The sequence below is a fragment of the Marinobacter goseongensis genome (assembly GCF_023156235.1).
In the GTDB taxonomy this organism is placed as follows: Bacteria; Pseudomonadota; Gammaproteobacteria; order Pseudomonadales; family Oleiphilaceae; genus Marinobacter; species Marinobacter goseongensis.
Genome location: NZ_JAKZAI010000003.1, coordinates 1 through 115,343 on the forward strand (window position 1 = coordinate 1; position 115,343 = coordinate 115,343).

Genomic DNA, 115,343 nt, shown 5'->3' on the forward strand with positions numbered 1-115,343 from the left:
GTGCTATTATATCGCCCAAGGCTTTGTTATTGCAGGCTTTGGATACAGTTTCAGCCGGTTGAACTCACGGATTCAGGATATCGATAGCGATCAGGCTCTGAGTACCCGTTCGGGCTCGTTTGAAGGCCTCGCGGGCAATGACGATGCTCCAGATGGTCATTTCGGTGCGGATGCCTTTCAGAGCCGGATCGGCCTCACGACGATGACGCCACAGGGTGTCAAGATCAACGTGGAAGGGGATTTCCGAGGTAGCGGCGGCGGCTCACTGCGTCTCCGCCACGCTTACGGTGAATACAAAGGCGTTCTGATGGGCCAGACCTGGTCCAACTTCAACAGCTTTGTTGGCAACACGTCCGTGCTGGACTTCGATGCCTTGCCAGGCCTCGCTGGTCTCCAGGGGAGAGTCGCTCAAGGGCGTTACACCACAGGCCCTATCTCGGTTTCACTAGAAGAAAATGTCGCAACAATTTTTGGGGCTACCACTGTAGACGCGCCTGGCACGCAGTTCGTTGATCCTGCCACAGGCGTTGGAGCAGTTAATGACGATGGTGATCCGCTTTTCGTGGGCAGAACGACAACCAGCACACAGAAGGAGCCGCTACCGACATTGACCGTGAGGCTTGAAGACTCGCAGGGAGGCCTTTCCTACTCTGCGGGCGCGCTGGCCCATCAATTGGAAGTGGATGACGGCACCCAAGACGACACTGCGGTCGGTTTTGCGACTTTCGTTGCAGCCAAAATGGCGATTACCGACATGATTACCATCCAAGGGACGCTGTCATATACAGACGGCGCTAACAGCTACCTCTATCGCTCCGGTGAAAACTTCGGAGCTGACAGCGCCTACGTCGTCAATGGGGAACTCGAGACGATCTCAGGCTATGGTGGGTCCGTCGGCGCAGGATTCAACTTGGGCGGCGGTCGCAGCGTCAACATCGGCTACGGTCTGGTCGAAGTAGACTGGGACGACGCGGAAAGCGATCTGGGCGCGGCTGAAGTTGCCGACGAAAGCGAAACCAACTCCGCTGTTATGGCCAACTACCAGTGGACGCCGGCTCAGAACGTGATGATGGGCGTTGAATACCAGTTCCTGGATCGCGAAAACGTTGACGGCACCGATGGCGATGCAAGCCGCATCCTGTTCGCCGCTCAATACAACTTCTAAGCAACGTTAGAAGTCAGCTCAAAAGAAACCCCGGCCCCGGCCGGGGTTTCTTTTTTGGTGCCCGTACCACAAAGCTGCACCAAACCAACGCGCCCGCCCGATATGTTCTAAAACCCGCAAACGCATTTTGATCGGAAATTCAACCACCTGCTTAAATTTCGATCACTTGGCACAGCTGATGCAGATACAGAGATGAAGCCGAGTGACGGACTCCACTCCGCCACTGTTTGCAACCAACAGAGGTGACACCATGAAAAAATCAACCGACCACAGCCTGCTCTTCGAACTGACCCACCCCTTCGAAGCCGCCGTGATGCAAGACCTCCACGACTACTTCGACTGGATGTACTTCGCAAACTGAAAAAATCACTCAAGGCCGAAAGGCGTGGGCTGAGGGTATCTGGTAAAAAACGCCGCCTGTCTGAGCGCAGCGAGTTTAAGCGGAGTTTTTTACCAGATACCCCCAGCCCGCGCCCCACTCCCGACTTTGAGCGTTACTCGCCAGCCCGAAGCCGAGTCCGCACCCCCCGCGTCGCCATCACCCCGATCACCTCCAGTAACGACAACATCCCGCGATCATGCGTACGCGGTGCCTTGCCTTTGCCGATACGACCCAACTGCCGGGTGTACCAGCTCACTTCCATGAGTGCCATATCGTCAATCAACCGGATGCCGGTCTTGATAGGCCGCACCGCGCTGGTGAAAGACTCACCGGCCATAATGCGTTTCGGGCAATCCGGCTCCACAGCCAGCGGACGGGCAATGCCCACAAGATCCGTCGCTCCGGAAGTCACCGCATCAGCCATCCCGGTCTCGGTACGGAAGCCACCGGTCACCATCAACGGCACCTCCACCCGCTCCCGAACCTTCTCCGCAAACTCCAGGAAATACGCCTCGCGGGCCAGCGTACTCTGTTTCACCTCTCCCCCCTCGGCTCCCTTCGCCATGGCAGGATTCTCGTAATTGCCACCGGAAATCTCCACCAGATCAATGCCCTCTTTCGCAAGCGCATCAATCACCCCCAGGGACTCCTCCTCGGTAAAGCCACCTCTCTGGAAATCCGCCGAATTCAGCTTGATCCCCACATTGAAACCATCACCGGTGACCGCACGGATCGCCCGGTACACCTCAAGCACAAACCGCATACGGTTCTCGGCCGAACCACCCCATTCATCCGTACGCTGATTGTGGTGCGGCGACAAAAACTGACTCACCAGATACCCGTGGGCACCATGAATCTGCACACCGTCAAAACCCGCCTTCTCTGCAATCGCGGCGCTGCGGGCAAAGCGCAGAACAATTTCCTCGATCTCCGTGCCCGTTAACGCCCGCGGCGTCGCAAACATACCGCGCAATTCCTTCTTGAACGGAATCGCACTGGGCGCCACCGTGTCACTGTTGAGCATTTTCGGGCTCTGCTTGCCGGGATGATTCAGCTGCATCCAGATCTGGTTGCCGCCCGTCTTGCCGGCATCCGCCCACGCCCGCAACAGCACCAGATCCCGCTCATCCTCCAGCACCACGTTCTGGGGTTCGCCGATGTGCCGACGGTCCACCATCACGTTACCGGTAATCGACAACCCCGTGCCGCCCTCTGCCCAGGTGCGATACAGCGTGACCAACTCCTTGGTGACCCGGTTATCAATGGTCCCGAGGGTTTCACTCATAGCGGACTTGGCGAAGCGATTGGGGATCACGGAACCGGTCTTCAGGGTAAGCGGTTGCGACAGGATTTCGGCGGGTTTCATGGCGGGCCTCTTTTATCGGTATCGGGATAACTCCTGAGGTGATGTTGGATAGGAAGCTGACCAAAGGCATTGGCCGATATGACACAACGGGAAGGCGATGAAAAGCACGGGAGCCAGCCCGGTGAGGCAGTTCAGGACCGTCTCATCGGGCTGGCTCCCGTACAACGCAATCACAACAAGAGCGTACGAATGTCCCCAAGGAGCTGGCTCAGCAGCGACGTGAAGCGCGCCGCATCGGCCCCGTTCACCGCGCGGTGATCGTAGGACAGCGACAACGGCAGCATCAGCCGTGGCTGGAAATCCTGGCCATCCCAGACCGGCTTCATCGCCGCTTTGGACACACCAAGAATCGCCACCTCCGGCGTATTCACAATCGGCGTGAACGCCGTGCCGCCGATACCACCCAGACTGGTGATGGTAAAACAGGCACCCTGCATTTCCGCTGGCTTCAGCTGCTTGTCCCGGGCCTTCCGGGCGAGCTCGGCGCTCTCCGCGGCCAACTCCCACAGGCCCTTCTGATCCACATCCCGGATCACCGGCACCATCAAGCCATTGTGCGTATCCACCGCAATGCCGATGTGAATGTAGTGTTTGCGGACCACTTCCTTGCGATCCATATCCAGCGCCACATTGAACTGTGGCAGTTCTGCCAGCGCCGTGGCACAGGCCTTCAACAGGAACGGAAGCGGTGTCATCTTCACACCTTTCTTCTCGCCAGCCGCTTTCTGCGACTTGCGGAAGTCTTCCATATCGGTGATGTCGGCATCCTCGAACTGGGTCACGTGGGGCACGTTCAGCCAACTGCGCTGCATGTTGTTGGCCGTGGCAAACATCATGCGCGACATGGATTCACGCTCAATCTCACCAAACTGGCTGAAGTCCGGTAGCTTCACGCCGGGAATACCGGCACCACCGCCACCCGCTACGGTGCTGCCCTGCTGCGTCTGCTGCAGCTGGCTCTTCACGTAGGCCTGCACGTCATCCTTGAGGATGCGGTTTTTCGGACCGGAACCTTTGATACGGGCAAGGTCCGCACCGAACTCGCGGGCCAGCTTGCGCACCGCTGGGCCAGCGTGGACTTTGGCGCCGGGGGTAGGCGGCTCATAGGTTGCCGATGAGGGTTCAGGCTTTTGCTCTTCACTCTTGGCTTCAGACTCGGCTTTATGTTCGGGTTTGTCGTCGCCCGAGGATTTTGCTGATTCAGAAGACGCGTCTTCCCCGCCACTCGCTTCTGCGCCTTCACCAGCGCCTTCAACAACAGTCATCTCGACCAGATCGTGGCCTTCCGAGATCTTGTCGCCCTCGGACACCAGGATCTTGCCGATCTTGCCGGCATAGGGAGAAGGAATCTCCATGGTGGCCTTGTCGGACTCGACGGTGACCAGCGGGTCGTCCGCTCTGATCTCATCGCCTTCACTGACGTTGATCTCGATTACCGGTACATTGTCGAAACCGTCCAGTGCTGGCACCTTCACGGTTTCGTTGCGGGAACCGCCGGATTTTTTCGGCGCCGGTTTTTTCTCTTCTGGCTTGCCTTCCGATTTGTCGTCAGCCTTTTCGTCCTTGCCTGAGCCGGCTTCCTCACCAGCGCCCTTGTCGTCATCCGAACCACCGGCATCGCCGCTGGCTTCCATCATGCCAACCACGTCGCCTTCTTTGACCTTGTCACCGACCTTGACGGTGATCCGGGTGATTTTGCCGGCGCCCGGCGATGGCAGCTCAACCGATGCCTTGTCGGACTCTACCGTCAGTATCGGATCCTCTTCTTCGACCGAGTCCCCCTGGCTGACGAGTATTTCAATGACCTCGACCTCGTCTGCACCGCCAAGATCCGGAACCTTGATTTCCTGTTCACTCATGGCGGTCTCCTTAGCTCAGCACCGGGTTCGTTTTGTTGCGATCGATTCCGTACTTCCGCATGGCTTCGAGAACCACGTCCTTCTTGACCTCACCGTCTCTCGACAGCGCCACCAGAGCGGTCACCGCGACGTAGTAGCGATCGACCTCGAAGTGGCTCCGCAGTTTCTCGCGGGTGTCACTGCGGCCGAAGCCGTCTGTGCCCAGGGTCAGGTAGGTTTTGGGGATATAGGCACGAATCTGCTCAGACCACAGCTTGATATAGTCAGTCGAAGACACCACCGGACCCTGTTGCTTCTCCAAGCACTGGGTGACGTACGCCTTCTTCGCAGTGTCATCCGGGTGCAAGCGATTCCAGCGCTCGATGTGCAGACCGTCGCGGGCCAGCTCATTGAAGCTGGTCACACTCCAGACATCACTGGCCACGCCAAAGTCGTCCTTCAGCAGCTGGGCCGCTGCACGCACTTCGTTGAGGATGGCACCGGCACCCAGCAACTGAACCCGTGGGGACTTCTTCTTGCCATCGGTTTCAACGGATTCAATCTGGTACATGCCCTTGATGATGCCCTCTTCCACCTTCTTGCTGTCTTTCGGCATGGCGGGCTGTTCGTAGTTTTCGTTCTCCATGGTCAGGTAGTAGAAGACATTCTGGTTGTCTTCAAACATTTCCTTGATGCCATGCTGAACCACCACGGCCATCTCGTAGCCGTAGGCCGGATCATAGGCCTTACAGCTGGGAATGGTCTGAGCGAGGATGTGGCTGTGGCCGTCCTGGTGCTGCAGGCCTTCACCGTTGAGCGTAGTGCGCCCGGCGGTACCACCAATCAGGAAACCCCGTGCCTGGATGTCACCGGCCGCCCAGGCCAGGTCACCCACGCGCTGAAAACCGAACATGGAATAGAAGATGTAGAAGGGGATCAGCGGGAAGTTGTTGGTGCTGTAGGAGGTCGCTGCGGCCATCCAGGCTGCCATGGAGCCATCCTCGTTGATGCCTTCCTCAAGGACCTGACCCTTCTTGTCTTCCTTGTAGTACATGATCTGTTCACGATCTTCGGGCACATACTTCTGGCCTTCCGAGGTGTAGATACCCAGCTGGCGGAACATGCCTTCCATTCCGAAAGTACGGGCCTCATCCGGCACGATGGGAACGATACGCTTACCGATACGCTTGTCTTTGGTCAGAGCCGTCAACAGGCGCACAAACGCCATGGTGGTGGAGATCTCACGGCCGTTGGAGCCTTCCAGCAGAGCCTTGAAAGTGTCCAGCGACGGCGCCTGCAGTGGCTGGCAGTCTTTGCGGCGCTTGGGGTAGAAACCGCCCAGTTCCTGCCGGCGCTTGTTCATGTAGACGATTTCCGGGCTGTCCGGCGCCGGACGGTAGTAAGGCACGTCTTTGAGCTCTTCATCCTTTAGCGGTACTGCAAAGCGGTCCCGGAATGCCTTGAGCTGTTCGATATCAAGCTTTTTCAGGGAATGCGCCGTGTTCTGGGCTTCGCCGGCGCTGCCAAAGCCATAGCCCTTGATGGTATGGGCCAGGATAACCGTCGGTCGTCCGCCGTTGTTGTGGATGGCGCGATGGTAGGCTGCGTAGACCTTGTACGGGTCGTGGCCACCGCGGTTGAGCTTGTTGATGTCCTCGTCGGTGAGGTTTTCCACCATCTTGGACAGCTCCGGGTATTTTCCGAAAAAGTGCTTACGGGTGTAGGCGGGGCCATTGCTCTTGAAATTCTGCAGGTCGCCGTCCACCGCTTCGTCCATGACGCGCTGCATGAGGCCGTCCCGGTCCTGCTCAAACAACGGATCCCACATGCGACCCCAGACCACTTTAAGCACATTCCAGCCGGCACCGCGGAACACGCCTTCCAGCTCTTGAATAATCTTGCCATTACCCCGTACCGGGCCGTCCAGACGCTGCAGGTTGCAGTTAACGACAAAGATGAGGTTGCTGAGATTCTCGCGGCCGGCCACAGAGATGGAACCCAGGGTTTCCGGCTCGTCGCACTCGCCGTCTCCGACAAAGCACCAAACCTTGCGATCGCCCATGTCGATCAGTTCGCGGCTGTGCAGATATTTCATCACGTGGGCCTGATAAATGGCCTGGATCGGGCCCAGGCCCATGGACACCGTGGGGAACTGCCAGTAGTCCGGCATTAGCCAGGGATGGGGGTAGGACGAAAGGCCGTCGCCACCCACTTCTTCCCGGTACTTGTCCAGCTGAGCTTCGTCAAAACGCCCTTCCAGATAGGAGCGGGCGTATATACCCGGTGAGGAGTGGCCCTGGAAGTACACCAGATCCGACTCCCGCTTTTCATCGCCGCCATGGAAGAAGTAGTTGAAGCCGACATCGTACAAGGTGGCCGCCGAAGAGAAGGAAGACACGTGCCCGCCCAGTTCACCCGGACGCTGGTTGGCCCGCAGTACCATGGCCATGGCGTTCCATCGGATCAGCGAGCGAATGCGGCGCTCCATGAACAGATCACCCGGCATGCGGGCTTCCTGGGTCACGGGGATAGAGTTGCGGAACGGAGTAGTAATCGAATATGGCAGCTCGGTGCCGTCACGGCTGGCACGTTCGGAGAGCCTTTCCAGAATGTATTTGGCGCGGTCCACGCCTTCCTGCTCGATCAGAGATTCCAGTGCATCAAGCCATTCACTGGTCTCGACGGGATCATCGTCCTGGTACATCAAACCCTCCCCTTGGCATCAAAAGGCAGCTCCGGCCACGATCAGCAGCCCGGTGCCTGCGGTGTCGATTCGCTGCGGTGAATTGCAGAACCTGTTGTTTTTCGGTGTTCCTGCTGATGACAACCTCCATCAAGCATAGAACAGCTCTGCCGAATTTCCTGTCAGGACGCCTTTGTTCTCGGGCTTTTGGCCAAAAACATCCGGCCTTGCCAGGAGTGTTGCCCTGGCCACCTGTAAACGTAGTTTTATTACTACATTAGACGCAGAGAAAACGCGCATTCCTGCAACAAAATCAAAATTCGCGCTTTTCTTTCGGTTAGTTACGCAATAATGGCGCGTTTTACCGCCACAAACAACCGCATTCAGACCAAGGTCGTAGTAATCCTATCTTTCACTTTATTCATTGCCACGCTAAATGATTTTCTAACCAGAGAAGACGAAACATCGCTGCTTTTAACGGCTTTTTGATGCTTTTAGTAGCATTTATCAGGATCGATACAACCCGTGGCTTACGTCTATTGATTAGACCTGAAAATAAAAGACGATTTATGTATACTGCCTGCCCGTTTTTTAACCAGCGGAGCGGTAGCCCACCAGCCCTACCCTCCGGACATTGGCATTCAACCCAAAGGGCGATCTATGAACTCCATCGTCACGTTTCCGAACCGCATCCCCACGGCCGAGTTCGAAGAGAGACGCTTCAAGGTCTACACAGACCGCCAGCTCGACAAGATTGAGGTGATCCAGAGCCTCCCGGAAGACACCCTGTTTGAAATGAAGGTGGTGGCCAGCGTGCTGCCGTTCCGGGTCAACGAGTATGTGATCAACGAACTGATCAACTGGGACAAGGTTCCAAATGACCCCATCTACCAGCTGGTGTTCCCGCAAAAGGGCATGCTGAAGGATGAACATTTCGAGCGTATGGCAGCCATGCACCGGGACGGTGCCGACAAGAAAGACATCCAGGCCGTGGCCAAGGAAATCCGTGACGAACTGAACCCCCACCCGGCCGGGCAGATGGAAATGAACATGCCGGAACTGGACGGCGAGGTGCTGGACGGCGTTCAGCACAAGTACAGGGAAACCGTGCTGTTTTTCCCGGCTCAGGGTCAGACCTGCCACTCCTACTGCACCTTCTGTTTCCGTTGGGCGCAGTTTGTCGGTGACAAGGACCTGAAAATGGCCAGCACCGAAGCGGAGAAACTCCACGGCTACCTGCAGGAGCACACTGAGGTCACGGATCTGCTGGTCACCGGCGGCGATCCCATGGTGATGAAAACCAAAAGTCTGGTGCAGTACCTGGAACCGCTGCTACAGCCGGAGTTCGATCACATCCAGACCATCCGCATCGGCACCAAGGCGCTGACCTTCTGGCCCTACCGTTTTGTGACTGACAAGGATGCCGACGAACTGATCGACCTGTTCGCCCGCCTGGTGGATGCCGGCAAACACGTGGCGATCATGGCCCACTACAATCACTGGCAGGAAATCACCACCGACATCGCGGAGGAGGCGATCCGTCGCATCCGCGCCACCGGGGCCGAGATTCGGGCGCAGGGACCACTGATCAAGCACGTGAACGACAATGCCGAGGACTGGGCGCGGTTGTGGAAGAAAGAAGTGCAGTTGGGCATCATCCCCTACTACATGTTCGTGGAGCGGGACACCGGCGCCAAGAACTACTTTGAAGTGCCGCTGGCCGAGGCGTTCCAGATCTACCGCGAAGCCATGAAGAAGGTGTCTGGCCTTGCGCGCACCGCCCGCGGTCCCAGCATGAGCGCCGGCCCCGGCAAGGTCGAGGTTCAGGGCATCACCGAAATCCATGGCGAAAAGGTGTTCGTGCTGCGCTTCCTGCAAGGCCGCAACCCGGACTGGGTGCAGCGCCCGTTCTTTGCCAAATACAGCGACACCGCCACCTGGCTTCACGAACTGGAGCCGGCGTTCGGGGAGGAAAAGTTCTTCTTCGAGGACGAATTCGAGCAGATGAAAAAAGGCAACGCCTGACCTGCAGGACGATTGCCCGGGCAGGCTTGAGCACCGGAACGATACGGCGCCCGTCAGGCCTGCCCGCCAGCCTCCCGGCTTTTGAGGTAATCCCGCGGTGAACACCCGGACCACCGGCGAAAGGCGCGGCTGAAATTGGTGACGTCCGAGTACCCCAGCAGATCCGATACTTCTCCGATACTCCTCTGATTGAGCAGTAACAACCGCTCGGCGTGGTGTCGGCGGATGGTTTCAACCAGCTCGCGAAAGACCACCCCTTCGGCCTGAAGCCGACGCTGCAATGTCCGCGGCGTGACGTTCAACTTCTCCGCCACCGCATCCATCGAGGCAAAGCCCAGCTCTTCATCGAAGACCAGGTCGCGCACCTGTCGGGCCAGCGATCGACCACCACCCAGCCGCCCCAACTCTTCCTTGCATTGCTCCCGGGCAATCCGCGCCGCCACCGGGTCTGACATGACCAGCGGATAGTCCAGAATGGCGGCATCAAAAACGAACCCATTAAACTCACCGTCAAACTGCAGGGCACCGGCCATCAGGTGCTCGAAGCGTTCCATGTAGGGTGGGCGCGGAAGTTTCACCACACCCTTGCCCTTCAGCTTACGCCCGGTCAATGCTTCGGCCATGGCGGCAAATCCGGTCAACAGGAACTGCGCGCCTACCTCACCCAGCTGGAAGCGCTCGTCACGCTCGTCGAGACTCAGCCTGACGGTGTCGCCGGCGCGCTCGATGCGCAGCTGAAGATCAGATGATGGCATGCTGAAGTAGGCGCGGGCGATATCCAGAGCCTCGCCGAGAGTGCGCGCCACCATCGCCGCCTGGCCAATCACCCCGTGACAGGACACCTTCATCTGCAGGCCCAGCAGAAAACCGATGCCTGGCTCGCCAGTCAGCGTCACCGCGCGCTGGATCAGGTTGGCGAAGCGGTCCCGGGGCAGGCGGTAACCGCTGCGCAGCAGGTCTTCCAGCGTCAGCTGTTCATCCGCCAGCAGCCGATCCGTCGATACGTTCCAGCGCTCAACCACGTCGAGCAGCAGCAGAACGTAGGTGCCGGGAACCGTCGGCTGACTGGAAACGATAGGAACGGTTGTCATTGTCGTTGTCGCCTAATGATCGTTTTTTGTCGTCTGGACATATCCGGTTTCAGACTCATCCCCGGCACAATATCAGCAGAAGATACCAGGATCAGGTACCTGGATGCCGATACCACCCGTTAGAAGGGCCAAGACCATGTCTGTAGATCCAAGCACCATGACCGATGCCGAGAAGACCGACCATATCCGCAAAACCATCCTTGAGGAAGGCCGGGCGCTGCGTCGCCGTCATCCCTGGCTTGAGGCCCATCAGAATCTGATTGGTGCCAGCATCATGGTGGTGTCGCTGCTGGGCATGATTGCCAGCGGTACGCTCTACGTGATGGACGTTATCCCCTGGTGGCTGTGCATCCCGGTTACGGCGATCTTTGCCTCGTTGATCCATGAGCTGGAACACGATCTGATTCATCTGATGTACTTCAAGAACCGTCCCTGGGCCAATAACCTGATGCTGGCCGTGGGCTGGCTCGCCCGCGCCAGCACCGTCAGCCCCTTTGTTCGCCGCAAGCTGCACCTGCATCACCACAAGTTCAGCGGCACCGAGAGCGACCTGGAAGAGCGCGGCATCACCAACGGTGAGCGCTGGGGCCTGCGCCGGCTGATGATGACCGGCGACAACATGCTGGCCGTGTTCCTGCGCCCGCTGACCATGCAGCGCGCCGTGCGGGACTACATTCGCTCCCAGAAGCCGGCCTCCCGGGGCGAGGTGCACAAGATGCGCATCCAGCAGTTGCTGGCCTATGCGCCGCTGGGCAACCTCTACTACGCGCTGTTCCACGGCTGGGTTGCTGCCCATGTGGTGCTGTTTTCGGCGCAGGCCATCGGCAGTCCGATCGCCCTGTCCGGGGAGCTGTCCTCCGCCCTGTCGATCCTGAATACCTTTGCCGTGGTGTACATGCTGCCCTCGTTTCTGCGCACCTTCTGCCTGCACTTCATCAGTTCCAACATGCACTATTACGGCGACGTGGAAGCCCGTAACGTCATGCAGCAGTGCCAGGTGCTCAACCCCTGGTGGCTGCTGCCGATGCAGGTGTTCTGCTTCAACTTCGGCAGTACTCACGCCATACACCACTTCGCCGTGCGGGAGCCGTTCTACATCCGCCAGTGGACCGCCCCGAAAGCCCACGCGGTGATGCGTGATATGGGCGTGCGATTCAACGACTACGGAACGTTTCTGAGGAGCAACCGTTTTCATCGCCACGCCAATGCCGGCCAGCAGCGTACGGCCTGAGCGATGCCGGCTAGCGACGGTGCTTGGGGACAAAATCGTCGGGTTTGTCCCTGAGCCACGCCACAAACACCTGCACTTCCTCCAGCTCCAACAGCTTTTCCCGGGTGTTGTAGTACAGCCCCAGCTCGTATTCCGGACAGGCCTTGTGAATGGTGTTGTGGCAGGGCCGGCATACCCAGAGCGTTCGGGTGACCAGCTCTTCCTTCGGGAACAGCTTCTGAAACCGTTTCTTACGGTGTAGATGCCTGGGAATCAGATGATGGCGGGTCAGCTTCGATACCGCTCGCTGGCAGAGTTCGCAATGTTCGGGCTTTGGGGGGAGATGTACCATGATTGCACAGGAGTAACGAGCCTCTGTCACTCCTGTGTACGGCGGAGGGCCAGTGCCCGGATCAGTGCATCAGGGTGTAGAGCTTGCGCCGATACGTCCGCACGTCCGGGTTGTTGTTACCCAGCTTGTCGAACAACTCGATCAGTGTGGTCTTGGCCACCTCATCCTTGTACTTGCTGTCCACCCGCATCAGACGGATCAATAGCTCCATGGCTTCGGCATTGTTTTCACCCAACACGTGGTGCAGTGCCAGTTGATGCAGGGCGTTGGGATCTTTCGGATCCTGTTCCAGCGCCATTTCCAGATCCTTGATGGGCGGCAGCTCCGCCGACTGCTTGAGGAACTTCACTCGCGCCGCCAGCTGCTTGGCCTGATGCTGCATTTTCTCTTCCGGCGGCAGGCTGGCAAGCACCTGTTCCGCGGTTTCAAGGTCGCCCTGCTCGGCCTTTAGCTGAGCCAGGTCGATCAGTACCTTGAGGTTCTCCGGATCTTTCTGGTTCATTTCGGTCAGAATCGTCAGCGCAGCCTCCGCATCGCCGGCTTCCCACAACCGATGGGCCTTGTCGTAAGGATCTTCTTCCGGCGCCTCGACATGCTTGTCGAGCACCTTGCGGATCTCGCTTTCCGGCAGCGCACCGTTGAATCCGTCCACGGCCTGGCCGTCTTTCACCAGAATGATGGTTGGCAGGCTACGCACCCCCAGCGATGTCGTCAGCTGTTCCTGCTCGTCCGCGTTGACCTTGGCCAGCAGAAAACCGCCCTCGTATTCGTTCGCCAGTTTCTCCAGCAGCGGCATCAACTGCTTGCAGGGCGCGCACCATTCAGCCCAGACATCCACGAGAACAGGCGTGGTGGCGGAGGCCTCCATAACCTTTTGCTGGAAGTTCTCCATCGTGGCTTCGAAGATATAAGGGGACTGGTTCATCAGTAGCACCTGAACAGAAGGTAAATTTTCATCGGATTTGCTGTGGTATTGGGGGCAAACCGTCACATTTCAAGGTACGTACACATCTTCGCCTGCGCTCCTTGAAAATCGGGCAGCCGGCGTTACATAAGGTACTAATGAAACGTCGGGGCCAGCGCCCCTGTTCCCACACTTCGCGGATGGAAGCTTGCACGGCATGAACGACGACAACCGTAATGACGCGTTTGAAGAATTCGAGGAAGACGTCACCGAGTACATTGGCAAGGACGAGAACAGCAAGAGCCTGGCGCTGCCCCAGCAGACCATGCCGCGGCGCATGTACGTGCTGCCGGTATCCAACCGGCCGTTCTTCCCGGCCCAGGTACAGCCGGTGGTGGTCAATCAGGACCCCTGGCATGAAACCCTCAAACGTGTGGCGGAGACCGACCACAAGGTCCTTGGCATCTGCTTTGTCGACAGCGTAGCGGCGGACGGCGGCATCCCACCCAGTGACGAGCTGGAAACCACGGGATGCGCGGTGCGGGTGCATCAGGCCCAACAGGAAGGTGGCAAGGTACAGTTCATCGCTCAGGGTCTGCAGCGGTTTCGTATCGTTCAGTGGCTGCGTCGCAAACCACCCTATCTGGTGGAAGTGGACTACCCGAATGAGCCCGAGGAAGCGGCAGACGAACTCAAGGCATACACCCTTGCCATCATCAGTGCCATCAAAGATCTGCTGCGTACCAACCCCCTGTATGGCGAGGAAGTGAAGCAGTACCTGTCCCGCTTCGGCCCCGATGACAGTTCCCCCCTGGCGGATTTTGGCGCGTCCATGACCAGCGCCCCCGGCCGCGAGCTGCAAGACGTGCTGGACACCGTGCCCTTGTTGCGCCGCATGGAGAAAGTGCTGTTATTGATGCGCAAAGAGCAGGAAGTGGCGCGGCTGCAGAGCGAGATCAGCGAGGAAGTGAACGAAAAGGTGCAGAAGCACCAGCGGGAGTTTTTCCTCAAGGAGCAACTGAAGGTCATCCAGCGCGAGCTGGGTATGGCCAAGGACGACAAGACCGCCGACGTCGAGCGCTTCGAGGAGCGCATGGCGAAACTGAACCCGCCGGACCAGGTACGTGAGCGCTTTGAGGACGAGCTGCAGAAACTGCAGATCCTGGAACAGGGCTCGCCGGAATACGGGGTAACCCGCAACTACCTGGACTGGCTCACCCAGGCGCCCTGGGGCGTAACCTCCGACGATCACTTTGATCTGGCCGAGGCCCGCCGCATTCTCGACCGCGATCACGACGGCCTTGAGGATGTTAAAGACCGAATTGTCGAGTTCCTCGCCGAAGGCACCTTCAAGAACGAGGTCAGCGGCTCCATTCTGCTATTGGTCGGTCCGCCCGGCGTCGGCAAAACCTCCATCGGCCACTCTGTGGCAGACGCGCTGGGCCGCAAGTTCTTCCGCTTCAGCGTCGGCGGAATGCGCGACGAGGCCGAGATCAAGGGCCACCGTCGCACCTACATCGGCGCCATGCCCGGCAAGTTCGTTCAGGCCCTGAAAGACTCCAAAGTGTCGAACCCGGTGATCATGCTGGACGAGATCGACAAGATCGGGGCCTCCTACCAGGGCGATCCGGCCTCGGCCCTGCTCGAAACCCTCGATCCGGAACAGAACCGGGAGTTTCTCGATCACTACCTGGACGTGCGCATGGACCTCTCAAAGGTACTGTTCATCTGCACCGCCAACCAGCTGGACACCATCCCACGGCCCCTGCTCGACCGCATGGACGTGATCCGGCTGTCCGGCTACATCGCCGAGGAAAAACTGGCCATTGCCAAGCATTACCTGATGCCGCGCCTGCTGAAACGCACCGGATTGCTGAAAAAGCAGCTCAACATCACCGACGCCGCCATCAAGCAGGTCATCGAAGGCTACGCCCGGGAAGCCGGAGTACGGAATCTGGAAAAGATGCTGCACAAGATCATCCGCAAAGGCATCGTACGGCTGCTCGAGACCCCGGACACGCCGGTGAAAGTGGGTGTGGCTGACCTGCCCCAGTACCTTGGCCAACCGGCCTTCCGCAAGGAAAAATCCCTCAAGGGCACCGGCGTGGTCACGGGCCTGGCCTGGACCGCCATGGGCGGCGCCACCCTGAGTATTGAGGCCTCGCGCATCCACAGCTCGCAACGGGGCTTCAAGCTGACCGGCCAGCTCGGAGACGTGATGAAAGAGTCCGCGGAAATCGCCTACAGCTACGTGTCGTCAAACCTCAAACGCTTCAAGGGCGACCCGACGTTCTTCGACAAATCCTTCGTGCACCTGCACGTACCGGAAGGCGCCACCCCCAAGGACGGACCCAGTGCCGGCGTCACCATGGCCACCGCTCTGCTCTCCATCGCACGGCGGGAAGCGCCTCAGCAGAACATCGCCATGACCGGCGAGCTGACGTTGACTGGGCAGGTATTGCCGGTTGGCGGCATTCGCGAAAAAGTCATCGCCGCCCGCCGGCAGAAAATCAGCAACCTGATCCTGCCGGATGCGAACCGGGGCGATTACGAGGAGTTACCGGACTATCTGAAGGAGGGCCTGACGGTGAATTTCGCCAGGCATTACAGCGATGTGTTTCAAGTGTGTTTCGGCAATAAGCCGAAGCGGGGCTCGTCGGTGCATTAATGGTTCATGTGTCGGATTACGCGTTGCTAACCCGACCTACGAGGCCAGGAAAACCCAGGTGAGGACAACTGAGAGTCGATCGGTGTCAGGGCACATAAACGTCAGGCCTTCTCCTTCCAGCCATCGTCCTTCAACACCGGCCCCACATCCAGCACCGGCGAAGCATCGATATCATCCGCATCCATCATGTTGGCCACCCGCTGCAGTGACGCGATGATCATAGTCTGCTCCCACTCGTGCAGGCTCTGAAACTTCTTGATGAAATCCTCCTGCAACGGCTGCGGCGCGCGGGCCAGGATATCCGCGCCATCCTCGGTGAGGTGGGCGTGCACCTTGCGCTTGTCCTGAGTGCTGCGCACCCGGTAAACCAGTTTGCGGTGCTCCAGCCGATCCAGAATCGTGGTCACCGTCGCCTGGCTCAGGCTCACCTTCTCAGCAATGGTGCCGATGGTCACCTCACCCAGATCACGGATGCTGCGCATGATCAGCAACTGGGGCCCGGTTAGGCCTGCATGCTTGCTCAACCGCTTGGAATGCAGATCCGTGGCACGGATAACCCGCCGCAGAGCCACCAACACCTGTTCATAATTGTTCACGATTCCACTCCGACCCGGGCCACCGGCCACATTCTGATTCACATCGGAGGCATTGAGCTGTTTTGAGTACAGCACTTTGCTACTCGCCATCGGCTTAAGCCTCACTTGCCTTTTGCAACTTGTTTATACCTCTAACTATTAGAGGTCGTTGTTCCTGCAAATGCAAGTCGACACTTTTACCCATGTGATGCAATCGCCTGTCGGTGATCCTGCATTTTTTTGACCCGCCACTATGCTAAGGTCACCCCTTTTGATCCACCGCTCACGGACAAGGCTCAATGACCACGCACGATACACGATACCCATTCCTGACGAATTTCCGCTTCCTGCCGCCTCTGGCTGGCGTCCTTCTCGCCCTGCTCCTGAGCACCGGAGTGCAGGCCCAGCAGCCCGGCGCGTCAGCGGATGAACCGACGGCTGAAGATGTCGAGCAGCGCATCAAAACCCTGGAAAAGCCTATGTACACGCCCTTTGTGGAGCTCTATCTGCTGGAGGAAAGCAAAGCCCTGCGCAAGGAAATGCAGAACACCCGCGCCGAGCTCATCGAGAAGGTTGTCGACAAGGAGCTGTCGGTGGCCGACAAGACCATGTCCTACGCCACCGATACCGTGACCTACTTCTTTTACCTGATTGCCGGTGCCACCTCGATTCTGGTGGTGATTGGTTGGAACTCCATCCGTGACATGCGTAACCAGCTCACCAGTCTGGCCGAGAAGCGGGTGAACGAGCTGGTCGTCGAATACGAGAAACGCCTCAAGTCCATTGAGGAGCAGCTGCAGCAGAAGTCCGACATCATCCATCAGAACCAGGCGGAAATCGAGCGCACCAACGAAGTGCATTCCCTGTGGCTGAAAGCCAGTCAGGAAACCTCGCAGCAGAACAAGATTAGCGCTTACGACCAGATTCTCGATCTGCGCCCTGACGACGTCGAGGCGCTCAGCTACAAAGCCGACGCCGTGCTGGAAATGCAGGAGCCGCTGTGGGCCATCAGTCTCTGCCAGCGCGCCCTCAAACTGGCGCCTGAGAATGGCCACGCGCACTACCAGCTGGCCTGCGCTTATGCGGAAATTGGGCGCTGGGACGATGCCGTTGCCACCCTGCAGAAGGCCATCGACATTTCCGAGGCCTACCGCGATGATGCCTCGGTGGACCCGAGCTTCGAGCAACTGCGGGACCACGACCGGTTCAGAGCCATGGTTTTCCCCGACACTGACGATCAAAGCCCTAACAATTGACCAGAGACCGGCATGGTCTTTGCTGCCGATCTCTGCCGAGGACAGTCCAGACAGAGATCCTTTATGTTCCAGAATACAGACTGGCCCGATATGCTTGACAAGCTGCGGAGTGTGGTGTTTTTTTAACTCTCTGAGAACATAAGAATAACCCTGAACAAAACAGGACAGACCCAATGGAAACGACAGTTAAGAAACTCGTAACCGCAGTTAGCGCTTCTGTAGCCCTGATGGGTGCCGGTCATGCCGCCGCCGAAATCAAGATTGGCGTTGCCGGCCCCATTACCGGCCAGGTCGCCCAATACGGTGACATGCAGTTTTCCGGCGCCCGCATGGCCATTGAGCAGATTAACGCTGCAGGCGGCGTCAACGGCGAGATGCTCGAAGCCGTCGAGGTTGATGATGCGTGTGATCCCAAGCAAGCGGTCACGGTTGCCAACCGTCTGGTGAATGAGGGCGTGCGGTTCGTGGTAGGCCATCTCTGTTCAAGCTCCACCCAGCCGGCGTCGGACATCTACGAGGACGAGGGCATCCTGATGGTGACGCCTGCGTCCACCAGCCCGGATATCACCGAGCGCGGCTATGAGCTGGTATTCCGCACCATCGGTCTCGACAGCGTACAGGGCCCGGTTGCCGGTAACTACATTGCCAGCCTGAACCCGGAGCGCGTGGCCATCGTTCACGACAAGCAACAGTACGGGGAAGGCATTGCCACCGCGGTGCGCGACACCCTGAAAGATGCCGGTGTGGAAGTGGCCCTGTTCGAGGGTATTACCGCCGGTGACATGGACTTCTCCTCCCTGGTCACCAAGCTCAAGCAGGCGGATGTGGATTACGTCTACTACGGCGGCTACGACCCGGAGCTGGGCCTGATCCTGCGCCAGTCGCGCCAGGCCGAACTTGATGCCGTCTTCATGGGTCCGGAAGGGGTCGGCAACAAGAATATCAACACCATTGCCGGCGATGCCGCCGAAGGCTTGCTGGTGACTCTGCCACCAGCCTTTGACAAGAAAGCGGAGAACCAGGAATTGGTGAAGGCCTTCCAGGACAAGGGCGAAGACCCCTCCGGTCCGTTCGTGCTGACCTCCTACACCGCCGTGCAGCTGATTGCCGAAGGTATCGAACAGGCCGAATCTACTGACCCCTTCGACGTTGCCGCTTCGCTGCGCAGCAACTCCTTCAACACCCCGATCGGCACCGTTGAGTACGATGAGAAGGGTGACATGAAGTCATTCGAGTTCGTTGTCTACGAATGGCATTCAGATGGCAGCAAAACTCCGGTAAACTGAGCCGAAATCGTTAAAAAACGGTAATACTGAGAGCACCTTCTCACCGCGATCCGGGAGAAGGTGTTTTTCTAGGCTCCTGTTGATCCTTCCCATACCCGCGCCGTTACCCCGGTGCGTCTGTGTGGCCAGTGGAGGGGGCAGGCTTTCGGAGTCCCAAAACCATGCAAGACCTCCTGTATTTTTTTCAGCAGCTCATTAACGGGCTGACGATCGGGAGCACCTACGCCCTGATCGCCATCGGTTACACGATGGTTTACGGCATCATCGGCATGATCAACTTTGCCCATGGTGAGATCTACATGATCGGCGCCTACACCGCACTGATTGCCATCACCGGCCTTGCCGCCCTTGGCATCGCCTGGTTACCGGTTATTCTGATTGTCGCGCTGGTCTGCGCCATGATTGTCTCCAGCTCCATGGGCTGGGCCGTGGAGCGGGTGGCCTACCGACCGGTTCGCGGCCGGCACCGGCTGATCCCGCTGATCTCGGCGATCGGCATGTCCATCTTCCTGCAAAACTATGTGCACCTCGCCCAGGGTTCCCGAAACATCGGTTTTCCTGCCCTGATTGAAGGCGGCTTCCGTTTCGGCAGTGCGGATTCGTTCCAGACCTCCATCTCCTACATGCAGATCACCATCTTCATCACCACACTGGTCTGTATGACGCTGCTGTCCCTTTTCATTTCACGATCCCGCATCGGCCGCGCCTGCCGCGCCGTGTCTCAGGATCTGGGCATGGCGAATCTGCTGGGCATTGACACCAACCGGATCATTTCCGCCACCTTTATTATTGGCGCCGCCCTGGCCGCAGTGGCGGGTCTGCTGCTGGGCATGTATTACGGTTCCATTGACCCCCTGTTCGGCTTTATTGCAGGCCTCAAAGCCTTTACCGCCGCCGTGCTTGGCGGCATTGGCAGCATACCGGGCGCCATGCTCGGCGGCCTGATTCTTGGCGTTGCCGAGAGTATGACCTCGGGCTACCTCAGCGGCGAATACAAGGACGTGGTGTCCTTTGGCCTGCTGATTCTGATTCTTCTCTTCAAGCCCACGGGCTTGCTCGGCAAACCGGAGGTCGAGAAGATCTGATGGCTGCTCATAATCTGAAACATGCACTGTTCTGCGCAATCGTCACCCTCGTCATTGCCTATCCGATTCTTGGGTTCAACCTGACTTCCTCGGGGACGAACATCGTTCTGGAGGGCGCCAAAACCCACACAATCGGTCTGGTTCTGCTGGCGGCCGTTGCGGTCTTCCTGTTCCAGCTGTTCCGAGACAACATCACGGGCCTACTGGGTAAAGCGCCAGCGCTCAATCCATTGGCAAACCGTCAGCCCATGGAGCAAAGCAAACGACTGAAGCTCGAGTCCACCCTGCTGACCCTGATCATCGTTGGCGCACTGTTCTGGCCGTTCTTCGTGTCCCGGGGCTCGGTCGACCTGGCAACGCTAGTACTGATCTACGTCATGCTGGCCCTGGGCCTGAACGTGGTGGTCGGACTCGCCGGCCTGCTGGACCTTGGCTATGTGGCGTTTTACGCTGTGGGGGCTTACACCTTTGCCTTACTGTCCCAGTACTACGGCGTCTCCTTCTGGTTCGCCCTGCCCCTGGGCGCCTTGCTGGCGGCCCTGTTCGGCCTGGTGCTGGGCTTCCCGGTACTGCGGCTAAGGGGCGACTATCTGGCGATCGTCACCCTCGGCTTCGGCGAGATAATCCGCATCCTGCTGAATAACATGACCAACCTGACCGGCGGCCCGAACGGCATCGGCGGGATTCCCGACCCTACCCTGTTTGGTATGGAATTCGGGCGCCGTGTGAAAGAAGAAGGCAATACCTCGTTCCACGAAACCTTCGGCATCGCCTACAGCAGCGAGCATAAAATCATCTTTCTGTACCTGATTGCGCTGGTGCTTGCGGTGATTACCGCACTGGTGATTCGCCGCCTGATGCGCATGCCCGTTGGCCGTGCCTGGGAAGCGTTGAGGGAAGACGAAATCGCCGCGCGCTCTCTGGGGTTGAGCCGAACCGCCGTAAAACTGTCCGCGTTCACCATCGGAGCGTTCTTCGCCGGCTTTGCCGGTACGGTGTTTGCGTCCAAGCAGGGCTTCATCAGCCCCGAGTCGTTCGTTTTCCTGGAATCCGCCATCATCCTGGCCATTGTGGTCCTGGGTGGCATGGGCTCGCAGATGGGCGTCATTCTGGCCGCCATCGCGGTGACCATCCTGCCGGAGCTGGCGCGGGAGTTTTCTGAATACCGCATGCTGATCTTCGGTGCCGCCATGGTACTGATGATGGTGTGGCGCCCGCAGGGCCTGCTGCCCATGCGCCGGATTCACATCGAACTGAAAGCACAGGAGTAACGGACGATGCTAGAAGTACAGAATCTGTCCATGCGCTTTGGCGGACTCCTGGCAGTGGATCAGGTCTCACTGGACGTTCAGGAACATGAGATTGTCTCTATCATCGGCCCCAACGGGGCCGGTAAAACCACCGTGTTCAATTGCATGAGTGGTTTCTACAAACCCACGGGTGGAAAAATCCTTTTCGAAGGCAGGGAGATTCAGGGCACACCGGATTACAGGATCTCGCGACTGGGAATGGTGCGCACATTCCAGCACGTACGCCTGTTCAACAGCATGACGGTGGTGGAGAACCTGCTGGTGGCCCAGCACCGTCATCTGAACACCAACCTGATTTCCGGATTGCTGAGGACACCGAATTACCGTGCCCAGGAGCAAAAATCCCTGGACCGCGCCTGGTACTGGCTGAAGCGGGTAGGGTTGCTGGAACTGGCGAACGTGGATGCCGGCAACCTGGCCTACGGCCAGCAACGGCGGCTGGAGATTGCCCGCTGCATGGTCACTGAGCCGAAACTGCTGATGCTGGATGAGCCGGCCGCTGGCCTGAACCCATCGGAAACCCGCGACCTCAATCAGCTGATTGTCAGTCTGAAAGAGGATTACAACGTCTCGGTAGTGCTCATCGAACACGACATGAGCCTGGTCATGGACATTTCCGACCGCATCAACGTCATCAACCAGGGGCGCCCCCTGGCCAGTGGCACGCCGGACGAAATCCGCAACAACGATGACGTCATCAAAGCGTATCTGGGTGAGGCCTGAACCATGTCAATGCTAGTACTTGAGGATGTCCATACCCACTATGGCAAGATCGAAGCGCTGCACGGCGTATCCGTCGAGGTCAACAAGGGTGAGATCGTATCCCTGATCGGTGCCAACGGGGCTGGAAAGACCACGCTGCTGATGACCGTGTGCGGAAGTCCCCAGGCCAGTTCCGGCCGGATCATTCTGGAAGGCCGGGACATCACCCGGGATCCCACCGCCAGCATCATGCGGTCGGGCATCGCCATTGTGCCCGAAGGACGGCGGGTGTTCTCCGGCCTGACCGTGGAGGAAAACCTTCACATGGGCGGATTTTTCAACACCAAAGCGGAGATCCGCAAAAGCCAGGATCATGTGTACGACCTTTTTCCGCGACTCAAGGAGCGGGAGCACCAGCGTGCCGGCACCATGTCCGGGGGCGAGCAGCAGATGCTGGCGATTGGCCGCGCGCTGATGAGCAAGCCCAGCATGATCATTCTGGACGAACCGTCTCTGGGGCTTGCCCCGCTGGTGATCAAACAGATCTTCGAGATCATCGGTCACCTGCGGGAAGAGGGGATCACGGTGTTTCTGGTGGAGCAGAACGCTCACCAGGCACTGAACCTGGCAGACCGCGGCTACGTGCTGGAGACCGGCAGGATCCGCCTGCACGATACCGGGAAGAATCTGCTGGCAAACCCAGACGTGCAGAATGCCTACCTGGGCGGCTGATTCGCGCCGGAACTGGAGTCGCAGGTACCAAAAAGCCGGAGCATGCAGCCATGCTCCGGCTTTTTGTTCTGGCACATCCGAGCGCGATTACTTAACGCTCTTGATGGTGCCCTTGTAACCTTCCACGGTCACGTCGATGGTGCCGTACACCAGGTAATCGTTCTTCTTGACGGTGTAACGCGGCGCCACAATGACGTCTGCGCCAGACGCAGAGATGGCATTGAAAGCGGCAGCGGACTTGACCGAAGCCACCGGATCCAGACCACCCAGACCGAACGCGCTGCCGCCGCCGTTACCGTATTCCATACCATCGGCGAACTGGTTGTCGTCGCTCATGGTGAAAAACAGAACCTTGGTAGCAGAAGACTGACCGGTGATCTTCTCGCCCACTTCGATATCAGCCTTGATATCGGTGCCCACGGAACCGTTCAGGGGAACCGGGCTGGAGCTGACGTTCAGGGAGGAGCAGCCGGTCATTGCGCCGGACAGCAGCAGGCTGGATACGATAAGTGCTTTTTTCACAGATAAGACTCCATGTGTTGTGTGTAAGCCTTCATGGCCGCGCGCACTATACCGAAACGCCCTTTTTATAACAATAGTTTCATTTATGAGAATCTTAAAGACGCTTTTGGAATATGAACACGTGATCATATTTCTGCGCTTTTCGGGACAAATCAATAACTCACATCATCACACACTTGCCTTTCCGGGAATTGGACTATACTCACTTGAACGGTCAACCTGTCTCCACGGGAAATCAGTCAGGGCCGTTACCGTGCACGCGCCACCAGGGGGTGGCCGGTGCGGAAAGCGACGAGAGCTAGACCACAACAAGGAGTGGATAATGAAAAAACTGATCGCAGGTGCAATTCTTCTGGGCGCTTCATCCATGGCTTTTGCACAGCCTGGCTGTGGCGTGGGTGCCATGATCTGGAAGGGCCAGTCCGGCATTGCCCCTCACGTTCTGGCCGCAACCACCAACGGCACATTCGGTAACCAGACCTTCGGTATGACCACCGGTACGCTGGGTTGCCAGACCAACCAGTCTGTCCAGTCCATGGCGATGTACATGGACAGCAACATCGACAAGGTCGCCCGTGACATGTCTCGCGGCTCTGGCGAAAACCTCGATACCCTCGCCGTTCTTCTGGGTGTAGACGAAGCGGATCGGGATTCCTTCCGCCAGATCCTGCAGGACAACTTCGCAACCATTTTCCCCAACTCGGAAACCACCTCCGGTGAAGCCGTCGATGCCATCGTGGCGCTGCTGGAAAAAGATCAGATCCTGAGCAAATACGTAGCAGCCTGATCGCTCAATACCAAGGGAACCGGTGCACCAGGGACGGTGCACCTCCCTGCTCCAACCCATCCGCCCAACCCGGATTCGACCGACTATCCATGCGCACTACGCTCCAGTACGGGCTGGCCTTGATCTGGCTGGCATCAGGCACGCCGGTATACGCCAACCCGCTTCCCGACACAGGACAACTGCACGAACACCCCGACTGGCTGACGCTGCTCCACTACCAAAAGAACCGGTACACCAACGGTTACACCAGTCAGGCCGACGACGACGCCTTTTTCCTCAGCGATGACGGCAAACACTCACCCGAGTCGGAACTGCGGACAACCCTGGCAGCGATTTCTGCGCCCGGCGAGGGCGACGGTCATGCCCGCTGCCGTTTTCCGGCCCGGGACCGCTGGCTGAGGGAGCAACTGGCGCTGCCGGAGACGGACATTGAATGTCCGGAATACGACGACTGGAAAACGACCCTGAACACCGAAACGGTGACACTGGTGTTCGCCGCGTCTTACCTGAACAGCCCTTCGTCCATGTTTGGTCATACGTTCATCCGCCTTGACCCACCCCAGGATGACGACGAGGCCGACCTGTTGCTGGCCAACACTATCTCCTACGCTGCCGACGCCGCGGCCCACGACAGCGAAATCCTGTTCGCCTACAAGGGCATCTTTGGCGGCTATCCCGGCATCACTTCCATCAAACCCTATTACGAGATGGTACGGCTGTACTCGGACATCGAGCATCGGGACCTGTGGGAATACCAGCTCAACCTGACCCAGGACGAAGTGGACTTCATGCTCGCCCACGCATGGGAACTGAGAGACATCAATTTTGACTACTACTTCTTTGACGAAAACTGCGCTTACCGCCTGCTGGCTCTGATTGACGTGGCGCGCCCGGGCACCGACCTGCTGGATGAAGTCAGCACCCATGCCATTCCCTCGGACACCGTGCGCTGGGTGGTCGACAAGGAGCTGGTGCAGGAAGTGAAATACCGTCCCTCTGCCGCCACCAGTGTGACTCACTCCCTGAACACCTTGCCGGGGGACCACCAGACCCTCGCGTCGGCCGTGGCCAATGGCTACGTGGCGGTGGACTCGCAGGAGGTCAACCGGCTCCCCGACCGTGAGCGGGCACACCTGCTGGACGCCACCTACGACTATGTGCGCTACCAGAGCGAAGCCGACGCCTGGCCCCGGGAACACGCCGCGCCGCTGTCACACGCCCTGCTACGAACCCGCAGCCAGATCCGCGACGTTGCCGCCGCCGACAAGCCTCCAGAACCAGAGGTGCGCGACGACCAGGGCCACGACACCTTCCGCTTCAGTGTGGGCGGCGGTCGCATGGGTGAACGCAACTTCAGCCAGTTGACCCTGCGTCCGGCCTATCATGACGTATTGGACCCCCCCGCCGGCTATCGCAGTGGCGCCCAACTCCAGTTTCTGCGCCTGGACGCCCGTTATTACACCGATAACGACGAGTTGCAGATGGAACAGATCGTAGGCGTGGAAATCCGCTCCCTGTCACCCCGTACCCCCTTCTTCTCACCGCTGTCGTGGCAGGTGGGCTTCGGCGGCCGCCGCACCGACACCGAAACCGACCGCGTGTTCACACCCTACCTGGAAGGCGGTGCAGGCGGCAGCTGGATGCTGGGCGCGAAGATGCAGGCGTTCGCCCTGGCCACCGTCGACCTGGAGATCGACAACGACCTCAACAAAGGCTACGACGCCGCACCCGGCGCCGACCTGGGGCTGCTGCACCAGAACAACCGCTTCAGCCTGATGGCCGGGGTAAAAACCAAAGCCTGGATCGTGGGCAACCAGCACCGCCAGGATCAACTTTACACCCGGGCCGGCTGGCACCTCGGACGGGATTTCAGTCTGTTCGGTGAATTCACCCGGGAAGACCACTACGACAGGTACCGCACCACATGGCAACTGGGACTGCACGCCTACTTCTGAAGACGCTCACAGGTATCACTCTGGCCCTGACCCTGCTGCTGCAAACCGGTTGCAGCAGCGTGTTTTTCTACCCGGACAGAGTCACCTACATCACCCCCGACCGGCTCAACCTGGAGTATGAGGGCGTCCTCCTCGACACCGGCGACGGCGAAACCCTCCACGGCTGGTGGCTGCCCGCTGACGCCCCTGAGGACAGCGCCAAAGGCACCGTCTACTTTCTCCATGGTAACGCCCAGAACATCAGCAGCCACCTGATGAACGTCGCCTGGCTGCCCGGCAAAGGCTACAACGTCTTCCTCATCGACTACCGCGGCTACGGCCGCTCCACCGGCGCGCCGGACATCGAAGGCACCCTGCACGACAGCGAAACCGGCCTGCGCTGGCTCATGGCGCAGCCGCAAACCGACGGCGCCCCGGTTTACCTCCTCGGCCAGAGCCTGGGCGGCGCGCTGGGCATCGCCCTCGCCAGCGAATGGGTGCAACGGCAGGAGCAACCACCCCTCGCCGGCGTCATCCTCGACGGCACCTTCTCGGGCTTTCGCGGCATCGCCCGGGAAAAACTGGGTAGCTTCTGGCTGACCTGGCCGTTCCAGATCCCCCTGAGCTGGACCATTACCGACCAGTACGAGGGCGTGGACCATATCGGCCGCATCAGCCCGGTGCCGTTGATGGTGATTCACAGCCAGCGAGACGGGATTATTCCGTTTCATCACGGCGAGGCGTTGTATGAGGCGGCAGAGGAACCCAAACAGTTTTTGCCAACGGACACGCCTCATGCGGCGACGTTTGTGATTCCGGCTTATAAAGAGGTTGTTTTAGGATTCATGAGTAGGCATCGCTGAATCGGGGGACGGGGTTGCACGAGAGCAAAAAAAGCCCGCCAGACTCCGAAAAGTGGCGGGCTTTTTTGTCGGATGACGCCTACGGTTCATCCGACCTACCTGAAGGGGTAAACCTTAGTCAGAGAAATCAGTGGGCTGATCGCCTTCCTTGATTTCTTTCATGGACAGCTTAACGCGGCCACGGTTGTCCACATCCAGCACCTTGACCAGAACTTCCTGACCTTCGCTCAGCACGTCAGTCACGTTCTCGATTCGTTGGTCGGAGATCTGGGAAATATGCACCAGACCGTCTTTGCCCGGCAGGATGTTCACAAAGGCACCGAAGTCCACAATGCGCTCAACGCGACCCTTGTAGATAGCGCCAACCTCGATCTCCGCCGTGATTTCCTTGACCCGGTTCACCGCCGCCTGGGCCGCTTCCTGGTTGTCTGCGTAGATCTTCACGTTGCCGTCGTCATCCAGATCAATGGAAGCACCGGTCTCGTCACAGATCGAACGGATCATCGAGCCGCCCTTACCGATCACGTCACGGATCTTCTCCGGATTGATCTTGATGGTGGTGATGCTCGGCGCACGGGCAGACAGCTCGGCACGTGGCTCGGAAATCACCTTGTTCATCTCGTCAAGGATGTGCAGACGCGCGGCATGGGCCTGCTCAAGTGCCAGCTCCATGATCTCGTCGGTGATACCGTTGATCTTGATATCCATTTGCAGGGCGGTCACACCCTCTTTGGTACCGGCAACCTTGAAGTCCATGTCGCCCAGGTGATCTTCATCACCCAGGATGTCGGTCAGAATCGCGAACTTGTCGCCTTCCTTGACCAGACCCATAGCAATACCGGCCACCGGCGCCTTGATCGGCACACCGGCATCCATCAGCGCGAGACTGGAACCACAAACCGACGCCATGGAGCTGGAGCCGTTGGATTCAGTGATCTCAGACACCGCACGAATCGCGTACGGGAATTCTTCCAGCGTCGGCATGACTGCCAGCACGCCACGCTTGGCCAGACGACCATGGCCCACTTCACGACGGCCCGGCGTACCCACACGGCCCGCTTCACCGACCGAGTACGGAGGGAAATTGTAGTGGAACAGGAACGGGTCCTTGCGCTCGCCTTCCAGCGCGTCAATGATCTGCACGTCGCGGGAGGTACCCAGCGTAGTGGTCACGATAGCCTGGGTCTCACCACGGGTGAACAGCGCCGAACCGTGCACGCTGGGCAGCACACCCACTTCGATCTGGATCGGGCGCACGGTCTTGGTGTCACGGCCATCGATACGCGGCTTGCCGTCAATCACCTGCTGACGCACAACCGACTTCTCGACCTTGCCGAAATACTTTTTCACGTCATCGGCAGAAGGCTGACCTTCTTCTTCACCGGCCAGCTTCTCAACCAGCGCCGACTTGATCTCGCCCAGACGCGCGTAACGCTCCATCTTGTCGCGGATACCATACGCTTCTTCAATCGCCGCAGACGCTTCCGCTTTGACCGCGCTCATCAGCTCGGTGTTTTCGACAGCCGGCTGCCAGTCCCAACGGGGCTTACCGGTTTCAGCGGCAAATTCCTTGATGGCCGTAACGGCAACCTGCATTTCCTGGTGAGCGTACAGAACAGCACCCAGCATCTGGTCTTCGGTCAGGCCCTTGGCTTCGGATTCAACCATCAGCACCGCGTCTTCAGTACCGGCAACCACCATGTCCAGCAGGGAGGATTGCAGTTCTTCGAAGGTCGGGTTCAGAAAGTAGCCACGCTCGTTGGTGTAGCCAACGCGGGAGGCGCCGATCGGGCCGTCAAACGGAATACCGGAGATGGACAGGGCCGCAGACGCCGCCAGCATCGCGGCAATATCCGGATCCTGGTTCTTGCTGGACGACATAACCGTGGTGATGACCTGAACTTCGTTCATGAAGCCGTTCGGGAACAGCGGACGAATCGGACGGTCGATCAGACGGGACGTCAGGGTTTCTTTCTCGGAAGGACGACCTTCACGCTTGAAGAAACCACCGGGGATTTTACCAACAGCGTAGGTCTTCTCGAAGTAGTTCACAGTCAGCGGGAAGAACGGCTGACCCGGCTTGGCTTCCTTGGCACCAACCACGGTACCCAGAACGGAAATGTCGTCGATGGTGACGAGCACAGAACCGGTTGCCTGACGGGCAATACGGCCGGTTTCCAGGGTGACGGTCTTGCCGCCGAGCTCAAAACTTTTTCTTACGGGATTCAGATCCACGGTAACTCCTGAAATTATCTTGTCCAAATTGACGCGGCCACTTCGCCCCTGCGAACCGACCGTTACCTCTGCAGGACAATGACATGTGATCTGAAGGCAACCCGTCTGAAAGCTAACAGGCTGTTGCAAAACCCCGGAGACTGAAACTGATTGCCCGAAGACAATTTCCCGGCCGGGCTTTTCAACAACCTGCTATCAATTTCGGCTTTCCATGACGACAGGGAATCCCCCGTTGATCACTGACACACTCGCTGCAGTTTTACTGATTTGAGAAAAGCACAACTGGCGGGGCACCCAAGGCACCCCGCCAGTTGGTGGCCAGTCAGCCCGGTAAAGGGCCACTGGCCGTCAGGTCGTTTGACGACCGGATTAGCGACGCAGACCAAGACGCTGGATGAGTTCCAGGTAACGGTCAGCGTTCTTACGCTTGAGGTAGTCCAGCAGCTTACGACGCTGGTTTACCATCCGGATCAGACCACGGCGGGAATGATGATCCTGCTTGTTGGTCTTGAAGTGATCCTGCAGCTTGTTGATGTTAGCGCTCAGCAGTGCCACCTGAACTTCAGGGGAACCGGTATCGCTATCAGCTTGCTGAAAATCCTTAACGATCTGTGCTTTCTCGTTGGCAGACAATGCCATAACTCACCTCATGGTTTGCGATGCTATTGAATACGGCCGAACCACGCATCTCTACAGCCCGGCTAACCGACGTCCGCGGCAATGCCCGCGTCAGCCGTTTTTCACCAGCCGGCGAGGCACCAGCTTGGTGACCTCCCCTTCCGGGAAAGCTTCTGCCAGCCCGACAAAGCGTTCATCGCCATACAGACGAACAAACCCTTCCTCCAACTGGTCCGATATTCTAACTGGTTGGCCGTTAATAATCGACATCAACGCCGGCCCGCTCAGTGCCCGCTCCGGGAACATCGAAAGCGCCGCATCCGGTGCCACCAGCAAACCGTCCAGACTCTCGTCGCGCTCACGCATGGCTTCGAGCCGGTCCACAGGCACGGCATCCGCGAGCGTAAAGCCCGATGCCATGGTGCGGCGCAAGGCAATGACATGGGCACCGCACCCGAGCGCTTCACCGATGTCCTCCACCAGCGAGCGAATGTACGTACCCTTGGTGCAGCTGACGGCAATATCCAGCTCATCTTCGCGAACATCCAACAAGGTCAGTTCGTAGATGGTCACCGGGCGCGCCGGACGCTCGATCTCGATGCCCTCGCGGGCGTATTCGTAGAGCGGGCGCCCCTTGTGCTTGAGCGCCGAGTACATCGAGGGCACCTGCTGGATGGCTCCGCGGAAACGGTCGAGAACCGGCTCCAGGGCCGCGGCATCGAGGCCGGCCGGAACCGGCTTTTGCTCAACCACGGCGCCTTCGCTGTCCCCGGTCTCCGTACGCACACCCAACCTGGCCGTGGCGATGTAGGCCTTGTCACTGTCCAGCATCATCTGGGAAAACTTGGTCGCCTCCCCGAAGCACAGCGGGAGCACCCCGGTCGCCAGCGGGTCCAACGCGCCAGTGTGGCCCGCCTTGGCCGCCCCGAACAGGCGCTTTACCTGCTGCAGAATGCCATTGGAGGTAACATCCTGCGGCTTGTCGATGACCAGGATACCGTTGACATCACGGCCTTTGCGTCGGCGACTCAAGCGTCTCGCTCCGGATCGTCCGTGGCGTCGTCTTCCCGGGACACCGCCGGCTTGTCGTTAACGGCTTCACGGATCAGGTTATCCATCCGGCGACTGTAGCCCTGCAGGGTATCGAAATGGAAGCGCAACTGCGGCATCACCCGCAGCTTCATCGCCCGCCCCACCTGGCCACGCAGGAATCCGGACGCTTTGTTCAGCGCCCCCAGGGATGCCTTGACCTCGGGAGACTCCTCGGTCAGCTCCTCGGTCGACAGCAGCGACACGTAGATATCGGCATACCCCAGATCGCGGCTCACCTTAACGGCATTCACGGTGACCATGCCGACCCGCGGGTCTTTGACCTCCCGCTGGATCAGCTGGGCCAGTTCACGCTGCATCTGATCGCCGATGCGATCAACACGACTGAACTCTCTAGGCATCAGACTTCCTTTAGGTTCAGAGGCATCACGCGCCGGTGGACTCGAGCTTGCGCTCGACTCTGACGCGATCGAACACTTCGATCTGGTCACCGACCTTGACGTCGTAGCCCTTGACGCCGATACCACACTCCATGCCGTTGCGGACCTCCGGTACGTCATCCTTGAAGCGACGCAGGGATTCCAGCTCGCCCTCGAAGATAACCACGTTGTCACGCAGGACACGGATCGGCTTGTTACGGTACACGTTGCCCTCGATCACCATGCAGCCAGCTACCTGACCGAACTTCGGTGAGCGGAACACGTCACGCACATCGGCAATGCCCACGATGTCTTCGCGGAATTCCGGTGCCAGCATGCCGGTCAGGGCCGCTTTCACGTCATCAATCAGGTTGTAGATGATGCTGTAATAGTGAAGATCCAGACCTTCCTGCTCCACCAGACGCTTCGATGCGGTATCCGCACGAACGTTGAAGCCGAAGATGACCGCGTTGGTTGCCATGGCCAGGCTCACATCCGTCTCGGCAATACCACCGACACCGGAGGATACGATCTTGACCTGGACCTCGTCGTTGCCCAGATCCTGAAGCGCCTTGATGATGGCTTCCAGGGAACCACGAACATCGGTTTTCAGGACCACGTTGAGGGTTTTCACCTCGTCCTTGCCCATGTTCTCAAACAGGTTCTCGAGCTTGGCCGCCTGCTGACGCTGCAAGCGCTGCTCGCGCTCACGGGTCTGACGGAACTCCGCCAGCTCTTTCGCCTTGCGCTCGTCCGCAACCGCGAAGAACTCGTCACCGGCATCCGGCGTGCCGTTCAGGCCAAGAATCTCCACTGGAATGGACGGACCAGCTTCCTTACTGGGCTTGCCCGCTTCGTCCGTCATGGCGCGCACCTTACCGAAGTAGGAACCCGCGACCACCATGTCACCCTGACGCAGCGTGCCGTTCTGTACCAGCACGGTGGCTACTGAGCCACGGCCACGTTCCAGGCTGGACTCGACCACCACACCCTTCGCCGGGGCGTCCGGAGAGGCCTCGAGCTCGAGGATTTCGGCCTGCAACACCAGCGCTTCCAGCAGGTTGTCGATACCTTCACCGGTGTGCGCGGAGACCGGCACGAACTGAACGTCACCGCCCCAGTCTTCCGGAATGACTTCCAGCGCCGCCAGTTCGTTCTTGATGCGGTCAGGATCGGCTTCTTCTTTGTCCATCTTGTTGATGGCCACCACGATCGGCACACCGGCGGAACGGGCATGTTGCACCGCTTCCTTGGTCTGCGGCATCACGCCGTCGTCAGCAGCAACCACCAGCACCACAATATCGGTGCACTGGGCGCCACGGGCGCGCATCGCGGTGAATGCCGCGTGGCCCGGGGTATCGAGGAACGACACCATGCCGTGATCGGTTTCCACGTGATAGGCACCGATGTGCTGGGTAATGCCACCGGACTCACCGGAAGCCACCTTGGTGCGACGGATGTAATCCAGCAACGAGGTTTTACCGTGGTCAACGTGACCCATCACACTGACGACCGGAGCGCGCTTGGCCTTCTCCTTGCCCTCGAAGGAGAATTCGCTCAGAACCTCCTCCTCGAACGCATCCTCGCTGACCAGCTTCGGGGTATGCCCCAGCTCTTCGGTCACCAGAACGGCGGTTTCCTGGTCCAGTGCCTGGTTGATGGTGGCCATGACGCCCATACCCATCAGTGTCTTGATTACGTCTGCCGACTTGACTGCCATTCTCTGGGCAAGGTCGCCAACCGTAATGGTCTCGGGAATCTGTACTTCTCTAACCATTGGTTTGGTCGGTCTCTCAAAGGCGTGGCGTTTCTCTTTCGGTTTCTTCTTCGCACGCAGCGGCTTGCGCAGCGTGGTGTCTTCCTCGTCCTCGCTGATGATCAGCGGTTCGTCAACCGGGCGGCTGCGGGGTCCGCGATGGCCCGCCGACTTTTTCTTCGGCTTACCCTCGTCCGGCTCATCACCGCGCTCACGCACTTTTTCTTTCTTTTTCTTCGGCTTGCGGTCTTTGCCCTCGCCCTCTTCAGGCGGCGGAATCGGCATATCTTCCGGAGCCGGAATCGTGACCTCTTCCTCTTTCTTCGCGGCCTTGGCTGCGGGCTTCTCTTCCGCCGGCGCCTGGTCGGCGACCGTTTCTTCTGCTGGAGAGGTCGCCTGCGTTTCCGCCTGCGGTGCCTGCTCCGCGGTCACCTGCGGCGCTTCTTCAGCCACCGGTTGCGTCGACGGAGTCTCAACGGCTGCTTCTTCCGCTTTAGCCGCGTCGGCTTCCGGGGCCAGTTCAGCACGCTTGATGTACGTGCGGCGCTTACGAACTTCTACGTTTACGGTTTTGGCGCGGCCAGCTTTCAGAGTGGTGGTGGTTTTACGCTTCAGAGTAATCTTGTTGGGCTCTGCGTTTGTATCACCGTGATTCTTTCTCAGATAAGCCAGCAACTGCTGCTTCTCATCGCTAGAGACAGCATCGTTCTCGGAACGGGCTTTCAGCCCGGCCTCAACGATCTGCTTCAGCAAACGATCCACGGGAGCGCCTACGTCTGCGGCCAGTTGTTTTACCGTTACTTCAGCCATACAGGTCCTCCTCCCGAATTAAGCCTGGTCTTCAAACCAGGGGGCGCGCGCAGTCATAATCAATTGGCCTGCGCGCTCTTCATCCATACCTTCAATTTCGAGCAGATCATCAACTGACTGCTCGGCGAGATCTTCCATGGTACGAACACCGATACCCGCCAACTTGAAGGCGAGACTGCGGTCCATACCGTCCATGCTGAGAAGATCTTCCGCGGGCTCCGAGCCTTCAAGCGCCTCTTCGCTGGCCAGGGCCTGATTCAACAGGACATCCTTGGCACGGCGGCGCAACTCGGTGACGGTGTCTTCGTCGAACCCGTCGATGGCCAGCATTTCTTCCATGGGGACGTACGCCACTTCCTCAATGGACGTAAACCCTTCTTCGATCAGTACGCCGGCAAACTCCTCATCCACATCCAGATTGCTGGTAAAATGCTCGAGCAGGCGGTTGTATTCCTGCTCCTGACGCTCACCCGCTTCCTCTTCCGTCATTACGTTCAGAGTCCAGCCGGTCAGCTCGGTGGCCAGGCGCACATTCTGGCCATTTCGGCCGATGGCCTGGGCCAGATTATCTTCCGCTACGGCCACTTCCATGGTGTGACCGTCTTCGTCCATCACGATGGAGGCGACTTCGGCGGGTGCCATGGCGTTGATCACCAGCTGCGCGGGATTGTCGTCCCACAGCACGATATCAACCCGTTCACCGCCCAGTTCGTTGGACACGGCCTGTACACGGGAGCCCCGCATACCGACACAGGCGCCCACCGGATCAATACGGCGGTCGTTGGTTTTCACCGCGATCTTGGCCCGGGAGCCCGGATCCCGGGCAGCGCCACGAATCTCGATCAGCTCCTCGGCGATTTCAGGTACTTCGATACGGAACAGTTCGATCAGCATCTGCGCATCGGTGCGGCTGAGAATCAGCTGCGGACCACGGTGATCGGTCCGGATCTCCAGCAACAGGGAGCGAACGCGATCGCCCATGCGGAAGGTCTCGCGTGCAATCAGATGCTCGCGGGGTAGCAGCGCTTCGGCGTTGGCGCCGAGATCCACAATCACGTTGTCACGGGTCACTTTCTTGACCGTTCCGGATACCAGCTCGCCCACGCGATCACGGTAGCTGTCCACGATCTTGGTGCGCTCGGCTTCGCGAACCTTCTGGAAAATGATCTGCTTCGCGGCCTGCGCACCGATACGACCGAAGGCTACCGATTCGGTTTTCTCTTCGTGGATATCACCAGGCTTCAGCGCGGTGTCAATTTCTTCCGCCTCCTGCAGTGTCAGCTCGGTGCCCAGCGCCGGTACCGCATCATTGTCCACCACCAGCCAGCGGCGGAAGGTTTCGTATTCGCCGGTGCGACGATCAATGGAGACCCGGATATCAGCCTCTTCGTCGTCGTAGCGTTTTTTGGCAGCGGTGGCGAGCGCCAGCTCGATTGCTTCAAAAATCACATCTTTCTCGACACCTTTTTCGTTCGAGACGGATTCGACCACCAGCAAGATCTCTTTACTCATTGGATTGCCCTGCCCTTAAAAATAAACTTTGCATCCACCGACTTACTCAAAAACCGGAACGATGTTGGCTTTCTCGATACTGTCGAACGGCAACAGATACTCGTGGTCGTCAACCACGATCACCACGTCGTCACCCTCCACGCCCTTGATCAGGCCCTGAAATTTGCGACGCCCCTCAAAAGCCATTCGCAGCTTCAACTGAACCTTGTGCCCGGCAAACGCCTGGTACTGTTCGGGGCGAAACAGCGGCCGGTCCATGCCCGGAGATGACACCTCCAGGGTATATTCCGTCTGGATGGGGTCTTCCACATCCATCACGCCGCTGGCTTGCCGACTGACCTTTTCACAGTCGTCTACGCCGATGCCGTTTTCCGCATCGTCGATAAAGATTCGTAGCAGGGATTCATGGCCCCGGGCGCGAAATTCAATACCCCAGAACTCGTACCCCAGGCCTTCAACCACCGGCCTCAGTATGTCTTCCAGTTGCTTTAGCTTGGCTGACAAGGTTTCGCTGTCTCCATCTCTTGATTTTCAGAACCCGAATACGTTTCGACGTCCATAAATTTCCGAACCCCGAAAACAAAAAAAGGGCTGTTTATCAGCCCTCTTTATGCACCAGGACCTGATGCGCCAGGCCCCTTAATCAAAAAGCCCCTAACGAGTGGGGCCTTTTGTTGCAAGAACTCACAGGAAACATACCCATCCAGACCGCTTCCTGCTGACAGACACCTGGCCTGTCTGGAGCCGCTTCGATAACCCGAAGCCTGCCCCAATGTCCGCCGGAGTATAGAGACGCCGGCAAGACTGGTCAAGGACTGACCAAAAAAAACGGCCTGGGAAATCCAAGCCGTTTTTCTTCAATATGGTGCCCAAGGCCGGACTCGAACCGGCACGGCTTTCGCCACTACCCCCTCAAGATAGCGTGTCTACCAGTTCCACCACTTGGGCAACAACCTTACTCGAGTTCGGGAAGTTCATCTGAGGGCTCCCCGCTCTCGCTTTCACTTTGCTCAACATCGGCAGGGGCAGAGGAGCGGGGAGACTCCTGAACGACCGGAATACCGGCCTGTCCAGCGACTTCCGCACGCTGCTTGGCGAAGATTGCCAGTGAAAAACTCGTCACAAAAAACACAACCGCCAAAAACGTGGTCATGCGCGTCAGGAAGCTACCGCTACCCTGACTACCGAATACTGTCTGTGAGGCACCGCCGCCAAAGGCCGCGCCGGCATCAGCGCCCTTGCCCTGCTGGATCAGCACCAGACCCACCAGCGCCACGGCGATAACCACGTGCACAACGACTACCAGTGTTTCTACCCAATCCATAAAGACTCTCTAATGACTCTTGCTAATGGCTTTTACAAACCTTTAACGTTCAGGACCCGCCGGCATAGCCTGGCAGATACTCATGAAATCTGTTGCAACCAACGATGCCCCGCCGATCAACCCGCCGTCAATATCCGGCTCGGCAAAAAGCGCGGCTGCATTATCCGCTTTTACACTGCCGCCGTAAAGCAGGGAAATGGCTTCGGCTGGCGCACCCATGTCGCTCAGAACGCTCCGGATAGACTGATGCATGGCCTGGGCGTCACTGGATGTAGCGGTTTTTCCCGTGCCGATGGCCCAGACGGGCTCATACGCCACCACAATCTTCTGCCACTCGCTACCCGACACATTGCCCAAACCCTTGCGGACCTGCGTGGCGACAACCTCTTCGGCCTGCCCCGCCTCACGCTCAGCCAGCGTCTCGCCGACACACACAATGGCGACAACCCCTTGCGACAACAGCTGTGTTACTTTTTCCGCAACCACAGCGTCTGTTTCAGCGAACAGTTGTCTGCGTTCAGAGTGTCCTACCAGCGCGTAGCGGCACCCGCAGTCTCTGGCCATCGCCGCTGACACCTCACCGGTGTAGGCTCCGGAATCCCAACGGGCCACGTTCTGCACGCCGACTGCAATCTGCGCACCCGCCAGAGACGTCACATCCCCGATATACAGGGCGGGAGGAATAATAACAGCCTCCACACCATTATCAAGCGACGGCAACTCTGACCGGACATAGCCCACCAGGTTTTCCACCAGGCCTCTCGACCCGTTCATTTTCCAGTTTCCGGCTACGATCTTACGGCGCATAACAGCCCCCATATGCAAGGGAGGGCGCACTATACAGCAGTCCACCCGACCAGACAACACTCCCGCGCCAGTTACTCAGCTGCGGGAGTTCTCGACAACTGCCGCCAGCTCTTCCGCTATGCGGTTGATTTCGGACGCATCCTGCCCTTCCGTCATGACCCGGATCAGCGGCTCCGTGCCAGAGGCCCGCAGCAACACCCGACCAGTCTTCCCGAGGTGCGACTCCGCTTTGTGCACGGCGCTGACAATGTCTTCCCGTGACAACGGATCGAAGCGTTTGGCGACCCGCACATTGATCATCGTCTGCGGCAACTTGCTCATGCCCTTACGGACCTCGGCGAGAGTCTTGCCCGTGCGCCGCACCGAGAGCAACACCTGCAGCGCGGACACAATGCCGTCGCCAGTAGATGTGCAGTCCCGGATCACCATATGGCCAGAACCCTCGCCGCCGAGCAACCAGCCATTTTGCAACAGCCGCTCCATGACGTAGCGATCCCCCACCTTGGCGCGCTCGAAATCAATGCCCTGCTCCCGCAGAGCCAGTTCCACTCCCAGGTTGGTCATCAGGGTGCCGACCACGCCACCATTCAGAGTGCCGGCGGCATGGCGCTGGGTGGCAATAACGAAGAGCAGCTCATCGCCGTCCACTTCTGTACCATCGCCGTCTACCATGAGCACGCGATCCCCGTCACCGTCAAAGGCAATACCCAGGTCGGCTTTCTTTTCCAGCACCGTTTGCTTGAGCGCGTCCAGATGGGTAGACCCGACATCCTTGTTGATATTCAGCCCGTCCGGGTCGGCCCCAATTGTCGACACCTTCGCACCCAACTCACGAAACACCTTCGGGGCAACGTGGTAGGTGGCGCCGTGAGCACAATCAAGGACGATATGGAGGCCCTCGAGAGTGAACTCGTTGGGCACCGTACTCTTACAGAATTCCACGTACCGGCCCGGCGCGTCGTCCACCCGCGACGCCTTACCCAGATCTGACGACTCACACACCCGGATAGGCTCGTCCAACCAGCGCTCAATCTCCGACTCCAGGGCATCGTCGAGCTTGGTGCCGTTGGCGGAGAAAAACTTGATGCCGTTGTCATAATGGGGGTTGTGGGAGGCGCTGATCACAATGCCCGCTGATGCACGAAAGGTACGGGTGAGGTAGGCGATGGCCGGCGTGGGCATCGGCCCGAGCAGCTTCACATCCACGCCCGCCGCGGATAAACCTGCCTCCAGCGCGGATTCGAACATGTAGCCGGAGATCCGCGTGTCCTTGCCGATCAACACACTGTTGCGCTGACCGGCACGCTTGAAGGCCTGACCGGCCGCCCAACCCAGATGCAGCATGAATTCGGGGGTAATAGGGTGCTCACCCACACGGCCTCGGATGCCGTCTGTGCCAAAATATTTTCTGTCGGTCATCGACCTGCCTCCTTCATCGCCGCCACCACACGGACAGCGTCTGCGGTTTCCCTGACGTCGTGGGCGCGAATAATCGATGCACCCTTCATAGCCGCTATTGTCGCGGCAGCAAGACTTGCGGGCAACCGTTCATTCACGTCATGCCCGGTGATTTGGCCCAGCATGCTTTTTCGGGAAATCCCCACCAGCAGCGGATGACCCAGTATGTGCAGCTGCTCCAGCGACGCCAGCAACTCGATATTGTGCTCGAGGCGCTTGCCGAACCCGAAGCCCGGATCCAGGATGATGTGCTCAGACCGAACTCCGGCCGCTTCGACCACGCGCATGCGCTCGGTCAGGAAAGAACTGACGTCGCGGCGCACGTTCCGGTAGGCGGGATTGTCCTGCATGGAGTCCGGCTCGCCCTGAATGTGCATCAGACACACGGGAATATCGGCTGCGGCGGCGGCCTCCGGCGCACCGGCGCGCTGCAACGCCCGCACATCGTTGATCATACCGGCGCCCAACCTCGCGGCCTCTGCCATCACCTCAGGCGCGCTGGTGTCGACTGAGATAATGGTATCCAGCTCGCGGGCAATCGCCTCGACGACCGGGCAGACCCGGTCGAGCTCCTCGGCCACGGACACCGGTTGCGCTCCCGGCCGGGTGGACTCGCCACCCACATCGATAAAGGTTGCACCATCAACCACCATTTCACGGGCACGGGCCAGCGCGGCATCCGGCGCGTTGAACTTACCGCCGTCGGAAAAGGAGTCCGGGGTGACATTGAGTATGCCCATCACGTAGCAACGGGACATGGTCAGCATCCGACCGGCAAAGTTGATCTCCATAGCCAACCCTTGTGAATCTGCACAAATACAAACGCCGCCCCTGGAGGGGCGGCGCAGTCAATTCAAACTAATATCTTCGCGGCGTGGACTCAGTGCTCGCCGGCTGGGCGCCCAACGCCCGGCTGCTTGCCGTCGTCCGAGTTTCGCGGTGCCGGCGCGGCCTCTGGCTCTTCCGCTGATACACCACCAGTCGGCCCGCTGTCACCCCAGCCTTTCGGCGGGCGGGGTACCCGACCTTCCATGATGTCGTCAATCTGGAAGCGATCGATGGTTTCGTACTTCATCAACGCATCTGCCATCAGGTCCAGCTTGTCACGGTTATCCACCAGCAGCTGCTTGGCCTTCTCGTAGCACTCATCAATGATGTTGCGAACTTCTTCATCGATGCGCTGAGCCGTCTCCGGCGAGTACACCGTCTGGCTTTGCCCGGCGGAACGACCAAGAAATGGCTCTTCGCTGTCGGTGTCGTACTGCAGCGGACCCAGCTTCTCGGACAAACCCCAGCGGGTGACCATATTACGGGCCAGACTGGTGGCACGCTCAATGTCGTTGGACGCTCCGGTAGTGACACCATCGAAGCCCAGGGTCAGTTCTTCCGCAATTCGGCCACCGAACAGGCTGCAAATGGAGCTGGTAAGAAACCGCTTACTGTGACTGTACTTGTCCTCTTCCGGCAGGAACATGGTCACGCCCAGAGCCCGTCCGCGGGGAATGATGCTGACCTTGTAGACCGGGTCGTGCTCCGGCGTCAGACGACCCACAATGGCGTGGCCGGACTCGTGATACGCGGTGTTCCGCTTTTCTTTCTCGCTCATCACCATGGACTTGCGCTCGGCGCCCATCATGATCTTGTCTTTGGCGAGCTCGAATTCTTCCATCGATACCAGGCGCTGGTTACGACGCGCCGCGAACAGGGCGGCCTCGTTCACCAGGTTGGCCAGGTCAGCGCCGGAGAAACCCGGGGTGCCGCGGGCAATCAGCGCCGGCTCAACACCATCCGAGAGCGGCACTTTCTTCATGTGCACCTTGAGAATCTGCTCGCGGCCGATGATGTCCGGCAGGCCAACCACGACCTGGCGGTCAAAACGACCGGGGCGCAGCAGCGCGGGGTCCAGAACATCCGGACGGTTGGTGGCGGCGATTACGATAACGCCCTCGTTACCCTCAAAGCCGTCCATCTCAACCAGCAACTGGTTCAGTGTCTGCTCGCGCTCGTCGTGACCGCCGCCCATGCCGGCGCCACGATGACGGCCAACCGCATCAATCTCGTCAATAAAGATGATGCAGGGGCTCTGTTTCTTGGCCTGCTCGAACATGTCGCGAACCCGGGATGCGCCAACGCCCACGAACATCTCCACGAAGTCTGAACCGGAGATCGAGAAAAACGGCACTTTGGCTTCGCCGGCAATGGCCTTGGCCAGCAACGTCTTACCGGTACCCGGCTGACCGACCATCAATACACCTTTGGGGATGCTGCCGCCGAGACGCTGGAACTTGCTCGGATCGCGCAGGAAATCCACCAGCTCCTTGACGTCTTCCTTGGCCTCATCAACACCCGCCACGTCGGCAAATGTCGTCTTGATCTGATCCTCGCTCATCAGCCGAGCCTTGCTCTTGCCGAACGACATGGGGCCTTTGCCACCGCCACCGCCCTGCATCTGTCGCATGAAAAACACGAACAGCGCGATGATGATCAGAATCGGGAAAGCAGCAACAAGCAACTGGGTCCAGAGGCTCTGGCGTTCTGGCTCTTTGCCGATCACTTCCACCTGGTTGGCGAGCAGATCGTCCATCAGCTTGTTGTCAGCAATCTGCGGGCGGATGGTCTGAAACTGCGACCCGTCGCCACGCGTGCCCTGAATTTGCAGGCCGTCGATGGTCACCTGACGGACCTGTCCGTCCTGCACCATCTCGACAAACTGCGAGTAGTTGAGCTGTTGACCGCTGGTGGTGGGAGAGAAATTCTGAAACACCATCAGCAGTACGGCGGCTATGATTAGCCAGAGAACCAAATTTTTTGCCATATCGTTCAAGGATCGTCACCTGTGAATTGAAAGGTTGACCGTGTTCAGGGAAACCTTTTCGAACACCTTACACCAATTGTACGCCCATCCACCAGAATCAGCCCATCCGTATCTACCGCCGGTCAGCACCAGCCAACGCTCTCCGTGCGCGATATCACCGATCTGGCTTGCCGGGACTGCTGTCTTAGGCAGTAACGCATTGGCCCTACCACTCATATTGGGCGCCCATACCGAAATTACAATGTCTTGCTGTCATTCTCTATTGCCGGAGGACACGCGCAAGCCACCCTGCCAAAGAACCCCTCGATACGTGGTATTGGCCATTTCTCCGCCGTGCCGATCTGTTACAATCCGCCGATTATACGATTGCAGCGGCCGCCGCGCCGCTGACGTTTTGTTAATTGCATCCATTAAGAGATTACATCATGAGCCTTTCACCGGAACAGCGACGGGAATACCGGGGCATTGCCCACAACCTGAAACCCGTCATCATTGTTGGCGACAAGGGGCTGTCGGAAGGACTTCAGGAAGAGCTGGAGCGTGCCCTCAACGACCACGAGCTGATCAAGGTCAAGGTTGCCAGCACCGACCGCGAGGTTCGCCAGGAAGCCATCACCGAGCTTTGCAAGGCGTCGGGGGCGGAACTGGTGCAGACCATCGGCAAAATTGCGGTGATCCTGCGTCGGGCGAAAAAACCCAATCCGAAGCTCTCCAACCTGCTGCGCAACAAGCAGTAAATCGACGGATTGCCCGGGCGGGGAACAAAAAAGCCGGCTGTGAACACCACAGCCGGCTTTTTTAATGCGCGGAGCGAACCCCGGCCCGAGTCACACGTACTCGACTTCCTCGATTTCATACTCCACCGTGCCGGACGGCACGCGGATGGCAACCACGTCGCCCTCACTCTTGCCGACCAGGGCACGAGCAATGGGTGAGGAAATGGACAGTTTGCCGGACTTGATGTCAGCCTCATCTTCACCAACGATCTGGTAAACCACCTGCTCATCGGTGTCCATGTTCAGCAAATGCACCGTGGTGCCGAAGATCACCTTGCCGGTGTTCTCAATCGTGGTGACGTCGATCACCTGCGCTGCCGACAGCTTGCCCTCGATCTCCTGGATGCGGCCCTCAATAAAGCTCTGCTGTTCACGCGCCGCGTGGTACTCAGCGTTCTCTTTCAGATCGCCATGCTCACGGGCGTCGGCAATGGCCGCAATCACCCGCGGACGATCCTCGGACTTGAGCTTCTGAAGTTCTGCGCGAAGACGGGATTCACCCAGCTTCGTCATGGGTACTCTGTCAGCCATAATCTTACTTTCCTGCGTGTAGATCCTGGAGGCGACGAACCGTGCGCTCCGGGCCGAATTTGATGGCCCGGCAGAAAGCTTCGCCACCTGCCAGCGTCGTTGTATAGGTCACTTTGGTCTGCAAGGCGGACTGGCGAATCTGCGCCGAGTCAGAAATGGCCTTGCGCCCTTCGGTGGTGTTGATAATCAGCTGAACCTGACCGTTCTTGATGGCATCCACAATGTGCGGACGACCTTCACGGACCTTGTTCACGCGCTCAACCTCAATGCCGGCTTCTTTCAGGGCCTTGGCGGTACCGGTGGTGGCAATCAGCTTGAACCCGGCATCCACCAGATCCTGCGCCACCCGGGCAGCGCCGGGCTTGTCCACATCACGCACCGACATGAACGCAGTACCCTTGCCAGGCAACCGCTCACCAATGGCCAACGCAGCCTTGGCAAAGGCTTCATCGAAGCTGTCGCCCAGCCCCATGACTTCACCGGTGGATTTCATTTCCGGGCCAAGGATCGGATCCACCGCCGGGAACTTGTTGAACGGGAACACCGACTCCTTCACTGCGTAGTAGGTCGGCACGATCTCTTTGGTGAAACCCTGCTCGGCGAGCGATTTGCCGGCCATGACCCGGGCAGCCACTTTCGCCAGCGACACGCCGATGGCCTTGGATACGAAGGGTACCGTACGGGACGCGCGCGGATTCACCTCGATCACGTAGATCTTGCCATCCTGCCACGCCAGCTGCACGTTCATCAGGCCAATTACATCAAGCTCGATGGCCATCTTGCGCACGGCTTCACGCATCTCGTCCTGCACGTCTTTCGACAGCGTGTAGGGCGGCAGCGAACAGGCAGAGTCACCGGAATGCACGCCGGCCTGCTCGATGTGCTGCATGATGCCGCCAATAACCACATCCTTGCCGTCGGAAATGGCGTCAATGTCCACCTCGATGGCGGCATTCAGGAAGTGGTCAAGCAGCACCGGGCTGTCGTTGGATACCAGCACGGCGTTGCGCATGTAGCGTACCAGCTCGGCTTCGTCGTAAACGATCTCCATGGCGCGGCCACCCAGCACGTAAGACGGGCGCACCACCAGTGGATAACCGATTTCCCGCGCCGCCAGAATGCCTTCCTCGTGACTGCGTACGGTGGCATTTTCCGGCTGCAGCAGCCCCAGGCGGGTGATCATCTGCTGGAAACGCTCGCGGTCCTCGGCGCGGTCGATCGCGTCCGGGCTGGTACCGATGATCGGTACGCCCGCCGCTTCCAGACCCCGGGCCAGCTTCAGGGGCGTCTGGCCTCCGTACTGGACAATCACACCCTTGGGCTTTTCGACGCTGATGATTTCCAGCACGTCTTCCAGCGTGATTGGCTCGAAGTAAAGGCGATCGGAGGTGTCGTAGTCGGTGGACACGGTCTCCGGGTTGCAGTTGATCATGATGGTTTCGTAGCCGTCCTCACGCATGGCCAGGGCAGCGTGAACACAGCAGTAATCAAACTCGATACCCTGACCGATGCGGTTGGGACCGCCACCAATCACCACGATCTTATCGCGGTCAGAGACGTCGGCCTCGCACTCTTCTTCATAGGTGGAGTACATATACGCGGTGTCAGAAGCGAATTCCGCAGCGCAGGTGTCCACCCGTTTGTAAACTGGACGGATGCCCAGATCGTGACGCAGCTTGCGCAGGCTGACCTCGGAAATGCCCAGCAACTTGGCCAGGCGGCCGTCCGAGAAGCCCTTGCGCTTGAGGCGGAACAGGGCATCGCGGTCGATATCGGCCTTGCCGGCCGACTTCAGGGCCTGCTCCTCACGGATCAGGTCCTCGATCTGCACCAGGTACCAGGGGTCAACGTGGGTATTGTTGAAGACCTCCTCGACGGTCATACCGGCACGGAAGGCGTCACCGATGTACCACAGGCGCTCGGCCCCGGGCACATTGAGCTCCTGGGTCAGGGTTTCCTGGCCGTCGGTGGTATCCAGCTCCACCTTCTCCTCGAAGCCTTCGGAACCCACTTCCAGGCCACGCATGGCTTTCTGCAGGGATTCCTGGAAAGTACGGCCAATGGCCATGACCTCACCCACGGATTTCATCTGGGTGGTCAGACGGGCATCGGCCTGGGGGAACTTCTCGAAGGTGAAACGCGGAATCTTGGTAACCACGTAATCGATGCTGGGCTCGAACGACGCTGGGGTGACCCCGCCGGTAATTTCGTTGCGCAGCTCGTCGAGGGTATAGCCCACCGCCAGCTTGGCCGCGACCTTGGCGATCGGGAAGCCGGTGGCCTTGGAAGCCAGGGCCGAGGAACGGGACACCCGCGGGTTCATCTCGATCACTACCATACGGCCGGTATCCGGATTGATACCGAACTGCACGTTGGAACCGCCGGTTTCCACCCCGATTTCACGCAGAACCGCCAGCGAGGCATTCCGCATGATCTGGTATTCCTTGTCGGTCAGGGTCTGGGCCGGCGCCACGGTGATGGAGTCACCGGTGTGCACGCCCATGGCGTCGAAGTTCTCGATGGCGCAGACGATGATGCAGTTGTCATTGCGGTCGCGGACAACCTCCATCTCATATTCTTTCCAGCCGATCAGGGACTCGTCGATCAGCAACTCGTTGGTCGGTGACAGGTCGAGACCGCGGGTACAGATCTCCTCGAACTCGTCGCGATTGTAGGCGATACCGCCACCGGAACCACCCATGGTGAACGAGGGCCGGATGATGCACGGGAAGCCGATATCGTCGGACGCGGCCCAGGCTTCCGCCATGGTGTGCACGATGGTCGCACGCGGGCATTCCAGACCGATCTTTCTCATGGCCTTGTCGAAGCGGTCCCGGTCCTCGGCCTTGTCGATGGTGTCGGCGTTGGCACCGATCATTTCCACGCCGTGCTTTTCCAGTACGCCGTGCTTTTCAAGATCCAGCGCGCAGTTCAGCGCGGTCTGGCCGCCCATAGTGGGCAGCAGTGCGTCGGGCTGCTCTTTCTCAATGATTTTTTCGACGGTTTTCCAGGTGATCGGCTCGATGTAGGTGGCGTCGGCCATCACCGGGTCGGTCATGATGGTTGCCGGGTTGGAGTTAACCAGGATGACCCGGTAACCCTCTTCCCTCAGGGCCTTGCAGGCCTGGGCTCCGGAGTAGTCAAACTCGCACGCCTGACCGATCACGATGGGGCCGGCGCCCAGGATCAGAATGCTTTTAATGTCGGTACGTTTTGGCATCTCTAGGTAAACCTGTCAGCAACTTTTAAATTCTTGCATCGCAATGTGCGGCGCCTGTATGGCTCTTGGACCCTTCCGCGGGCCTAGCGGGCTTCCATCAACCGAATGAACTGGTCAAACAACGGTGCCACATCGTGCGGGCCCGGGCTGGCTTCAGGGTGCCCCTGGAAACTGAACGCCGGCTTGTCGGTACGGCGAATGCCTTGCAGCGAACCATCGAACAGGGACTTATGGGTCGCCTGCAGATTGTCCGGCAGGCTGGCTTCGTCCACGGCAAACCCGTGATTCTGACTGGTAATCATCACCGTGCCATCGGCGAGATCCTGTACCGGGTGGTTGGCTCCGTGATGGCCATGACCCATTTTTACCGTTTTGGCACCGCTGGCCAGCGCCAGCAACTGGTGCCCCAGACAGATACCGAACACCGGAATGTCGGTTTCCAGCACTTCACGGATGGCGGTGATGGCGTAATCGCAGGGCTCCGGATCGCCCGGGCCGTTGGACAGGAACACACCGTCGGGATTCATCGCCAGCACCTCGGCGGCCGGCGTCTGTGCCGGTACCACCGTGATGTCGCAGCCGCGGGCCGCCAGCATGCGCAGGATGTTGAGCTTGACGCCGTAGTCCCACGCCACCACTTTGAACCGAGCCTCGCTGCGCTCACCGTACCCTTCGCCCAGGGTCCACTCGCTCTGACTCCAGCCCCAGGCCTTGTCGGAACTGACTTCTTTCGCCAGATCCATGCCCTTCAGGCCCGGGAAGGCGTTCGCCAATTCCAGCGCCCGCTCGGCGGTGGCGCCCTCGCCTGCCACCACGGCACCGTTCTGGGAACCTTTGTCACGGAGGATGCGCGTCAGGCGACGGGTGTCGATGTCTGCAATGCCCACGATGTTGTTGCTGCGCAGGTACTCGTCAAGGGTGCCGGTGCTGCGCCAGTTACTCGCAATCAGCGGCAGGTCGCGAATGATCAGGCCCGCAGCCTGGACACGATCCGATTCCACATCCTCCTCGTTCACACCGGTGTTGCCAATGTGCGGGTAGGTCAGGGTGACAATCTGGCGGGAATAGGACGGATCGGTCAGGATTTCCTGGTAACCGGTCATGGCGGTGTTGAACACCACTTCGCCGCTGGTCTCTCCCTCAGCGCCAATGGCGGTGCCGTAAAACAGGCTTCCGTCTGCGAGTGCAAGGATTGCAGGTGTGCTCAAGGCTTGTATCCTCATCGAGTGGCGTAGAAGTTCGTCACGAACAGGAACGCAAGCGCAAATTCAGGTTGCAAAAAAGCGAGACAGAGTCGTAACCCGGTCCCGCTTTTTTTTGAAACTTTTTCAAAACTACGCTTGGTGCAGTTAAACCGTCTTATTGTAAAAACATTGGCGCTTTATGTCCACGAGTAGCACAGCTTATTTCAAGTCCAGAACGTCCTGCATGTCGTAGAGCCCGGCCGACTTGCCCTGCAGCCACAGTGCAGCCCGCATCGCGCCCTTGGCGAAGGTCATACGACTGCTGGCCTTGTGAGTCACCTCTATGCGCTCGCCCTCAGTGGCAAACAGTACGGTATGATCACCCACAACATCTCCGGCGCGAATGGTTTCGAAGCCGATTTCCTGGCGGGTGCGCTCCCCGGTGAAACCTTCGCGACCGTAGACAGCGCAGGCCTTCAGATCGCGACCAAGGGCGTCGGCCACCACTTCGCCCATGCGCAGCGCTGTGCCGGAGGGCGCGTCCTTCTTGTGGCGGTGATGGGCCTCGATGATTTCCACATCGTAGTCATCCCCCAGCGCTGCTGCTGCCGTGCGTAGCAGGTTCAGCACCACGTTCACCCCGACACTCATGTTGGGCGCAAACACCACCGGGGTGGATTCCGCGGCGACCGCCAGCTGCGCCTTCTCAGCATCGGTCATGCCGGTGGTACCGATAACGATCATCTTGCCGTTGGCCTTGCAGAACTCGGCATTCTCCAGGGTCAGATCCGGGAAAGTGAAATCGACGAGCACGTCGAAATCGTCCTTCACCTCGGCCAGACTGCCGGCCATGGCAACACCGGTTTTGCCTAGGCCGGTCATTTCGCCGGCGTCAGCGCCGATCAATGAACTTCCGGGCTCAACAACCGCCGCGCCCAGCTCGAGACCCTCGGTGCCGTCAACGGCTTCAATCAGCACTTTACCCATGCGCCCGGCGGCGCCGATGATTGCTACCCTCATGGTCTCCGTCCTCAGAATTTCATTTCGTCAAAGAAGCTTTTCACACCCTCAAACCAGGAGGTTTTTTTCGGGGCATGGTGCGTGCCGTTGGTGCCATCCAGGGTTTCCTGGAACTCTTCCAACAGCTCTTTCTGCCGCTTGGTCAGGCTCACCGGAGTCTCCACCATCACCCGGCACAACAGATCCCCGGCGGGACCACCACGCACCGGGCTGACACCCTTGTTGCGCAGGCGGAACAGTTTACCGGTTTGCGTTTCAGGGGGAATCTTCAGTTTGACCCGGCCGTCCAGCGTCGGCACCTCCAGCTCCCCACCGAGAGCCGCATCGACAATGCTGATGGGCACTTCACAGTAAAGGTTACGGCCATCACGGCTGAACAGCGAATGCTCACGAACCGCGACCTGCACGTAGAGGTCGCCGGGCGGCCCACCGTCCATACCCATTTCACCCTCACCGGACAGGCGAATACGATCACCAGTGTCCACGCCGGGCGGCACCTTGACGGACAGAGTCTTTTCTTCCTGAACCCGGCCCTGGCCATGACAGACCTTACACGGATTCTTGATCACCTGACCAGAACCCCGGCAGGTCGGGCACGCCTGCTGAACCGTAAAGAAACCCTGCTGCATCCGCACCTGCCCCATACCTTTACAGGTACCGCAGGTTTCCGGACGTGAGCCCTTTTCAGCGCCACTGCCTTCGCAGGTATCGCACTCCTTGTGTCCCGGTATGCGAATCTGGACGGTTTTGCCTTTGACCGCCTCTTCCAGGTCCAGCTCGAGGGTGTATCGCAGGTCCGCGCCGCGGGTGTTGCGACCACGACCACCGCCACCACCGAAGATGTCACCGAACACATCACCAAAGATATCGGAGAAGCTGCCGCCCCCGCCGCCGCCAAAGCCGCCGCCGGCCTGGCCGTCCACACCGGCATGACCGAACTGGTCGTAGGCCGCCCGCTTGGACTGATCCGCCAGGATCTCGTAGGCTTCACTCGCCTCCTTGAACTTGTTCTCGGCGTCGGCGTCGTCCGGGTTACGGTCGGGGTGATACTTCATTGCAAGCTTGCGGTACGCCCGCTTGATTTCCTTCTCGTCCGCATCCCGGGACAACCCGAGAGTCTCGTAATAATCGCGCTTGGCCATGCTATTAAAACCCTGTTTTTAAAACGCGGAAAACGCGAGACTCATCCCGCGTTTTCCAACTGCCTGATGTACGTCAGAATTTACCGCTTTTCGTCGTCTTTGACTTCCTCGAACTCGGCGTCAACGGCGTCGTCAGAAGACTGGGCACTGGCACCCTCGCCCTCTCCGGCCGGCTGCGCCTGGTCCGCCTGATCTGCGTACATCTTCTGAGCCAGCTCGGAAGACACCTCAGTCAGCTTCTGGGTCTTGGCTTCAATGTCGTCCTTGTCTGAACCGGCAAGCGCTTCTTCCAGCTCTTTCACCGAGGCTTCGATAGAATCCTTCTCACTCTCGCTCACCTTGTCGCCGGCGTCTTTCAGAGTCTTGCGTACGGCGTGCACCATGGCGTCGCCCTGGTTGCGAACCTGCACCAGCTCTTCGAACTTGCGGTCTTCCTCGGCGTTGGCCTCGGCGTCCCGCACCATCCTATCGATCTCGTCATCGTTGAGACCGGAGGAGGCCTTGATCACGATGGACTGCTCCTTGCCGGTCGCCTTGTCTTTCGCGGACACGTTCAGGATGCCGTTGGCGTCGATATCGAAGGTGACTTCGATCTGCGGAACACCACGGGCAGCCGGCGGAATGTCGGCCAGATCAAAACGGCCCAGCGACTTGTTCTGTGCCGCCTGCTTGCGCTCACCCTGCACCACGTGGATGGTGACCGCCGTCTGGTTGTCATCCGCGGTCGAGAAGGTCTGCGACTTCTTGGTCGGGATGGTGGTGTTCTTGTCGATCAGCGGAGTTGCCACGCCACCCATGGTCTCGATACCCAGGGTCAGCGGGGTTACATCGAGCAGCAGCACGTCTTTCACGTCACCAGACAGAACCGCCGCCTGGATGGCAGCACCCATGGCTACGGCTTCGTCCGGGTTGACATCTTTACGGGCTTCTTTGCCGAAGAACTCTTTGACCTTCTCCTGCACCAGCGGCATACGGGTCTGACCGCCCACCAGGATAACCTCGTCGATCTCGGAGGCCTTCATTCCGGCATCCTGCAGCGCCACTTTGCAGGGCTCGAGGCTGCGCTGAACCAACTCTTCAACCAGCGACTCCAGCTTGGCGCGGGTCAGCTTCACGTTCATGTGCTTGGGACCGGACGCATCCGCCGTGATGTACGGCAGATTGACGTCGGTCTGCTGGCTGCTGGACAGCTCGATCTTGGCCTTTTCGCCAGCTTCCTTCAGACGCTGCATTGCCAGGCTGTCGCCACGCAGATCGATACCGCTGTCTTTCTTGAACTGGTCGGCCAGGAATTCGATGATTTTCAGGTCGAAGTCTTCGCCACCCAGGAAGGTGTCACCGTTGGTAGCCAGCACTTCAAACTGGTGCTCGCCGTCGACGTCGGCAATTTCAATGATGGACAGGTCAAAAGTACCACCACCGAGGTCATAAACCGCAACCGTGCGGTCGCCGCTCTTCCTGTCCAGACCATAGGCCAGTGCCGCAGCCGTCGGCTCATTGATGATGCGCTTGACGTCGAGACCGGCGATCTTGCCAGCGTCCTTGGTGGCCTGACGCTGGCTGTCGTTAAAGTAGGCCGGTACGGTAATGACTGCCTCGGTCACTTTCTCGCCCAGGTAGTCCTCTGCGGTCTTCTTCATCTTCTTGAGAATTTCTGCAGACACCTGCGGCGGCGCCATTTTCTCACCCTTTACTTCTACCCAGGCGTCACCGTTGTCGGCCTTAGCGATCTTGTAAGGCACCATCTTGATGTCTTTCTGGACCACATCGTCCTCAAAACGACGGCCAATCAGACGCTTGATGGCGTACAGGGTGTTGTGCGGGTTGGTCACCGCCTGACGCTTGGCAGACTGACCTACCAGGGTTTCGCCATCGTCGGTGTAGGCGACGATGGACGGGGTGGTGCGATCACCCTCGGCGTTTTCAATAACTTTTACCTTGTCGCCATCCATAATGGCTACGCAGGAGTTGGTGGTTCCCAGGTCAATACCGATAATCTTGCTCATTGAGTCACTCCAATTCGTTTGTTCAATCCGATGGCGGCATCGCTGTCGCGATGCCTGACATGCAATCTAGCGCTGTCCTTTTACTGCCTATATTGGCGCCTTAATAAACTTTTCAAGCCTGTTCGTCGATTTTTGGTGCGTTGCTGGCCTGAGCCACAACCACCATGGCAGGACGAACAAGGCGCTCATTCAGCGTGTAACCCTTCTGAACAACCGCCACCACGCTGTTGGGCTCCGCATCCGGCGCCGGCACCATGGACATGGCCTCGTGGAGCTGCGGATCAAAGGGTTCGCCAACAGGATTCAACTGGGCAACGTTGAACTTCTTGAGGCTGTTCATGAACAGACTCAGGGTCATCTCCACCCCTTCACGGATGGAGGCAACCAGTTCGCCGGCAGACTCGTGACCCTCGGTGCTCTCGACCGCTTTCTCAAGACTGTCAGCGACCGGCAGCAGCTCTTTCACGAACTTTTCAAGAGCAAACTTGTGGGCTTTCTCTACGTCCATCTCCGCGCGGCGACGAACGTTTTGCATCTCCGCCTGAGCCCGCAGCATCTGCTCCTGGAATTCCTGCACCTGTGCCTGCAGGGCTTCGGTCTCGGAAAGCTCGCCGGCCTGCGCTTCGTCGGCCGCCTCCGCCGCTTCACTTTCAGCGGCGGCCTTCAGCTCTTCCTCTACCTGCGCATTGCGATTGTCGTCAGCACTCATGGCTACTCCTGGTCGTTCATCCGCGGCCGCCGCAGCGACCGGTTCAACATGTCACCCGCCCCAGAGGGGACGGATCAAATAGGGTTGCGAACGGATATGGGGCCCGTTACGCCGGTTTCAACCTTGCAGAGTACATTTATGCGCAATTTCACCCCTGCGCATTTGCAAACCAGAAGAACCCTGTATATATTCACAGTCACTGTATGTACGCACAGTATTTTTCAGAGCGGAGGTCACCTGCATGCTCACACAGCTCACCGTTTCCAATTACGCCATTGCTGAAAGAGTCGAACTCCAGTTCAGCAAGGGTATGACCGCCCTGACCGGAGAGACCGGTGCAGGCAAGTCCATTGTGCTGGATGCGCTCAGCCTCGCCATGGGCGGACGGGCCGACGCCGGCGCCGTTCGCCATGGCGCAAAGCGGGCAGACATCACCGCCTCCTTTGATGTATCGCGGATTACCGAGGCACGGTTGTGGCTGGAACAACATGAGCTGGATGACGACCATGACTGCATCCTGCGCCGGGTGATCAGCAAGGACGGCCGCTCACGGGCATACATCAATGGCCAACCCTGCCCACTGGCAGACCTGAAAGATCTTGGCAGCCGGCTGATGGACATTCACAGCCAGCACCAGCACCAGTCGCTGCTCCACAAGGACACCCACCGCAAACTTCTGGACGAATACGCCGGGGTGGAAACGCTGGCCAGTGACACCCGCGAAGCCTGGAAAATCTGGAGCAAAACCCGCCAGCGCCTGACCGAGCGCCAGCAAAATGCCGACGAAGCCGAGGCCCGCCTGCAGCTGCTGCGTTACCAGGTAGAGGAACTGGACCGCTTGGCCCTGGAAAGTGGCGAGCAGGAAAACCTTGAGCAGGAACAAGCCCGGCTCAGCCACGCTGACACGGTGCTCCTCAACAGTCAGCAGGCAGCACTGCTGTGCACCGAGGAAGACAACAGCGCCGCGGATCTTGTCCGCCAGGCTCTGCAGCAACTGGAAAACCTGCCCACCGAAGTGCCGGCGCTGGCTGACACCATCCAGATGCTTAATGACGCGCAGATCCAGATCAGCGAAGCCGGCGACAACCTGCGCCGTTTCGTCGAAGATTACGAGGCCGACCCGGCGCGCCTGGCGGAGGTGGAGGAGCGCCTGAGCGCCATCTACCAGATGGCGCGCAAACACCGGATTACACCGGAAGAGCTGCCGGAATTTCACCAGCGCCTGAGCGCTGAACTAGCATCACTGGATGACGGCGAAGGCAGCGTTGAGCAACTGGAAGCGGAGCTGCAAAGCCAGCGCACGCACTTCGACGAACTCGCAACCCGCCTGTCCGAGGCCCGCCAAGAGGCCGCTGCGGAACTGGATCAGCGAATTGCCGACGAGCTGGCACAGCTGAGCATGCCGGCAGTGCAGTTTGTCACCCACCTGAACCGGAATGGTGCCAACGAGCCTTCGCCCTGCGGACTGGAAGACGTGGAGTTTCTGGTCAGCGCCAACCCCGGACAGCCGGCGCGGCCGCTGGCAAAAGTGGCATCGGGTGGCGAGCTGTCGCGAATCAGCCTGGCGATCCAGGTAGTGGTGGCGCAGACATCCACCACCCCGACCCTGGTGTTTGATGAGGTGGACGTGGGCATCGGCGGTGGCACTGCAGAGGTAGTCGGCAAGCTACTGAGGACTCTGGGCGACGACGGTCAGGTCCTGTGTGTCACGCATCTGCCGCAGGTGGCGGCCCAGTGTCACCAGCACCTGTTCGTCAGCAAATTCACCGAACAGGATGCGACCTTCTCGAAAATTGAAACGCTGGATGATCACGGGCGGATCAGCGAAGTGGCCAGAATGCTGGGGGGCGTCGACATGACCGAACACACCATTGCCCACGCCCGGGAAATGTTTACCAAAGGCCAGGCAACCCATCACTGAGAAACGAGCACATTCCCCTCTCGATTGCGAGAGTTGTTGGGGCGGGTTAATACCCGCCCCTTTTTTTGCGTTGACCTCCGCACACAGCACCGGCCAGTGCAGTAATGCTTACTTCTTAATGGGTTTGACGTACAGAATCAGGCTGTGGTCGACAATCTCGAAGCCATGCTCTCTGGCGATTTTCTGCTGACGCTGTTCGATCACCTCATCCACAAATTCCACCACCTCACCGGTCTGAGTGCAGACCATGTGATCGTGATGGTCGTCGCCAGCCATTTCGAACACCGCATGGCCGCCCTCGAAGTTGTGGCGAAGCACCAGGCCTGCTGCCTCAAACTGGGTCAACACCCGGTAAACGGTTGCCAGCCCCACGTCATCGCCCTGCTCCAGAAGCTTCTTGTAGACATCCTCGGCACTGAGGTGATGTTCCTCGGAGTTCTCGAGAATGTTGAAGATCTTGACTCTCGGCAGAGTAACCTTGAGACCGACTTTTCGTAATTCGGCGTTTTCAGATGACATGTTACTATTCACTCGTTGGTGTGCCCCACGGCTTCGGGTATGATGAAGCCGCATTTTGACGGTAATACCGTGTCACACCTGCCTTTGGCAGGCGATTTCAAGATAGAGGATTTCCCCCGGCGATGCAAAAGCTCACAGCTCTCATTCTCACTCTCATCATGACTGGCTGTGCCTTCCCCGGCGTTTATAAAATTAACGTCCAGCAAGGCAACATCCTGACCGACGAAGAGCTGACATCCCTGTCCGAAGGCATGTCCCGCAGCCAGGTACACTCGGTACTGGGAAGCCCGCTGATGCTTAACCCCGTGGACCCCTCACGGGAATACTTCATTTACACGTTCCAGCGGCGAGGCGGCGATATCGAGGAACAACGGGTAATCGTCTATTATGACAACGACCTGTTCTCCCACTACGAAGCCCAACTGCTGGAGGAGACCCCGGCCTACTGAAGCCGGTTTCAATCCTTCTTCTTCGCCCGGTTCAACCGGGCCTGCTTGGGATCAATCTTCAGGGGCCGGTAGAGTTCCACCCGATCACCGTCGCGTAACTCGTGACTGGCCGGCGCCTTGATGACCTTCCCAAAGATACCCATATCGTTACTGTCCGGATCAATTTCCGGGAACACATCAACAATGCCCGAACGCTTCACCGCCTCCAGCGCGGTGGTTCCCTCCGGCACCTGCAAACCGATAATTTCTTGCTTGTCCGGACGGGCGAATGCCACCTCGACCTGAATCATTGCGCACCTCCGGTGTACACCTCATCCGCACGGCGACAAAACGCATCCACCATGGTATTGGCCGCCTGACTGAATACCGGACCGAAAGTCATGCGGGAGAGCGACCCGGAAAATTCGAATTCGAGGGTAAGAATCACCTTGCAGGCGTGGTCGTCGAGGGATTTAAAGTGCCAGCGACCGCTGAGGTTGCGGAACGGACCATCCACCAGACTCATTTCGATGGTATCGGGAAGCAGGATCTGGTTGCGGGTGGTCAGACGTTGGCGGATACCGCCCTTCGCGACGTCCAGCGACGCAGTAATCTGCTCGTTATCCTGATCATGAATCTCGGCGCCCGCGCACCAGGGTAAAAACTCGGGGTAACGGGCAATGTCGTTGACCAGATGAAACATGCGCTCGGCGGAGTGCATGACCAGGGCCGATTTGTCGATCTGATGAGGCATTGGAAGCGGGTGTCCTGCTGACAATCTCACTGAAATAGGGTGAAAGCGGACACACTCGGAGCCCGCCGATTTCAGACGCTATGATAAAGGATATCGCCCTGCTTTGGGGCTTTTTCCGGCGCCGGTTCCGGTTTCGCATCCTCCTCATGCCGGGCGGGCTGCGGCTTACCCTCCTTCACTGCGGGCGTCGGCGTCACCCCATGATCAGCAGACGGCGCCGGCTCGACCTCCTCGGGCTGGAGGACGCCCGGATCGGCGACCACCGGATCCACCTGACGACACCAGCGAACTTCTTCCTGATTGTTGTCACACAGGTTGTCGAGCGAGAACAGGGTGTAGGAAATGCCGATGTACGCCACCACCACCGGCAGCACCAACCGCATCACCCAATACCAGATACGGCCGAACAACCTGGGCGTGTTGCCAATGATCGTGAAAGACAACGAACGGGTCAGACACCAACCGGTGAACAACGCGATGAGAATGGCCACCAGCGGAATCAGCAGCCCGCCGGTGATCAGCTCCAGCCAGCGGAACAGGGTGCCCCCGGCCAGACGGATGTCTGACCACATATTGAACGACAACAGGGTGATCAGGCCGGCCAGCCACACCAGCACCCCCATGATGAAGACCGACCAACCGCGGGGAGCACCGGTCCACTCCCGGAACCATCCCACCACCGGTTCCAGCAGGGCCAGAGCAGAGGTCCACACCACTAGCACCACCAACAGGAACGCTGCAGCGATGATGAACTGGCTCCCGGGCAGCGGCGCCAACGCCACCGGTAACGACACGAACAACAGGCTGAAGCCGCGCTCGCCGTCAAAACTGCCGTCCGTGGTGGCGGTAGCAAAAATCAGCACACCGGCCAGAATGGCGACCAGTGTGTCCATTAACACAACCGCCAGCACCGAACGCTTCAGGCGCACCCCGGCAGGCGTGTAGGCACCAAAAATGGCCCACACCCCCATGCCCAGCCCGAGTGTAAAGAAAGCATGGAATAACGCCGCCTTGACGCTGCCTGCCCCCACGTCCGCAGGCCGGAACTGCAGAATGGCCGAGATCGCGCCACCAAGACGGTCGTGCCACGCCGCCAGTGCAAACAGGCCGAGGAGCAGAATCAGCGAGGCCGGCACCAATGCGCGGAATACCCGCTCCAGCCCCTGCACCACGCCCTGAATGGAAACCCAGATCACCAGCACCAGAAAAAACAGGTGCCACCCCATGAACACCTTGTAGTCCCGGGTGTCGGACACCAGACCGGACAAAACTGCCGTGGCCTCTGCCTGACCCGCGTTGGCGAAGACCCCGAACGCACCATAGAACACATAAGCCAGCGCAATGGAGCCGAACACCGCGGTGTAAGACAGCACCAGGAACGCAGCAATCACGCTCAGACGCCCGGCAAACATCCACCATCGGGAACACCGCGCGCTGCGAATGTAACCGTCCATCGCCAGCACGATGCCGTGCCGCGAGTGCCGCCCGATCGCCGCCTCGGTGACCATCAGAGGCAAGGTGACAAGCAGCAGGCAAGCGACGTACAACAAGATGAACAGACCACCGCCGTGCTGCCCCGCCAGGTAGGGAAACTGCCACAGATTGGCAAGACCCACCGTTGCACCAACGGCGGCCCAGAAGAAGGTCGACTTGCGGGTCCAGGACCCGATCGGGGTTTCATAGGGTGCAGGCATTCATCGTTCCCGAAAAGCTGAGCCTCGCATTGTAGCGGATACGCCACGGTTGCTACGACCACCGAAGAGGCCCCTCGCGCTGAATTCGTGACCGGTCTGGCACTCCTGGGCTACAATGCGCGTTTTACCGGGGCGCGTGTCGCCCGGCAAATTCCTTATCCGACGCCGGATTACCGATTCATGAGCAAGAAAAAACCCGCACCTCAGAGCAGTACTATCGCGCTGAACAAAAAGGCAAAACACGAATATCACATTGAGGAGCGCTACGAAGCGGGCATGGCCCTGCTGGGCTGGGAAGTCAAATCGTTGCGTGCCGGCAAGGCGCAGCTGACCGACGCCTACGTGCTGCTCAAGGATGGGGAAGCCTGGTTGCTGGGCGCAAACTTCACCCCGCTGATTGCAGCGTCCACCCACGTGATTGCCGACCCGACCCGCACCCGCAAACTGCTGCTGCACGCCAAGGAAATCTCCAAGATCGTCGGCAAAGTGGGTCAGGACGGCTACACCTGCATCCCGCTGGCCCTGTACTGGAAACAGAACAAGGTGAAATGTGAAATTGCTCTGGTGAAAGGCAAGAAGCTGTTCGACAAGCGCGCCACCGAAAAAGAACGCGACTGGAACCGTCAGAAGCAGCGTATTCTGCGCGAAGCCAACGTTTGATTCCGATCCCGGATGCGACATCCGGTTATGTCGCATCCGCATTCTCTTCCCCCCCTGTTCTGATCGGCCTATACTTTCTGGTCTCACCGCCGACAGGCCACCCGGATCCCAGACACAGAGATCGCTGGATAGCTGGATAGCTGGATAGCTGGATAGCCGGAAAAAAAGGGTGCGCACGTTGTCCGTTCGGCAAAAGGATTGCACGTAGAACGGAGGCCCCATGTCACAAAGCAAGACTCCCATGTCAGCCGTGGATCGTTCCTGGTTGCGCATGGACAGCCCCACCAACCCGATGATGATTTCCGCAGTGCTGGTGTTCGATCAGCCCATCGCCATCAACCGCCTGAAACGCACCCTTAACGAACGTTTCCTATGTTTTCAGCGATTTCGTCAGCGCGTGATTCATGAGGGCGAGCGCGTGTACTGGCAGGATGACCCGCTGTTCGATATCGACAACCACATTCACCGCATCGCCCTACCCGGCAACGCAGGCAAGGATGAGCTACAGGCGCTGACCAGCGACCTTAACAGCACCTCCCTCGATTTACGCCGGCCGCTCTGGCAGATTCACTACATCGACAATTACGGCGGTGGCTGCGCCCTGCTGATCCGCATTCACCATTGCATCGCCGATGGCATTTCCCTGGTGCGGGTGTTGCTGTCACTGACCGACAAAACTCCGGAAGCCAAACTCAGCCGGCTGTCGATACCGCCGATGTTACCAACGGTCACCCCCGGCAGCAGCCTCAGGCGCTTCACCAACCGGGTACTGGATAGCGGGCAAGCCGCCCTGGAACAGAGCCAGTTGTTTATCCAGTCACTGCGCCAGGAGCCGGACTACCCTCTCAAGCTGGCCACCACAGCCGGCAACATCGCCATGGATCTGGTCAAACTGGGGCTGGCACCTTTCGAGCCGCGCACCGGATTGCGCTCACCACTGTGCGGTCGCAAACAGGTCGCGTGGGCGGAACCGCTCAGTCTGGCAGAGGTAAAACTCTGCGGCCGTGCCTTGCGGGGCAGCGTCAACGACGTGCTGCTGTGCGCCGCCACCGGTGCCTTACAAAGGCACTTCCGGGAGACCGGCGAACACATTCCGGATTGCGGCATCCGCGTAGCGGTGCCCTTCAATCTGCGACCGCTGCGCCAGCCCATCGAAACCCTGGGCAACCAGTTCGGGCTGGTGCTGGTGTCCCTGCCAGTGGAGGTTAATGACCCGGTGATGCGTTTCCGCCAGGTACAGGAGAACATGAATCGTCTCAAGCGCTCCTATCAGGCCCAGGTCACTTACAGTCTGCTGGACCTGTTCGGCCGCGGCCCGGATATACTGGAGCGGCGCGCGCTGGCGCTTCTCAGCAACAAGGCCTCCGCCGTGCTTACCAACGTGCCTGGCCCGAAGGAAGCCGTCTATCTGGCTGGCGCCAAACTGGTTCAACCCATGTTCTGGGTGCCGCAAAGCGGCAGCATCGGTATCGGTATGAGCATCTTCAGCTACGCCGGCACGGTGCAATTCGGGATCACCATCGACCGCAATATCAACGCCGATCCCGATGCCGTCATGGGATATTTCCGCGACAGCTTCGCCGAACTCAAGGACATCGCACTGCAACGAACCGAACACCGGGCCGCCGTGTGAAATAAAACTTCACCAATCCGCCCTTGAAGTTGCCGGAGCGGCCCACATATACTGTCGGTAAGGGGACGACATGGCTTCGACGCTGGTGGCGAACCCTTGGGTGCATGTCGAGATGGCAGCCAATCTCGTTAATCCAAAGCTGCAACGCAATAGTCGCAAACGACGAAAACTACGCACTAGCAGCGTAAGCTGCTAGTCGTCCTGACTGGGTCGCCCGTAGCCCAGAGCTACATCTCAGGACGTCATCGCTTACGGGATGCTCCGTTATCCAGAGTTCACTGGCTAGCGGCTAAGATTCAAAGAACTCGGTTCTTGCACCCTGGCTCTCGGGTCGCTTGAACTTAAATCAATAGAGAGACGCTAAACATGTAGATCTCAAGGCATAGTGCTGGCGGACGCGGGTTCAATTCCCGCCGTCTCCACCAACCAAAACGAAAAAAGCCCCTGATTTCAGGGGCTTTTTTTTGTCTTTATCTCATCATAACGCCGACCCGCCCGTAGTTCTCATTAGCAGCACAACTGTTCACCCTGTTATCCGCAGTTAACACCATCGTGTCTAAAAACTTTACATATTTCTCGGGAAAGCCGAATGGGAGTTTTGCAAGCAACTCATAAATAGGGAAAAACAAATTATGGAGCGACTTATGCACATCTGTTCGGTAACTGAAACATTTTCTGCGGGAGCGCCCAGAGAGCGACAGTAACGAAGCCCACAGTGGCATCAACATTCACTGCGACACCCATTCTGGCACTTATGCGATAAGCATTATGGGCTTCTGTTTCGGGACCCGGGATCTCTCCGGGTGAACAGTGGACGGCATTCCTGGCCAGGTATCGCGTAGCTTTGCTTGGCCCGAACGCTTCCCGCCATGGGCGGGCCTCGGCATGTTGGTGTTCTGATGAACTTAAAATCAATCGTTTTTGGTTTCTGTCTGCTCCCCACACTATCGATCTCAGCTGGTGAACCCCCGCCAACCCGATTCGACTCCAGCAACGACAACTACATTCTATCGGCTGACCTGGAGTTAGTTGGGGGAGTTTTCATTAACGACCATCTTGAACAAGGCACTGCGGGGCGCGAGAATCAGATCAAGATGACCCGCGCCTTGCTCGGCCTTGGCCTCCAGAAAAGCAGCTGGCAATCCCGCCTCGAACTTGTCGGCATTGGCGATGAGGTATACCAGGATCCCGATGACAGGGCCTACCAGGACATCTATCGCAATCTCGGCACCGATATTTACTATTACGGCGATTTCCCGGTCCGCGAAGTTTGGGTCGGTCAGGATCTGCGCTGGGTATTTTGGCGTGCAGGAAGGGTCATCAACCTGATAGGGGAGCCCCCGGGTGGTCGGTTTGACACTGCGGGTGAGTCGCCAAACGCCGTGCTTCTGGCCACGGGCCTCTTCAACGGCGTACAGGCCGGGGTGCGACTGAAGGATGAGCGGATCAACCTTTCAATAGGGATATTGGGCGGCAATGACCACCCAAGACTCGGTGCCAACAACTATCTTGACGGCAAATTAGACGTCAATGAGAAGGGGAATAATACCCCCGCGTTTGAGGTGTACACATCGTTCCAAGCTCTTGATAATCTCCGCCCCTACGCAGGTTACTTGTCCAACAAAACCGGATCAGCACCGGGGTCCTTCGAATCCGGGAAGCATAACGACATGCGCCTGGTTTATGGTGTTGATTACCAACCCTACCGGAGTAACCGAGTGGCGGTAGATATCGGGGCACAAGGCTTTCAGTTCACACGTGGGCTGACAGAAGCGGGCAGTCAGGGCGAGGCGACACCGTTAGAATCCTACGATATCGAACAGAATGGCTGGTTTGCCACCGTGAACCTGTCATTTCCCGGCGCGGGGATCTCTATTCGCTACACCCGTGAGGAAATGGATCGGATGGATCCAATCGCCTGGCGTGACATCGCAAACTTTGATACGGATCATCCGGTCAACGACGCTCGCGAGACCCGAGACATCCTATCGGTCGAGAAAGCCTTCAAGTCCGGATTTTCTTTGCGTGGATTCTATCGCCAGGATGATGTTCCGTATCTAACCGGGGGCGACGAGGAGCTGGAGGACCGAGCGGGCCTCGTATTCAGCTACTACGTTACTCTGTAGTATCAGGCGCCCCCCTCTGGCGCTGTTTTCCGGCGAACAGAGATGGTAATTTCTCGCGATGCGCAACGGTAACGACCCCACCACCATGACCCAGCTTCTCGACCGCATTCGCGATTCAAGCGAGGGCTTGGAGCAGGTATCTGTGCGCGACATCCTGGAGGCCGTCGGGGAGCGGTCGTTCGGGCCGGTGGTGTTGTTGGCGGGGTTGATCACGCTGGCGCCGCTGGTCGGGGACATTCCCGGCGTGCCCACGCTGCTGGGACTGGTGGTGTTGCTGACGCTGGGGCAGCTTTTGTTCCGGCGGCACACCATCTGGCTACCAGACTGGATAGCGGGGCGTCAGGTGCCCCGGGCGAAACTGGTCAAAGGGGCAGACTGGCTGCGTAAACCGGCGCGGTTCCTGGACCGGGTCACCAAACCCCGGCTGACGCTGCTGGTCAACGGCCCCGGGCTCTATGTCATGGCGCTGCTGTGCATGCTGGTCGCGGCGGCCATGCCGGCGATGGAGGTGGTGCCGTTCAGTGCCAACGGTGGTGGTGCCGCCTTGATGGCATTCGGGCTGGCGATTGTAGCCCGTGACGGTCTGGTGGCACTGCTGGCCACCACGTTTACCGGGCTGACCTTCTGGGTCATTCTCAACAATCTGGCGTTCTGATCACTCCGAGGGGCCCGACTACCCGGGCTCACGGCTCTGCTGAAGATTGCGAAAGAACTGTTCCGAACGCGCGCGGATGTCCTCCAGCGTGGCCGCCCACGCTTCCCGGTGTTGCTCGAACGTGTCACCGCTGAGTTCGGCAAACCGCTGGCCGGTCTGCGCCAGGGTACGCGAGGCTTCAGCCAGTGTTTGCAGGGTGGGTTCGGCCAGGTTTTCTCCGCTGGTTTCCAGGTCTTTTGCGGCCTGCTCCAGCGTCCTGCGATCGCTCTGCGGTGCCTGCCGATTCTCTTCAAGCGCACGGTTCATCGACTGCTCGAGCTCTGCCATGGCACCCTGCAGCATCCTGCCAAATTCGTTGACGGTCTCCTCCGTGCGGCGTGACATGTCCGTCGAGTACGCTTCCAACTCCCGCGCCATCTCGTTCAGGCGCTGTTGCATGTCATCGGAAGACGAGGTGAAACTGGCGGTAATGCGGTCGCTGATCTCGCTGAGCTGGCCCATCAGGTTGCTTAGTGGGGACGGGTTCATAATGGCGTCGCCGGTGCGACCGTAATCCACCAGCCATTGACCGTTGCGTTCCACCAGATAGGTAATCACTTCCCGACGCTCGTTGATACCGCCGTTTTCCGTCGGCAAGCGGGTCACGATCGTGGCGTCGGCGTTGTCGATCACCACCCGCCCGAACGACGGCACCACATCGGCCCAGTCACGTTCGAAACGGTCAAATTCTTTGGCATCGATCAGCGTGGAATAATCAACCACATCACTGACATCGTTATCAGCCATGGCCTGCCAGAAGGCGGCGGCCACGTCTTGCGGGGTATTGGGTTTACTGCAGGCGGCCACCATCACCGCCACCGACAACCAGACACACACTTTCAAGATACAACGCAGCATCCAACCCTTCCTCTGAAAACTGATCGGGCTGTTGATCATACACCGCTTACAGGTTGCAGGTCAGCTCAGCCAGTTCCTCGTCAAACACCCGCCGGTTCTCGCTATAATCCACCGGTACGTCCACCAGGTGCACGCCGCCGGCGCCGAGGGCAGCTTCCAGTGTGGGCCTGAGATCCTCGGTGCGGGCCACGCGGTGCCCGTTGGCGCCGTAGGATTCGGCGTACTTCACGAAGTCCGGGTTGCGGTAATCCAGACCATAATCCGCAAAGCCTTCCTGAGACTGCTTCCACTTGATCATGCCATAGGCGTTGTCGTTGATGATCAGCACCACGAGGTTCAGACCCAGGCGCACCGCGGTTTCCAGCTCCTGGCTATTCATCATGAAGCCGCCGTCGCCACAGATCGCCATCACCTTCTGGCGGGGATACAGCATGGCCGCCATCATGGCGCTGGGCAGGCCGGCGCCCATGGAGGCCAGCGCGTTATCCAGCAGTACGGTGTTGTTGTCATAGGCGGGATAGTTGCGGGCAAACCAGAGTTTATACATGCCGTTATCAAGGGCAATGATGCCGTCTTCCGGTATCACCTGGCGTACGTCATGGACGATGCGCTGCGGGATCACCGGGAACCGCGGATCCTCACGCCGGGCGGCCAGGTGCTCATCGACCGCGGCTTTCACCTCCATGAAGCGACTGAAGTCGTGATTGCCGCAGGGTCCGCAATGTTCGGCCAGGTATTCCACGCTGTTGGCAATGTCGCCCACCACCTCATGCTGGGGGAAATAGACCGGGTCCACGTCGGCGCCGCTGAAATTGACGTGAATAACCTGCTTGCCACCGGGAGTCATGAAGAACGGCGGTTTCTCGACCACGTCGTGGCCAACATTGATCACCAGATCGGCGTGATCAATGGCACAATGCACGAAGTCTCCGGCCGACAGGGCTGCGTTGCCCAGGTATCGGGGATGACGCTCGTCTACCACGCCCTTGCCCATCTGGGTGGTAAAGAAAGGAATGTTGCTGCTGTTGACCAGCTGTATCAGTGCCTGGGATACCCGCTTACGGTTGGCGCCGGCGCCAATCATGATCAGCGGGTGCCGGGCACTGCGGATCATCTCACAGGCTTTCTCCAGGCTCTTGGTGCTGGCCGTCGGCCGGCGGGCATCGCTGGGTTCGAAAATATGGGTGTCCGGCGCCGTCATTTCCGAGGCAATGTCTTCCGGCAGTTCGAGATGAACCGCCCCCGGGCGCTCCTCTGACGCCAGCCGGAAAGCCTCCCGCACTTTCGCGGGCACGGTGTTGGCGTTGCTGATCTGGCGTGTGTACTTGGTCAGCGGACGCATCAGGTCCACCATATCCAGAATCTGGAACAAACCCTGTTTCGAGGATTTGATGGGCTTCTGCCCCGAGATCATCATCATCGGCATGGCGCCGAGCTGGGCGTAAGCGGCGGCAGTCACCAGATTCGTCGCGCCCGGACCCAGAGTAGACAGGCACACCCCCACACGCCCGGTCAGACGGCCGTAGGTAGCCGCCATAAAGCCAGCAGCCTGTTCATGGCGGTTCAGCACCAGGGTGATGCTGGACTCCCTGAGAGCTTCAAGGAAGGCGAGATTCTCCTCGCCCGGTACCGCGAAGATGGTTTGAACCCCTTCATTTTCCAAGGCACGCACGAAGATTTCGGCACCGTTCAGGTGCCTGATGCCAGTGCCGGTCATACCTTCTCCTGATCTGTGTTCCTGTTCCGGGCGGATCACGCCTCCGACGGTGGCGGCTCTGCCTGCAGTGAGATATCAGCAGGCACGCGATCACGGCCCCAGCTGTCGGAGACCCGGTCGATCACGCGCTGCAGTTCGTCCTCCCCCACATCCGCCGGCTCGCCACGCTCCAGGGGATCGTAGTGGTAGATGTAAAGCCTTGAGGCAAACTGCTCGAACGGCAAAGACGCTTCGCCGAAGCGCTCGCCCTGGCGGGCGGTACTGACCACCACGCCGTCGCCCCAATTCTGACCGCTGTCGTTGTTGGGGTTGAAGAAGTACACCCGCATGACCTCCTCCGGGTCCAATGCCACCCGCAGAATGGTGATGGCGTGCCAGCCGATGAAGCGGGCAGCGCTGTCTGTCACCGCCACGCCCGCCGGTTGCGGATGGATCAACGGCTGGTTGCCGTTGTAGTAGGGGTGATAACTGGCGTAGAAGTGGCGCAGAAAACCTCCCAGGTCCTGAAGGTTACCGGTTTCCACATCCACATTGATGGCAAATCCACGGCCGGCCGACCAGCCATGGAATTCCGGGTTGACCCACTTGTGCGGATCACCCGGGCGGTCCACACACAGCCGCCCCATTTCCGCGTAAATACGATCCAGGTGAGGCACCACCACCAGCGAGACCGGATCCAGATCGAGGGTAACTTCCGAGGCCACACCGCTCACGCTCTTCACCGACGACACCGGCTTGCCCTCGAAGTGCATAATGATTTCGTTGTCTCGCGCCGCCCAGGCCACCATCTGCAGAAGATAGTCGGGGTCGTTGTAGGCCCACATGGACAAAGCCCGGGCCGACTGACAGGTCGGGTTATTGCCCTGCCCGACGCCCAGGGGCTGGCCCAGCATGTTCATCACGCCCTGGATCAGCCACGCACCGGGCTGCGGGGAGTGACCATAGGCCAGATGGATACGTTCGCTTGCCGCTGGGCAAATACTCAGCAGCACCTGCCGCCACAAGGCCGGCGCCACCGGCGGCTGGTACAGAATGCCCCGTTCCAGCATCAGCGCCAGACCATACAGGCCCTGGGCGGTCTCCGGGAAAACCCCCTCAACCACCAGCGCATGCACCAATTCCCTGTAGCACAACAGGCAGTCGCGGCCAGTGCTGGAGAGGCCCAGGGCTTCGGTCAGCAGTCTGTCCTGTTTGTCCAGAATATGGCGCACGAATGACGCGTGATACGGCGACACCAGACCGGTGTCATGCATGGACCGGGCAAAACCGGTGGCTTCGCTCTGCAGCGCGACCTCGTCCATGGACTGCAGCCGCTCTTCATAGACCGCAATGCCGGGATCCTCACGGCAGGCCTGGGTCGGGCCGTACAGGCTGGAGATCAGCCGTTCCGCGCCCTGCCCGGCGCCACCCAGGTCAATGTCCGGGTCGATGCGGCACAAGGCGATCTGAGTGATCATCTGGCGCACACTGGTGACCTGGATCGGTCGCTGCTGGAGAATTCGCCAGATTTCATCAATCAGGCGATCGATGACGTGTTCGTAGCCGATTTCCTGCGCCACATGCTGAATCACGCCCCGGCTGATCAGCGCCAGCTTGCCCTGCTCCCGCTCAGCCTCACCTTGCTCGCCGAACAACAGGCTCAGGTTGATGGCCAACACCTGGGTCAGATAGTGGTGGGCCTGCTCCGATGCCATCGAAGGGTGCAGAAATTCACCGTTGGCCACCGCCAGCAGTCGCAATTCGCTGATCGCCTCAATAACCACTGTGTCGGCGTTTGGGCTCTGCAAAGCGCTGGTGGTCAGAAACGGCAGCAGGATGGTGGGCTCCGCCCAATCTGTGCCGGTGAACACACCCGCCTGCTCCAGTTGTTCCGCCCGCGCCTGGATGGCCGCGAAGCCACCGGGCTGCAGCAGCACCCGGCGGGCAAGGTCAAACAACCGTGGTAGCTTGCCCACCTTGGCAAACGGGCGACTTTCCGCCAGCGCCACTATGGCATCATCCAGCCGCTGTACCAGCTTGTCGAAATTCACAACCGGTACGGCGTTGCCAGCGTCGGTATCGCTCAAACTGTCTTCCTCAGGGTCTGGACCAGACCCGTTTTAGTTATTCCTCACGGAATTATACATAGAAATCCAGTTCTTCCTGGTGCTTGAGGAGATCCCTCATCACATACGGGTCTTCCCCGAAGAAGTAGATCAGCCCCCAGTGGGTACCGAATGCCGTGCGCTTGGTGACGGTTTCTTCCACTGGCGGGGTGAGTTCGTGGGTCTCGAAATACTCGTGGTTTTCGGTTTCCTCGGGCATTTCCAGTTTGCTGACCACCCGGCGACGGGGGTACACACCGAAACAGCCGGCGTAGCCTTTCGCGTCCACCACCTCTTTCGGGAAGAACGCTTTAACTTCCTCGGCCGTGGTCTTCGGATCGAACGACAGAATCAGGCCCTGGTAAGCGTTGAATCCGTACGCTCGTTCCAGCAACTCGAACACCTTGAAGCCCGGTGGGCGGTACGCCACCTCGCCGAAGTACATGGTGCTGTCGCTGGTCACGAAGTATTCCGGGTGAATGAAGCCGAAGTCGATATCGAAGGTCTTGATCAGCTTCTCAATCTCGGCCGTGATCTGCGCACGGTATTTCTCGAGGTCCGGCGTGGCGGGCACGAACACGGAGTAGCCCAGGGTCACGTACTCGGAAATGTTGAGGAAAGCGATCTTGCCGTTGTGAATCCAGGCCTCGACCGCGAATTCCCAACCGTCGAGGTGGGATTCCATCAACACCGGGAATTCCTCATCCGGAATGGTGTCCACCTCATCCGGCGTGCGGATCACCCGGTGGCCCAGACAGCCGGCCTTGTCGAAGGCTTTCAGGTGAATCGGGTCGTTGGGGTCGCCGTCCAGTTTCAGCAGGGTCTGATTGACCCGCTTGAGGAAGCGCACCACATCTTCCTTGTCGTGTGCCTCTTCGAAAATACCCACGCGGATACCACCCAACTGTGCCCGGCGTTTCATCAACGCCTTGTCACGCAACAGCATGGCTTGGCCAAACAGTCGGGGATTGTCGAGCAGCACCGAGTTGATCGCACCGGCCCACTCCACCGTTTCCTCGAACAGCGGGATCGACACATCCACACCCATCTCTTTCAGGGTCTGAGCGATCTCGAAGGACCGGTCGTTAAGGCGCTCGAAATTCCAGGGAACGTAGGGGATGTCGTGTTCTTTGCAGTAGGCTTCCGCCCAGTCGGGTGCAACCACCACGTAGCGGCGGTCGAACTTGTCGGCTGCCTCAATGGCATTGAGGCTCCACCCCAACAGAGCGATATAGCCTTTTTCCGGATTGAACGTTTGCTCACTCACAGAAGAACTCCTTTCAGGGTATGTGTCTCCTAACGTATAGAGTTTGGTGCAAATCGCAAATATTCCCAGCCGGAAAGACCAAAAAAAACACCATAAATACAGACGCCAAGGCCAGTATTCATGGTGGTTCGACGGTTTTTAGATCAATTTTGACTATGAGGTCAATTTGAGCGTACTCAGCGTGCGTTCGCGCACATTCCTGAGCAACTGTTCATCATCAACCAGAGACTGGCCGTAAGACGGCACCATCTCTTTCATCCGCTCCTGCCATTGGGGCGTCTTGATCTTGTCGGCAAAACAGCGCTCGATGACGTCAATCATCGCATGGGCGGCGGTGGAGGCCCCGGGCGAGGCGCCCAGCAGGGCCGCCAGGGTGCCGTCTTTGGCTGCCACAATCTCGGTGCCGAACTCCAGCTTGCCGCCACCACCGGGCACCTGTTTGATGATCTGAACCCGCTGGCCGGCACTCTGCAGGCGCCAGTCATCTTCCTGGGCATCCGGAAAGAAGTTGCGCAGTGACGCCACCCGCTCGGCGTGGCTCTGGAACACCTCTCCGATCAGGTAGCGGGTCAGGTCCATGTTGCTCTTGCTCACCGACAGCATCGGGCGCAGGTTTTTCGGGTTCACCGATCCGAACAGGTCGAACACCGAACCCTGCTTCAGGAAGCGGGTGGTGAAGCCGGCAAACGGCCCGAACAGCAAGGCGGGCTCTCCGTTAATGATACGGGTGTCCAGATGCGGCACCGACATGGGTGGCGCTCCGATGGGCGCCTTGCCATACACCTTGGAGTAATGCTGTTCGACGATCTCCGGCTTCTGACAGACCAGCCACTGCCCGCTGACCGGGAAGCCGCCATAGCCTTTGGCTTCATCAATATCGGATTTCTGCAGCATGGGCAGCGCACCGCCGCCGGCCCCGAGGAACACAAACCCGGCTTCCAGTTTGGTGGTAACGCCGGTTTTCTGATCCTTGACCCGCACTTTCCAGCGGCCATTGTCCCGCTTGGCCAGGTAGTGAACCGGGCTGCTGAGCATCAGCTCGAAATTGGGGGTGCTTTCCAGATAATTCACCATGCTGCGGGTGAGCGAGCCGAAGTCCACATCCGAGCCGTGCTTGATGCGGGTGGCCGCCACCCGCTGCATGGGATCGCGATGTTTGACCACCAGCGGCATCCACTCGGCCAGATCTTGCGGCGATTCGGTGTATTCCATTTCCCGGAACAGGTGATGGGCGCTGAGTTTCTCGAACCGGCGCTTGAGGAATGCTACGTCCTTCTCACCCCACACAAAGCTCTGGTGCGGTGTGCGGTTGATGAATGAGGACGGTTCCGGCAGCTTGCCCTGTTCCACCAGCCAGGACCAGAACTGCAGCGACACCTCGAACGAGGCGTTGATCTGCAGGGCCCGGTCGATGGTGACATCGCCGTTGTCGGATTCGGGGGTGTAGTTGAGTTCGCAATAACCGGCATGACCGGTCCCTGCGTTGTTCCAGCCATCGGTGCTTTCATGGGCAACGTGATCGAGACGTTCCACCATGACGATGTCCAGTGATGGGTCCAGCTGCCTGAGCATCATGCCGAGGGTAGCGCTCATGACGCCCCCGCCGACCAGCACTACATCTGCCTGTCTTACGGCCATTGGTCTTTACCCTGCTTGGTTTTGAGCCTGTCACCTCTCCACGATCAGCAGAGAGGCCTTTGGGAAGCCTGCAGAGCAAATAAGGTTGATGGCCCGGCAGTGGCTTCCTGTCCGAATGTGTGGCGCAATTATCCTTTTTTTTACCCAGGAATAAAATGCGATAATTAACGGGTTGGTTTTGCCGCCCCGCCATGAATCTGTCTGGCCACTGCTCTAACTACGAACACTAGCCGCCAGCGGGTCAAAGGACTAAAATCCGCCCGCAACCACCCTCACCCGCGTTCAGGATTCGCTATGCTCAGTCTCGAGCCCCTACTGATTATTCTGGCCCTGCTGGCCTTGCTGGGCGTGATCTTCGAGGAAGCCATTCACGTCAACAAAGCCAAGATCACGCTGTTTTTCGGCACTCTGTGCTGGATGCTGCTGTTTCTGTTCAGCGACAACCCGGAAGAGATCTCTGCCATTTCGGCCGGGCTGTCCGAGAGCATCGCGGAGATTGCCGGCCTCTGGCTGTTCCTGGTGGCAGCCATGACCTTCGTCGCCTACCTGAACAAGAAAGGGATGATCGAGAATGTGGTGTACCTGATCATGCCGAAGCAGGTTAGTGAGCGGAAGTTACTGTTTCTGACCGGCCTTTTCTGTTTCATCTTCTCGTCTTTGGCAGACAATATCACCGCCACTTTAGTCTCATGCTCCCTGATTCTCTCCCTCGATCTGGAGCTGAAGAAACGCATCCAGTTCATTACCCTGGTGGTGTTTGCGGTGAATTCCGGCGGCGTATCCCTGATCACTGGCGACGTCACCACGCTGATGATCTTCCTGGCAGACAAGGTGGAAACCCTCACCCTGCTGACCCTCGCCATCCCGGCGTCCATCACGGTCTTCATACTCGCGGTATTCCTGTCCCGGGGCCTGACCGGCACCGTCACTCTCAAAACCAGCGTCAGCGTGGTCCGGCCGGTGGACGTGGTGATCGGGGTGTTGTTCCTGCTGACCATCATGGCCACCATTACCGGCAATGCCCTGTTCAGTACGCCACCGGTACTGACTTTTCTGTTCGGCCTCTCGATCATGTTTCTGGTGTCGCGGTTCATGAGCGATGACACCGACCTGGACCCCATTCTGGAGTACATCCGCGTTATCGAGTTCGAGACCCTGCTGTTTTTCCTCGGCATCCTGCTGCTGGTGGGTATGCTCAAAGAAATCCAGGCGCTGCAGTCACTGGTGGCGATTTATGACTTACTTCCCCCGGTGGCCGCCAACTACCTGATGGGGATCTTTTCTGCAGTAATCGACAACGTTCCTTTGACTGCAGCACTGCTGAAGTCCGGTATCGAGATGACCGCCGGGGAATGGATGGGGCTGACCTACGCCGTTGGCGTGGGAGGCTCGCTGCTGGTGATAGGGTCGGCAGCCGGTATCGTCGCCATGAGCAAAATTCCCGGGCTGACCTTCGCTACGTATATGCGTTATCTTGGCCACCTCTTGCTGGCATACACCCTCGGTTACGCCGGGGTAATCCTTTTGGGTCGTTTCATTCATTGAGGTAAGTCTATGTTGATGGCCATTACCGCCATTCTTGCGGGCCTTGTACTGCTGGTATGGAGCGCCGACCGTTTCGTCGAGGGTGCGGCAGCCACTGCCAAACACCTCGGTATGCCATCGTTGCTGATCGGTATGGTCATTATCGGTTTCGGCACCTCGGCGCCGGAGCTGGCTGTGTCAGCCATGGCGGCGGCCGATGGCAACCCGGGGCTGGCGCTTGGCAACGGCTACGGTTCCAACATCACCAACATTGCCTTGATCGTGGGCCTGACCGCCCTGATCGCACCCATCGCGGTGCACTCCCAGGTGATCCGCAAGGAATTGCCCTTGCTGCTGGTGTTAACCGCCATCGCCGGCTACCAGCTGATCGACGGCGAGCTGACGCGACTGGACGGCTGGATTCTGCTGGCGGTGTTCGCCGCCGTGATGGGCTGGTCAATCTATCAGGGTATTCGCGGCAAGGGTGACAGCCTGGTGGGCGACACCGACGCGGAATTGGTGGCGCACCCGATGCCACTGAAGCTTGCGCTGATCTGGTTGGTGGTGGGCCTGGTGCTGCTGATCGTCAGTTCACGAATGCTGGTCTGGGGCGCGGTGACCATTGCGCAGAGCCTCGGGGTCAGCGATCTGATCATCGGGCTGACCATTGTCGCCATCGGCACATCACTGCCGGAGCTGGCGTCAGCGCTGGCCGCCGTCAAGAAGAACGAACACGACCTGATCCTCGGCAACATTGTCGGGTCGGGTATTTTCAATACTCTGGCAGTGGTGGGGCTGGCGGCTGCGATCGAACCGCTGGCGGTTGACCCGGAAGTGCTGTATCGGGACTGGACCCTGATGGCCGCACTGACCCTGGGTCTGCTGCTGATGGCGCTGGGGCTTACCGGCAAGCGCAAGCTGATCAGCCGACACAACGGTGCCCTGCTGGTTCTGGTGTACGTGGGCTACACCGGTTATCTGGCCTCCACCATCGTGGGCTGAAGCGCCCCGGGGAAGTCTGCCCGCTCAGCCGGCTTCCCCATCCCCCAGCAGCGCCTCGAGCCGTTGGCGTACATCGGCCATCAGTGGCGCCAGATCCTCCCGGGTTTTTCCGGCTGTATCGATGGGGGCACCCACCCGCACATCCACCAGCTGACCCAGATTGATCTGCCAGGTTCGCGCCGGCAGTACCCGATGAATACCCCGCACCGCCACCGGCACGATCACCGCCTGGGTATCCAGTGCCAGGTGGAAGCACCCTTTCTTGAAGGGCAGCAGCTTGCCATCCGGTGATCGCGTGCCCTCGGGCGCTGCCCACAGCACGATGCCGCTCTCCATCATGGCGCGGGCTTTTTCCAGGTCCTTCATGGCTCGCTGGCGGTTGGCCCGGTCGATGGAGGGAAACTCCGCCGCTCTCATGGCCTGCCCCAGTAACGGAATGCTGAACAACTCCTTCTTGGCCAGCATCCTCACCGAACCGGGCATGGACACGAAGGTCACCGGAATATCGTAGTGGCTGGCGTGGGTACACATGATGATGTAACGCCGGCCGTCACCGAAATCCGGCACTGCCCCACGCACGGTCAGACTGACCCGCACCAGCCGCAGCAGCGACGCGGACCATTCCCGGCAGTATTTGTCCACGATACGCCGGTTCAACCGCCCGAACAGGGCCCGCAACAGCACCAGCAGGGAAAACAACGCGGTCAGGCCGACCGAACCGAGCACCACGCCTGCTCGCCGCAGCAGCGTGGCCGATTCAGTCAACGGATTCATTTTCAGCCGGATCATGGGGATTCCTTCTCAATCGTACTTGATCATTTTTTAACCGGATCCTATAAGTAATAAGGATATAACCCGGATCCTGAGCCGGGTCTCACCTGTCCACGGAACCGACAACAAGGAGACGGACCATGAGCAGCACAGTTCACATCGGGTGCGGCCCGAACGACCCGGGCCTGGACAATCCCGGGCGACGACGCATTCTTGTCGGCAGTGCCGGCGCCATGGCAGCCGTCAGTCTACTGGGCTTTACGCCACTGGCGAAGGCCGAGGAAGCAAAAACACTGCCGGAGTTTGCCGCCTGGAAAGATCGCAGCGCCCTGATCGTGCACAGCGCAAACACCATGGAAACCCAGCGGGGAGCCATCGGCAGCGGGGTCATCACCCCCAGCGATCGCCTGTTCGTGCGCAATAACCTGCCGGCCCCGGCCGACGACGTCGCGACCAACCCTGACGCCTGGGAAGTGCGCATCGAGGGCGTGAAAAAGCCGACAACCCTGACGGTGGGCGACCTCAAGCGTATGGGGGTGACCACCGTGGCCTCAGTTCTGCAGTGCTCCGGCAATGGCCGGGCGTTCTTCCCCCACGGCGCCAGCGGAACCCAATGGAGTGTCGGTGCGGCCGGTTGCGTGCTGTGGACCGGCGTAGCGCTGAAAGATGTGGTTGAAGCGCTGGGCGGAGCAGCCGACGGTGCCCGCTACATCACCAGTACCGGGGGTGAAACCCTACCAGACGGTCTCGACCCGAAAACGGTGATGGTCGAGCGCTCGGTACCAACCAAGGCCATGGAGACCGCCCTGCTGGCCTGGGAGATGAATGACGAAGCCCTGCCTGTCACTCATGGTGGCCCACTGCGCATGGTGGTACCGGGCTATTACGGCGTGAACAACGTCAAGTACGTAAAAACGGTGGCGTTCACCGAGAACCAGACCGACGCCAAGATCCAGGCCTCCGGCTACCGGATTCGCGATGTGGGGGTTAAAGGCGCGCCGGATCAACCCTCGATGTGGGACATGAACGTCAAGTCCTGGGTTACCGCGCCCCTTGAGAGCGGCCGCAAGGGACGCAACATGATCTACGGCGTCGCTTTTGGCGGCACCGTTGCGCTGAGCAAAGTCGAAGTTTCGGTGGATGGCGGCAAAAACTGGAAGGAGGCCCGCTTCCTGGGACCAGATCTGGGGCCCTATGCCTGGCGACCGTTCGTGATGGCCACGGACCTAACCGCCGGAGAACACCGCATCGTCAGCCGCGCCACGGACGCCGGGGGCAACACCCAGCCAGAGGAGCGTACGGAGAACGAGCGCGGTTATGGCCACAACGGCTGGAAAGACCATGGCGTGACCGTCGCGGTCGGCTGAACCGGAAGGCGGCTGCCAACACGGCGGCCGCCTTCCCTGATCTGCATCAGGATGTGAACATGAGAAACTGCGTGGTATCCGCGTTATGCCTGCTGCTGACGTCTGCTGTCGCGATGGCCGACGACGGGCTGCTGGCCCGCGGCAAACAGATCTTCATCGAGCAGGCGCAGCCGTCCTGCTCCATCTGCCATACCCTCAGCGACGCCAGCGCGACCGGGGCTATCGGCCCGGATCTGGACGAACTTAAGCCGTCCCGGCAACAGGTTCAGGACGCCGTCCGGTCCGGGGTCGGCGTGATGCCCGCTTTCGAGGAGACTCTCTCAGCCGAGGACATCAACGCTGTTGCCCTGTATGTGGCAACCGTGACCGGTGGCGCCACCGACTGACCGGCGGTGGTGCAAGGAGGGCTCAGCGGGTTTCCCGGAACACCATAGCAATGGAGTTGAGGCAATACCGTTGCCCGCTCGGTGGTGGGCCATCCGGAAACACATGGCCGAGGTGGCTGTCACATCGGGGACAGCGGATTTCGGTGCGGCTCATGCCCAGACTGCTGTCTTCGAGATAGCGAATGTGGTCAGGGTCAAACGGCTGGAAGAAACTGGGCCAGCCTGTCCCGGAGTCGAACTTCGAGTCAGAGCTGAACAGCGGCAAGTCACAGAGACGGCAGTGATAGACCCCCGTTTTCTTGTTGTCGAGCAGGGTGCCGCAAAACGGGGGCTCGGTGCCGTGATCCAGCAATACCCGGCGCTCGTCTTCGGACAAGTCCGCGGCCATCTCGTCCACCTGGGTCGGTGACAGGGGGGTCAGGTCGTATCCTGATGCAGAAACAGTCATGGCGAACTCCTCAGGCTGTGTCGTCATTGCGATATTCGGGTTTCAGGTAATCCTCGTAGGTGGTCACCAGCTTTTCCATTTTGGGCGCCGCCACCGCCATGATGTAGGGCTGATAGGGATTCTGCGCCGCGAAATTCTGATGATACGCCTCCGCCGGATAAAACCGCTCTAGCGGCTCCAGCGTGGTCACGATCGGCTGGGAAGAGGCCCCGGCGGCGTTGAGCTGCTGGATATAGGCTTCTGCCACACGCTGCTGTTCCGGCGTCTCGAAAAACACCGCGGAGCGGTACTGGGTGCCGCGGTCGTTGCCCTGCCGGTTCAATTGGGTCGGGTCGTGGGCTACTGAGAAAAACACTTTCAGCAGCTGGCCCAGGCTCAGTTTTGCTGGCTCATAGTGCACATCGACCACCTCCGCGTGGCCGGTCTGGCCACTGCACACCGCGTCGTAATTGGCGGTTTCCGGGCTGCCACCGGCGTAGCCGGATTCCACGTGGGTCACCCCGTCCATGGCGAGAAAAACTGCTTCCACACACCAGAAGCAGCCACCACCCAGAACAATGTGAGCAGACGCGGACGGGTCTTTCGGATCGTGTTCCGGGTCGGGAAACCGGCTTTTCGGTACCTCAAGGCCGGGAACATTGCATGATGTCGTCATAATCGGCTCTGCCTGTCTGTTAACGATGAATCGTATCGCTGTGCTCAGTATCAGTGTGGCCAGCGGCGGCGGATTTTACCAATGCCGGCGGGTGCGCGTCACAACAGCATCTGCCCCGCCAATGCGCTCGCCGGTGCCAACAACCACACCGGCACCCGCCACACGGTCAGGCACAACCAAAACAACAGCACCAGCGCCACGCTGCCTGAAGACTGTACGGCGGAGGTCCACACAGGATCATACAATGCCGCCAACAGTAGCCCAACCACGCCGGCGTTGACGCCAGTCAGCGCCGCCCGCACGGTGCCATGGGTGCGTACCCAAGACCACAGGGGCAGGCCGGCAAACACCAGCAGAGTTCCCGGCAGAAACACCGCGCCAACCGCCACCGCAGCGCCAGCCCAGCCGCCCTCGGTCGCACCGAGAAACGCCGAAAAGGAGAACAGCGGGCCCGGCATGGCCTGGGCAACACCGTAGCCGGCCAGAAAGGCATCCGCCGGCATCGGGCCAGAAGCCACAAAACCTTCCTGCAACCAGGACAGCACCACATGACCGCCACCAAACACCAGGGCACCGGCACGGTAGAGCTCCGCGCCGATCCACGCCAGCGATCCCGAGGTCTGTGGCAGAAACGACAGCACCAGTAGCACCGCGAACCCGGCCGCAAACAGCATCGGTTTGCGGGATTGCACGGGCACGTTCAATGCCTCAACCGCGGCCGCGCCCGACAGCTTCAGCACCGCACCGACCGCGCCCGCGGCAACCAGCGCCAGAACCTGCATCCACACGGCCCCGGCGGTGAGTAGCACCACCGCCACCACCACGGCAATAGAAAGTCGCGGGCCATCCGGGCACAGGCTCCGGCCCATTTGCCAAATGGCCTGGGCAACCACCGCAACCACAAACAGTTTCAGGCCGCTGATCCAACCCCCGGCCGCCACCTCGGGCCAGACATTCAGACCCAGGGCAAACAGCGTCATGATCAGCGCCGATGGCAGGGTGAACCCCAGCCAGGCGGCCGCAGCACCCCGGTAATGGCCTCGCAAGTAGCCCAGGGTCAGGCCAGTCTGGCTCGACGCCGGTCCCGGCAACAGCTGGCACAGGGCGACCACCTCGCCGTAGGCGGCATCGGAAAGCCAGCGCCGGCGCTGGACGAACTCGCCGTGAAAGAAGCCCAGGTGGGCCGCCGGGCCGCCGAAGGATGTCAGGCCCAGCCGGAGGAACAGCAGGAAAATCTGCCAGGGTGACTCATTTTTTTCGGATGGAAGAGGTCTGCTCATAAGTCACTGAGTATTTTGGTTGATTCGGTTAGCCACAGGATTCTCCCTGACCCTTAACATGAACATCGTGACAATCCGGTTGCATCACTGCCGCAGGCAACCATACTGAAGGCAAGGGTTTGCCAACACGTGCAATGCAGGATCAGACATGACCGCCAGGGCACATACACCAGAAAGTCAGGACGAGTTACTGGAGTACCGCCTGAGCCTGAGGCTCGGCCCTGTTCACGCCCGCCAGCGGCTGGGTATCGAGCGGGAAGCCGAGGCTAAAGTATTCGGCAAGGACCACGACTGGTTCCACCTTGAGAACCTGGCATCGGCCCCCGGGTTCATCCGGTTTTGCCTGCAAGCGGTGGGCCTGTTCCGGCGCGGACAGAATAACAGCCGCCAACTGACCACCGCCAGCAACCACTTTCAGTTGCCCAATCTGCCCGCAGCGTTTGAGGGTTTCCGCATCCTGCACCTGACCGATCTGCACGTGGACATGGACGAGGCCAACCTGCAGGCGGTCATCGACCGGATTGCACCGCTGGATTACGACCTGTGTGTACTGACCGGAGATTACCGCTGCCTGACCCGCGGCCCGATAGACGCGGCGCTCGATGGCATGGCGAGACTGCGGGAGGCCATTCACGGAGACGCCTACGCGGTGCTCGGCAACCACGACAGCATCCGCATGGTGCCGGCGCTGGAAGATATGGGGTATCGCCTGCTGATGAACGAGCACGTGGTCGTCACCCGGGGCGAGGATACGGTGTACCTCGCCGGCGTGGACGACGCCCATTTCTACAAGGTGCACAACCTGCATCGCGCCGGTGACGATATTCCCGCCGGTGCCGTGAGCCTGCTGCTCAGCCATACCCCGGAGATTTTCCGCGAGGCGGCCCACGCCGGCTATGACCTGTTCCTGTGCGGCCACACCCACGGCGGCCAGATCTGCCTGCCCGGCGGGATTCCGGTCACGCTGGATTCGGACTGCCCGCGTTTTCTCGGCCGCGGCTACTGGCGCCAGAACGGCATGCAGGGTTATACCTCCCCGGGATCCGGAACGTCGGTGATCAATGTGCGTCTCAACTGCCCGCCGGAGGTCACGCTGCACACCCTGACCCGCGGCGCGGTCTAGCACACGGGCCACCGGACTCAATGGGGCTGACGACGAATACCGAGCCGGTACAACAGCGGGGACAACAGGATATTCGACAGGGTGAACGCCACTACCACAGCCAGTGCCGACCAGAGCCCGAGGGGTAACCAGAACAGCGCCAGAATCATCGGCAACACCGCTTCAGGCACCTGATCCAGCAACAGCGCCCGGGCACTGGGCACAAGGCCGCGACGGCGCTTGATAAAGCTGCTGATCATGTCACCGATCAGCCCCAGCGCGCCGAACAGGCAACCGAATACGAAACCCAGCCCCGCGACCATCGCAAACAGGCCGCAACTGAGCATGCCACTCACCAGGCCGCGCCAGGTCTTGCTTTTACCCAGTACCGGCCGGCCATCCCGCCACCGGCGCCCGCCGTCAAGCGGCGTCGACCAGACCCTGCCGCATAGATTTCTCGCCACCACCGGGGCTCCGTTGGCCAGTACCAGCATGACGAACAGCTCCAGCGCCAGGATCACTGCAGGCAACCTCCGGTTCAGGCCACGCCGCCGCGAGTCAGCTTCAGGGGATCCAGCAGTTGTTCAAGGCGGTCGCGATCCAGCCCGCTGCGCTCCTCGGCGACATCAATCACCGGCCGCCCGGTGCGGTAGGCCTCTTTGGCAATGTCCGCCGCCAGGGCATAGCCGATTTCCGGGTTCAGCGCCGTCACCAGTACCGGGTTCCTGCCCACGCCGGCATTCAGCGTGCCCACGTTGACGGTAAAACCCTTGATGGCCTTGTCCGCCAGCAGGCTGGCGGCGTTGCTCAGCAGTTCCACCATATCCAGCAGATTCGCGCCGACCAGGGGCAACATCACGTTGAGCTGGAAATTGCCGGACTGGCCAGCCATGGCGATGGCGCTGTCCAGCCCCATCACCTGGGCACTGACCATGGCGACCGATTCGGGAATCACCGGATTTACCTTGCCCGGCATGATGCTGCTGCCCGGTTGCAGCGCCGGCAGGCTGATTTCCGCAAGACCATGAATGGGGCCGCTGTTCATCCAGCGCAGGTCATTGACCATCTTGGTCAGCACAATGGCAACGCCACGGAGCTGGGCTGACAGGGCCACCGGGGAGTCCACCGCACTCTGGCCCACGAACTTGTGCTCCAGGGGGCGAAACGGGTAACCGGTGTTGTTGCGCAGGAACTTCACGAACTGGTCGGAGAACTCGTGCAGCGCATTCACTCCGGTGCCAACGGCAGTGCCGCCCTGGGGTAACGCGAGCAGGTCGTCACTGGCACTCTCCACCCGAGCCTGAGCCGCCAGCAACTGCTCACGCCAGGTCCGCATCTCCTGGCCAAGGGTCACCGGCATGGCGTCCATCAGGTGCGTTCGACCGGTCTTGACCTGATCCCCGTACATCGCTTCGCGTTCGTAGATCACGCCGCACAGGTGCGACAGCGCCGGCAGCAGCCGGGTGTGGACGGCGCTGAAAGCACTGACATGGATAGCGGTGGGGATTACATCGTTGGAGCTCTGGCTCATATTGACGTGATCGTTGGCGTTGACCTCCACCCCGGCGCGGTTCGCCAGCGCCGATATCACCTCGTTGGCGTTCATGTTGGTGCTGGTGCCGGAACCGGTCTGGTAGCGATCCACCGGAAACTGGTCGCCGTGCTCGCCGTCCAGCAGTTGCAGGCAGGCATTCACAATGGCGTCCCGCAGGTCATTGTCGAGCAGTCCCAGGCTGGCATTGGCTTCGGCCGCCGCCTGCTTGATCCTGGCCACCGCGGCAATAAACGCCGCGGGCATCGGCTGACCGCTGACCGGAAAGTTCTCCACCGCCCGCTGGGTCTGCGCGCCCCACAGGGCATCTGCCGGAACGTGAACCTCGCCGAGGCTGTCTTTTTCCGTTCTGAATTTGGTCATGCCGCCCTCCTGTTGTTAAAACAATCCCTGTATTCAGGCGGGCCCGATTGCGTCAGCTCTCGGAATGGGCCCGCAGTCTCACATGGTCGCAAATACCCGTGACCTGTTCAAAATTGAGCACCAGAGTCTGTACGGTGTTGGTGTAGGTGTCGTGAAGGTGAAACTTGAAGCGGCGCTGTTTCTCGCCCTGCAGGAAACCGTCGTACTCACGCACCAGTTCACGCACATCGCCGCCATTATCTCGCGACCAGGTGGCGTTAAAGGGACCGAGCACAGCGCCGCCGGAGAGGCAGATGGTCACTTCGTGGTTGGTCAGGGCATTGTCGGATAGGGTCATGGTGTACTCTCCTGAAATTCAACAGATCCCAGACATCAGTGTAGACCGTGGTCAGTCCCCCGTCCCTGAATTTGATGCAGATCCGAGCAAGCTGTTCAGTAATGCCCGCAAGCGGTTGGGTTTGACCGGTTTGTTGAGGATTTGCAGGTATTGCGCCTTCAGGAACTGACGGGTGTCGTCACTGCGGTCGGCGGTGATAATCGCGGCGGGGATATCGAGGTCAAAATGACGGCGCAGGCCATAAATGGCTTCACAGCCGGTACGTTCGTTGTCGAGATGGTAGTCAGCGAGAATCATCGCAGGGGGCGGATCGAGCTCCGCGAACGCCGTCAGCGCCTGTTCCCCGCCAGAGGCGGCAGTAACGTCGCAGCCCCAGCGCTCCAGCAACAGCTGCATGCTTTCAAGCACAGCCGGTTCGTTATCAATGACCAGCACGCGCGCGCCACGAAAGCCTTCGGTGAAAGCAGCCGGCTGCGGACCAGTCGTTGAGTGAGTAACGGCCAGCGGCGCGGCCAGGGGAATGGTCACCGCAAACCGTGAACCCCGATCCGGGCGAGATGACACGTCAATGTCGTACCCCAGCACCCGCACCATGCGCTCCACAATCGCCAGCCCAAGGCCCACGCCCTGGCGACCACCGGTGCCCTGGGGCAGAAGCTGATGGAATTCGGTGAAAATCTCACGGATCTTGTCCTCAGCAATCCCCACGCCGGTGTCCCACACCTCAATGCGCAACCTGTTGCCACGCCCCCTGAGGGCCAACAGTACGCCCCCTGACCGGGTGTAACGAAAGGCGTTGCTCAGCAGGTTGCGGATGATTCGGGTCAGCATGCGCTGGTCGGTGCGGATCATCGCCGGTAACACACGAACCCGGAACGACAGCCCCACATTGGCCGCCACCGCCTCGAACTCCTCGCCCAGACCCACCGCCAGGGCAGCCAAATCGGTGTAGACCAGATCCGGCTTCATCGCCTGCTGGTCCAGCTTGGAAATGTCCAGCAGATCCGCCAGCAAGTCCTCGGCGCCCTCGAGGGCGCGATGCACCTGATGCACCATGCGGCTTTCCTGCGCCGGCAGGGGGCTGTCCTGCAGCGCGGAAATCATCAAGCGGGCAGCATTCAGCGGTTGCAACAGGTCGTGACTGGCAGCGGCAAGGTACTTGTCCTTGCTGCGATTGGCCTCCCGCGCGGCCTCCATCGCCACCACCAGCTCGTGCTCAACCTTTTCACGCTCCTCGATCTGGTAACGCAGGCCCACATTGGCGTTCTGCAACGCTTCGGTCCGCTCTTCCACCCGATGCTCCAGTTCGGCATTCAGCCGCACCAGTTTCTCTCGCGCCTGAACCCGCTCGGTGATGTCGGCCACAAACGCCTCCACCACTTCCGGCCCCAGATCGGGGCGTCGCAGCATGGTGATGGCGACGTGCACCGGTTTGCCATCTCGCTTTCTCAGCTGGCTTTCGCGGGCGCTCAGACTTCCACTGTCCAGCAGCTCCTGGCGCAGTTTGTCGAAATCCGCCGCACTGGAAAACAGCTGTTCCCGCAAGCGAATCACCCCGGCCTTGAGATCATCCGTGCTCTCGTAACCGCAGATTCTGGCCATGGCGGGGTTGCAGGCGAGAAAACCGCCACGCAGGTTGGCCTGGAATATACCGTGCAGGGCATTCTCGAACAGCCATTTATAGCGGTTGCGCTCCTGCTCCAGCTCTTCGATCCGATCCTGCAGCGCGGGGTAATAATTCTTGCGAACAGACTGGCTGCCGAGACCCAGCAGGTCGCCAACCCCGTATCCCCCTTCCTGTTCGTCAGAGGGCTTCTTCATAGACAACCTGGACGTCCCGCAGCGATGATTTGCGGGGATTGGTGAGAATGCACGGATCCTGCAGGGCAAACCCGGAAAGGTACGGAATATCCGACACACTGACGCCCAGCTCCGCCAGCCGGGACTCCAGCCCGACCGTGCGCTTGAGCTCGATGATACGGTTCATCAGGCGCTTCTTGATCTCGGTTTTGTTCATGCCGCGGGTATCGATATCCATAGCTTCGGCCACCTTGCGGAAGCGGTCTTCCGCGAACGGAAAGTTGAACGCCACAACGTGTTCGAGCAGCAACGCATTGCACAAACCATGGGGCAGATCCAGATAGCCTCCGAGGCTGTGGGACATGGCGTGCACCGCGCCCAGAATCGCGTTGGAAAACGCCAGCCCGGCCTGCATCGAGGCCAGCATAACCTGTTCCCGCAGATACGGGTTCGACGTATTGGCCACCAGCGGCTCGAGGTGGCGATTGATCAGCCGGATGGCTTCCAGCGCGTGGGTATCGGTCAGAGGTCCACTGCCCGTGGACACAAACGCCTCGATGGCGTGCACCATGGCATCCACCCCGGTACAGGCGGTCAGGAAGCCGTCCATGGTTTCGGTCACTTCCGGATCAATCAAGGCAGCGTCCGGCACCACCGCCTTACTGATGATCGAGAACTTGAAGCGACGATTCGGGTCGGAAATGATGGCGAACTGGGACACGTCCGCAGACGTGCCAGCCGTGGTCGGAATCAGGATCATCGGCGGCGAGGGCGAGGTGATGGTGTCCACACCCTCGAATTCCAGAATGTTGCGGCCGTGGGCGCTGACAATTCCGATGCCCTTGGCGCAGTCCATCGGGCTGCCACCACCGATGGCGACAATGACATCACACTCACTGGAACGGTACAGCTCCGCACCGGCCATAACTTCGTCTACCTTGGGATTCGGAGACACACCGGTGAAGACCGTTACCCGAAGACCCGCCGCCATCAGAATATCGACTATTTCCGCTACCCAGCCGGCCTGCTCGACCCCCGGATCGGAGACCAGAAACACGTGGCGGGCCCCGAAGTTACTGGCGAAATTGGCCACCGCCTTGCGGGAGCCAGCACCGAAGACGATTTCCGGGGAGACAAACTTGCGAAGCGCAGAAACGTCCTGATTCATAGGGCGATGCTCAAGGTATTTATTGTTGTAGGATCTGACGAAAGTCTAACTCAAGTTCGCCCCCCGATCATCGAACTTCGTTCCCTGTTGTCCATAGAAAGCGTAAAGCCACTCAAGCGTTCGGGCCTGATTGACCGGGCGCCGGAACCCGTGACCCTCATCCTCGAACCAGTGCAGCTCCGGTGACTGACCCGACGCCTTCATGGCCGCCACCATGGCACGGGTCTGTTCCGGCACCACCACCCTATCCTGACCGCCCTGGAAGAAAATTACCGGTGCCCGGATCTGATCAGTCAGGTGCCGCGGTGTGCGTTCGCGCCAGCGTTGGGGGTGATGCTGCGGTGGGCCCAGCAACCAGTCCAGGTAGCCGGACTCGAAACGATGGGTCGCGGCCCTCAGCTGCTGCGGATCGGTCACCCCGAACAGACTTGCACCGGCGGCAAATCGGCGGCTGCGAGCCAACGCCATCAGCGCGGTGTAGCCACCGGAGCTCCGCCCCTGAATAAAGATACGCTGGCCATCCACCAGCCCACCGGTGCCAAGCCAGTCAGCGGCCCGCTCCATATCGGCGACGTCCACCTGCCCCCACGCCCCCGCAAGCGCCAGGCGAAAGGCGCGGCCAAAGCCGCTGCTGCCACGATAGTTCACCTCGGCCACGGCAAAACCGCGCTGACACCAGTACTGCACCTGAGGATTGAAAACCGGATAGGCGGCTGCGGTCGGGCCGCCATGAACCATCAGAATTAATGGCGGTGATGCGGATACAGCCGGGTTGGGCCGGTACAGGAATCCGCTGAATGCGGGGACATTGCTGCCGCCTGAGGGCACTTCAAACAGCAACGGAAATGCCGACGCCCGCGCCTGCTGCGGCACCTCACCACCGGCCACCACCGTGGCTGCGCCGCTGCGCGGGTCCACGTCCAGAATAGCATCCAGCCGTGTTGCAGAACGTGCGACGCAGACCAGCTTACCAGCGGTGATACGCAGGCAACGGAAATCACTGAATTCCGCGGCTACCCGCTGACCGGCGCAATGCGGGTGATATAACCAGAGCTCGCCGCTGCCATCCCTGTAGTGAACCCGCGCCCAACCACCATCCGGGAGGGGCACATGATGGGATTCACCCAGTTGCCAGGGGGCATTGGCGTGATCCAGCGGCGGGCCGCCGCCGCTGACCCAATCGCCGTTCGCGCCATCCGGATCGAGACACCACGGCTGCCACCAGCCCTGGTGATCCGATAACACCCACAACCCGGACCCGCTGTACACCGGTTGCTGGACCGAACCTTCTGTTGCCGTGGGCCAGGTCTCGCAGCCCCGCAAGCACCCGCTTTCCGTCACCACCGCCGTCCACAGTGTCGTGCGTACCCACGGCATGTCCGGCAGTCGCCAGCTGACCCACGCCAGCTGGCGTCCATCAGCGGACAGCGCCGGCGCGCCGTAGAAATCCTGGCCGGCGTGGAGCACCCGAATACCCTGCTCCGCACTGACCGCCACCAACTGTTGGCGACCACCGGCCTCGCGCACGGCCAGTACACGCTGGCGATGGGGGTCCGCCACCAGGCCGCCAAAGGCGGCGTCTGGCTCATCGGTAAGCCGTTGGCACCGGCCGTCTTCCGCGAGAAAGTGAATCTGCTGATCTTCACTGACCAGAAACACGCCGCCGTCGAGCGCGGCCAGACTGCCGCCGCCATAACCGTTGATGCGGCTGCGCACACTGAGGCCCGCCGGCCCGAACGGCTCCGCGCCCCGTGCGGTCAACCGCCACAGGGCTTGAATCCCGGTGGTCGGATCCGGCTCCAGCCAGTACACGCCGGTTCCGGACACCGCCAGCTCGAGGCGCTGCGCAAACGTGGCACAGGCCTGACTCGCACTCAGCTGGCCAGCAGGCAAAGCCTGCAGCGCCATTGCCTGTGACCGCAGCTCAGCCCCGGAATAGCAGTTTTGAGTTATCCGCATTGCGATAGATCAGCCCGTCGATGCCGGCCGTGGCATGCTCAGCAGCGGTCCTCGCCGCCAGAATCCGATCGTGGTGAGGCGACTTGCCACACACCGGGTCAGCGTTGTCGGCGTTGCCGGTCAGTAAAAACGCCTGACAGCGGCAACCGCCAAAATCCCTGCCCTTTTCATCACAGGAGCGACAGGGTTCCGGCATCCAGCTGTCGCCGCGGTAATGATTGAAGCCGGGGCTGTCGTACCAGATGCGGTGAAGATCCGTGTCACGCACGTTCGGGAAGTCGATGGGCAGCAAGCGGGCACTGTGGCAGGGCAACGCTGTGCCGTCCGGCGCCACGGTCAGAAACAGGCTTCCCCAACCATTCATACAGGCCTTGGGGCGCTCCTCGTAATAGTCCGGCGTCACAAAAATCAGCTTCATGGCCGAGTCGGCCGCAGCAAGGCGCTGACGATAGGCATTTACCTCGGTCTCGGCTTTCTCCAGTTGCGCCCGGGAGGGCATCAGCCCCTCGCGGTTCTCGAATGCCCAGCCGTAATACTGGCAGGTCGCCAGCTCGACATAGTCCGCCCCCAGCCGTTCACACAAGGACATGATGTCGCTCATCTGGTGAATGTTGTGGCGGTGGATCACGAAATTGAGCACCATCGGGTAACCGGCGTCCTTGACCGCGCGTGCCATCGCCAGCTTGTGGTCGAACGCCTTGCGGGAACCGGCCACGGCGTTGTTCAGCTCGGGATCCGAGGCCTGAAAACTGACCTGGATATGATCCAGACCGGCATCCCGGAAGGCACCCACTTTGGCCTCGGTGAGTCCCAGCCCCGAGGTGATCAGGTTGGTGTAATAGCCCAGTTGCCGCGCCTCGGCGATCAGCTCCGGCAGATCCTGACGTACCAGCGGTTCACCGCCGGAAAAGCCCAACTGCGCCGCCCCCATCTGACGCCCCTGGCGCAGCACCCGCACCCACTCCGCCGTGCTCAGTTCCTGAGCCGTTTGGGCAAAATCCAGCGGATTGGAGCAGTACGGACACTGCAGCGGGCAACGGTAGGTCAGCTCGGCCAGCAACCACAGCGGCGGACCGATGCCTGGGCGGTCCCCGCCGGGCATGGGGTGGTGGTCGTTCATGTGAACAGTATCCAGTGTTTCTGTTCCGCATCACTCAGAAAATCACTGACGTCGGTCTGCAGCGAACCGGCGTCCGGAAACTGCTGTTCCAGCACGGCCACAATGGCGGCCACGGTTCGCTCGCCGTCAATCTCTTTCAGCACCGCACCGGCGCTTTCGTTCAGCCGTACCATACCCTCCGGGTACAGCAATACGTGGGCATTCTGCGCCGGCTCCCACTGGAAGCGGAAGCCCGGGCGCAGCCGGGGCACGCTTGCCAGCCGATCGGTCACGACAGCCCCCGATGCCACGCGGGCTGGTCGGTGACGGTATGATACGGTGGCGTCTGGTGCAGATAAGCCATAGTCAGGGCATCCAACATCGACCATAAGATATCCAGTTTGAATTGAAGAATCTCCAGCGCACGGGTCTGGCTTTCAGCCGTGGTGAAACTGTCCAGGGTAATGGCCAGACCGTGCTCCACGTCGCGCCGCGCTTCGGATAACCGTTTGCGGAAATAGCGGTAGCCGCTGCCCTCGATCCACGGGTAGTGCTGCGGCCAACTGTCCAGCCGGGACTGATGAATCTCCGGCGCAAACAGTTCGGTCAGGGAAGAGCAGGCAGCTTCCTGCCAGGTGGCACGGCGGGCGAAATTCCGGTAAGCGTCTACCGCAAACCGGACACCCGGCAGCACGTGGCGCTGATCGACCACTTCTTCCCGGGTCAGGCCCACCGCCTCGGCCAGGTACAACCAGGCCTCGATGCCGCCCCCATCACCGTCGTGGCCGTCGTGGTCCAGAATCCGCTGCAGCCACATCCGGCGCACTCCGGCGTCCGGACAGTTCGCCATGATGGCGGCATCCTTGCGGGGGATGTTGATCTGGTAGTAGTAGCGGTTTGCCACCCAACCGCGGATCTGCGCCGGCGTGCAGTGTCCGCTATACATCGCTTTATGGTAGGGGTGATAAATGTGGTAGTACTGCCCCTTATCGCGCAGGGCCTGCTCGAAGTCTTTGCGGTTGAGCACAGTGCGGGCAATCGCGTTCATGAGGGATCCGCCAGTTCAATGTGCATTCCATCCCAGGCCACTTCGATACCGTGACGGGCCAGTTCGGCGCGCTCGGGCGAGTGTTCGTTGAGAATCGGGTTAGTGTTGTTGATGTGAATCAGGATCTTGCGGCGTGCCGGCAGGGTGTCCAGCACCTCGATCATGCCACCGGGACCGCTCTGGGCCAGATGCCCCATGTCCTGCCCGGTTCGGGGTCCCACTTCCTGGCGGATCATCTCGTCATCGTGCCAGACGGTGCCGTCCACCATCAGCACATCAGCCCGGCGCATCCAGTGCAGAATCCGGGCATCCGGTGCACCCAACCCGGGCGCATACAGCAGCGTTTGGCCGGTACGAGTGTCCTCCAGGAAAACGCCGATATTGTCCCCCGGATGGGGATTGTCCCGGCGCGGCGAATAGGGCGGCGCATTGCTCAACAGAGGAATCGCGGTGAGCCTCAGGGACGGCGCACAGGCAATAGTAAAAGACTCACTCTCGGTGGCGGGCACCTCCCGCCAGCTCAGCCCACCGTTCCAGTGCTTGAGCATTCGGAACAGGGGAAATCCCGAGGTCAGGTCCTCGTGCACCTGGGCAGTGCACCAGACATCCAGCGGCAGGCCTTCGCGCAGTGTCAGCAGGCCGGTGGTGTGATCCACCTGGCTGTCAATCAGCACCACGGCGCTGATGCCGGTATCCCGCAACGCGCGACCCGGTTGCATGGCCGGAAACGCCGCCAGCTGGGCACGAATGTCGGGGGAAGCATTAAACAGGATCCAGTGCTCACCGTCTTCACTGACCGCAATGGAGGACTGGGTGCGGGCGCGGGCGCTCAGAGTGCCCTTGCGGAAACCGTCGCAGTTGGCGCAGTTACAATTCCACTGGGGAAAGCCACCGCCGGCGGCGGAACCGAGTACATGGATATGCATGGAGGCACTCCGGACCAGAAACGGCCAGCGTCAAGCGGCTGGCCGCTCAGGTGTTCAGCGGTTGGCGAAGTACATAGTGACTTCGAAACCGATCCGCAGGTCTTCGTAGGCTGGTTTGGTCCACATAATGCTCACCTCTATTGTCATGATTGTTAGCGCATTCAGGGTGAGTTAGCGGCTGTACCGATAACTCACCTATCATCCTAGCGGCGCTGGCAAGCATCCCATATGGTACTTTGGCACTGTTTTCCCGCCTCCCTAAGTTGCAGACCGAACCGTACCCGCAGCCACAAAAAAGGGCCCCTGTGCAGGAGCCCGAAGCGTAGCAAAACAGCTCCGATGAAGCCGGAGCCTGAAGACGCACATCCGTTGTGCTCGCCCAATGCCGGGCCGGTGTGGAAGGCCCGCTTTTCACCGCCCGATCAGAAGAAACCCAACGGGTTGATGTCGTAACTCACCAGCAAGTTCTTGGTCTGCTGGTAGTGATCCAGCGCCATCTTGTGGTTCTCGCGGCCAACGCCGGACTTCTTGTAGCCACCAAAGGCCGCATGAGCCGGATACTGGTGGTAGCAGTTGGTCCATACGCGGCCAGCCTGGATGGCGCGGCCCATGCGATAGGCTCGGTTGATATCACGGGTCCAGAGACCGGCACCCAGGCCGAACTCGGTATCATTGGCAATGGCCAGGGCTTCTCCCTCGTCCTTGAAGGTGGTAACGCCCACCACCGGGCCGAAGATCTCTTCCTGGAACACGCGCATATTGTTCTTGCCTTTGAACAGCGTGGGCTGGACATAGAAGCCGTTGTTGTACTCACCCTCCATTTCCTCACGGCCACCGCCGGTCAGCACTTCCGCGCCTTCCTGCTTGCCGATTTCCAGGTAGGACATAATCTTGTCGAACTGCTCCTTGGACGCCTGGGCGCCTACCTGCACATCGGTATCCAGCGGGTTACCACGCTTGATCGCCTTGGTGCGCTCGATAACCTTGGCCATGAACTCGTCGTACATATCCTCCTGCACCAGCGCGCGGGATGGGCAAGTACAGACTTCGCCCTGGTTGAAGAACGCCAGCACCAGACCTTCCACACACTTGTCGATGAATTCCGGCTCAGCCTGCATGACGTCCGAGAAGTAGATGTTGGGCGACTTGCCACCCAGCTCTACGGTGGACGGGATGATGTTCTCGGCCGCGCACTTGAGGATATGAGCCCCCACCGGGGTGGAACCGGTGAACGCGATCTTGGCGATGCGCTTGCTGGTGGCCAGCGCCTGACCGGCTTCGATGCCGTAACCGTTGACGATGTTGACCACACCCGGTGGCAGCAGATCGCCGATCAGGTCCATCAGCACCAGAATACTGGCGGGCGTCTGCTCGGCTGGCTTCATCACCGTGCAGTTGCCGGCCGCGAGGCAAGGCGCCAGCTTCCACACCGCCATCAGCAGCGGAAAGTTCCAGGGAATGATCTGACCCACAACACCCAGAGGCTCATGGTAGTGGTAAGCCACGGTGTTGTTGTCGATGGCGCTGGAGGTGTCCTCCTGAGCGCGGATGCAGCCGGCGAAATAGCGGAAATGATCCACCGCCAGGGGCAGATCGGCGTTGATGGTTTCACGAACCGCCTTGCCGTTGTCCCAGGTCTCGGCCACCGCAAGCATCTCGATGTTCTGCTCGATACGATCGGCAATTTTCAACAGGATATTGGAACGCTCGGTGGTCGAGGTCTTACCCCAGGCTGGCGCAGCTTTGTGGGCTGCATCCAGAGCCAGCTCGATGTCTTCGGCGGTGGAGCGGGGGATGTCACAGATCGCATCACCGGTTACCGGGGTGATGTTCTCGAAATACTGGCCCTTGACCGGGGCAACCCACTCGCCACCAATATAGTTTTCATAACGGGATTTGAAGGAGACGACGGAGCCATCCTTTCCTGGTTGTGCGTAGATCATGGTCTCGACCTCTTGTTGTGTTTGTCGCAGGGCAACGCGGCCTTTCGCGTTTACTTATTCACTGTAGACCCCAATGCCGGAAAGATGAATGATGCGATGGAGGCGAAAAACTCCTCCCTTGGTAGTAGATGCATTAACCACCGGGTCTTTAGAGCGGTTTATAAAAAAGGCTACCCGAAAGTAGCCCCTTTTCTATAAACACTGTGATGTTGTCAGTTCGCCATCACTTGCTGGCAACCCGGTCTTTTGGCAGCTTGAAGGTCCAGACCGTCCCGCCCTGGTTGAAGTCCTTGACCACCTTGGCCACTTCACCGCCCCAGAGAGGTACCGCACCGCCCCAGCCTGTGGAGATGGAGACATACTGCTCACCGTCCATCTGCCAGGTTACCGGGGTACCCACCACACCGGTGCCGGTGTTGAACTTGTAGAGCTCTTCGCCGGTCTTGGCGTCAAAGGCTTTCAGATAGCCTTCGGGCGTACCGGTGAAGACCAGGTTACCGGCGGTCGCCAGAACGCCGCCCCAGAGCGGGGCCGGGTTGTTGTAGCGCCAGACTTCTTTACCGGTTTTCGGATCCATGGCACGCAACACGCCGATGAACTCGTCGTTACCTGGTTTGATGGTAAAACCGGCGCCCAGGTAGGCCGCACCTTTTTTGTAAGATACCGGCTCGTTCCAGATGTCCATGGACCACTCGTTCGAGGGCACGTAGAACAATTCGGTGTCTTTGCTGTACGCCATGGGCATCCAGTTCTTGCCCCCGAGGAACGCCGGGAACGCCACTACGGTTTCGCCTTTCTCTCCACCCGCGTCAGCCGGGTTGCCCGGGCGGCCGTTTTTGGTGTTGTAAATGGGGCTGCCGTCCTTGTTCAAACCTTCGGCCCAGGTAATCTTGTCCACGAACGGGAAGCCACGGATAAAGTCGCCGTTTTCGCGGTTCAGCACGTAGAAAAACCCGTTACGGTCCGCGGTGGCCGCGGCCTTGACGGTTTTGCCGTTCTCTTTGTAGTCAAAAGAAATCAGCTCGTTGACGCCGTCGTAATCCCAGCCGTCATTGGGCGTGGTCTGGAAGTGCCACTTGATGCTGCCATCATCCGGATCTATGGCGACACGGGAGGATGAGAACAGGTTGTCACCGGGACGCAAGTGGGAGTTCCACGGCGCCGGGTTGCCGGTGCCGAAGAACAGCGAGTCGGTATCCGGGTCGTAGGTACCCCCTAGCCAGGTTGCCGCTCCACCAGTCTTCCACATGTCACCGGGCCAGGTTTTGCCGGCTTCGCCGCCGGAAATGCCGTTCTCGATTTTTTTGCCGTCCTTATAGACGTAACCCATGTGGCCTTCCACCGTCGGGCGAGTCCACAGCAGGTCACCGGTTTTCGGATCCCGGGCTTCAACTGTGCCCACAATGCCAAACTCACCACCGGATACGCCGGTGATCAGCTTGCCTTTGACGATCAGCGGGGCTGCCGTCATGGAATAGCCGGCCTGGTAATCGGCGACTTTCTTGATCCACACCACCTTGCCGGTATCTTTGTTAAGGGCGACCAGCTTGGCATCGAGGGTACCGAAAATGAACAGGTCGTCGTACAGGGCTCCGCCCCGGTTGACCACGTCACAACAGGGCATGATGCCATCCGGAAGACGGGCATCGTACTGCCAGATTTCTTCGCCGGTGCGCGCATCAACCGCATAGGCGCGCGAATAGGATGCCGTCACGTACATAACGCCATCCTTGACCAGTGGCTGGGATTCCTGACCCCGCTGTTTCTCGCCACCAAAGGAGAACGCCCATGCCGGCTGAAGAAACTTGACGTTGTCGGTATTGAGGGCATCCATCGGGCTGAAACGCTGGCCCTGGACGCCCATGCCGTAGCTTACGATGTCATCAACGGTGTCCTGGTCATTAAGGATATCTTCATCGGTGACCGCGTGGGCCCCCAGGGATACAGCCAGCGCCAGCGCACTGGCGGCGAACTGTTTACCGAACGGATTCGATCTCATGGTTGCGCTCTCCAAAGTCTCTTGTTGTCAGTGTATGCAGCGAACCGGGAATTTTTCCCGCCTCTGATCCACATTCTTGGCCTCACCCGCAATCGCAACAATTAATCGCCAGCACAGGTTTTCTCATCACTTGGTAGTAAGACCTGCGTAAAAAAGCCCGCACGTGGCGGGCTCGAAGGGCAGTAACGGTTTATTCCCCATTTTCATCGGGGCCAAGAATTTCGTCGTAGTACCCGGGTCGACTATAGGAAAGTCCGTGGTCGGCATAGAGCTCGACCAATTCTCCGGATCTGACCATGCCGTCCACAATCGCCCCGATGGCATAGCCAAGAGCGCGGTGGGTATGGCGCACTGCCAGGCCCAGGTCCCAGACCTGTCTGGTCATGCCTGGGAAGCCATTCCCTGCCTTGGCAAAGCCCTTGTCTTCATGGGCCGCCAATTGGTGTTCAATTTCCGCGCGCATACCCATCACGCCGGCAACCTCACCCTGATCCATGGCATGGAACGCTTCACCGACGTTGGCATAATGATGAACCTGGTTCCTCAGCCGTCCGCCAAATGCAGAGGTCAAATAGGTAGCCGGGAGAGTGTCGATCTCCACCCCGATCGGGTGGTACTGAAACACCGCAACGGTCTCAACGCCGTCCAGGCGGTTGGTATCAAAGGCAATCTGCCAGCGCTCCTGCTGGTAGGGCCCGAAAAACACCACCTGCTCGTTGATCATCTCGCCGGTGGAATCCCGCATGTACTTGAAGGTACTGTCGTAGGGCACCCGCATCATGATGTCCGCTATGCGGGTTTTCGCCAGGTAATGCCCCTTCCAGATATGGTTGCGCAGATCGTCACCCAGGTTTTCATCCGGGATAATCCAGTAGGGCCGAAACTCTACACCCAGCCCTTCTGCGATCCGGCGACCCAGCTCTGCATCTACTCCTCTGGCCTCACCATCGACCTCATAGGAATAGGGTGGAAAGTCTTTGTACATGCCGACATTCAGATAGCCTGAGTCCTGCACGATATCCAGGGTTCGGTCCGGAATCAGACTGCGGGACTGTTGAGCCTGCACCTGACTGGCGCCCACCAGCAGCAGTACCAGCATCAGTGCGTGCAAAGCTGACTTCATAAACTCACCTCCCGGAAATTCCAGCCTTGAAGAATGCGCTTTACCCTTGATTCAGACTGGGTTATTCAGGCTGGGGGACCGACTCAATGTAGGTCTTGATGGCCCAGATGGCGGTCTGATCCAGGTTGTCCTTGAACGACGGCATGCCTCGCCCGGTGCCGTTCATGACACGACCGATAAAATACTCGTCATCCCATTCCGTCAATTCCCTCAGGTCAGGAGTCAGTCCACCGGACATGGCTTCAATACCGTGACAAACCGCGCAGTTTCCTGCGTAACCGCTCTTGCCCACCTTGACGGCCTCGGCATGCTTGTCGCCGTGCTCATTTCCCTCTCTGAAGGGATTTTCTGTCAGCGCTTCCTTGCCAAGATTGGGTAAGTCACCGGTGTCCACTTCCTGGGGGGTAACATCCCCATGCGACATGGCAAAACCAGCCGTCGCCAGCAGGCCGGCGGCAACCAGGGCCTTTAATGAAAAAGAAACTGACATGTTGTTATACCTCTGTTTTGAATCTCCGTGCGCTGGCCATTAGTTGTGAGTGCATTGCCAGCTACCTGATTCAAGTCTAGGAACACGCCATTCCGATCAGAATGCCACTTTGGCGCCTTCGTTCTAGTTCCTTGGTAGTAGGCGTGCAGAAGCGGCGCCAAAGCACGAGGCTATGAAGCGATCGTGAGAAATTGGCCACGTTTCAACCACACGCAAGCCTGACGGGAACTTTTCCCGGTTTTTATCGACTTTTTCCCGATATTTTCATGATTTTTTCCGTCGCCTTCGTGTTCGCTGCGGGCTAATACTCTGACCGTCAACGCGAGTCAGACGCGTGAATGACAACAAAAACCAAGGGGAAATGAACATGAAACCAAGAGATCACAAGTCGGCCATTGCCAGAGCGGTCAGCCTGGCAGTGATAGTAGGCACTGCCGGAGGCCTTTCCTTGCAGGCCAACGCAAAAGACGTCACCTGGGAGGACATCAAGAACGACGCCGAAACCACCGGAGATGTTCTCGGCTATGGCATCGGGCCCAAGGCCCAGCGGTACAGCCCGATGACAACGGTCAATACCGATAACGTTGAACGCCTGGTGCCCGCCTACTCCTTCTCATTCGGCGACGAGAAACAAAGGGGCCAGGAGTCCCAGGCACTGGTTCACGACGGCATGATTTACGTCACCGGCTCCTATTCCCGCCTTTTTGCCCTGGATGCCCGAACAGGCAAGAAGGTTTGGGGTTACAGCCACCGGCTTCCCGAAGGCATACGGCCCTGTTGCGATGTGGTAAACCGCGGCGCTGCCATTTTCGGTGACAAGGTTTTCTTCGGCACTCTGGATGCCGGCATCGTGGCCCTGAACAAGGACACCGGTGAAGTCGTCTGGCGGGAAAAATTCGCGGATCACGAGGCAGGCTATACCATGACCGGCGCACCGACGCTGATCAAGGATCAGAAGACCGGCAAGGTGCTGTTGATTCACGGCTCTTCGGGCGATGAGTTCGGTGTTGTAGGCAAGCTCTTTGCCCGGGACCCGGACACCGGTGAGGAAGTCTGGATGCGCCCCTTCGTGGAAGGACACTATGGCCGCCTCAACGGTAAGAAAAGTACGCCAACCGGCGACCCTGACGCCCCAAGTTGGCCGGACGATCCCGACACCGAAACCGGCAAGGTGGAAGCCTGGAGCCATGGTGGCGGCGCGCCCTGGCAGAGTGCCAGCTTTGACGTTGAAACCAACACCATCATTATCGGGGCAGGCAATCCCGCCCCCTGGAACACCTGGAAACGCACCTCGCCGGGCGGCGATCCCCGGGATTACGACAACCTTTACACCTCCGGCCAGGTGGGCGTTGACCCTTCCACAGGGGAGGTGAAATGGTTCTATCAACACACACCCAACGACGCCTGGGATTTCTCCGGCAATAACGAGTTGGTGCTTTTTGAATACGAGGATGACGGAGAAACCGTCAAGGCCACGGCCCATGCCGACCGCAACGGCTTCTTCTACTTGGTGAACCGGGAAAACGGTGAGTATATCAACGCCTTTCCGTTCGTAGACAACATTACCTGGGCGGAACGTATTGGCGAAGACGGACGCCCGGTAGAAGCAGAAGGCCAGCGCCCGCCACCCCTTGAACCGGGCGAGACCCAGGGCGAAGCCATTGAGGTTTCACCACCCTTCCTGGGCGGCAAAAACTGGAACCCCATGGCCTATAGCCAGGACACCGGTCTGTTCTACATTCCGGGCAACCACTGGAAAGAGGACTACTGGACGGAAGAGGTTACCTATAAAAAAGGTGCGGCCTATCTCGGACAGGGATTCCGGATCAAACGCATGTACGACGATCACGTTGGCATCCTCAGGGCCATGGACCCGCTTACCGGAGAAGTGGCATGGGAACACAAGGAAAAGCTGCCACTCTGGGCGGGCGTTCTGACCACCAGGGGCGGCCTGGTCTTCACCGGCACCGGAGACGGTTATTTCAAGGCGTTTGACGCGGAGTCCGGTGAGGAACTCTGGTCCTTCCAGACAGGGTCGGGGATTATTTCATCACCGATCACCTGGGAAATGGATGGTGAACAATACATTGGCGTGGTCTCCGGCTACGGTGGCGCAGTCCCACTCTGGGGCGGCGACATGGCGGAGCTGACCAAGCCGGTCTCCCAGGGCGGCTCCTTCTGGGCCTTCAAACTGCCTTCCTGGTCACAGGCCTCCCGCTAAAACCTGCCCGGCATTGGCCCGGCGCCCTGCGCCGGGTCTTTTTCACCATCCTGCAAACGCGTTTTTCGAGGGACTCGACGATGAAACCACAACTGCTTATAAGTCTTATGGCTGTATGCCTGCCACTGGCAGCCGCCGACTATCTTGCAGATATCGAAGATGCGCCAGTTATCAACGGCTGCAGGCTGCAACCCGAAGCGACCTGTCCGGGCGCTGACCTGCGCGGTGCAGACCTGTCAAACATGGACTTACACTCCGCTGACTTCAAAGAGGCCAATCTTGAAGGGGCCACACTCAATCACAGTAACCTGCGGGGCGCACGACTCGATGGTGCCAACCTCGAGGGGGTAACCGGCCTGAGAGTAAACCTCTACCGTGCCTCCATACGCGGCGCCAATGTCACCGGGGCAGACCTGCGTGGAGCGCAGGCAGAATACCTGTTCGCTCAGGGTTCGGATTTTTCGGGGGCGGATCTCAGTGGCGGCAACTTCGACTTCTCGCGCTTTTCCGGGGCCGTCATGAAAGGGGCGGTTCTGGACTATTCAACTTTCGAGATCGCCTGGATGCCCAAGACCAATCTCGAGGGGGCGAGCCTTATCGGCGCCAACCTCCAGGAGGCCAAATTCGGTAATGCCAGCCTGGCGGATGCCGACATGCGAGGCTCCCGAATTCACTATGCAACCTTTGTGAACACCTTTATGGAAGGCTGCACCGCCTGCCCCTTTGACTGGTGAGCTCAGGCCCGAGGGCGCTCCGGTAGCTGGCCGTAGCGGACAAGCCCGGCATCAACCGCCAGGTGGATAAGCTCAACGGACGAGCTCACCTGCAGTTTTCCCTTCAGCATAGCCAAGTGATTGGAGACGGTTTTGCTACTGACGCAGAGGCGGCTCGCAATGCCCTGGATATCCTCGCCCCGGGCATACATCAGCAGTACCTCCATTTCTCGCTGGGTCATATCCCTGAGCCGGTGGTCCACGGGACGTTCCTGGTTCATTGCCAGGCGAGTGGCTATCGGATGTTCAATGTAGGGCTCACCAGCAGCCACCCGCTTTACCGCTTCGGCAAGCTCCTCCGGTGCGCAGTTCTTGGACACAAAGCCCATGCCGCCAACCTCCAGCGCCTGCTTCACCATCGGCAGTTCATCATGCATGGTAAAAAACACAATGCCGGCCCCACGCCAGCGCTGACGAACCCGCCGCGCTACTTCCAGCCCGGAGATATCCGGCAACCCCATATCTAGCAGCATCAGGTCCGGGCGGTGTTCGGCCCAGGCGGCGATGGCAGCCTGGCCGGTTTCAACCTCGACTATCTCCAGGCCAGGCATCATGCTCCGCAGCAGACTGGAGATTCCCTGCCTTACCACTCGGTGGTCGTCAACAATAATCAGCTTCATCGGCGCTTCTCCGGGCTTCGGATTGTCAGCTCAGGGGAATGGTGAGACACACCCTGGTGCCCTGGCCTGAACGACTGAAGAACTCGGCTTTACCGCCCAGGCTGCGGGCCCTTTCACACATGGACCGGAGCCCGAGGCCAGCTCTGGCCGAGAGGTTGTTAGCTCCAATTCCGTTGTCGCGAATCTCGATCTGCAGCACACGGGGCTTTGCAGTCACACCCAATATGGCTTTGGTTGCGGCCGCATGTCTTGAGACATTATTCAGTGCTTCCTGTACAAACCGATACAGATGGGTCTGTTTCTCACCGGTAAGTTCGGGCAGGCGTTCATCCACCGTGAGTTCACAGGTCAGGCCACTGAGCTGCTGCCACTGGTCCACCAGATGATGAATGGCGGACCCCAGTCCGAGCTGCTCCATGACCAGAGGATGCAGATCCTGCAGCAGGTGACGAAAGTGCTGCTGCACGGTCTCACAGTGTTCGGCCAGTTCCTTCGCCTGATCCTTCTGGCGCTCATTCAGTTCCGGGTCATAGAGCCAGCCGCGAGCCTGGGCGCGGATGCCGGTAATATACTGGCCAAGATCATCATGAAGCACCCGTGCAATGTGTGCCCGCTCACGATCCTGAAGCTCAAGAAGTTCGTTCAGTAACCTGGCAACGGTTTGCTGTTCGGTCTCCAGCGCTTCTGCCATGGTGTTGAACCGCTGCACCAGTTGATCCAGTTCTGTTACTGACTGCCGTGGCAGGCGTGGAGAACCCTCCCCTTCACCAATGTCGTCCATGGCCTTGCCGATACGCCGAAGCGGCTCTGTCAGCCGGCGCATTGCCAGGAATAACGCTGAAAAGCACAGCAGTACACCGATGCCGAAAGCCAGCGACACCAGAACAAAGTTTTCCCAGATTTCCTCTACTTCGTCGTACGGGTTAACCTGCCAGCCTCCGATGACCGGAAGTCCACTTGCCTGGTCGGCTCCCAGGGTGCGAATAAACCAGAATGGGACGTCGCCACCGCCACCGGCAACGCCCTCATCCGATAACGGGCGCAAGTGCCGAAGGCCTGCAATCAGTTCCGGACCAACCTCTTCCGGCGCTCCAATCATGCCCGCCAGCGTCGATATCCCATCCAGTTCACGGGCCACATCCAGTCTCGCCTGTTTCAGGTAGAAAAAAGCCCCGACGCCATAAACCAGGGCAAATACTGCCAGCATCAACAACGCCACCCGGCTGTATGCCCTCATGATTGAAGTCCCGTTCTGCCTGAAGAAAGTTGCGTCAACTTCATGCTAACGGTGTAAAAATTCCCGGGAATAGTTCTTTAGTACCGCCAGTTTCCTACTTTCTGAATATTTCAGCGCCTTTCCACGTTCTCTAAGCTGGACTCAACAACAAGTATTCAAAGAGGGGACGGCAATATGGATCTTAAAGGCAGGCTACTGATTGCTTCAGTCCTATGTGGCTGGCTGCTGGCGCCGGCTTCGGCGGCGGCCCTCGATGTAACCATCGGCTATATCCACTGGGTACCCGACCAGGGCCCGGTGCTATCCAATGTCACTCCGGAACCGGAAGACGCCGGCCTCCGTGGCGCTGAGCTGGGAATCGCAGACAACAACGCCACCGGCAAGTTCCTCAACCAGAACTATGCTCTGGAGTCCGTCATAGCCAGCGATGAAGCGGGCGCACTGGCCGCCCTCGACAGCATGCTGGAAAACGGCATTGATCTGCTGGTGACCCGCGTTCCCGCAGATACACTGCAGGCGATGGCTAAAAAGGCTGACGGTAAAGCGCTGCTGTTCAATGCCGGCGCATCGGACGGTCGTCTACGAATCACGGAGTGCCAGCCCAACGTCCTGCATACCATCCCTTCCTACGCCATGCTGACCGACGCCCTCGCCCAGTGGCTGAGCATGCGGCGCTGGAAGGAAGTATTCCTGATTACCGGGCCGACCGACCAGGACAAAGCCTGGGCCGATGCTTTCCGCCGCGCCAGCAAGCGCTTCGGCCTGGACATCATTGCCGACAAACCCTGGACCTTTGACTCGGACCTGCGCCGCACGGCTGCCAAAGAACTGCCCGCCTTCACCCAGGCCCGTGATTACGACGCCGTGGTGGTCGCCGATGTACGTGGTGATTTCGGGGAATACGTGCCCTTCAACACCTGGCTGCCGCGCCCGGTAGTAGGCACCCAGGGCATGGGCCCGGAAGCCTGGCATCGGGTGGTTGAAGCCTGGGGTGCGGCGCAGCTGCAGAACCGTTTCCGGGAATTGGCGGACCGTGAAATGAACAGCGAGGATTATGCCGCCTGGGCCGCCATACGCTCCATCGGCACCACGGTGACCGGCCTCAGTGAAGCTGGCCACTCAAACATTCGCGAGCACCTGTTTTCCGACGCTTTCCAGCTCGCCGCCTTCAAGGGCCGCAAGCTGACTTACCGCCCCTGGAACGGGCAGCTTCGCCAGCCAATCCCCCTGGTTCACCCACAGGGCCTGGTTGCAACACCGCCTCTGGAAGGCTTCCTGCATCCCGATTCCGAACTGGACACCCTGGGCTACGACAAGCCCGAGAGTGACTGCCGGATCAATTGACCCCACTGAAGAACAAGAAGGAACACTGACCATGAAAAATGCGTTCAAGATTGCGACCCTGGCAGCGGCCATTGGCCTCTCAGGCCCGGCGCTGGCAAGCCTGGCCTACGTGTCCAACGAGAAGGACAACACTCTCTCCGTCATTGATACCGAAACCAATGAGGTCGTGGACACCATCGACGTCGGCGCCCGGCCCAGGGGCATCCTGCTGTCCAAGGACCACACCAAACTCTACATTTGTGCCAGTGACGACGACACCGTTCAGGTACTGGACTTGGCCACCCGCAAGATCATCGACACCCTGCCCTCTGGCGAAGACCCCGAGCAGTTTGCCCTGCACCCCAACAACCGTCACCTATACATCGCCAACGAGGACGATGCCATCGTGACCGTGGTGGATGTGCAAACCAAGGACGTTCTGGCTCAGATCGATGTGGGCGTGGAGCCCGAAGGCATGGCGGTCAGCCCTGACGGCAAGTGGGCGGTGAACACCAGTGAAACCTCCAGCATGCTGCACTGGATCAACACCGAAACCTTCGAGATCGAGAGGAACACCGTGGTGGGCCAGCGCCCGCGGCACGTGGAGTTCTCCAAAGACAGCAAGGTTGCCTGGGCCTCGGCGGAGATCGGCGGCACCGTGCACATCTTCGACGTGGATACCATTGAAGAAATCAAGCAGATCGATTTCAAGATCAAAGGTGTGCCCCAGGATCGGGTGCAACCGGTGGGCATCGAGCTCACCTCGAATGGCAAGTACGCCTTCGTAGCCCTCGGCCCCTCCAACCACGTTGCGGTGGTGGATGCGCAGACCTACGAAGTCCTGGATTACCTGCTGGTGGGCGCCCGTGTCTGGCAGCTGGATCTGGACAAGGATGAGAAGTTTCTCTACACCACCAACGGCGTCTCCAGTGACGTATCCGTTATCGATGTGGAAGAGCTGAAGGTGATCAAATCCATCAAGGTGGGCCGCTTCCCCTGGGGTGTGGTCATCGATCCCACTTCATGACCATTGAAGCCCGCAACCTCAGCTTTCGCTACGGCGACAAGCCGGTGCTCAAGGAGGTCAGCTTCGCGCTGACCTCCGGCGGTTTTCATGCCCTGCTGGGCCCGAACGGCGCCGGCAAGTCGACGCTGTTCGGCCTGCTGACAAGGCTGCTGGCCTTGCAACAGGGCGATGTGCTGATGGCGGGGCAATCCCTGAAAAAACAGCCCGCCGAGGCCATGCGCAACATCGGCGTGGTGTTCCAGCAGAATGCCCTGGATCTAGATCTGACCGTGCGTCAGAACCTTCTTTACCACGCCGCGCTCCATGGCCTGTCACGTCAGGCGGCCCGGGTGCGGGGCGACCGGGAGCTGACACGTTTCCAACTGCTGGAACGGGCCAACGAACCGGTGCGGAAACTCAATGGCGGCCACCGCCGGCGGGTGGAGATCGCGCGTGCCCTGCTCCATGAGCCTTCCCTGTTATTGCTTGATGAACCTACAGTCGGGTTGGACGTGGCCAGCCGCCGGGAGCTGAACGATCACGTGCGCACGCTCTGTGACTCCGACGGCCTCACCGTACTCTGGGCCACCCACCTGATCGAGGAGATTCGCCCGGAAGACCGGGTGCTGATCCTCCATGAAGGCAAGCTGCTGGCCGACGGTGCAGGGCATGACATCTGCGAAGCCGAAGGTACCCGCGACCTGGCGGAAACCTTCCATACCCTGACAGGAGCCGGATGATATGAAAGCTGCCCATTACTGGCACTGTTTCGTCGGCATTCAGACCCGGGAATGGTTGCGCTTCTGGCAGCAGCGCACCCGCTTCGCCAGCGCCCTGGTGCGGCCACTGCTGTGGCTGGTGGTGTTCGCCGCCGGCTTCCGGGCGGTGCTGGGCATTTCCATCATTCCGCCCTATCAGACCTACATCACCTACGAAACCTACATCGCCCCCGGGCTGTGCGGCATGATCATCCTGTTCAACAGCATGCAGGGAGCGCTGTCCATGGTGTACGACCGGGAGCTTGGCAGCATGAGAGTGCTGTTGATGAGCCCTCTGCCGCGACCGTTTCTACTGGTGACAAAATTGCTGGCCATGGGGATTGTGTCTGTCGGGCAGGTGTACGTTTTTCTTTTGTTGGCCCTGTTAGTGGATGTCGAACCACCGGCCTGGGGCTATCTGGTCGTTTTGCCAGCGCTGATTCTGACCAGCCTGATGCTGGGGGCGTTAGGGTTGCTGATCGCTACCTGGATCAAACAGCTGGAGAATTTTGCCGGGGTGATGAATTTTGTCATTTTCCCAATGTTCTTCATGTCATCTGCCCTTTACCCGCTTTGGCGCATGAACGAGGCCAGCCCCTGGCTCTACTGGATTTGCCAGTTCAATCCATTCACCCACGCAGTAGAGGCGATCCGATTCTCCCTGTACTTGGAATGGAACCCGATGGCTTATGGCATTACCGCAACGGTGACTTTGGTCTTGTCCCTACTCGCGACCGCCGGGTTCAGACCTCAACGAACCAAGATACTTGCAACCTCCAAACCCGCCTGATCAGCATTATTCATCAGACTCCACCGCCGCCTTTGCTTGCCAAAAGTCGGCCTGGATCGGGTCTGCTTCGGTTCCCAGACCGCGCGCATAAGCTTGTGCCACTGCAGACATACTTAATCTGTCGCCGGCTTCTGCCCCTTTCAAATACCACTCGAATGCCTTGGCATCACTCTCCTCCACACCCAGGCCATTCGCATACATATTCGCCAGATTGTACATGCCCTGGTGGCTACCCGATTCTGCGAGCGCCTGGTAGCGCTCGAAAGCCAGGTCATATTGGCCCATCTTATATACGGCATATGCCTCAAGCACTTTAACCATCTCGCGGGCCACGCCCATTTGCTGTTCCGATTCGTCCCCATTCACGGCAGGCGAAAGCAACAACAAAAAGCTCGCGGCCATAACCATCCATTTTCTAGCGCATTGGCGTTGCATGAAAGCCTCCGGGGATTAAAAGACGATTGCAAACGATCACCCACAAATACCGGCGTCCTTGACTCTAACGTAACGAAGGTTTGCGACTTTACTCGTTGACGTTCGCGCTTCCTACGAAAGTTTCCTAGGTTCCCTCATTTAAAAGGATAGGCACCAGGGGCTCCGGAGGCAGCGGGATACAGCTGACATCTTTGATCTTCTGTATCACTGAGAAAAGCTATCGCAAACGGGGCAAACGATCTTAAGAATCCTCCAATTTATGACGAAGCCGCTTCAACACCCCATCAATCAAACCGGATTCACCAACCCGATCATCCCACTGTAACCGAGCCGGCTTGCCGTCGAGATACCACAACCGATTCGCCAATATTTCCGCATCATCGCCATCGTGAGTCACGCAGATCATCGCCATCCCGGGATTGGCATCCATGATCCCCGCAATCAGAACTTTCAGCCCACCGGCCATCACCGGATCCAGCGATGCAAAAGGTTCATCCAGCAACAACAAATCTGGCTTAACCGCCAGACACCGCGCCAGGGCCGCCCGTCTGGCCATACCAAGCGAGAGTTGGTCTGGCAGGTAGTGCTCATACCCCTTCAGCCCCACACTGGCAAGGTAGCCAGCTGCTTCTTGAAATGTCGCGCCAACCAACTGGATATTGGCACTCAAAGTCCGCCAGGGCAGCAAACGATGCTCCTGAAACAGATAACCAACCCGTAGCTTCACAGCGCCGATCATGGTCTTCGCCGGAATGGTCTCATCGAGCCCGGCAATGGCGTTCAAAAGTGTAGTTTTGCCGATACCGGAAGGCCCCAGCAGGCAGATGCGGTCTCCCCGCTCAATTTTTGCGGAGATTTCCCCCAATACAGGCTGGCCGAAAGTACGCTCGGAAATCCGCAGTTCAAGCATGGGCGGTCTCCGGCTGGCGCCAACGGCTGGAACGCCGCTCAAGGGGCTGAAGGATGGCCAGTTCGAGAAGCTGGACCACGGCAATAAACGCCAGGCTGTAGGCGAGGATGGCGGCTACGTCGAACACCTGGAAGGCCAGATGCAACTGGAAACCGATGCCATTCGAGCGGCCCAGCAGTTCAACCACCAGGACGATTTTCCAGATCAGCGCCAGTCCGCCCCGAGTGGCGGCCATCAAATAGGGAAAGAGTTGCGGTACCCAGACCTCACGGAACCGCTGCCAGCGGGTGAAGTCGTAAACCGTGGCCATTTCTTCAAGCCGGTGGTCGAGGCTGCGTGCGCCTTCGCGGACGGTGACCGCTACATTGGGCACTTTGTTGATGACCACGGCAATGACAGCAGCCACTTCCACCAGGCCGAACCAGACGTACATCAGGATGATGGTGACCAGCGCCGGCAGGTTGAGTAGTAGCACCAGCATGGGGTCAAACAATGCATTGGTGGTTTTGGAGCGGCCCATGGCGACGCCAATTGCGGTGCCCAGCAGCATTGCCAGGGCAAAGGCCACGATGACGCGCCCGAGTGTTGCGCCCAGGTGGTGCCAGAGTTCACCGGAGACGGCTTCCCGGATGACGGTGTCGAGAACGTCGAGGGGAGTGGGTAGCAAGGGCGTTTTGAGCAACCAGGCAACTACCGCCCAGAGCAGGACAAACAAGGGCAGAACCACCCAGTAGCTCCAGGCCGGAGGGCTCCCGGATCGGTTGCTCACGGCTGTCTCCGGTGGAACAGGTCTGCCGGCATCAGGTTGTCGGGATCGGCGCCGGTGAGGGTCAGTAACCGATGCAGGTCGGCAACCCGTTTATCGGTCTGGGGGGCAGGTGTGCCGGTTACAAAGCCGTCCCGCAGGGCCTCAAACACGCTGGCTTCCGGATCGCCCATGATCGGCCGCAGCCGCTGCCAGTGTGAGTCGTCTGCGAGTTCCGTCTTCGCCTGATGCAGGGAGCCAGCAAAACGGTCGACCAGCGAACGGTGATCCGCAGCCCAGTCTGCTGGAAACACATACCCCAACACCGGCAGGTTGCGATCCATATCCAGGGCATCCAGCAGGTCTGCCATCCCGAAGGCGGAGCGCCAGCCGCCCTCTCCCATCAGTCGGGCGGCGAAGTGCCAATAGGTCACAATCACGTCCGCCTGTTCCCGCTTCAGGGCCTGGCTGAGCAGTGGCGGCGCCGCAAACTGGATGTCGGCGGATTCGGTCAGGGTGATACCCTGCTGTTCTGCGACTCTCTGGAGCAGTATCCAGCCTTTGCTGTCCGGGCCGCCGGCAACGCCAATGCGCTTGCCGGACAGGTCGGCCACGGAGCGAATGTCGGAATCTTCCGGCACCACGATGTCACCAATCCGGGACGAGAAAGGCACATACCGATAGGGGGTTCCCGCCTCGAACCGGGACTGCGTCCAGAGCAGGTCGGCCACAGCGCCGTTTACCGATCCACTGGTCACTGCCAGCCGCGAGGCCGGGAGGTTGGCCACCAATTTGAGTTCAAGGCGATAGCCGTTCTTCTGGTCCAGCTCCCGGTGCAGTATGTGGTCCAGTTCCCAGTGGGCGGTGCCGAACTGCAGCACGCTGACGGACAGCACTGGCAGAGGTGAAGAGTCTCTATCACTGGCATGGCCGAAACCTGCCAGCAAAAAGACGAACAACAGCGTTGGCACGGCCCGCAGGAATGGTCGAGGGGCGGCAGCAGAGGATTCACGATCGGGCGTTGTTATTGGTTGTTGGTTCATCCCTCCACGATACGAAGCCCGCTACCAGGCAAGAATAGTACTTTGGTGCCTGTTTTTTGGTGCGATGGTCGTATTCAACCGGCGGCGCATATCGCGTGTAATGAAATCATCACAATAATAACCAGAGGCTCAACTCCGATCCCGGAATGCCTTTGTACAGGAGGCCGCCATGCTTGACGAGCTCGATGCCGCACTCACTTCCGAAAAGCGCTATGATGCAGCGGAAGCCATTCCCGAAACTGACCACCACCAGGTAGATGCACCCATGGAGCCGGCTTACAAGATTCTGATCGCCGACGACCACCCGCTGTTTCGCGAAGCCATCAGCAGCGTGATCTCCTCAGGATTCGTCGGCAGCGAAATCATCGAAACTGCCGATCTCGACAGCGCCCTGGACATCACCCGTGAAAACGATGACCTCGATCTGATCCTGCTGGATCTCAACATGCCCGGCATGCATGGCCTCAACGGTCTGATCTCGCTGCGCAACGAAGCCCCCACCATTCCGGTGGTGATCGTGTCTGCGGAAGAGGACAAACAGGTAGTGCTGCAGGCCATCACCTACGGCGCCTGCGGTTTCATCACCAAGTCGTCGCCCCGGGCCCAGATGACCGAAGCCATCCAGCAGATCCTTAATGGCAACGTCTACCTGCCCTCGGACATCATCCGTACCGGCAAGGAAAGCACCAATCGCCGCAGCCGCCATGAGGACAACCCCATCTCCCCGGAGCTGCTGAACTCCCTGACCCGCCGCCAGCTGCTGGTGCTGGAGCGGATGTCCAAGGGAGAGTCCAACAAGCAGATTGCCTACAATCTGAACATCGCAGAAACCACCGTGAAAGCCCACGTGTCTGCCATCCTGCGCAAGCTCGGGGTGCATAACCGGGTGCAGGCGATTCTGTCGGCCAGTGATGTGGATTTCAGCCAATATCTGAAGCGGTAACCCTTATCCCCGCAAGAGGTGGTTCAACACGCTGCGCAACTTCAGCGGCTTCACCGGCTTGTTCATCAACAGATGGCCACGCTCACGGATGTGCTGCTTGAGCTCGTTGGTGTAGTTGGCGGTGATCATCACCACCGGTGCCGGGTCATGGCGACGGCGGTTGATTTCCGCCACTACGTCCACGCCGTTTTCATCATTGTCCAGGTGGTAATCCGCCAGAATCAGCTCCACCGAGCCGGTGGCAGGGTCCAACTGGCGCTCGAGATCGTCCAGTGACACCGCCGTGACCACCCGGCAGTCCCAGCCTTCCAGCAGTGTTTTCATACCCTGGCAGATGGACGGATCGTTATCAATCACCCAGATTATCGCGCCTCCGAGGCCACCGTCACAAGCCGATATCCGATTCTGGTCCGGTACCGGTCGCCTCGGTTGCAGTTGCCCGAGCGGCACCCTCACGCTGAATACGGAGCCCTTGCCTTCAATGGAGGAGACCGTGACTTCATGCCCCAGGATTCGCGAGATTTTGTCCACGATCGCCAGTCCCAGCCCCAGCCCCTTGTCGGGCTGCGAACCCGCTGGCCGGATGCGTTTGAATTCCTGGAAGATCTCCGTCAACTTGTCGGCCGGTATCCCCGGCCCCGTGTCCCAGACCTGCAGCAACACATGATCCTTGTGCCGGCGGCAGCCCAACAGGATCCGGCCGCTGCCGGTGTAGCGGATGGCATTGGTGAGGAAATTGCGGAGAATGCGGGCGAGCAGCTGGGAGTCGGATTCCACCGCCACCGAGCAGGGCACGAAGTCCAGACTGAGCCCCTCAGCAACGGCCATTTGCCGGAATTCCCGAGCGATGTTGTTCAGCAGATCCCGCAGATCAAAGACGGTCACGTCAGGCTTGATCACACCGGCATCCAGTTTGGAAATATCGACCAACGTACCCAGCAGGTTTTCGACGTCGTCCAGCGACGTACTCACCGAACGCACCAGGCTCTCGGCCTTGGGCCCGAAGGATTGCTCCAGCAGCGCGCTGGTGAACAGGCGGGCCGCATTCAGCGGCTGCAACAGGTCGTGGCTGACCGCCGCCAGGAACTTGGTTTTGGAGAGATTTGCCCGCTCTGCCTCGAGCTTGGCATCCCGCAAGCGGGCTTCCACCGTGGCCCGCTCGGCGATTTCCTGGCGCAACTGACTGTTCAGGCCGGTGAGGGCCGCGGTGCGCTCCTTGACCCGGCGCTCCAGGTGATCGTATGCCTGCTCGAGTGCCAGTGCGGTCTTGCGGCGCTCGGTGATGTCACGGATCAACACAAAGAACCCGATGATATCACCCTGGTCGTCAACATTCGGCACGTAGGAGCGGAGCATGTGACGCACTTCGCCCTGCTCACCGGTTTCCTCAAACTCGAAGGTCACATTGTGGCCCGCCATGACTTCCAGAATCTGCGGTAACAGCCGCTGATAAAGCTGCGGGCTGTGAACGCGATCCAGGCGTTTGCCCAGAGGCGAGGTTCCCTGGCGGCCATACCAGGCCGCGTAGACCTTGTTGCAGAACTGAATGGTCATGTCCGCGCCGATGTAGGCAATCAGCGCCGGCACGTGGTCCGTGACCACCCGGATCCAGCGCTCACTCTCTTCCAGCGCCTTGATGCGCCGGGCCATTTCGCTGTTCTTGACGTCGGTGATGTCGGAATAGAGCACCACCAGGCCACCTTCCCGGGTCGGCCGCTCGGTCATCTGCACCCAGCGACGATTGGATAACAGGAACACCACCCCCTCGGCCTCCTCGTGGCTGTGCTCCTCGACAATCAGACCCGAGTTGACGGCACTCGCCTTGACCTCACTGATGGAGGTCCCCGGCTCCGGTGCGTCAAGTCCGGCGTAACGCCAGTAGCTGCGGAAACGGCTGTTGCTCTGGATCAGGCGGTGCTGCCGATCGAACAGCACAAAGCCATCGGCAATGCTCTCAATGGCATCGCTCAGACGCTGGCGGGTGGTCTCGGCTTCCTCTCGGGCCCGGTTCAGTGCCTTGTTACTGCTCTTCAGTTCTTCCATGGTCTGGTTCAGGGCATCGGTGCGTTCACGCACCTGCTCCGCCAGCACCACCGAATGCTCGAACGCGGCGTACGGCTCCGGCTTGTGGGACGAGCCCGATTCCACACGGACAATCAGCGCATCGCGGATCCTTCGCAGGCGCTCGTTCTCGGCCTCAAGTTCGGCGACACGCCGGTCCCGATCCACTTCCGCAGTAACCTCAGTCTTGTCCGGAGTGGACATCAGGCTGGCCAATGACCACCCCCGTAAACGTCTGGTTGATGTGCATACCGTCAAACTGCTCGCCGTAGGTGTTGAAGCCAATGACCTTGTGGTGCCTGAGAAACTCCGAAACCGCGTCCACCTCGCCGGTCAGCTCGGCTTCCAGGCGCCGCAGAAAACAGTCGCAGCCGATGGTGACCAGCGGTGGCCCCACGTCTCGCTCGGCCGCCTCAATCTGGATGCGCACGCTGTCCAGCAGCGATTCCGGCTCCATGGCGGTCATCACGATGCCGGTCTCCACCGCGCAGTAGAAGGTCAGGCTTTTATCCGCATTCACCCGCTGGATCGAGCGCACAAAATAATGACCACCGATTTTCACCCCCAGAGGCCGCAGCGCAAACATCTTGCGGTCCAACGCTTCCACGTCGACACCCACGGCCCGGGCGTAGGCATCGGCAGCGGGCTCTGCGTTAAGCTCGAACACCGTGCGGCTCTGGGCACAGGCGCGGGTGACCACCAACTTGTCATCGCGCTCAACCATGTGGTGGGTGGAAAATACCCGGAAATCGAGAGGCGTGTTCACCAGCATGACCGTAGCGGCACTGGTGTGGAACTGGCCATCAAAAAACACATGGGTATTGGCCAGGCGCTCGTCGTCCCCCGCTGAACCGCCGAATTGAGGAATGCTGCCCAGTGCGGCGTTGAGAGTAGCCAACACCAGCTCCTCACGGCTGGAAAGCCCGTCCAGCAAGGTAATGGCAAACGTGTTGCCTTTGACCGGGGCCAGCCTCGCGTCCCGGCAGGTGGCCAGCAGACCGTCGATCACCCGCTGAGCGCTCTGCAGGGTAAACCGGTCCAACTCGCGGATCAGCGCGCAGTCGATGGCAAAATAGCGTTGATCGAAGCCGATGGCGGTGATATAGCCCCGGCCGTAGCCGTCGGGCGTGATTTCCCCTGCTGACGTGCAGCCACACACGCGGATGCCCTGGAAGGCATGTTCCAACGCAATACCAAGACGACCCAGATCGTATTCTGCGGAGCAGAAGAACAGCACGCAGCCCAAATGCTCATGGTGCAACTGGCTGGCCAGGTTGGTGGCCGCGAGCATGGGGTCTCGAACGTTGGAGCTCGCAACCCGGACGGCAGGCAGAGTGGTCACTGGCCTCATAAACGGGGATCCCGAAACCGATTGGCTTTCTACCGATTCTACGGCATTCGCGCAGGCAGCCAATGCGACTTCAGTGCTTTTGATGGGCGCGCCAAAATGGTCGTAAGCCATTGATTAAAGTACCCCCTGAATCAATGCCTGGTGGCGCTGCCGGTTTGCTCGGAGGCAAACCGGCACTTTAGTCCTACGTGCACCCGCCCGCCGCAGCGGCGTCCTGCCGCCAATCCGGCCGGTGGCTGCTCAGAACATCACAACCGCGCCCAGAGCAAGCGTGTCGGCGTCTGCGGCGTCAGCACCGGTGGACTTGATCTGCTGCTCAAACATGTTGTACTCCGCCACCAGCTTGAAGTTGCTGTTGATGTCATGGAACACAGCGACCGAGGTGTTCTCGGTTTCGAAATCACCCTGGTCGGAATCCGTCTCACCGTAGGACACCACAAACCGGTTTGCGCCCAAGGTGTAGGAGCCCTGGATCAGATAGCCGTCGGCGTCTTCTTCGGCAATAGGCGCCGCGGTGTCTGACAGCAGCACCGGCACGTCACCCTCGGAGGTAAAACCGGAAGCCGTCAGCGACAGGCCTGCCACCGATGCTTTCAGGCCATAGCCAAGACCCTGGCTATCCACTTCTGTGGTGGCATTCTCCGAGCTCTGGTGACGACCATTGAGCCAGCCGGTCAGAGCCACGCCGCTGAGGTCGGCACTGTAGGTCACCTCCGCCTCAAAACGGGGGGCAGACTGCTCGGATTCGGTACCCGGGGTGGTATTGGCAGGCTCGAAGATGCCGGCAGCCACCTTCAGACCGCCCAGGTCCGGCGTGCGGTAGGTAATCTGGGCGGACGGATTCGGGTAAGGGTAACCGGTGCGGATGTTGCCGAAGGAAACACCGGTGGCGGCGCCGGGAGAACCGAAACCCATCAGAATCTCGTCCAGGAAGATATTGGAGCGGGAGAACAGGCCGAAGTCCTTACCAATCAGCACCTGACCGAAACTGCCTTCGACCGTTGCGTAAAACTGACGCACATCGATGGCCGTGTCCGTTGGTGACTGCAGGCTGTCGTTGATCGTGGTCCAGAAGGACGAGCGGCCGCCGAGTGTCAGATCGCCCATCTCTTTGCTGAAGTTGAAGCCGATGGTGTTGGGCAGAAAACCCATCTTGACGTCGGAGTTGCGGGTATCGGCCACCTTGTCATCACGATTGACGTAAAACGCATTGAAGTAGCCGTCTACCGAAAGGCTGGTGCCATCCTCGTTATAGACATCAATCGCGGCATGAGCCCCGCCACTGGCGCCCAATGCGACGGCAAGCGCCATTGCCAGTCCGGACTTCTGAAATTTGTTGTTCATAGTTCCCCCGTTGTTTTTGGAAATCTGGGATCGGAACCTCGAATCATCCGATGGTCCCAGGCGCAGCTCTGTCGCCTGACTTTCATCGTCGGCGAAGGCGCTATCAGGGGAAATGCGTCAAGGGAGCAGGTTTGCTGATCTTTTAGGAGGCCAGCAAAACAGGACTTTGGGATTACGACCCGCTGAAGGCGTGCAGCTCTTCGAGGCAGTCCGCAAGGAATTGCGAGGGGGAATCCAGCACGGCTTCATCCGCGACGATGCCGAACTGGACCTGGCCGGCGTAGCTGACAATGCTCACCCCGAGGCCAATATCGCCGGCCTGGGGCACCCAGAACATCTGCTCGGTGATGCGGCAACCGGCCAGATACCGCTCTTCCCGGGACCCGGGCACGTTCGACACCACCGCGCTGGCCTTGCGATAGAACACGTCAGCCACTGGCTGCCGCCACGGCTCAGGCACCAGTGAGGCGCTGGCAGTCAGGCCCCAGGCAATCCCGGGCTGCCAGCTTTTCTTGAGCCGGCGGGTTTCATGCTTGATCCGGTACAAGCGTTCCAGCGGGCTGGCACCGTCCACCGGCAGGGGCACGAACACGGTGCCGAAACAGTTACCCAGAGCGCCGGGATCGGGCTTGATGCCCGCCGGTAACTGGCTACGAATGTCCACCGGCACCGCGGCGTGGAGAACAGCCTCATCCAGGTCGCTCTGACCGGCGGCAAGCTGTTTGCGTACCGCAGCGGCCACGCAGCTGAGCAGCACGTCGTTGATGGTCACGCCGGTGGTGGTGGCGATCTGCTGGAACCGATCCAGGGCCACCGGAGCCGACCAGCAACACTGCCGGCGCCCCAGCAACGGGCGTTTGAGGGCGGAGGGCGAATCCTCCGGCTCAACCAGAAATTGGCTGACTTCATTCACCAGCTTCAAACCGGAGTGAGCCACACGCTCAAGCACACGACCGGCGCTCTCGAGGCTGCCGGACATGCCCTCGGTCTCACCGCCCGCGTTACCTGAGCGAGAGCCGGACGCGGCAGCCACCTCTTCACCAATCAGATCTTTCAGCCAACTGCCGGCGGCCATGCTCCAACGCTGCAGGTCGGCCTGCTCGGGGCCACCATAAATGGCTGGCAGCTGGCGTGGCGATGGCGGGCAGATGCGTTCGAACACACTGAGCAGTGACAAACCATCGGCGTAGCAGTGGTGCATGCGCAGGATCAGCGCCGCGCCCCCCTCCGCGTGGGGAGCAAGCCAGAACTTCCAGAGTGGTCGATAGGGCGGCAATGGCTGGTTCAGACGGGCAGACACCCACTGCTGAAGTTCGATGTTGGTAAAAGGCTCTGGAGCGACCTTGAGATGGTGGCGCAGATCGAACACGGTGTCCTCCTGCCACCACCAACCCGGCGCGCGCCGCACCGGCAGATACCGGAACCGCGCCCAGGCGAGCCAGTAGATGTCCAGAAATGCCCGCAGGCGAGATTCCGTCAACCCCTCCACCCGCATCATAACGGTAATGGTCATGGGGTTTTCGGGGCGCTCCAGAGCCAGCCATGCCGAGTCCACAGGTAACAGGAGATGTGAGTCCTCTTGGTTCAAATCTGGCTGTCCCCGGGGTGAATGGATAGAACAAAAGTGTCAGGCGAATCCCACATTGTGCCAGACAACCGGAGTCGCCTCCATAAGACCGGTCGCCCCGCCAACTTACAAAAAATTACACGCGTGTAACCCTACACTTCTATACTGGTTATAAGGATTAGTGAAATGGTTATGACTGAAGGCCAAGAGTTTTTCAGCAAACCAAGCAGCCTATTGGCCGTGGACCTTCGTAAATTAAGTAGCCAGCGCCAATAACGCCGGCCAGCGAACGCGATACAACAGTGACTATCAGCGCAGTCCAACACCAATAACAGTCTTTCACGGTGCTGACAGGAGAACGGTTATGAAAGCGAGCCACGTTCGAAAACTGATCAAACCGATCGAGAGCGCCTATTCCGAGATGTTCTCTGGCCGGGTTTATCGCGTCGGTAAAGGCGCTGTTTCTGTCCGCAACCACAGTGGCAAGGCAGAGCAGACGGTCATCGGTGTTCACGGTTTCCTGGAAAATCATTGTTACTTCACGCAGGCCTATGAAGCGCCGACCACGGAACTGATTCTGCTGACCTGCAGCAATTATCACATTCCGGTCAACGGCGTGACCCCGGAAACCCCGGACTGGGAAGTGCCGATCAAGCACCTGGAGAGCACCATCGAGTACGATGCCTGCATCCTCAACCAGGCGGTGTCGAACCTGCCGGGCACGGACAACGTCCGCGTTCACGGCCATTCCCGCGGGGGCGCGGTGATTCTCGAAGCCATCCGCCAGTGGCCGGAACTGTATGAGAACGTGGAAGTGGTGCTGGAGGCTCCGGTACTGCCCCAGGGTCGACTGCACGCCTTGGTGACCGCGATTCTCGAGCCGGTCAGTCATGGTATGTGGCCGTGGTTGATCCGTCTGATCAACAGCGCGCCCTCCTCCGCCTACGGCCAGACTTTCTTCGGGCGGATGAACCCGCGTAAAAAGCAGCTGCTGGGCAAACTGTTCTCGTCCACCAAGGACCACCTGACTATTGTGCGCAACCTCGAGAACCTCATGGACTGGATGCAGCGTACCGACACCAGCGTGTACAACAACGTGCGCCATGGCACCTTCCTGATCCCTGCGGTGGACCGGATTCTGGATCGCAACGCGATGCTGACCAGCGCACGACAGAGCCCGACCACCATGCGCATTGTGGAAACCCAGGCGCCCAGTCACTTCATCACCCTGGACAGCAAGGAGTGGGTGCCGGGGTTTGAAACCCTGCCGGCCTCCGCTCAGGCCTGACACTGCCATCTGACCCCATGCTCCGGTAAACTTTCGGGTTTGCCGAACCCGACCTACCGGAGCACCCCCAAAAATGTACCGTGAGCGCCTTGTCGCCACTGACGCCCAGACTGACAGCGCCCGCAAACTGCAGGGACTGCTGCTCGACTACCATGATTTCCGGCAACACAAAGCCGCCCATCCCCGGCTGGCCGACACTTTCCTGGTGGCCGAATGGCAGGCTGAGCGGCTGCGCAACACCCACCACGACCTCTACCGGCACCCCGGTTACCACACCGGACTGGAATTCCTGCTGACCGATCTCTACGCCCCCGCCAGCATGACGCGACGGGACGACAACGTTGATCGCGTGTTCCCGAAAATGGTGAAGTGGCTACCGGACAACCTGCTGGAGACCTTCGCAGGGTTGGTGGAGCTGAACCTGATCACTCAGCAACTGGACCTGGAAATGGCCGAGCAACTCGT

Annotated in this window: 99 protein-coding genes, 1 tRNA gene and 1 other RNA gene (1 of these 101 running past the window's edge); 35 read left to right on the forward strand and 66 right to left on the reverse strand. The window is 59.5% G+C overall.

Annotation, left to right across the window (positions count from 1 at the left end; translation table 11 throughout):
* The first annotated feature begins 58 nt into the window (after positions 1 to 58).
* Positions 59 to 1,165, forward strand: a complete 1,107-nt coding sequence (locus MLC70_RS01920) for a porin (RefSeq protein ID WP_248181706.1) — start codon at positions 59 to 61, stop codon at positions 1,163 to 1,165.
* 494 nt (positions 1,166 to 1,659) lie between these two features.
* Here MLC70_RS01920 and MLC70_RS01925 read toward each other — a convergent pair whose 3' ends face one another.
* From MLC70_RS01925 to aceE, 3 genes are all read right to left on the reverse strand, one after another.
* A complete protein-coding gene (locus MLC70_RS01925) occupies positions 1,660 to 2,913 on the reverse strand; it encodes an NADH:flavin oxidoreductase/NADH oxidase family protein (RefSeq protein WP_248181308.1) in 1,254 nt (417 codons plus the stop codon).
* A 170-nt stretch (positions 2,914 to 3,083) separates the two neighbouring features.
* On the reverse strand, positions 3,084 to 4,772 hold the full coding sequence (aceF, locus tag MLC70_RS01930; RefSeq protein WP_248181311.1) for a dihydrolipoyllysine-residue acetyltransferase: 1,689 nt from the start codon (positions 4,770 to 4,772) through the stop codon (positions 3,084 to 3,086).
* 10 nt (positions 4,773 to 4,782) lie between these two features.
* On the reverse strand, positions 4,783 to 7,455 hold the full coding sequence (aceE, locus tag MLC70_RS01935; protein WP_248181312.1) for a pyruvate dehydrogenase (acetyl-transferring), homodimeric type: 2,673 nt from the start codon (positions 7,453 to 7,455) through the stop codon (positions 4,783 to 4,785).
* A 639-nt stretch (positions 7,456 to 8,094) separates the two neighbouring features.
* Between aceE and MLC70_RS01940 the strand changes: the two genes are divergently transcribed.
* Entirely contained in the window at positions 8,095 to 9,459 is a 1,365-nt protein-coding gene (locus MLC70_RS01940; RefSeq protein WP_248181313.1) for a KamA family radical SAM protein, read from the forward strand.
* 53 nt (positions 9,460 to 9,512) lie between these two features.
* Here MLC70_RS01940 and MLC70_RS01945 read toward each other — a convergent pair whose 3' ends face one another.
* Complete coding sequence (locus MLC70_RS01945; protein ID WP_248181315.1) at positions 9,513 to 10,550, reverse strand: AraC family transcriptional regulator; 1,038 nt, start codon at positions 10,548 to 10,550, stop codon at positions 9,513 to 9,515.
* 136 nt (positions 10,551 to 10,686) lie between these two features.
* Between MLC70_RS01945 and MLC70_RS01950 the strand changes: the two genes are divergently transcribed.
* On the forward strand, positions 10,687 to 11,781 hold the full coding sequence (locus MLC70_RS01950; RefSeq protein ID WP_248181317.1) for a fatty acid desaturase: 1,095 nt from the start codon (positions 10,687 to 10,689) through the stop codon (positions 11,779 to 11,781).
* A 10-nt stretch (positions 11,782 to 11,791) separates the two neighbouring features.
* Here MLC70_RS01950 and MLC70_RS01955 read toward each other — a convergent pair whose 3' ends face one another.
* Positions 11,792 to 12,112, reverse strand: coding sequence for a hypothetical protein (locus tag MLC70_RS01955; protein WP_248181319.1), 321 nt, complete (start codon positions 12,110 to 12,112; stop codon positions 11,792 to 11,794).
* 61 nt (positions 12,113 to 12,173) lie between these two features.
* Positions 12,174 to 13,037, reverse strand: a complete 864-nt coding sequence (trxA, locus tag MLC70_RS01960; RefSeq protein WP_248181321.1) for a thioredoxin — start codon at positions 13,035 to 13,037, stop codon at positions 12,174 to 12,176.
* A 196-nt stretch (positions 13,038 to 13,233) separates the two neighbouring features.
* Between trxA and lon the strand changes: the two genes are divergently transcribed.
* A complete protein-coding gene (gene lon, locus MLC70_RS01965) occupies positions 13,234 to 15,684 on the forward strand; it encodes an endopeptidase La (protein ID WP_248181322.1) in 2,451 nt (816 codons plus the stop codon).
* Positions 15,685 to 15,785: 101 nt separating this feature from the next.
* Here lon and MLC70_RS01970 read toward each other — a convergent pair whose 3' ends face one another.
* Positions 15,786 to 16,280 carry a MarR family winged helix-turn-helix transcriptional regulator gene (locus MLC70_RS01970; protein ID WP_248181707.1) on the reverse strand — a complete coding sequence of 165 codons (495 nt, stop codon included), beginning with the start codon at positions 16,278 to 16,280 and terminating at the stop codon, positions 15,786 to 15,788.
* A 278-nt stretch (positions 16,281 to 16,558) separates the two neighbouring features.
* On the opposite strand from MLC70_RS01970, the gene MLC70_RS01975 reads away from it, so the two are divergent.
* The 6 genes from MLC70_RS01975 (at position 16,559) to MLC70_RS02000 (ending at position 22,630) form a co-directional block, all read left to right on the forward strand.
* On the forward strand, positions 16,559 to 17,515 hold the full coding sequence (locus tag MLC70_RS01975; RefSeq protein WP_248181323.1) for a tetratricopeptide repeat protein: 957 nt from the start codon (positions 16,559 to 16,561) through the stop codon (positions 17,513 to 17,515).
* A 173-nt stretch (positions 17,516 to 17,688) separates the two neighbouring features.
* Positions 17,689 to 18,801, forward strand: coding sequence for a branched-chain amino acid ABC transporter substrate-binding protein (locus tag MLC70_RS01980; protein ID WP_248181324.1), 1,113 nt, complete (start codon positions 17,689 to 17,691; stop codon positions 18,799 to 18,801).
* 161 nt (positions 18,802 to 18,962) lie between these two features.
* The gene (livH, locus tag MLC70_RS01985; protein ID WP_248181326.1) at positions 18,963 to 19,886 is read left to right on the forward strand and encodes a high-affinity branched-chain amino acid ABC transporter permease LivH; all 924 of its coding nucleotides are present in this window, start codon (positions 18,963 to 18,965) and stop codon (positions 19,884 to 19,886) included.
* A complete protein-coding gene (locus MLC70_RS01990) occupies positions 19,886 to 21,157 on the forward strand; it encodes a high-affinity branched-chain amino acid ABC transporter permease LivM (protein ID WP_248181328.1) in 1,272 nt (423 codons plus the stop codon). The genes livH and MLC70_RS01990 overlap by 1 nt, the downstream gene beginning before the upstream one ends.
* 6 nt (positions 21,158 to 21,163) lie before the next feature.
* Positions 21,164 to 21,919, forward strand: a complete 756-nt coding sequence (gene livG, locus MLC70_RS01995; RefSeq protein ID WP_248181329.1) for a high-affinity branched-chain amino acid ABC transporter ATP-binding protein LivG — start codon at positions 21,164 to 21,166, stop codon at positions 21,917 to 21,919.
* Between the two features lie 9 nt (positions 21,920 to 21,928).
* Positions 21,929 to 22,630, forward strand: coding sequence for an ABC transporter ATP-binding protein (locus MLC70_RS02000; RefSeq protein ID WP_248181708.1), 702 nt, complete (start codon positions 21,929 to 21,931; stop codon positions 22,628 to 22,630).
* Positions 22,631 to 22,717: 87 nt separating this feature from the next.
* Here MLC70_RS02000 and MLC70_RS02005 read toward each other — a convergent pair whose 3' ends face one another.
* On the reverse strand, positions 22,718 to 23,152 hold the full coding sequence (locus tag MLC70_RS02005) for a hypothetical protein (protein ID WP_248181331.1): 435 nt from the start codon (positions 23,150 to 23,152) through the stop codon (positions 22,718 to 22,720).
* Between the two features lie 322 nt (positions 23,153 to 23,474).
* Between MLC70_RS02005 and MLC70_RS02010 the strand changes: the two genes are divergently transcribed.
* From MLC70_RS02010 to MLC70_RS02020, 3 genes are all read left to right on the forward strand, one after another.
* Positions 23,475 to 23,939 (forward strand): DUF3015 domain-containing protein, encoded by a 465-nt coding sequence (locus tag MLC70_RS02010; protein ID WP_248181332.1) that lies wholly within the window; start codon positions 23,475 to 23,477, stop codon positions 23,937 to 23,939.
* Positions 23,940 to 24,028: 89 nt separating this feature from the next.
* Entirely contained in the window at positions 24,029 to 25,894 is a 1,866-nt protein-coding gene (locus tag MLC70_RS02015) for an Lnb N-terminal periplasmic domain-containing protein (RefSeq protein ID WP_248181333.1), read from the forward strand.
* Positions 25,864 to 26,736 (forward strand): alpha/beta hydrolase, encoded by an 873-nt coding sequence (locus tag MLC70_RS02020; RefSeq protein WP_248181335.1) that lies wholly within the window; start codon positions 25,864 to 25,866, stop codon positions 26,734 to 26,736. The genes MLC70_RS02015 and MLC70_RS02020 overlap by 31 nt, the downstream gene beginning before the upstream one ends.
* A gap of 114 nt (positions 26,737 to 26,850) precedes the next feature.
* Here MLC70_RS02020 and pnp read toward each other — a convergent pair whose 3' ends face one another.
* The 13 genes from pnp to ftsH all read right to left on the reverse strand — a co-directional run bounded on the left by pnp (position 26,851) and on the right by ftsH (position 41,549).
* Positions 26,851 to 28,965 (reverse strand): polyribonucleotide nucleotidyltransferase, encoded by a 2,115-nt coding sequence (gene pnp / locus MLC70_RS02025; RefSeq protein WP_248181709.1) that lies wholly within the window; start codon positions 28,963 to 28,965, stop codon positions 26,851 to 26,853.
* Between the two features lie 375 nt (positions 28,966 to 29,340).
* Positions 29,341 to 29,610, reverse strand: coding sequence for a 30S ribosomal protein S15 (gene rpsO / locus MLC70_RS02030; RefSeq protein WP_248181337.1), 270 nt, complete (start codon positions 29,608 to 29,610; stop codon positions 29,341 to 29,343).
* 90 nt (positions 29,611 to 29,700) lie between these two features.
* Positions 29,701 to 30,621, reverse strand: a complete 921-nt coding sequence (gene truB / locus MLC70_RS02035) for a tRNA pseudouridine(55) synthase TruB (protein ID WP_248181338.1) — start codon at positions 30,619 to 30,621, stop codon at positions 29,701 to 29,703.
* Positions 30,618 to 31,040, reverse strand: a complete 423-nt coding sequence (rbfA, locus tag MLC70_RS02040; RefSeq protein ID WP_248181340.1) for a 30S ribosome-binding factor RbfA — start codon at positions 31,038 to 31,040, stop codon at positions 30,618 to 30,620. Before rbfA ends, truB begins: the two co-directional genes overlap by 4 nt.
* 25 nt (positions 31,041 to 31,065) lie before the next feature.
* Complete coding sequence (infB, locus tag MLC70_RS02045) at positions 31,066 to 33,624, reverse strand: translation initiation factor IF-2 (RefSeq protein ID WP_248181341.1); 2,559 nt, start codon at positions 33,622 to 33,624, stop codon at positions 31,066 to 31,068.
* 18 nt (positions 33,625 to 33,642) lie between these two features.
* Positions 33,643 to 35,136, reverse strand: a complete 1,494-nt coding sequence (gene nusA / locus MLC70_RS02050; RefSeq protein WP_248181343.1) for a transcription termination factor NusA — start codon at positions 35,134 to 35,136, stop codon at positions 33,643 to 33,645.
* A 42-nt stretch (positions 35,137 to 35,178) separates the two neighbouring features.
* Positions 35,179 to 35,640 (reverse strand): ribosome maturation factor RimP, encoded by a 462-nt coding sequence (gene rimP, locus MLC70_RS02055; RefSeq protein ID WP_248181344.1) that lies wholly within the window; start codon positions 35,638 to 35,640, stop codon positions 35,179 to 35,181.
* A 359-nt stretch (positions 35,641 to 35,999) separates the two neighbouring features.
* Positions 36,000 to 36,084, reverse strand: a tRNA-Leu gene (locus tag MLC70_RS02060).
* Between the two features lie 7 nt (positions 36,085 to 36,091).
* A complete protein-coding gene (gene secG / locus MLC70_RS02065) occupies positions 36,092 to 36,460 on the reverse strand; it encodes a preprotein translocase subunit SecG (RefSeq protein ID WP_248181345.1) in 369 nt (122 codons plus the stop codon).
* 42 nt (positions 36,461 to 36,502) lie between these two features.
* Positions 36,503 to 37,267, reverse strand: a complete 765-nt coding sequence (gene tpiA / locus MLC70_RS02070; protein ID WP_248181347.1) for a triose-phosphate isomerase — start codon at positions 37,265 to 37,267, stop codon at positions 36,503 to 36,505.
* A gap of 75 nt (positions 37,268 to 37,342) precedes the next feature.
* Positions 37,343 to 38,686, reverse strand: a complete 1,344-nt coding sequence (glmM, locus tag MLC70_RS02075; RefSeq protein WP_248181349.1) for a phosphoglucosamine mutase — start codon at positions 38,684 to 38,686, stop codon at positions 37,343 to 37,345.
* Positions 38,683 to 39,516: a dihydropteroate synthase gene (gene folP / locus MLC70_RS02080; protein ID WP_248181350.1), complete on the reverse strand. Its 834-nt coding sequence runs from the start codon at positions 39,514 to 39,516 to the stop codon at positions 38,683 to 38,685. The genes glmM and folP overlap by 4 nt, the downstream gene beginning before the upstream one ends.
* An 89-nt stretch (positions 39,517 to 39,605) precedes the next feature.
* Complete coding sequence (ftsH, locus tag MLC70_RS02085) at positions 39,606 to 41,549, reverse strand: ATP-dependent zinc metalloprotease FtsH (protein ID WP_248181351.1); 1,944 nt, start codon at positions 41,547 to 41,549, stop codon at positions 39,606 to 39,608.
* Between the two features lie 416 nt (positions 41,550 to 41,965).
* On the opposite strand from ftsH, the gene yhbY reads away from it, so the two are divergent.
* A complete protein-coding gene (yhbY, locus tag MLC70_RS02090) occupies positions 41,966 to 42,277 on the forward strand; it encodes a ribosome assembly RNA-binding protein YhbY (RefSeq protein WP_248181352.1) in 312 nt (103 codons plus the stop codon).
* 90 nt (positions 42,278 to 42,367) lie between these two features.
* Here the strand turns inward: yhbY and greA are convergent, their stop codons facing one another.
* The 7 genes from greA to grpE form a co-directional block, all read right to left on the reverse strand.
* A complete protein-coding gene (greA, locus tag MLC70_RS02095; RefSeq protein ID WP_282448249.1) occupies positions 42,368 to 42,847 on the reverse strand; it encodes a transcription elongation factor GreA in 480 nt (159 codons plus the stop codon).
* Between the two features lie 4 nt (positions 42,848 to 42,851).
* Positions 42,852 to 46,067: a carbamoyl-phosphate synthase large subunit gene (carB, locus tag MLC70_RS02100; RefSeq protein ID WP_248181353.1), complete on the reverse strand. Its 3,216-nt coding sequence runs from the start codon at positions 46,065 to 46,067 to the stop codon at positions 42,852 to 42,854.
* An 83-nt stretch (positions 46,068 to 46,150) separates the two neighbouring features.
* Positions 46,151 to 47,275, reverse strand: coding sequence for a glutamine-hydrolyzing carbamoyl-phosphate synthase small subunit (gene carA, locus MLC70_RS02105; protein ID WP_248181355.1), 1,125 nt, complete (start codon positions 47,273 to 47,275; stop codon positions 46,151 to 46,153).
* Positions 47,276 to 47,470: 195 nt separating this feature from the next.
* Positions 47,471 to 48,271 (reverse strand): 4-hydroxy-tetrahydrodipicolinate reductase, encoded by an 801-nt coding sequence (gene dapB, locus MLC70_RS02110; protein WP_248181356.1) that lies wholly within the window; start codon positions 48,269 to 48,271, stop codon positions 47,471 to 47,473.
* Between the two features lie 11 nt (positions 48,272 to 48,282).
* Positions 48,283 to 49,413: a molecular chaperone DnaJ gene (gene dnaJ / locus MLC70_RS02115; protein WP_248181357.1), complete on the reverse strand. Its 1,131-nt coding sequence runs from the start codon at positions 49,411 to 49,413 to the stop codon at positions 48,283 to 48,285.
* An 80-nt stretch (positions 49,414 to 49,493) separates the two neighbouring features.
* On the reverse strand, positions 49,494 to 51,419 hold the full coding sequence (gene dnaK / locus MLC70_RS02120; protein ID WP_248181359.1) for a molecular chaperone DnaK: 1,926 nt from the start codon (positions 51,417 to 51,419) through the stop codon (positions 49,494 to 49,496).
* A gap of 112 nt (positions 51,420 to 51,531) precedes the next feature.
* Positions 51,532 to 52,128 carry a nucleotide exchange factor GrpE gene (grpE, locus tag MLC70_RS02125; RefSeq protein ID WP_248181360.1) on the reverse strand — a complete coding sequence of 199 codons (597 nt, stop codon included), beginning with the start codon at positions 52,126 to 52,128 and terminating at the stop codon, positions 51,532 to 51,534.
* Positions 52,129 to 52,369: 241 nt separating this feature from the next.
* Here grpE and recN point away from each other — a divergent pair, with 241 nt between their 5' ends.
* Entirely contained in the window at positions 52,370 to 54,049 is a 1,680-nt protein-coding gene (gene recN / locus MLC70_RS02130; protein WP_248181361.1) for a DNA repair protein RecN, read from the forward strand.
* Positions 54,050 to 54,157: 108 nt separating this feature from the next.
* Here the strand turns inward: recN and fur are convergent, their stop codons facing one another.
* Positions 54,158 to 54,568, reverse strand: coding sequence for a ferric iron uptake transcriptional regulator (gene fur / locus MLC70_RS02135; protein WP_248181363.1), 411 nt, complete (start codon positions 54,566 to 54,568; stop codon positions 54,158 to 54,160).
* A gap of 122 nt (positions 54,569 to 54,690) precedes the next feature.
* Between fur and MLC70_RS02140 the strand changes: the two genes are divergently transcribed.
* A complete protein-coding gene (locus MLC70_RS02140; RefSeq protein ID WP_248181365.1) occupies positions 54,691 to 55,017 on the forward strand; it encodes an outer membrane protein assembly factor BamE in 327 nt (108 codons plus the stop codon).
* Positions 55,018 to 55,025: 8 nt separating this feature from the next.
* Here the strand turns inward: MLC70_RS02140 and MLC70_RS02145 are convergent, their stop codons facing one another.
* From MLC70_RS02145 to MLC70_RS02155, 3 genes are all read right to left on the reverse strand, one after another.
* On the reverse strand, positions 55,026 to 55,307 hold the full coding sequence (locus MLC70_RS02145) for an RnfH family protein (protein ID WP_248181367.1): 282 nt from the start codon (positions 55,305 to 55,307) through the stop codon (positions 55,026 to 55,028).
* On the reverse strand, positions 55,304 to 55,750 hold the full coding sequence (locus tag MLC70_RS02150; protein ID WP_248181370.1) for a type II toxin-antitoxin system RatA family toxin: 447 nt from the start codon (positions 55,748 to 55,750) through the stop codon (positions 55,304 to 55,306). Before MLC70_RS02150 ends, MLC70_RS02145 begins: the two co-directional genes overlap by 4 nt.
* Positions 55,751 to 55,821: 71 nt before the next feature.
* Positions 55,822 to 57,444, reverse strand: coding sequence for a sodium-dependent transporter (locus MLC70_RS02155; RefSeq protein WP_248181372.1), 1,623 nt, complete (start codon positions 57,442 to 57,444; stop codon positions 55,822 to 55,824).
* 180 nt (positions 57,445 to 57,624) lie between these two features.
* Between MLC70_RS02155 and smpB the strand changes: the two genes are divergently transcribed.
* From smpB to MLC70_RS02180, 5 genes are all read left to right on the forward strand, one after another.
* The gene (gene smpB / locus MLC70_RS02160) at positions 57,625 to 58,104 is read left to right on the forward strand and encodes an SsrA-binding protein SmpB (RefSeq protein WP_248181374.1); all 480 of its coding nucleotides are present in this window, start codon (positions 57,625 to 57,627) and stop codon (positions 58,102 to 58,104) included.
* Positions 58,105 to 58,324: 220 nt separating this feature from the next.
* Positions 58,325 to 59,737: a wax ester/triacylglycerol synthase family O-acyltransferase gene (locus tag MLC70_RS02165; RefSeq protein WP_248181376.1), complete on the forward strand. Its 1,413-nt coding sequence runs from the start codon at positions 58,325 to 58,327 to the stop codon at positions 59,735 to 59,737.
* Positions 59,738 to 59,798: 61 nt separating this feature from the next.
* Positions 59,799 to 60,162, forward strand: a transfer-messenger RNA (tmRNA) gene (gene ssrA / locus MLC70_RS02170).
* 474 nt (positions 60,163 to 60,636) lie between these two features.
* Positions 60,637 to 61,863 (forward strand): hypothetical protein, encoded by a 1,227-nt coding sequence (locus MLC70_RS02175; RefSeq protein ID WP_248181377.1) that lies wholly within the window; start codon positions 60,637 to 60,639, stop codon positions 61,861 to 61,863.
* Between the two features lie 58 nt (positions 61,864 to 61,921).
* Positions 61,922 to 62,518 (forward strand): exopolysaccharide biosynthesis protein, encoded by a 597-nt coding sequence (locus tag MLC70_RS02180; protein ID WP_248181378.1) that lies wholly within the window; start codon positions 61,922 to 61,924, stop codon positions 62,516 to 62,518.
* Between the two features lie 18 nt (positions 62,519 to 62,536).
* On the opposite strand, the gene MLC70_RS02185 is transcribed toward MLC70_RS02180, so the two are convergent.
* The 5 genes from MLC70_RS02185 to mqo all read right to left on the reverse strand — a co-directional run bounded on the left by MLC70_RS02185 (position 62,537) and on the right by mqo (position 70,121).
* The gene (locus MLC70_RS02185) at positions 62,537 to 63,415 is read right to left on the reverse strand and encodes a hypothetical protein (RefSeq protein WP_248181379.1); all 879 of its coding nucleotides are present in this window, start codon (positions 63,413 to 63,415) and stop codon (positions 62,537 to 62,539) included.
* 46 nt (positions 63,416 to 63,461) lie between these two features.
* Positions 63,462 to 65,132, reverse strand: coding sequence for an acetolactate synthase large subunit (locus MLC70_RS02190; protein WP_248181380.1), 1,671 nt, complete (start codon positions 65,130 to 65,132; stop codon positions 63,462 to 63,464).
* Positions 65,133 to 65,167: 35 nt separating this feature from the next.
* Positions 65,168 to 67,198 carry a hypothetical protein gene (locus tag MLC70_RS02195; RefSeq protein ID WP_248181381.1) on the reverse strand — a complete coding sequence of 677 codons (2,031 nt, stop codon included), beginning with the start codon at positions 67,196 to 67,198 and terminating at the stop codon, positions 65,168 to 65,170.
* Positions 67,199 to 67,250: 52 nt separating this feature from the next.
* Positions 67,251 to 68,483, reverse strand: a complete 1,233-nt coding sequence (locus tag MLC70_RS02200) for an ATP-grasp domain-containing protein (RefSeq protein WP_248181383.1) — start codon at positions 68,481 to 68,483, stop codon at positions 67,251 to 67,253.
* 153 nt (positions 68,484 to 68,636) lie between these two features.
* Positions 68,637 to 70,121 carry a malate dehydrogenase (quinone) gene (gene mqo, locus MLC70_RS02205; RefSeq protein WP_248181385.1) on the reverse strand — a complete coding sequence of 495 codons (1,485 nt, stop codon included), beginning with the start codon at positions 70,119 to 70,121 and terminating at the stop codon, positions 68,637 to 68,639.
* A 294-nt stretch (positions 70,122 to 70,415) separates the two neighbouring features.
* Between mqo and nhaD the strand changes: the two genes are divergently transcribed.
* Together nhaD and MLC70_RS02215 are read left to right on the forward strand one after the other, a co-directional pair.
* Entirely contained in the window at positions 70,416 to 71,666 is a 1,251-nt protein-coding gene (gene nhaD / locus MLC70_RS02210; RefSeq protein ID WP_248181387.1) for a sodium:proton antiporter NhaD, read from the forward strand.
* Between the two features lie 9 nt (positions 71,667 to 71,675).
* Positions 71,676 to 72,647 (forward strand): calcium/sodium antiporter, encoded by a 972-nt coding sequence (locus MLC70_RS02215; RefSeq protein WP_248181389.1) that lies wholly within the window; start codon positions 71,676 to 71,678, stop codon positions 72,645 to 72,647.
* Between the two features lie 24 nt (positions 72,648 to 72,671).
* On the opposite strand, the gene MLC70_RS02220 is transcribed toward MLC70_RS02215, so the two are convergent.
* Positions 72,672 to 73,436 (reverse strand): lysophospholipid acyltransferase family protein, encoded by a 765-nt coding sequence (locus tag MLC70_RS02220; RefSeq protein ID WP_248181390.1) that lies wholly within the window; start codon positions 73,434 to 73,436, stop codon positions 72,672 to 72,674.
* A gap of 122 nt (positions 73,437 to 73,558) precedes the next feature.
* Between MLC70_RS02220 and sorT the strand changes: the two genes are divergently transcribed.
* Both sorT and sorU read left to right on the forward strand, forming a co-directional pair.
* On the forward strand, positions 73,559 to 74,785 hold the full coding sequence (gene sorT / locus MLC70_RS02225; protein ID WP_248181392.1) for a SorT family sulfite dehydrogenase catalytic subunit: 1,227 nt from the start codon (positions 73,559 to 73,561) through the stop codon (positions 74,783 to 74,785).
* Between the two features lie 59 nt (positions 74,786 to 74,844).
* A complete protein-coding gene (gene sorU, locus MLC70_RS02230; RefSeq protein ID WP_248181393.1) occupies positions 74,845 to 75,171 on the forward strand; it encodes a SorU family sulfite dehydrogenase c-type cytochrome subunit in 327 nt (108 codons plus the stop codon).
* A gap of 22 nt (positions 75,172 to 75,193) precedes the next feature.
* Here the strand turns inward: sorU and msrB are convergent, their stop codons facing one another.
* From msrB to chrA, 3 genes are all read right to left on the reverse strand, one after another.
* Positions 75,194 to 75,619 carry a peptide-methionine (R)-S-oxide reductase MsrB gene (msrB, locus tag MLC70_RS02235; RefSeq protein ID WP_248181395.1) on the reverse strand — a complete coding sequence of 142 codons (426 nt, stop codon included), beginning with the start codon at positions 75,617 to 75,619 and terminating at the stop codon, positions 75,194 to 75,196.
* 10 nt (positions 75,620 to 75,629) lie between these two features.
* On the reverse strand, positions 75,630 to 76,274 hold the full coding sequence (gene msrA, locus MLC70_RS02240; protein WP_248181397.1) for a peptide-methionine (S)-S-oxide reductase MsrA: 645 nt from the start codon (positions 76,272 to 76,274) through the stop codon (positions 75,630 to 75,632).
* Positions 76,275 to 76,372: 98 nt separating this feature from the next.
* The gene (gene chrA / locus MLC70_RS02245; RefSeq protein WP_248181398.1) at positions 76,373 to 77,554 is read right to left on the reverse strand and encodes a chromate efflux transporter; all 1,182 of its coding nucleotides are present in this window, start codon (positions 77,552 to 77,554) and stop codon (positions 76,373 to 76,375) included.
* Between the two features lie 148 nt (positions 77,555 to 77,702).
* Between chrA and MLC70_RS02250 the strand changes: the two genes are divergently transcribed.
* Positions 77,703 to 78,677: a metallophosphoesterase gene (locus MLC70_RS02250; RefSeq protein WP_248181400.1), complete on the forward strand. Its 975-nt coding sequence runs from the start codon at positions 77,703 to 77,705 to the stop codon at positions 78,675 to 78,677.
* Positions 78,678 to 78,694: 17 nt separating this feature from the next.
* Here MLC70_RS02250 and MLC70_RS02255 read toward each other — a convergent pair whose 3' ends face one another.
* The 15 genes from MLC70_RS02255 to pedF all read right to left on the reverse strand — a co-directional run bounded on the left by MLC70_RS02255 (position 78,695) and on the right by pedF (position 94,463).
* Complete coding sequence (locus tag MLC70_RS02255) at positions 78,695 to 79,177, reverse strand: CDP-archaeol synthase (protein ID WP_248181711.1); 483 nt, start codon at positions 79,175 to 79,177, stop codon at positions 78,695 to 78,697.
* Positions 79,178 to 79,194: 17 nt separating this feature from the next.
* Positions 79,195 to 80,571: a class II fumarate hydratase gene (locus MLC70_RS02260; RefSeq protein WP_248181401.1), complete on the reverse strand. Its 1,377-nt coding sequence runs from the start codon at positions 80,569 to 80,571 to the stop codon at positions 79,195 to 79,197.
* Positions 80,572 to 80,623: 52 nt separating this feature from the next.
* A complete protein-coding gene (locus MLC70_RS02265; RefSeq protein WP_248181402.1) occupies positions 80,624 to 80,908 on the reverse strand; it encodes a hypothetical protein in 285 nt (94 codons plus the stop codon).
* Between the two features lie 51 nt (positions 80,909 to 80,959).
* Positions 80,960 to 82,729, reverse strand: a complete 1,770-nt coding sequence (locus MLC70_RS02270; protein ID WP_248181404.1) for a PAS domain-containing hybrid sensor histidine kinase/response regulator — start codon at positions 82,727 to 82,729, stop codon at positions 80,960 to 80,962.
* Positions 82,713 to 83,876, reverse strand: a complete 1,164-nt coding sequence (gene ercA, locus MLC70_RS02275) for an alcohol dehydrogenase-like regulatory protein ErcA (protein ID WP_248181406.1) — start codon at positions 83,874 to 83,876, stop codon at positions 82,713 to 82,715. Before ercA ends, MLC70_RS02270 begins: the two co-directional genes overlap by 17 nt.
* Before the next feature lie 45 nt (positions 83,877 to 83,921).
* Positions 83,922 to 85,784: a S9 family peptidase gene (locus MLC70_RS02280; RefSeq protein ID WP_248181408.1), complete on the reverse strand. Its 1,863-nt coding sequence runs from the start codon at positions 85,782 to 85,784 to the stop codon at positions 83,922 to 83,924.
* A 16-nt stretch (positions 85,785 to 85,800) separates the two neighbouring features.
* Positions 85,801 to 86,955, reverse strand: coding sequence for a pyrroloquinoline quinone biosynthesis protein PqqE (pqqE, locus tag MLC70_RS02285; RefSeq protein ID WP_248181410.1), 1,155 nt, complete (start codon positions 86,953 to 86,955; stop codon positions 85,801 to 85,803).
* The gene (gene pqqD, locus MLC70_RS02290; protein WP_248181413.1) at positions 86,952 to 87,227 is read right to left on the reverse strand and encodes a pyrroloquinoline quinone biosynthesis peptide chaperone PqqD; all 276 of its coding nucleotides are present in this window, start codon (positions 87,225 to 87,227) and stop codon (positions 86,952 to 86,954) included. Before pqqD ends, pqqE begins: the two co-directional genes overlap by 4 nt.
* Positions 87,224 to 87,982 carry a pyrroloquinoline-quinone synthase PqqC gene (gene pqqC, locus MLC70_RS02295; protein WP_248181414.1) on the reverse strand — a complete coding sequence of 253 codons (759 nt, stop codon included), beginning with the start codon at positions 87,980 to 87,982 and terminating at the stop codon, positions 87,224 to 87,226. The genes pqqD and pqqC overlap by 4 nt, the downstream gene beginning before the upstream one ends.
* The gene (gene pqqB / locus MLC70_RS02300) at positions 87,979 to 88,908 is read right to left on the reverse strand and encodes a pyrroloquinoline quinone biosynthesis protein PqqB (protein ID WP_248181415.1); all 930 of its coding nucleotides are present in this window, start codon (positions 88,906 to 88,908) and stop codon (positions 87,979 to 87,981) included. The genes pqqC and pqqB overlap by 4 nt, the downstream gene beginning before the upstream one ends.
* A 54-nt stretch (positions 88,909 to 88,962) precedes the next feature.
* Positions 88,963 to 89,034 carry a pyrroloquinoline quinone precursor peptide PqqA gene (gene pqqA, locus MLC70_RS02305; RefSeq protein ID WP_007153157.1) on the reverse strand — a complete coding sequence of 24 codons (72 nt, stop codon included), beginning with the start codon at positions 89,032 to 89,034 and terminating at the stop codon, positions 88,963 to 88,965.
* A gap of 296 nt (positions 89,035 to 89,330) precedes the next feature.
* Positions 89,331 to 90,851, reverse strand: coding sequence for an acetaldehyde dehydrogenase ExaC (gene exaC / locus MLC70_RS02310; RefSeq protein WP_248181416.1), 1,521 nt, complete (start codon positions 90,849 to 90,851; stop codon positions 89,331 to 89,333).
* A gap of 223 nt (positions 90,852 to 91,074) precedes the next feature.
* Complete coding sequence (locus MLC70_RS02315; RefSeq protein ID WP_248181417.1) at positions 91,075 to 92,850, reverse strand: PQQ-dependent methanol/ethanol family dehydrogenase; 1,776 nt, start codon at positions 92,848 to 92,850, stop codon at positions 91,075 to 91,077.
* Positions 92,851 to 93,040: 190 nt separating this feature from the next.
* A complete protein-coding gene (locus MLC70_RS02320; RefSeq protein WP_248181418.1) occupies positions 93,041 to 93,973 on the reverse strand; it encodes a substrate-binding periplasmic protein in 933 nt (310 codons plus the stop codon).
* A 61-nt stretch (positions 93,974 to 94,034) separates the two neighbouring features.
* On the reverse strand, positions 94,035 to 94,463 hold the full coding sequence (gene pedF, locus MLC70_RS02325; protein WP_248181419.1) for a cytochrome c-550 PedF: 429 nt from the start codon (positions 94,461 to 94,463) through the stop codon (positions 94,035 to 94,037).
* 361 nt (positions 94,464 to 94,824) lie between these two features.
* Between pedF and MLC70_RS02330 the strand changes: the two genes are divergently transcribed.
* Together MLC70_RS02330 and MLC70_RS02335 are read left to right on the forward strand one after the other, a co-directional pair.
* Complete coding sequence (locus tag MLC70_RS02330; RefSeq protein WP_427902082.1) at positions 94,825 to 96,684, forward strand: methanol/ethanol family PQQ-dependent dehydrogenase; 1,860 nt, start codon at positions 94,825 to 94,827, stop codon at positions 96,682 to 96,684.
* An 80-nt stretch (positions 96,685 to 96,764) separates the two neighbouring features.
* A complete protein-coding gene (locus MLC70_RS02335; RefSeq protein WP_248181422.1) occupies positions 96,765 to 97,418 on the forward strand; it encodes a pentapeptide repeat-containing protein in 654 nt (217 codons plus the stop codon).
* Positions 97,419 to 97,420: 2 nt separating this feature from the next.
* Here the strand turns inward: MLC70_RS02335 and MLC70_RS02340 are convergent, their stop codons facing one another.
* Both MLC70_RS02340 and MLC70_RS02345 read right to left on the reverse strand, forming a co-directional pair.
* Positions 97,421 to 98,077, reverse strand: a complete 657-nt coding sequence (locus tag MLC70_RS02340) for a response regulator (RefSeq protein WP_248181424.1) — start codon at positions 98,075 to 98,077, stop codon at positions 97,421 to 97,423.
* 25 nt (positions 98,078 to 98,102) lie between these two features.
* Entirely contained in the window at positions 98,103 to 99,314 is a 1,212-nt protein-coding gene (locus tag MLC70_RS02345; protein ID WP_248181426.1) for a sensor histidine kinase, read from the reverse strand.
* Positions 99,315 to 99,488: 174 nt separating this feature from the next.
* On the opposite strand from MLC70_RS02345, the gene MLC70_RS02350 reads away from it, so the two are divergent.
* From MLC70_RS02350 to MLC70_RS02365, 4 genes are read left to right on the forward strand one after another with little or no spacing between them, the layout of a single operon-like run.
* Positions 99,489 to 100,658: an ABC transporter substrate-binding protein gene (locus MLC70_RS02350; protein WP_248181428.1), complete on the forward strand. Its 1,170-nt coding sequence runs from the start codon at positions 99,489 to 99,491 to the stop codon at positions 100,656 to 100,658.
* A gap of 31 nt (positions 100,659 to 100,689) precedes the next feature.
* Positions 100,690 to 101,664 (forward strand): YVTN family beta-propeller repeat protein, encoded by a 975-nt coding sequence (locus MLC70_RS02355; protein ID WP_248181429.1) that lies wholly within the window; start codon positions 100,690 to 100,692, stop codon positions 101,662 to 101,664.
* Positions 101,661 to 102,383 carry an ABC transporter ATP-binding protein gene (locus MLC70_RS02360; RefSeq protein WP_248181430.1) on the forward strand — a complete coding sequence of 241 codons (723 nt, stop codon included), beginning with the start codon at positions 101,661 to 101,663 and terminating at the stop codon, positions 102,381 to 102,383. Before MLC70_RS02355 ends, MLC70_RS02360 begins: the two co-directional genes overlap by 4 nt.
* A gap of 1 nt (position 102,384) precedes the next feature.
* The gene (locus MLC70_RS02365; protein ID WP_248181431.1) at positions 102,385 to 103,191 is read left to right on the forward strand and encodes an ABC transporter permease; all 807 of its coding nucleotides are present in this window, start codon (positions 102,385 to 102,387) and stop codon (positions 103,189 to 103,191) included.
* 6 nt (positions 103,192 to 103,197) lie between these two features.
* Here MLC70_RS02365 and MLC70_RS02370 read toward each other — a convergent pair whose 3' ends face one another.
* The 4 genes from MLC70_RS02370 to MLC70_RS02385 form a co-directional block, all read right to left on the reverse strand.
* Positions 103,198 to 103,626 (reverse strand): tetratricopeptide repeat protein, encoded by a 429-nt coding sequence (locus tag MLC70_RS02370; protein ID WP_248181432.1) that lies wholly within the window; start codon positions 103,624 to 103,626, stop codon positions 103,198 to 103,200.
* Positions 103,627 to 103,867: 241 nt separating this feature from the next.
* Positions 103,868 to 104,536: an ATP-binding cassette domain-containing protein gene (locus tag MLC70_RS02375; protein ID WP_248181433.1), complete on the reverse strand. Its 669-nt coding sequence runs from the start codon at positions 104,534 to 104,536 to the stop codon at positions 103,868 to 103,870.
* Positions 104,529 to 105,305, reverse strand: a complete 777-nt coding sequence (locus tag MLC70_RS02380) for an ABC transporter permease (protein ID WP_248181434.1) — start codon at positions 105,303 to 105,305, stop codon at positions 104,529 to 104,531. Before MLC70_RS02380 ends, MLC70_RS02375 begins: the two co-directional genes overlap by 8 nt.
* Positions 105,302 to 106,324, reverse strand: coding sequence for an ABC transporter substrate-binding protein (locus tag MLC70_RS02385; protein WP_248181435.1), 1,023 nt, complete (start codon positions 106,322 to 106,324; stop codon positions 105,302 to 105,304). Before MLC70_RS02385 ends, MLC70_RS02380 begins: the two co-directional genes overlap by 4 nt.
* 265 nt (positions 106,325 to 106,589) lie before the next feature.
* On the opposite strand from MLC70_RS02385, the gene MLC70_RS02390 reads away from it, so the two are divergent.
* The gene (locus MLC70_RS02390; RefSeq protein ID WP_248181712.1) at positions 106,590 to 107,267 is read left to right on the forward strand and encodes a response regulator; all 678 of its coding nucleotides are present in this window, start codon (positions 106,590 to 106,592) and stop codon (positions 107,265 to 107,267) included.
* A 3-nt stretch (positions 107,268 to 107,270) separates the two neighbouring features.
* On the opposite strand, the gene MLC70_RS02395 is transcribed toward MLC70_RS02390, so the two are convergent.
* The 4 genes from MLC70_RS02395 to MLC70_RS02410 form a co-directional block, all read right to left on the reverse strand.
* A complete protein-coding gene (locus MLC70_RS02395) occupies positions 107,271 to 109,532 on the reverse strand; it encodes a NahK/ErcS family hybrid sensor histidine kinase/response regulator (protein ID WP_248181713.1) in 2,262 nt (753 codons plus the stop codon).
* Positions 109,510 to 110,679, reverse strand: coding sequence for a nitric oxide-sensing protein NosP (nosP, locus tag MLC70_RS02400; protein WP_427902083.1), 1,170 nt, complete (start codon positions 110,677 to 110,679; stop codon positions 109,510 to 109,512). Before nosP ends, MLC70_RS02395 begins: the two co-directional genes overlap by 23 nt.
* Before the next feature lie 240 nt (positions 110,680 to 110,919).
* Positions 110,920 to 112,023, reverse strand: coding sequence for a porin (locus tag MLC70_RS02405; RefSeq protein WP_248181438.1), 1,104 nt, complete (start codon positions 112,021 to 112,023; stop codon positions 110,920 to 110,922).
* Positions 112,024 to 112,195: 172 nt separating this feature from the next.
* Positions 112,196 to 113,611, reverse strand: coding sequence for a wax ester/triacylglycerol synthase family O-acyltransferase (locus MLC70_RS02410; protein ID WP_248181439.1), 1,416 nt, complete (start codon positions 113,609 to 113,611; stop codon positions 112,196 to 112,198).
* Between the two features lie 343 nt (positions 113,612 to 113,954).
* On the opposite strand from MLC70_RS02410, the gene MLC70_RS02415 reads away from it, so the two are divergent.
* Positions 113,955 to 114,878, forward strand: a complete 924-nt coding sequence (locus tag MLC70_RS02415; RefSeq protein WP_248181440.1) for an alpha/beta hydrolase — start codon at positions 113,955 to 113,957, stop codon at positions 114,876 to 114,878.
* A 73-nt stretch (positions 114,879 to 114,951) separates the two neighbouring features.
* Positions 114,952 to 115,343 carry the 5' portion of a DUF8198 family protein gene (locus MLC70_RS02420; RefSeq protein ID WP_248181442.1) on the forward strand. Its footprint extends 358 nt past the window's final position, so 392 of the gene's 750 nt are visible here — the first part of the coding sequence; it begins with the start codon at positions 114,952 to 114,954; the stop codon falls past the right edge of the window.

Excerpts from the sequence above, each read along its gene's own strand:
- MLC70_RS01945 (WP_248181315.1), bottom strand. The coding sequence starts at position 10,550 with ATGACAACCGTTCCTATCGTTTCCAGTCAGCCGACGGTTCCCGGCACC.
- smpB (WP_248181374.1), top strand. The coding sequence starts at position 57,625 with ATGAGCAAGAAAAAACCCGCACCTCAGAGCAGTACTATCGCGCTGAAC.
- mqo (WP_248181385.1), bottom strand. The coding sequence starts at position 70,121 with ATGGCCGTAAGACAGGCAGATGTAGTGCTGGTCGGCGGGGGCGTCATG.
- MLC70_RS02385 (WP_248181435.1), bottom strand. The coding sequence starts at position 106,324 with ATGAACCAACAACCAATAACAACGCCCGATCGTGAATCCTCTGCTGCC.
- greA (WP_282448249.1), bottom strand. The coding sequence starts at position 42,847 with ATGGCTGACAGAGTACCCATGACGAAGCTGGGTGAATCCCGTCTTCGC.
- MLC70_RS02185 (WP_248181379.1), bottom strand. The coding sequence starts at position 63,415 with ATGCTGCGTTGTATCTTGAAAGTGTGTGTCTGGTTGTCGGTGGCGGTG.
- MLC70_RS02265 (WP_248181402.1), bottom strand. The coding sequence starts at position 80,908 with ATGACCCTATCCGACAATGCCCTGACCAACCACGAAGTGACCATCTGC.
- MLC70_RS02330 (WP_427902082.1), top strand. The coding sequence starts at position 94,825 with ATGAACATGAAACCAAGAGATCACAAGTCGGCCATTGCCAGAGCGGTC.
- MLC70_RS02270 (WP_248181404.1), bottom strand. The coding sequence starts at position 82,729 with ATGAAGAAGCCCTCTGACGAACAGGAAGGGGGATACGGGGTTGGCGAC.
- MLC70_RS02155 (WP_248181372.1), bottom strand. The coding sequence starts at position 57,444 with ATGCCTGCACCCTATGAAACCCCGATCGGGTCCTGGACCCGCAAGTCG.
- aceF (WP_248181311.1), bottom strand. The coding sequence starts at position 4,772 with ATGAGTGAACAGGAAATCAAGGTTCCGGATCTTGGCGGTGCAGACGAG.
- MLC70_RS02315 (WP_248181417.1), bottom strand. The coding sequence starts at position 92,850 with ATGAGATCGAATCCGTTCGGTAAACAGTTCGCCGCCAGTGCGCTGGCG.
- rbfA (WP_248181340.1), bottom strand. The coding sequence starts at position 31,040 with ATGCCTAGAGAGTTCAGTCGTGTTGATCGCATCGGCGATCAGATGCAG.
- nusA (WP_248181343.1), bottom strand. The coding sequence starts at position 35,136 with ATGAGTAAAGAGATCTTGCTGGTGGTCGAATCCGTCTCGAACGAAAAA.
- exaC (WP_248181416.1), bottom strand. The coding sequence starts at position 90,851 with ATGATCTACGCACAACCAGGAAAGGATGGCTCCGTCGTCTCCTTCAAA.
- livG (WP_248181329.1), top strand. The coding sequence starts at position 21,164 with ATGCTAGAAGTACAGAATCTGTCCATGCGCTTTGGCGGACTCCTGGCA.
- MLC70_RS02190 (WP_248181380.1), bottom strand. The coding sequence starts at position 65,132 with ATGACCGGCACTGGCATCAGGCACCTGAACGGTGCCGAAATCTTCGTG.
- MLC70_RS02150 (WP_248181370.1), bottom strand. The coding sequence starts at position 55,750 with ATGCCTCATCAGATCGACAAATCGGCCCTGGTCATGCACTCCGCCGAG.
- pqqB (WP_248181415.1), bottom strand. The coding sequence starts at position 88,908 with ATGCATATCCATGTACTCGGTTCCGCCGCCGGCGGTGGCTTTCCCCAG.
- recN (WP_248181361.1), top strand. The coding sequence starts at position 52,370 with ATGCTCACACAGCTCACCGTTTCCAATTACGCCATTGCTGAAAGAGTC.
- MLC70_RS02015 (WP_248181333.1), top strand. The coding sequence starts at position 24,029 with ATGCGCACTACGCTCCAGTACGGGCTGGCCTTGATCTGGCTGGCATCA.
- livH (WP_248181326.1), top strand. The coding sequence starts at position 18,963 with ATGCAAGACCTCCTGTATTTTTTTCAGCAGCTCATTAACGGGCTGACG.
- dnaK (WP_248181359.1), bottom strand. The coding sequence starts at position 51,419 with ATGAGCAAGATTATCGGTATTGACCTGGGAACCACCAACTCCTGCGTA.
- glmM (WP_248181349.1), bottom strand. The coding sequence starts at position 38,686 with ATGACCGACAGAAAATATTTTGGCACAGACGGCATCCGAGGCCGTGTG.
- pedF (WP_248181419.1), bottom strand. The coding sequence starts at position 94,463 with ATGTCAGTTTCTTTTTCATTAAAGGCCCTGGTTGCCGCCGGCCTGCTG.
- msrA (WP_248181397.1), bottom strand. The coding sequence starts at position 76,274 with ATGACGACATCATGCAATGTTCCCGGCCTTGAGGTACCGAAAAGCCGG.
- MLC70_RS02220 (WP_248181390.1), bottom strand. The coding sequence starts at position 73,436 with ATGATCCGGCTGAAAATGAATCCGTTGACTGAATCGGCCACGCTGCTG.
- MLC70_RS02140 (WP_248181365.1), top strand. The coding sequence starts at position 54,691 with ATGCAAAAGCTCACAGCTCTCATTCTCACTCTCATCATGACTGGCTGT.
- MLC70_RS02180 (WP_248181378.1), top strand. The coding sequence starts at position 61,922 with ATGCGCAACGGTAACGACCCCACCACCATGACCCAGCTTCTCGACCGC.
- MLC70_RS02280 (WP_248181408.1), bottom strand. The coding sequence starts at position 85,784 with ATGGCGCTGCAGGCTTTGCCTGCTGGCCAGCTGAGTGCGAGTCAGGCC.
- MLC70_RS02010 (WP_248181332.1), top strand. The coding sequence starts at position 23,475 with ATGAAAAAACTGATCGCAGGTGCAATTCTTCTGGGCGCTTCATCCATG.
- MLC70_RS02375 (WP_248181433.1), bottom strand. The coding sequence starts at position 104,536 with ATGCTTGAACTGCGGATTTCCGAGCGTACTTTCGGCCAGCCTGTATTG.
- MLC70_RS01975 (WP_248181323.1), top strand. The coding sequence starts at position 16,559 with ATGACCACGCACGATACACGATACCCATTCCTGACGAATTTCCGCTTC.
- lon (WP_248181322.1), top strand. The coding sequence starts at position 13,234 with ATGAACGACGACAACCGTAATGACGCGTTTGAAGAATTCGAGGAAGAC.
- tpiA (WP_248181347.1), bottom strand. The coding sequence starts at position 37,267 with ATGCGCCGTAAGATCGTAGCCGGAAACTGGAAAATGAACGGGTCGAGA.
- MLC70_RS02320 (WP_248181418.1), bottom strand. The coding sequence starts at position 93,973 with ATGAAGTCAGCTTTGCACGCACTGATGCTGGTACTGCTGCTGGTGGGC.
- MLC70_RS01950 (WP_248181317.1), top strand. The coding sequence starts at position 10,687 with ATGTCTGTAGATCCAAGCACCATGACCGATGCCGAGAAGACCGACCAT.
- MLC70_RS02370 (WP_248181432.1), bottom strand. The coding sequence starts at position 103,626 with ATGCAACGCCAATGCGCTAGAAAATGGATGGTTATGGCCGCGAGCTTT.
- carB (WP_248181353.1), bottom strand. The coding sequence starts at position 46,067 with ATGCCAAAACGTACCGACATTAAAAGCATTCTGATCCTGGGCGCCGGC.
- MLC70_RS02360 (WP_248181430.1), top strand. The coding sequence starts at position 101,661 with ATGACCATTGAAGCCCGCAACCTCAGCTTTCGCTACGGCGACAAGCCG.
- chrA (WP_248181398.1), bottom strand. The coding sequence starts at position 77,554 with ATGAGCAGACCTCTTCCATCCGAAAAAAATGAGTCACCCTGGCAGATT.
- MLC70_RS02350 (WP_248181428.1), top strand. The coding sequence starts at position 99,489 with ATGGATCTTAAAGGCAGGCTACTGATTGCTTCAGTCCTATGTGGCTGG.
- MLC70_RS02260 (WP_248181401.1), bottom strand. The coding sequence starts at position 80,571 with ATGACCAAATTCAGAACGGAAAAAGACAGCCTCGGCGAGGTTCACGTT.
- dnaJ (WP_248181357.1), bottom strand. The coding sequence starts at position 49,413 with ATGGCCAAGCGCGATTATTACGAGACTCTCGGGTTGTCCCGGGATGCG.
- MLC70_RS02345 (WP_248181426.1), bottom strand. The coding sequence starts at position 99,314 with ATGAGGGCATACAGCCGGGTGGCGTTGTTGATGCTGGCAGTATTTGCC.
- grpE (WP_248181360.1), bottom strand. The coding sequence starts at position 52,128 with ATGAGTGCTGACGACAATCGCAATGCGCAGGTAGAGGAAGAGCTGAAG.
- infB (WP_248181341.1), bottom strand. The coding sequence starts at position 33,624 with ATGGCTGAAGTAACGGTAAAACAACTGGCCGCAGACGTAGGCGCTCCC.
- secG (WP_248181345.1), bottom strand. The coding sequence starts at position 36,460 with ATGGATTGGGTAGAAACACTGGTAGTCGTTGTGCACGTGGTTATCGCC.
- MLC70_RS02335 (WP_248181422.1), top strand. The coding sequence starts at position 96,765 with ATGAAACCACAACTGCTTATAAGTCTTATGGCTGTATGCCTGCCACTG.
- MLC70_RS02390 (WP_248181712.1), top strand. The coding sequence starts at position 106,590 with ATGGAGCCGGCTTACAAGATTCTGATCGCCGACGACCACCCGCTGTTT.
- MLC70_RS01925 (WP_248181308.1), bottom strand. The coding sequence starts at position 2,913 with ATGAAACCCGCCGAAATCCTGTCGCAACCGCTTACCCTGAAGACCGGT.
- pqqC (WP_248181414.1), bottom strand. The coding sequence starts at position 87,982 with ATGAACGCGATTGCCCGCACTGTGCTCAACCGCAAAGACTTCGAGCAG.
- nhaD (WP_248181387.1), top strand. The coding sequence starts at position 70,416 with ATGCTCAGTCTCGAGCCCCTACTGATTATTCTGGCCCTGCTGGCCTTG.
- MLC70_RS01980 (WP_248181324.1), top strand. The coding sequence starts at position 17,689 with ATGGAAACGACAGTTAAGAAACTCGTAACCGCAGTTAGCGCTTCTGTA.
- MLC70_RS02000 (WP_248181708.1), top strand. The coding sequence starts at position 21,929 with ATGCTAGTACTTGAGGATGTCCATACCCACTATGGCAAGATCGAAGCG.
- MLC70_RS02175 (WP_248181377.1), top strand. The coding sequence starts at position 60,637 with ATGAACTTAAAATCAATCGTTTTTGGTTTCTGTCTGCTCCCCACACTA.
- MLC70_RS02145 (WP_248181367.1), bottom strand. The coding sequence starts at position 55,307 with ATGATTCAGGTCGAGGTGGCATTCGCCCGTCCGGACAAGCAAGAAATT.
- aceE (WP_248181312.1), bottom strand. The coding sequence starts at position 7,455 with ATGTACCAGGACGATGATCCCGTCGAGACCAGTGAATGGCTTGATGCA.
- MLC70_RS01990 (WP_248181328.1), top strand. The coding sequence starts at position 19,886 with ATGGCTGCTCATAATCTGAAACATGCACTGTTCTGCGCAATCGTCACC.
- MLC70_RS02215 (WP_248181389.1), top strand. The coding sequence starts at position 71,676 with ATGTTGATGGCCATTACCGCCATTCTTGCGGGCCTTGTACTGCTGGTA.
- sorU (WP_248181393.1), top strand. The coding sequence starts at position 74,845 with ATGAGAAACTGCGTGGTATCCGCGTTATGCCTGCTGCTGACGTCTGCT.
- yhbY (WP_248181352.1), top strand. The coding sequence starts at position 41,966 with ATGAGCCTTTCACCGGAACAGCGACGGGAATACCGGGGCATTGCCCAC.
- MLC70_RS02405 (WP_248181438.1), bottom strand. The coding sequence starts at position 112,023 with ATGAACAACAAATTTCAGAAGTCCGGACTGGCAATGGCGCTTGCCGTC.
- MLC70_RS02365 (WP_248181431.1), top strand. The coding sequence starts at position 102,385 with ATGAAAGCTGCCCATTACTGGCACTGTTTCGTCGGCATTCAGACCCGG.
- pqqE (WP_248181410.1), bottom strand. The coding sequence starts at position 86,955 with ATGAACGACCACCACCCCATGCCCGGCGGGGACCGCCCAGGCATCGGT.
- trxA (WP_248181321.1), bottom strand. The coding sequence starts at position 13,037 with ATGAACCAGTCCCCTTATATCTTCGAAGCCACGATGGAGAACTTCCAG.
- msrB (WP_248181395.1), bottom strand. The coding sequence starts at position 75,619 with ATGACTGTTTCTGCATCAGGATACGACCTGACCCCCCTGTCACCGACC.
- MLC70_RS02165 (WP_248181376.1), top strand. The coding sequence starts at position 58,325 with ATGTCACAAAGCAAGACTCCCATGTCAGCCGTGGATCGTTCCTGGTTG.
- MLC70_RS01940 (WP_248181313.1), top strand. The coding sequence starts at position 8,095 with ATGAACTCCATCGTCACGTTTCCGAACCGCATCCCCACGGCCGAGTTC.
- MLC70_RS02415 (WP_248181440.1), top strand. The coding sequence starts at position 113,955 with ATGAAAGCGAGCCACGTTCGAAAACTGATCAAACCGATCGAGAGCGCC.
- MLC70_RS02020 (WP_248181335.1), top strand. The coding sequence starts at position 25,864 with ATGGCAACTGGGACTGCACGCCTACTTCTGAAGACGCTCACAGGTATC.
- folP (WP_248181350.1), bottom strand. The coding sequence starts at position 39,516 with ATGGAGATCAACTTTGCCGGTCGGATGCTGACCATGTCCCGTTGCTAC.
- MLC70_RS01955 (WP_248181319.1), bottom strand. The coding sequence starts at position 12,112 with ATGGTACATCTCCCCCCAAAGCCCGAACATTGCGAACTCTGCCAGCGA.
- nosP (WP_427902083.1), bottom strand. The coding sequence starts at position 110,679 with ATGAGGCCAGTGACCACTCTGCCTGCCGTCCGGGTTGCGAGCTCCAAC.
- fur (WP_248181363.1), bottom strand. The coding sequence starts at position 54,568 with ATGTCATCTGAAAACGCCGAATTACGAAAAGTCGGTCTCAAGGTTACT.
- rpsO (WP_248181337.1), bottom strand. The coding sequence starts at position 29,610 with ATGGCATTGTCTGCCAACGAGAAAGCACAGATCGTTAAGGATTTTCAG.
- sorT (WP_248181392.1), top strand. The coding sequence starts at position 73,559 with ATGAGCAGCACAGTTCACATCGGGTGCGGCCCGAACGACCCGGGCCTG.
- dapB (WP_248181356.1), bottom strand. The coding sequence starts at position 48,271 with ATGAGGGTAGCAATCATCGGCGCCGCCGGGCGCATGGGTAAAGTGCTG.
- ercA (WP_248181406.1), bottom strand. The coding sequence starts at position 83,876 with ATGAATCAGGACGTTTCTGCGCTTCGCAAGTTTGTCTCCCCGGAAATC.
- MLC70_RS02250 (WP_248181400.1), top strand. The coding sequence starts at position 77,703 with ATGACCGCCAGGGCACATACACCAGAAAGTCAGGACGAGTTACTGGAG.
- MLC70_RS02395 (WP_248181713.1), bottom strand. The coding sequence starts at position 109,532 with ATGTCCACTCCGGACAAGACTGAGGTTACTGCGGAAGTGGATCGGGAC.
- MLC70_RS02355 (WP_248181429.1), top strand. The coding sequence starts at position 100,690 with ATGAAAAATGCGTTCAAGATTGCGACCCTGGCAGCGGCCATTGGCCTC.
- MLC70_RS02340 (WP_248181424.1), bottom strand. The coding sequence starts at position 98,077 with ATGAAGCTGATTATTGTTGACGACCACCGAGTGGTAAGGCAGGGAATC.